The organism is Nostoc sp. C057 (assembly GCF_013393925.1).
In the GTDB taxonomy this organism is placed as follows: domain Bacteria; phylum Cyanobacteriota; class Cyanobacteriia; order Cyanobacteriales; family Nostocaceae; genus Nostoc; species Nostoc muscorum_A.
In genome coordinates, this window is sequence record NZ_CP040289.1 from 114,172 (window position 1) to 229,514 (window position 115,343).

Below are 115,343 nucleotides of genomic sequence, written 5' to 3' on the forward strand. Positions count from 1 at the left end.
GTGTGTATTTGGGGAACACTTCTATGTTCCTGGTATCGTAACGCTCCTATATAAGCAATCACATCCAAACCAAATTCGCTCTGTGGTAGAGCGAGTGACCCTTCTTGCTCTGGGCGATATGCTTTTTTATACCGCATACATGACTTATTTCGACATCGACGAATTTTTAGCTTTAGTTCTAATACCCCATTTAATGTTCTTATATGTCGAGGATTATTGTATTCATTCCACATTGCTTGACCGCACGAAGGGCATCTTTTTTGAACACAATCGAGTACTTCAAACGATGTTGCCTCTGGTTTTAGACTTTTCCTTGCCAAGTTTTTGCACCATTATTTCCCTACAAGGTCAAGATTACAGGATTTCTACTCTTCTCTAGTAAGTTTTGCCACGCTAGAGTTTTTATGAAAAGTTCAACTTATAGCTTCAGTTCATTAGTTAAACAAATAACTCAAGTCGGCATCTAGCTCATGACTAGACATCATTGCCGCTATTAACTGCTATGTCGAAATGCAATACGTCTTCGCGATCGCCCAGCTTTGTATAAAGTTTAATGGCTGGATCGTCACCAATATCTGCCTGGACAAAAATGACATAAGCTCCACATGCTGCTGCTACTTCCTTCAGCTTCTGAATTAATGCCGTTGCGATCCCCTGCCGTCGGTGTGCGGAGGTAACAGCGAGATCGTAGATGTAAATCTCACTGCGCTCTTGCTCGAACTTTTTAAGCTCGTAGGCAGTAAGACCGCCAACGACCTCACCTTCTTTCAATGCGGCGAGCGCAATGAAGTAGTCAGTATCAAGCAGTTGCCGCAAGTAGTCTGCACTAGGCGGATTCCCATAGGTTTCCACCTGATCGAACGCCTCACCAAAGGTCACTAATAGAGCTTCCATTAATGCAACGTCCTCCGGTACAATCTGTTGAATGCTTAAGTTCATTGGTATTTCCTAAGCTATATTCCTGCTGAACGGCTAAATCCTGCTCGTTCATACAATATCAGAAGAACTGCCATTAGTATGACTAATTTAGTAGTCACTAATTTCAGTTTTCATAATTTATGTAACTAAATATTCTGTTACTTGTTTCCTAATGGGACTGGCATTGTGAAGGGCTGACATAATTGCCTCTTGGCTATCGAAAAAACTTTGTATCTTTTGAAGCCAAGATTCTTGAGAATATCCTAGTGGCGGATTTTGTCTTACCGTCACAAATAGAGCTACTATTTTCAATGTTTTCTCTGTTATTTCTCCTCTCAATTGCATTGGGACAGAATCAAAAAAACTGCCCTCTTGTAATTCTAGTTCTTCCAAGGGAATCTCTTTATAGAGTGTTTCAGCCATCTCTAGAATCTCAGATATATTGCTATTGAGAGTGTGCATAAACCCAAGTGATGATAACGATATAGCAAACATCATTTCTATCTGTTCTTTCTGTTTACTTAGGTCAACCCTTTGTTTTCCATAGTTTGGATCTCTAGCTTTCCTTCTTTTAGCTTCACCCATTTTCAAAAACTAGTCGGCAATAAATGTTTTTAATTCTATTGTACAGCCCAATCTCGCTGTATTAAACCTGTTATTTACTAGTGTAAAATTTTTTTTAATTTTGCTTAGTTTAGAGATAAGATACCTTCTTTGGCTCTTAGTACAGGAACTTATCCATCTAGTTCAATAATTCGGTTGCTTCTTTTAACACTTGAATAATTTCCGGTTTCTGAGAACTAATCACATCATTTGGTAAATGCTTGTGATGCGGAAATGTAGAGATATCAGGAAAATGCGGCGTACTATCATAACGAAAAACTAGGCAATTTCGTTCATCTTGAAAATGGTAGCGATAATCAAGAAATTTTAACTGATTGTCTGTGATTACTATAGCTTCGTTAATTTCTAATAAGTGTGTTTGAGCTAATCGCAATCGAATTCTTAAATTAGCCCGAAGGGATGTTAAAATTTCTTCTTCATAACGTTCCACATAAAGATTTGGACATTGAACAATTGCTTGTTCTACTTGATTTAAATAATCAGATAGAATGTTAGGCAGCATAGTTCAATCTTTGCTCTATTTCTTGACGCAAAACCAGATAATGGCGGTAATCGTTTGCCCATTCTATAAATAGAACATCATCTGGTAATATTCCCTGATTATACTGATAAAAAAAATCTTCAGAGTCAATTTTTTGCTGGTTTTCATACACACTGAGTCGCTTGGCAATGGCAACCAAAGCATCTAAGGATGATGTATATTGAATGGTCTGTTTACGCATTTTATCTCTACTTCAAAATCATCATATTTTGATTATAAGTCAGCGCCACTTCAAAATTTCCTCATCGAGCGCTATGAAAATTAGGCAAATTCTCATCAACTGATAGCTATTGTGGCGTTGCTCTATCGTCACTTTTGCTGTTTCCATACAAGGTTGTACTCCCTTTCAACAGCCGCCAGCAGCAAAGTGTGCAAGGATGACAGATAAGGGTTTGGCAAAATCCCTAATCCCTGCAACAGCCAATCCACAGCTTCGTCAAGGCTGGTCACTTGATGCAACTGCCGTAACCGCTTTTTCCGTTGGCGTTCGTCGAACGCAAGTGCGTCTCTGAAAGAGAAGAGAAGGTATTGCCCTTATCTCAAAACAAAAAATCACCCCCCAATACCTTTGCCACTCAAGTAGTTCATAGCTCTGGGTTTCCTCTTGCCTATAGGGACTACTTTCGATTGCTTGGGAGGTTGAGGAGGGCGGCATTTCTCGCAATATAGAGGTCGAACCCCAAAGGTTTCTCGTTGTGTGGGTTGTTCGCATTGCTTACATACGAAGTTGAAAACGCGAGTGTGAATTTCCCGTTTGTGCGCTCTGACTGTGTACTCTCGGACTTCAATAGTTTTGCTGGACATTGATTAGTTTTTTAAGTTGCCATTTATAAATATAGTTTCTTGTTTTTGACTAATAGTATAGCCAGAGCATCATCTTCATGATTAAAACAAGGATAATTGCTTTGGGGAAATATTACCTTTACGTCTGCGATGATAGTAGAAGTGGAAATCATTCTAATTAAGATACTCCTTCATATCACTTTTTTGACGGCGAAGAATAGAGAGCGCTTTATGTTCAAGCTGGCGAATTCTTTCTCTACTTAAGTTAAGGCGATCACCAACTTGAGTTAAGCTCAGTTGATGATCATTTTCTAACCCAAAACGTAGAGTTAGTATTTCTCGTTGTATAGGGGGTAGGGATGCCAGCAGATTATTCAAATCAAGGCGCAACAGTTCCTTGGTGAGCCGTTCGTCTGAGGAAATGCTCTCATCAGGTAAGATATCCAATAGCTCAGTGTCTTGATTGTCTCCCACACGCAAATCCAGGGAAACTGGCTGCTTCGAGACACTGAGATATTCTCGAACCTGGTTAGGCTTTAAATTTAATTCTTCAGCAATTTCGGTGACAGTAGGATAGCGACCAAGCTTTTGAAAGCTTTCTCGCTGTACTTTTTTAATTTTATTAAGTCTTTCAGTTAGATGAGTTGGCAATCGAATAGTACGAGATTTTTCTGCAATTGCACGTGTGATTTCCTGACGAATCCACCAATAAGCATACGTTGATAGTTTGTAGCCTTTGTTAGGGTCGAACTTCTCTACCCCTTTTTGCAAACCGAGTGTACCTTCCTGAATTAAATCGAGGAATTCTAAATTGTGGTTCTGGTATTTCTTAGCAATAGAAACTACTAGCCGCAGGTTCGCTGTCACCATTTTCTGTTTAGCCTTTTGGCCTTGTTGAACGATTGACTCTACTTCAGCTTCGGTTTGCCCAAGCGAGGTAGCTAATTCTCTTGTGGTTGGTTCTCGATTTAGTTGAAGTGAGATCGCTTGCCGTTGCTGCTCAATCGTCATCATCTGCTGCAACGCCCTTGCGTTTGTAATTTCTTGCTCAGGAGTTAGCAGAGGGTAGCGTCCGATTTCTTTGAGGTAAGAGCGAACTAAGTCAGTAGTTGGGCTGGGCATACTTTCAATTAATTGTAACGACTACTTTTATTTTTCGTTTGAATATAAATTTTTATTTCAAGGATTAGCTAGCAAATTAAATCTTAACCCCAATGCTTATCTTTGGGAAACAAGTTTATAACTATAATACTTGAAATCTTCAAATAGGTAAATACTAAAATCTGCTTTATTTTATAACCAAGCTTTAAAAAGACAGAGAAATTTGGCTAAATTAAATTATAGAGACGCTACGCTAAATTTTGAGTGAAGTCCTCTCTTCAAGAGAGGAGATGTTCAAATTCACTTCACATTTGAACAAGGCTTAAGAACCCTTTGCGTAGATTAGATGAAAATTACAACTACTTAGTTAAGAAATAATCATGGATATACAATCTCTACTCACTTTGGCAATCGTAGCTATCTTTTGGGCATTTGTTAGTCTCGTTATGTTCCAGTTCATTAACGGACTATTTGTATCGGCTGCTTACACTAATAATGTGGTTTCGGTTAGCAATCTAAATATAGCCACTTCTACAATCCCATCAGTATCAGAAGTAATCACAACACAAACTCTGACTTTTGAAAAATTATCAGATCCTTGGATGTTAGAGGATGAAATTGTTCATCGTACAAGCAATGAAGGGGAAAGGTTAAAGGGAAAAGGGGAAAGGGAAAGAGAAAATTCCATCCTTTCCCCTTTACCCCTTCCCCTTTAACCTACTTCTGAAAGAAGTCCATTGAGATTGCTGCCTCCAGTGAAAGAAATTTCACCACGACCAAAACGTACTACTCGTTCAAGTAAAGCTAACAATGCTGCCAACAAGTCACCGAAAACTAAACAGGCTGATGAAAAGTCTTCAGGCAAGCGCAAGCCAGGCAGACCGCGTAAAGCTGGCTAATTCGCTTTTTAAGCCTCGGCTGATCACCGAAGAATAAATATCTGAACGTTCAAAGGTTTAAATGAGGCTAATGAAGAAGGTTAAAGGGGAAAGGGGAAGGGGAAAGGGAACCAATAACTTAAAAGCTCTTGTTCCAAATAAAGACGCTGCTAAGTTCTCGCACTACGTGTCTCAAAAATCTTCTTTTTTGTTCTCCACAATTAGGACAGGGGCTTTCTACCTTGTGGGGAAAAGTTCTAGATTCTGTGCCCTTTCCCCCTTCCCCCTTTCCCTTTTCCCCTTCTTGGTAATTGCCTCATTTATTAGTAAGAGGAAGGCTTCGCCATAGCAAAAGTGAAAAAATAATATTGTGAGTGATGCAATGGTACAGCAACTTTTCACTCAAGATTCTTTATTCGATTTGCAAACAGTAATCGATTATGGGCAGTCAGTTATTAATGTTGCCCAAGAGCTTGCAAAAGTTTTAATAGATAATCGCCCTCTCTCTACGAAAACTGTTCAAGCTCAGATGAATCGCTATTTTCTAGGCACTGCTGCGTCCGGTGCGTGGCAGTGGAAAGACGCTTACGAAGCAGTGGAAGTAGCACAAATATTATATCTGCGCCAAAAAGGTTACAAGCTTTTATTAGAGTCGCCGCTAACAGTATTATTGGAATTGGAGAAGTTAGTAGCCCTCTGCCCAACCCAAACACGGCGCAGTGAAGAGTCAGTACAGCTTCAGCAATTCTCGACACCGTTACCATTGGCTTATCTCGTAGCCAAAGCAGCATTTATAAAGGCTGATGATTTAATGCTGGAGCCATCAGCCGGAACTGGTCTATTGGCACAAATGGCTAAACTGCACAGTGCAAGTCTGATGCTCAACGAGCTTGCACCCGATAGAACGAAGATTCTGCGGCGATTATTCCCTGGCACACCACTATTCTCAGTAAACGCGGAACAGATTAACGACTATCTGGTTGGCAAGACTCAGCCCTCAGTTGTGCTGATGAATCCACCTTTCTCCGCATCTCCCAAAATCAACAGTCGCAACCCCGACGCAACTCCTCGCCACATCAACTCGGCATTGCAAAGACTGGCTGACGGTGGACGGCTCGTAACAATCACAGCCAACTGGTTCTCTCCCAATAATCCTACTTGGCGAGAGACTTTTGTTAGGTGGCACTCAGAAGCACGAGTTCTACTGTCTGTAGGAGTCAGTGGCAAGGTGTACTCAAAACATGGGACAACTATCGACACTCGGATTACAGTGATCGACAAAGTTCCGGCTGATAATCACAGGCAAATCCCCTGTATTCCCGAAACCTTGGACTTGCCCGAACTGCTGGCGTTGATTGAGCAGTTGCCACAGCGATCTTCGTGGGAACGCTCAGAAAAAGTCAAAGCTGCTGCGAAGGCAATTGTTGTTCAATTGCCATTCCGTACTACAGTTGCACAACCAGAAACAGTTTCCTCTCTTCCAGACGACATAGTAGTGTTGGAATACGAAGTCGTCGAATGGTCTGCTACAGAAGGACTCAAAGATACTTTATATGAAACCTATCGCCCACAAAGAATCCGGATCAAGGACGCTTTACCTCATCCGTCGCTACTCTGTGAGAGTGCAGCCCTAGCGCTTGTCTCGCCACCACCACCCACTTACAAACCGCATCTCCCGCGAAACATTGTCTCACAAGGATTGTTATCTGAAGCACAAATTGAAAGCGTTATTTACGCAGGTCAGGCGCATTGTGAATTTCTGTCTGGGTCTTATATTGTGGATGATTCATGGGATAACGTGACTGTTGCGGCTCAGGGCGAAGAAAACGCTGTTAGATTTCGCCGTGGCTGGTTTCTTGGCGATGGGACGGGTGCCGGGAAAGGAAGACAGTGTGCGGGAATCATCCTCGACAACTGGTGTCAGGGGCGGCAAAAAGCAATCTGGGTATCCAAAAGTTCTGCCTTAATTGAAGATGCCCGTAGAGACTGGTGTGCTTTAGGAGGTGATGCAAAGGACATTATCGACCTAAGCAACATCAAACTTGGCGACCCCATCCCTTTCACCCAAGGTATTCTCTTCTGCACGTACTCAACTCTACGCTCTCAAAAGAACGGTAAAAGTCGGCTCAAGCAAATCGTTGAGTGGGCAGGTAAGTACTTTGAGGGAGCGATTGCCTACGACGAGTGCCACAGCATGGGCAATGCAATGGCACAAGAGGGCAAACTTGGTATGGTTGCAGCATCCCAGCAAGGTATTGTTGGGCTGCGGTTGCAAAACGCACTGCCATCAGCACGGGTTATCTATGTTTCTGCAACTGGTGCTACTATTGTCTCAAATCTCTCATACGCCAATCGCCTGGGACTTTGGCAGACTGGAGATTTTCCGTTTACCTCCCGTGAGGATTTTGTGGAATCCATTGAGGGCGGTGGTATCGCTGCGATGGAAATCGTAGCCAGGGATCTCAAGGCTTTGGGACTGTATCTGGCGCGGAGCCTTTCGTTTATCAGATATATAAAAGATTCTACTAATTTAAAAGTGTTGGTACTTGCTACTTAGCCAAATTTAGATGCGTATATTTGAGTGTACTAGCGATAGGTAGTGACCTTTGAATACTAAATCACTAGTATTCCTAATATTAGGAAGCTTTGTTTTAAGCAATTGAATTAGGGTTTAATAACTAATGCAATGTCAACAATTGTCGCAATCTCAAAAATCTAAATTTCTTCAACAAATAACTTTTCTTACAAAAAGTTTAGAAAAGGTAAATTTTATGAATGATGAAGAGCAAAAAGCAATTATAAATAATTTACATGAGTTTATGGATGACACAAGAATTTCTAGCTTGTTAAAAAAAGAGTATGAGCGTATTCACAATCAATTAAAAGTCGGGCATAAACCTCCATTTTCTTGGGATTTAAATACAAGGAATGATTTAGATAAAGATATTAAGCAATATATTAATTTAGTCCGTCTTTGTATTGAAGCTGAAGGGCAATATATTGACGATTTGCTTGAAAAGCCTTCCAATTATGCTAAAGATATGTTGAGATTTTGGGGAGTTGAAGTACCTTTTTACCAAAGCTCTCCCAGGCTTCAATATATAGAAGATCACATTAAGATGCTTAAACGATTAGTGCAAAAGCCTAAGATGATGAGCCAAGTTGGGTTTCAGCCTCATATAGTGCAACCTTATATTCTACACATCGTCAAAGAGCTAGAAAATTTACAAGATTTGTAGAATTATTAAGTTACAACCTATTACAAATATTGGCTTTTTATTATCTATCTCTTATGAGATAGATACTTTTATTTTAGATTTGGATATTTATTATTTAGATAAATTCCTTTTGCGAATTAAACGTATTTATATTTGTAAAAATTCAATCTTAATGGTAAAATGCTATTTAAATAGTCTTGTTTAATTTCAAACTATTTTTATATATGTTTAAAGAAAAAATTTATTTATATTCTATTTCTATTACTTCATCAACTTCAATGATCTTTGTCTATTTTTAATTCTATATTTTCCTCTTCTAATGATCTGTGCATATTGGCAATTAGATTATTTACATTATTACTATCTTCCATCGCATCTAAAGTGAGCCTTACATCTTTTTGATGTTTTTCTATTTCATCTATAAGATTTTTTAAAAAAGATGAGGCTTCTTTAAGTCTCTTCGCTGTTTCACTAAGCTTGTCTTTTTCTTCCTGTGTCAATTTTGGGTTTTTTAATTGCTCTTGGATATTTTGCAGTTCATATTCTGTTCTTGTTACACATATTAAAAGCTCTTTTTTATTTCCAGGTTCTATTAAAGAAAATTTAGTTGCAAGAAAATGAGCCAAATTTCTTTCAGCTTCTGATAAAGAAATATAATTACTTTTCTCATCCATATAGATAATAATCTCCTTACTACAACAATCGACAATATAAAATTTAGTGCTAGCTACATTAAATTTTAATAACTAATATATAAACCGATAATCTAATTAATGATCTAAGTATAATTTAATCTTTTTAGCTAAGAGTTCTTCCATATCATCTCGTTTGGTTATAACATCTTTTATTTTGTTATGAAGGCGTATTTTCTGCATTTCATCTAAAATGTTTGCTGAATTATTAATATTTCCTATCATACTTTCTATTCCTAAACGTACCTGCCTATCAATAATATCTATATCTTCTAAAAAAACTTTTTCTGAACTATTAACTTTTGTTTTAATAATATGAAGTATTTCAAGCGCTCTGAGATATTCATAAAGGGCTGGTAAGCACAAATAAACTTTATCAGGTCGTTGTTCAGAATTATATTTTAATTGTTCTGCATACGTAAATGCTATCTGGTACTCTAACCATTTTAAATCTCTTATAATGCTACTGAACTTTGCTTCGACCAAGCTTTGTAGTTTTTCATTATCTATTTCTTCTGTAACATTTTTAGTTATATCTTTCTTAAAATTTTCCTTTTCTTTGTCATCAAGCCAAACAGCTTTTGCAAATAAATATGTAGTAAAACCGCCTATAACTGTCAGTAAAAAATTTAGAGTATTTTGCCCATTACTAACAAAATTTTGTTGTTGCTCACTTATAGTATTTATTTTTTGTTCTAAAATTTGTACTTGTCTATCTATTTTTTCATTAGAATTATTTAAATTATCATTGCTTTGTTTTTCTAAAGTTATCGTGGACTCTTGAGTTATATTTTTGAAATTTTCTTGGTTTGAACTATTAGAGGATAACTTATCTGCATGAACAGGTGTAATAATACCATTTACCCAAAAGTGTAATAGTAAAATTAATCCTGGAAGCCAAGTAATAAAAAGTCCTATTTTTGGAATAAAATGCTGTAGCTGTGACCAAGATAAAGATTGATTTATATCTTTACTAATTTGCCTTGCCTGATTTTTATTTTCAGCGTTCTGGGATTTCATAGATACTAATGTGCTTTTAAAAAACTAAGTTTTTACTTACATATATTAAAACTATTTTCTATTCATAGCAGTGTTTATTACTGCTAAGTTCACTAAAATTTTTATTTATCAGATTCATCTATTTGCATAAGTTTTTCCAAAAGTTCTAGTTCTTCAACCATTGCTCTACGAATACGAGCAATCATATAGCAAGCTGTATTTTTATTAACTCCCACATTCTCAGCAAGTTTACGCGCACTTGTACTTTTTGGAGATTTTATCACAAGGCGAATTGCTACAAACCATTTTTCTAAATCTACATAAGTTTTGTGAAAAAGAGTACCTACTGTAACGCTGTATGAAGTGAAACATTCATTGCAATGATATCTACGCTCAGATTTATATGCAGTAGCATTTATTGAACCACAGTATGGACACCTCGGCGTGCCACCCCAGCGAATCTGCTCAAGTAAATTAAGATAATATTCTTGATTCAGTGACATTGTTATTCTCAGAACTCTGAGACTAACAATGTCAAAAATTACTCTTCAATTTAGTTTAGTCTTTATGAAGTATGAAACTAAAAGTTTATACAATTATTTCTTCATGTCTATAGCTCTAGCTAATCACTTACAGCCACCCTTCCCAAGCTTCCAGTTGAGCCTTCTGCGTCCTCCAGTCCGGCATAACGCATGAGAGAGCTTCCCAAAAAACATCGCCATGATTGCGGTGCAGCAAGTGAACAATCTCATAGACTACTACGTACTCCAAGACTGACAAAGGCGCATCAATTAACTGCCAATTGATGCGGATCACTCCATCTTTTCCGCAGGTTCCCCAAACTCGCTTTTGCTCTGAAAGCTTGACAGGTGGTAACTGAACACCCAACTTACGGGCATAAACTTTGGTAAAGTGCTGAATATCCTGCCAAGCGCGATCGCGTTTCCAATTAGTTAGTGCTTGCTCAATAGCATCTTCTCTTTTACCCCCAGCCAACTGGTGTGGTACTTGAATGTAAAAGCGGCTTCTGCAAGCGATAGTAACCTGTTCTACATCGGCTGACTCTCTCGATACATGGGCATACGCTGAGGTCGCATATTTAACCTCGCAACAATCGCCTCATGCGACCACTTTTCAGCACTGGGGACAGGCGCGGCGGAACAAGTACCCTCTTGATCTGCTTTAATTTCTCCACCCGAAATTGAATTTTCAACTAACAACGGAGTGGAATTACTTTGTTCTGCTTGCCCCTGTGTTTGATTAGCGGTCGCTGAACACACAAACTTCAACAGAAATCTTGTGTTAAAGCCCGTAAAAGTCCATACTGAAGCTGTATATAAGATAACCCTTTGCTTTTATAAGCCTAGCCATGCCCCAAGACTTCTCTCGCCAGAATCTCAGAGGTAGTTCATTCAAAGGTCAAGACTTGACTGGTGCAAACTTTAGTCACGCAGATATTCGAGGGACAGATTTTAGTGGGGCTAATTTGAGAGGAGCAAACTTTAGTCATGCAAAAGCTGGGTTACAGAAGCGATGGACAATTGGTTTAGTGCTTATTTCATGTCTAATGTCAGCACTATCAGGTTTTTTCTCTGCATACGTAGGTTATTCAATATTATTTTTTGATGTTAGTGTTTTTTCTTTAACTTCACTTCTAATATTTTGGTTGCTCACTTTTTACCGAGGTACATTAATAGGTTTTAGCTATGTGGCTTTCGCTTTTGCTGTCTCCATTGGTTTAGCTGTTTTCTTCGCCTTTGTTAAAGTTAAAAATGCTCCCTTTATTGGAGCTTTTGTCGGAACTGTTGTTGTCGCTGGGGGCTTATCCGTTGCTTTGTCCAGTGCTTTCTTGGCAACCTCAGCTATCTCTAAGTTCAAAAGTTATCTGATTGCTGGAACCATATCTATCACTGTAGCTGGAACCTTAGCTTTAAATGTTGCCAAAATTAACGCAGCTATCAGTTCTATTGCTGTTGCCTTTACTGTGGCTTTGCTTAGTTCGCATATTAGCTGGCGTGCTTTGAAGGGGGACAAGAACGACGCTTGGGTTCGTTCGTTTGCTATTGCTTTCTCAGCTATAGGAGGTACAAATTTTCAGGGTGCAGACTTAACAGGAACTAATTTCGCCAATGCCACGCTTAAAAATACAGATTTGAGAAGCGCAATCTTAACTCGCACTTGTTTTCAGAAATCTGAAGGACTTAATGATGTTCGTCCTGGAAAAAGTTACCTTTATAACCCAGAAATACGTCAAGTATTGGTTAATGGGCAGGGACAGAGTAAGAACTTTGACCGTCAAGACTTACGTGGAGTTAACCTCAAAGGAGCAAACCTAACAGATGCCAGCTTCGTCGGTACAGAATTGAGCCATGCTAACCTACAAGAAGCAGATTTATCCAGAGCCAAGCTAGTACAAACCCAACTAAATGGTACTGACTTTACAGGTGCAACTCTCACAGGTGCATACATCGAAGATTGGAACATTACCACTAATACAAAATTTGATGGAGTTTGCTGTGAGTACGTTTATATGCGTCTGCCCACTACAGACAACCCCGACCCGCACCGTAAACCAGATAACAGGCACGAAGTGTTTGCTCCGGGTGAGTTTGGAGATTTTATCAAGCCAATCTTCGACACCCTCGACCTTTACCATAGCCAAGGTGTTGATCCAAGAGCGATCGCAATTTCGTTTAAGCAGCTAGCCGAGAATCACCCCGATGCTGAATTAGAAATAGTGGCAATGGAAAAACGGGGGCAGGATAAGTTTCTGCTTCGTGCCAAAACCGCAGCAACGGCTGACAAATCTGAACTGAGTGCAGAGTATTTCACTACCTATAATCAGCTAAAAGCTTTGGCAGAACAAGAAGTTAAAGCACTTATCGCTGAGAAGGATGGCAGAATTGCTGATTTACAGAATATGGTAGTGACAGCACTACAACGCCCTAGCTTTTATTCAAATGTTGAACAGGTAGGTTTTATGACAAACAATCCCGGTGGCTTTTCAGTTGGCGGTTCAGTTGGCGGTAACGTTAACAACGTCCAAGGTGATAATAACCGTGCAGTACAAGGAGACAATAATCAGGCTGTCCTTGGTGACAGTAATCAAGTAACACAGCAAAATCAAGTGGGTGCAGATACAGCACAATCGCTTACTAAAGAAGATGTTGTCAAGTTATTGGCTCAACTTGAAACTTTAATTAAAGGAGCAGAACTACCAGCCAACACCAAAGAAGAAATAGTTGAAGATTTGAGTGCTGCTAAGAAAGCCACAGACAAAGAAGATCCAAACAAACAACGTGCATTAGAACGTTTAACAGGTGTGGCAGAAACGCTGGAAAAAACTAGCAAGAGTGTAGAGGCAGGTCAGAAAATCTGGATAACAGCCAAGCCGATTATTGTAAAAGTTGCAAGTTGGCTAGGAGCGGGGGCCGGTTCTCACCTGTTGGGGTTGTAGAACTGCTTTATGACTCAGCCACCTTTCGATAACTCTAATCAACAAAATCCTGATTTTAATTTATCCTCTTTTCAAGAGGATAATGGACTCTTACATGAAAATAAATTAGATGGCAATCAAAATCAAGCTCTTCAAGGAAATAACAACAAATCTGTTCAAGGTAATGCCAACACAGTTAATCAGGGAAACAATCATTTGAGCAATATTGAGTCTAACCCAATTTATAACTTTGGGCAAATAAATATTAGTTCAAATAGTACATCTAATTCTCAGCCCTTTATATCTAAATCACAACATATAGGTAATAAATCTAAGGCTGAATTTGTACTTACAGGTAGTATCGATTCGATTAATGAGACTAAACTTAAGGTTATTGTTGAACATTTACGTAAACTTGCTAAGGATCTAGATATAACAATTATTAAAGTTGAAGAAGGTAGTATAAAAATTATCTTTGAAGGTTCTCCCGAAGGTATTAAAAGGCTTCAAGAGTTAGTAAAATCAGGAAGATTAACTGAACTGTCAGATTTTCCTATTGAAGATTTTCACTTAATAGCTGCTGATTTTTCAGGGCAAAATCTGAGAGGTCGGTCTTTTAAAGGACAAAACCTTGAAGGTGCAGATTTTAGTTATGCAGATATCAAAGGTACAAATTTCACTAATGCTAATTTAAAAAATGCTAACTTTAGTTATACAAAAACTGGCTTAAATGCTCGTTGGGCTATTTTCTTTCCAATTGTCTTATTATTATTTTTAGGATTTTTAAGTTTCTTTGCATATATAGCTAATTATTTAATTCTATTAATAACTTCACATAGTTTAGATCCTATAATTATAGCTTGTACTACTCTTGTTTTACTGGCTACTTTCTTTATTTCTACAATATCTAAAGGGTTAGAAGCTGGACTAAAAATATTTGCTATTGTTGGAGCTATAGCTGTTATATTTTCTGCTGGAATTAAACCTGTACCAGCTTTTACCGGAGCAGCAACTGGAGTTTTAATCGTAGCTGTTGCAATATTAGGTTCTGTCGCAGTAGCAGGAACTATTGCAGCTTTTAATAAGGCTACAGCTATTATTATTTCCATATTTATAATCATAGCCGTCCTTATATTTGTACTTACATCCTACCTTAAATTTATATCTACTACATTTGGAATAATATTCATAAGTATAGCTACAATTATTGTTATATGTGTAGCATTATTTAATATTTATATAGGAAATCAAGCAATAAAAGGAAATAAGAAATACTCTTGGATTTATAATATTGCTATTGCTTTAACAGCTATAGGAGGGACAAGTTTTCGTAATTCTGATTTGACTAATTCTAGCTTTACCAATGCTGTACTCAAAAATGCAGATTTTAGAAATGCCAACTTAACCCGTACTAATTTCTATCTAGTAAAAATGCTAGATTATGCTCAAGTTGAAAAAACTTACCTTCAAAATCCTCAAATACGTAATTTATTAGTAACAGGACAAGGAAGTAATGAAAACTTCGACTATAAAAACTTACGTGGACTTAACCTAAAAGGAGCCAGTCTTATAGATGCCAGTTTCATCGGTGCAGACTTGAGCGAAGCTGACCTACAAGACGCAGACTTATCCAGAGCAAAGCTAGTACAAACTCAACTCGATGGTACTGACTTTACAGGGGCAATTCTCACAGGCGCATTCATTGAAGATTGGAACATTACCACCGATACCAAGTTCGACGGAGTGCGGTGCGAGTACGTTTATATGCGCCTGCCCACATTAGATAACCCAGATCCTCACCGTAAACCAGACAACAGGCAGGAAGTATTTGCAGATGGGGAATTTGGAGATTTCATCAAGCCAATCTTCGATACCCTTGACTTGTACCATAACCAAGGAGTTGACCCCAGAGCGATCGCAATTTCCTTTAAGCAGCTAGCCGAAAATCACCCAGAAGCAGATTTGCGGATTGTGGGAATGGAAGTGCGAGGCGAAGATAAGTTTTTGCTTCGTGCAAAAACAGCAGCTATGGCTGATAAGTCTGAACTGAGCGCAGAATATTTTGACACTTATAATCAGATAAAAGGTTTGCCGGAGCGAGAGATTAAATTACTGCTAGCAGAAAAAGATAATCAAATCCGCAGATTAGAAAACATGGTGATGACAGCCTTAGAACGTCCTAGCTTTTATTCAAACGTTGAGCAGGTAGGTTTTATGACAAACAATCCCGGTGGCTTTTCAGTTGGTGGTTCAGTTGATGGCGATATTAATAATGTTCAGGGTGAAAATAACCAACAAAGGGTAAGTAATAAAAGTTCTAGTTTTAACTTACAAGGCGCTCAATTCGCTGGTGGTCTAGTCAACGCTGACACCGTAAACGCGCACCAAATCGGGGGCAACATCACCAATTACTCCACTGAACAAAAGCAGAATCTCGCAGAAGCCGCAGCAGAGATTCAGCAGTTGCTCAACCAACTGAGCCAGTCATACCCCACTGCAACGACATCGCAGAAAATGACTGTGGTAGCTAGGGCTGTAGACGAGATTGAAAATAACCCAACATTGAAAGTGCGAGTAATTGGAGCATTGAAGACTGGAGGGACTGAAGCATTTAAGGAGTTAATCGACCATCCCTTAGTGAATATTCTGTTGGCTTCAATTGAAGGATGGCAGGAGGCGGAGTAGTTTGTTGGTTACAGATGAAGCAGAGGGGTTAGCTCAAGATGGCGAATGAGGATCATTTGACAATACTGAGGAAAGGGGTAGAGGTTTGGAATAAATGGAGGAAAGAAAATTCTGAGATGAGGATAGACCTTACTGGGGCTAACCTCAGTAAGGTAGACCTCAGCGAATTTGACCTCAGTAGAACTGACCTTGCTAAGGCTAATCTTAGTGAAGCTGAACTATTCAAAACTGAGCTTGTTGAAGCTGACCTCAGTGAGGCAAACCTCGTTAAGGCACATATTATTAGGACTGAACTTTTGGAAGCTAACCTTAGTAAAGCTAACCTCAGTGAATCTGATGTGAGCTTGGCAGATATACGGTGGGCTAACCTTAGTGGTGCTAATCTCAGCAAAGCTTATTTTGGTGCAGCAGACCTGAGTGGAGCAGACCTGAGTGGAGCAGACCTGAGTGAAGCAGACCTGAGTGAAATTCGAGCAATAGAAACAAATTTCACCGCAGCCAAACTTACAGGTGTTTGTCTTCAAGATTGGAATATTAACAGTGCTACAAATTTGACTGGTGTAAATTGTGACTATGTTTATCTGCAAAAGAAAAAACGAGAACGTCGTCCCATTAGCGGCATATTTGCTCCTGAAGAATTCACCAAACTGTTCCAAAAATCCCTAGAAACAGTTGACCTAATCTTCCGCAACGGCATCGACTGGAATGCTTTCGCCTACTCCTTCAAAAAGCTAGAAGTCGAAAACCAAGGCGCTCAACTAGATGTCCAAAGTATTGAGAAGAAAGGCGATGGCATTCTCGTCGTCCGAGTAGCTGTTACCCCTGATGCAGATAAGGCCAAAATCCACAGCGAGTTCATGCAAGGCTATGAATTTGCGGCTAAGGCATTAGAGGCGCAATACCAAGCAAGACTGGAGGATAAGGATACCCTAATTTCCAAACAGGAAGCACAAATTAACCGCCTGTTTGACATAGTAGAACAGCAAGGGTCAGTTCAAAAAGCATTGGCAGAAAATCCGAGGAAAGTTTCTAACTACAATATGCAAAATCCGCAGTTTGCAAGTGGCATAGTAGATGCTAACAATGTTGATGCAGACCAGATAGGTGGTAACATTCAGAACAACGACGCTTAAGAACGCTCAAGCTAAACCCATGCCCGATTCAGAAGACCCAAAGCAAGTCTCCAAGAACGACTTACGCAATTCCCAGTTTGGCGGTGGGTTTATCAACGCTGACACAGTGAACCCTGGGCAAATTGGCGGCGACATCTATAACATTCACCTTGGGCAGCAGACAGCAGCATCAGGTAATTCAGTTCAATTGCAGAACCAAAGAGAGCGATCGCAACAAGAAAGAAATTCACTCGAAAAAGCTTACACCCTTCAAAGCCAGAAAGTTGCCAATCTACGAACAGCGTTAGTAATTGAAACAGATGTAACACGCAAGTTCCAATACGAACACCAGCTTCAGTCAGAGGAACGCATACTTAAGGAGCTTGGTGACAAGTTGGATGCAATTGAACAACAGTTACAAGCCAGTAATTTTCCTCACAGTAAACAGGAATTAGCACAATCACAGAATCTTGATTGGCGTAGGGTTTGCACCGCAATGCTGGAAAGTCAGCAGGAGGCTGCAAAACTTAGATGCAAAGCAACAGAACAAGGTTTTGAAATTAACGTTTTTGTTCCGTTGGGGTTGGTGGAACGCAAACAGCAACAACGCCGGCAGTTAAATGAACAACCAGACAGAGAAAATGTCTATGAGTTAACCCAAGAATTCATTGTCAAAACCTATAAACATTACACTTTTCTTCGGGAAGTAATTGCTCAACAGCCAACAGTAAATAATAAGCATATTGCAATTATCGGTGAACCAGGAGCAGGTAAGACTACTTTATTGAGTACCATTGCTTCCTTTGTTAAAGATAAAACTCAAGATTTACCAATCTGTATTTCTCTCTCCAATTTACAGGGAAGAACTATCGAGGAATATTTACTCAAACAATGGCTTCCTGAAGCGATAAGATTATTTAAATCCAATGTCGTCGTCACGTCGGCAATTGAAAGTCAATTAATCGAGTGTTTTGGTAAAAGTGGAGTTTGGCTACTATTAGATGGCGTGGATGAAATGGGTGATAAGTCATCTGTACAAATATTAGCCAAAATTAATAAAGAACTGACAGCATCTCTAAGACAGGCGCGGGTAGTGTTAACTTGTCGGTTAAATGTTTGGGATGCTCAGATTAATAATACACTCGTAGGATTTGATACTTATAAAACCCAAGAGTTTAAACAAGAACAAATTGATGACTTTATTCAGCAGTGGTTTGAGTGCGCTGGTAATTTACTAAAAGGGAATACACTACAGGCAAAATTAAAAGAAACTAAACATGGAAATATTCGTAAATTAGTGACAAATCCTCTACGTTTGTCGCTGTTATGTCAAACTTTCAATTTAAATAAGCAGGGAGAACTACCAGAAACGAAAGCCGCATTTTATAAGAGATTTACACGCTATTTATATGAATGGAAGTCAAATTTATTTCCTGAGTTATATAACTCTGATAATTTAAAAGATGAGTTACACCACGCCTTAAGCAAATTAGCCTTTGCAGGTATTAATACTCAAACTAGATTTCGCTTAACCAAGAGTTTAGCCCGTCAAGAAATGGGTGAAAAACTGTTTAGATTAGCCTGTGATAGTTTTTGGCTGGTATTAGTAGACAGAGTAGCTGAAACTGATGAAGAAGTTTATGCTTTTTTTCACCCTAATTTTCAAGAATATTTTGCAGCCTTAAATGTTAATGATTGGCAGCAAGATTTTTTTCATCATGTTCCTGGTAAGCCAACAAAAGGAACTTATCGCATATTTGAACCACATTGGAAAGAGGTAATTTTGCTGTGGTTGGGTAGAGAGGATATAAAAAAGGAAGAAAAGGAAGAATTTATTCAATCGCTAATTGCGTTTAATGATGGTTGTGAAAATTTTTATCAGTGTCAAGCATATTGTCTAGCGGTTGAAGGGATTGCTGAGTTTAAAGACTCTCTTCAGGCAGATAGAATTATAGATAAACTTATCGATTGGGCATTTAATGCTGAATATACTTCGATAAGACAACTTGTAAAAGGAGCTTTGAATAACTCTGATCGTACTAGAGCAATTAAAAGAATAACTCTTCAACTTGCTTCTGATAAACATACATTTTCTTATGAAATGGCTAGATTTTTGCAGTATATTGATCCTGGTAATCAAGAAGCTCAGATCGCAATCAGTCATGAAGAACTTTATCGTCAATCAGAACGCAAAAAGGGCGAACAAAAAGGAAGTTTTATCACTCTAGAGGCTTTAGAAGAGCTTTGGAAGTATAGAGAGGATTTATATAAAGAAGAGGAATCTGCTTTATATCAAGAAAACAATCAAAGTTCAGTATTTTTTGAATCCATAAAAATACAACAAGAAGTGGAAAGGTTAAAGTATTATCTCAGGGAGGATATTCTAGAAAAAATATTCAATCAGAATGGATCAGACTACTTTGACATTGCTTGGGAAAATACTTGGTGCTATGCCCAATCTATTCCTTATCCAGACTTCTATAGTGCATGGCATCAAGGGAATGACAAAGCAGTAGAGCTTAACTATCTTGACTTACCCCAACGCTTGCAAGCTGCAATTGATAATGACTCTCAACTTAGCCAAAATATTCACTTAATTTGTGTCGATAACAGTAAATTTATCAACCCAGATAAGCCAGCTAGCAAAATTTACACTGCAATAGTTAAAGCTGGTTGTCCTAAATGTCTAGATGGTACACCAAAAAGCATGATGGAATTGCAAACCTATTGGGATTTGCTAGAAACTGACAAGCAGGTGGTTTTATTATTTTACTCAGGCACAACCAATATTACAGGTGGAGTGACATATAGCAATACATTTCTCAACAGCATCAGCAGATTTGAAGGAAAAATTTGTTTTATTAGCGACCTCATACCAAACTGCAACACCCTTCAAGTCTTTACACCTAACCAGTCAGTTGATGAAATTCTAGAATGGTTGCGGTGTAGTTGATTGTATCTCTCAGCGTGTCGGGGGACACTACCGCTTCATCCACAAACTGCTGCAAGACCACTCCGCCCTAAAGTTTAGGCGGGATTGAGCGAGATTTTGCACCTGTTGACTTACAACATAGTGGTGATTATATTTACAATGATAACCGCTTAAAACTGCCCAAATCGAACTATGTCAGACTCAGAAGACCCAAAGCAAGCCACCAATAACCACTTATCTAACTCTCAGTTTGGTGGTGGTTTAATTAATGCTGAGTCTGTCAATGCTGAACGAATCGGTGGAGATGTCTACAATATCTACTTTGGAAAGCAACAGGCAGCATCAGATAGTCCAGCCCCATCACCAAATCAAAAACAGCGATCGCAATCCCAAAGAGATGTACTAGAAAAAACTTACATAATCCAAAGCCAGAAAGTAGCTAGTATAATAAACGCATGGGTAATTGAGACAGATCCATCCCGCAAGTTTCAATATGAACAACAGCTTCAGGAAGAAGAACGCATACTCAAGGAGCTTGGTAAAAAGCTAGATGCAATTGAACAACAGTTACAAGCTACAAGAAATTATACACAAGGACATGAGCATAATCAAAAATTAAGTAAGGAAGCAGATTCTTATTTTGAGCCGCCAGAGCCGGATAACGAAAATACTTCTACTGATATGACTGCGGATATGATCGAGAAACTGAAAAAGTTGAAACCTGAAGCAATTGTCAATTCTTGTAGTACTCATCAAGAGGCACTTTCATTAGTTAATGATTTGTGGTTTGAAGGAACGAAAATAGCTAAGAAAGGACGACTTTCAGAAGCTGTATTTTTACTCGAATTTGGTATTGCTATTGCTAAGATTATTGACAATATTATTCTATGGCTAGCAATCGACAAAGATTTAGAATTTATAAAAGCTAAACTACATTAGCAAAGCTGTAGAGATAAATTAAAAGTGTTAGCTCAAGATAGTATTCAATTCATTGTCAACCTAACTTACAGGTGGCATAGTGGATACAAATACTGTTGACGCACAAAAAATAACTAGTAACATTTATAGCAATGACCCTCAAACCGCTTAACCCGACTCATGCCCGACTCCCAAGACCCAAAGCAAGTTAATAATAATGACTTACGTAATGCCCAGTTTGCTGGGGGTTTGGTTAATGCTGACAAGGTAATTGCTGGGCAGATTGGAGGCGATAATTACAATATTTACATTGGACAGCCTAGCGAAAAAGTACAAATTGACTGGCATCAAGTTAGCTCATTCCTTTTAAACGAACAGCAGCGACTCACCACAAATCCGCTAACATTGGGCGAGGGGATTACCTACCGAACCGAGCAGGTATATGTGCCATTGGGACTGGTAGAGCGGAAAAAGCAGAGTCGGCGAAGAGAGGATGTTTCACCAGAGAAAGGTTCGGAGCTTTACCGTGAAACAGAAATTACCCAAATGTTTGAGAATAAGCAGTTTCTAGAGCAGGTACTTAGAGATAGACAAAGCCCTAAAAGTCAGGGAAGACGCATTGCGATTATTGGAGAACCAGGGACGGGTAAAACAACCTTATTGCAGCAGATTGCTCAATGGGTATCTAAGGAGATAGAACAGTCGATTGTGATTTGGGTGTCTCTGGCTGAGTTGCGATCGCGTGAACTGGAATCATATTTGCTAGAGGTATGGTTGCAAGCGGTAGCCCGGCAAACTGGACAAGCCCAAGCATCTATCCAAGTTCAAGATGATTTTGTGGCTCAGTTTAACCAGGGGTTGGTGTGGCTGTTGCTGGATGGCGCTGATGAAATGCAAACGACTATAGGAAATCCTTTAGGAGAGATTGAGCAGCAAATCCGCACGGGAACTTTACTACAAAAGGCGCAGATTGTACTTTCTTGTCGTTTAAATCTTTGGGACGGTGGCGGGAACACCCTGGATTCCTTTGATAACTATCGCACCTTGGAGTTTTCCTATCCTCAGCAAGTAGAGGAGTTTATTAGCAATTGGTTCAGTTCCCTACCATCAGCAGAAACGCAGACAGGACAACAGTTGTATGTGGCGTTAAGGGAACCAGAAAAGGAACGGATTCGAGATTTGGTAAAAAACCCGTTACGGCTGACACTGCTGTGTTTCAACTGGTATTTGGGCGAAGGGAATTTACCAGAAACAAAAGCGGATTTGTACGAGCAGTTTGTAACGGATTTTTATGAGTGGAAGAAGGGGCTGTTTGCAACTACAGGAGAGCAACGTAGACGATTGAATGAAGCTTTGGGAGAGTTGGCGCGGGAGGCTATTGATAAGGAAGAAACAAGGTTTCGACTGCGGCAAGAATTTGTCTGTAAATATCTGGGTGAACCAGATGATGCAGATTCATTGTTTGAGTTGGCGTTGCGTTTGGGATGGTTGAATAAAGTAGGAGTAGAGGAGAAGAATCCAAGGAAAGCTGTGTATGCGTTTTTTCACCCAACCTTTCAGGAGTATTTTGCTGCGTTAGCGATTGATGATTGGCATTATTTTTTGAATCACGTTATTGAAAGCCCAAATCATCCAAAAGCAAGTTACCGAATTTTTGAAGCACAGTGGAGAGAAATATTCTTATTATGGTTAGGTCGTACTCATAAGCAAATATCTAATGGACAGAAAGAAGAGCTTATTAAAGCATTAATACAGTTTGAAGATGGATGCAAAGGATTTTATTCGTATAAAGCTTATTTTCTGGCTGGATTAGGTATTGCAGAATTTATAGATTGTAATTATGCTAGCGAAATTATCTCAAAGCTTGTTAAATGGAGCTTTGGTTACTCTAATAATCAAAGTAACAGTTGGAAAACATTTTTAGAACCAATTGTTGAAGCAACTATAGCTGTTTTAAAGCAAACTGAACGTAGAAAACTGCACAATATATTAATTTCCTTCATCCATAATGATTACATACCCCTAGAGGTTAAGTGTAAAGCAGCAGATATATTAGGTAGTATGAATTGTTGTACCAAGGAAGCAATTGACGCTATAACAAGGTTACTAAATTTTCAACTTGATAGTTGGGATCTATGTACTACTGCTAAAAGTTTAGTAAAGATTGACACCGGAAATATCAAGGCGATTGAAACTTTGATTAATCTCGTATTAGAAGATCCATATCCTCCTATTAATAATTTTGCTGCCAAAGCCTTAAAAGAAGTAAATACAGATAACTCAGAAATTATTAATTACCTCAGTGAAATGCTGTTTTTAGACTATTATCAGAATTCTTCAGATATGAAATTATCCGATATTGAAGCACAAAGATTCTGGGCTACTGAAAACTTACTAATAATTGCACCTGATAATCAAAAGGGTATTGAATGCTTATTTAAATTACTTTGTAAAGAACATTTTGAGCATGATTGGATTCGTATTAGTGGTATTGGTATATTACCTTCACTTAAAATTTGTAATCAAAAAATAATTGATATTTGTAATGAACTTTTGAAAATTGAAAGAGATACAATAAATCGTTGCTATATTGCTTGGGTTTTAGGAAAGGCTGAGACTGGGAACCAAAAGCCCATGCAAATTTTGCTAGAAATATTACAAAATAAAGATTTAAATAATTGCTGGCATTCTGTTAGCTGTTTAAAAGATATAGCAATTCAGAATAAAGTAGTTATTGATGCTCTTACCGAATTATTGAATAGATTAAATCGGAATAGTAGACCCGGTGGAATTATTGAATGGCTACGTTGGGGTACTGCTGAGGCTCTGGGTATAATAGACTTTGGTAATCCGAAAGCAATTGCGGTTTTGATTGAATTATTAAAATATAGTGAGGAATATAATCATGTAGCTGCTAAAAGCTTGAAGGATTCATTAACAGAAAATCAAATGTTTGATCTAGTGAATCAGCTTAAAGATAATCTAGAGCTAATTGATGAATATGGATATGAAAATAAAGAGCTTGACGGAATAATTGAAGAAGTTGAAAATGAGATTTTTTTAGATACAGGTAGAAATATTTACAAATTTTATAGTTCTAAATTTGAGGTACTTTGGCACTGTTCTCAAAACATGACTTATCCAAATTTTTTTAATGCTTTGTATAGCACTTCCAAAGAAAGTGTTTGAGAAGCTTAAAGGGTATAGGATAATTTTTGGGATGTTAACTTTGCTTGGACGATTACCTGTTTTAGAAACAGGAATTAACAGCTAAATAGGTTTCCATTTTTATCTGTTAAATCAGTACCATATAATTTTCGGTTCATGTCTCATTGTAGCTCACAAGCTAAACTTGATGCTTTTCAGACATCCACTGAGTTTCTGTATCCGCCCTGCTGTGCCTTTGAAATTGTAGCAATCGCCAGAAACTTTTGTTATCACTCCCCCGCCGGAAACCGCCGCATCATCTCTGCCAGTGCCACCGCCTCACCATCCGGTGTATACACAGCCTCACCCAACATTGCAATTACAATCCGCTTCTGCCTTGCCCACTCAAACCAATCCTTTACGGAAGATTTGATCTGTGCGGACTCCGTTTTTCTCTCCTCCTTACAAGCAACAACAAACACGGCTTCTGGTGAATTAACGCCAATCCTCGTTCGGGATGCTTCCTTCAAAGTCAGCGATCGCGCTACTCCTCCCACTTAAACAACACCCCATCCACACACGCAATCCTCCACAGCGGAAACTTCACCAGCACCTTTTTAATCACAATCTTCAAAGCCGGATCGTCGCTCCAACACTCTTGCAAGAAGTCCAACCCCGGATTCTGCTCCGAATTCGCCGCAACTTTGAGTTTCTGCATCCGCTCTAGTCGCAGATTTGACCTTGCTACAATCGCCTCATGTGACCATTTTTCAGCGTTGGTGACAGGCGCGGCGGAACTTTCACCCTCATCAACTGCTTTGATCTCTATACCCGAAACTGAATTTTCAGTCATTAACTCAGCAGAGGGGCGACTCGGTTCTATTTTCTGATCTGCGATCGCTGAAGTTGAAGGTTTTTCATTTTGTGCAACGGGCGCGGCGGAACAAGTACCTTCATGACAGCCTGGCTCAACACCGCAATCCTGGTTTTCAGCCAACAACGAAGTAGACTGATTCGGTGCAGTATCTACAAGCATCAGCGTCGTACAGTCCGTTACCGCAGGTAACTCTTCCTCCTTCTCTGACACGCCCTCGACAGACTGAGGCGAAGCGCCCCCCAAGGGCGCATGAGCCGTCTCCTCTTCATGCGAATTTCCTGTAAGCGTGTCAGAGATACACCTCACAATCTCTTTTGAAGAGATTGTGAGGTGTTTCTGAGTAGTTCGTGAGGGTTCACAGAACCCTTGCTCTAGCTGACTTTTATCTGAAATAGATGCTTTATACGAAGCACGCATTTCTTCAGAGCCAGTATCTTTTTCTGAATCCCCAGCATTTGGTTGCTGATTAAAAGAATTAGCTTTCTCCCAAAATTCCTTCATCCGGCTACCGTGCAAATTCTTCACCATCCAGCTAGCCGTTTCTCGGCCGTCTTGAATCGACTTGTCAGGCTTGAAAATGAACAACCCGCTTTCAGCTAGAATTTTCTTCGCAGAGATAAAAGTACTGTACCCCAAAGCAGAGGTTAAAGGCATCCATCGAGAACCGTAGGGGTCAGCCGTCCAACACTCCTGCCAGAGTTGCGTAACTGAAGGCTTTTGTTGCGATGTCCACAACATATCTTCTATGGGAATAATCACATGAAGCCTTTTATATGGGGATTGTGGTTTACTAGCAGCCTTTTTGAGCTTGGGTTTTGTAATAGTTGCGGTCATTTTACAATCTCCTATTTATGTTGACGCACGAAAATTTCCCTACAGCGATTGCAGAGTTTGGTTTGATATTTATCGGTTTAAAAAGTCATCAGTACATTTGGTAGTACAACTAGCTACATTGTTATAATCGTGCTGTTGTCTACCGTTTGCGGCGGAGACACTTTTCATAGGGTGATTGCACAGTTTTTAACTAAGCAATCGCTCTAATCAACAGCTTCATCTACTCTTTTTCCGGTTGCCAGAATCGCAATTCGTCTCGGAAATACCTATCAGTCTTTTTTGATTGCTCCTTCCAACAATCCCAGGCAACCACCAACTCTTCGCCCAAATCCTCTACGACTTCACCCCTCTCGACATACAAAGTACGGTAGGGGTCAGTGTGGGCAACAATAGAACCAACGCCAATGGTGTCGGGTTGAAGGGATACGTTCTGGAGAGCAGTAATTAAATCAGTCTCCTCACTGGTCAATTCCGCCCAGTAGTCCTGTTTGATTACCTCATACTCTTGCGCCACCGCCCAATAGTCCTCCCAGCTACACCCCGGTTTAGCCAGCACTGCCCTAACCCTGTTTTGTCACTCTGGCGGTAGTATAATAGCGTACAAACGCTAGAACCAAGATACAGAGTATGGTACAGCCTCGTCCAGCCGCACCAACAGTCAAATTCGTGGACGAATATTGTCAATGGTATAAAAGCCTGTTTCCAGATGTTAGGAGCTTCGAGGCTTTTAAGTACCTTCATGTAGGGTGTATTTCTGAACTAAAACGGAAAACCCTACCAGAAATAGCAAAAATTGTAGGATTGGATAACCAGCAAAGTTTGCATCATTTTTTAACTACATCACCGTGGGATATAGAGAAGTTAAGAGCTTTGCGATTAGAGCTAATTTTACAAGTTCTAAAAGGTAGACCAATCATTTTAATTATTGATGAAACAGGGGATAAAAAGAAAGGGAATAAGACAGATTATGTGAAACGACAGTATATAGGAAACTTAGGAAAAGTAGAGAATGGAATTGTAGCAGTAACAGCGTATGGTGTATTCTGTGGAATGACCTTTCCTCTGCTGTTTGAAGTATATAAGCCTCGTGAAAGGTTAAAGCCAGGGGATAAGTACCGCACTAAGCCTGAAATAGCAGCAATAATGATGAGAAAGCTAGAATCAATGGGTTTTAACTTTAACTTAGTACTGGCAGATAGTTTATATGGTGAAAGTGGTAAGAACTTCATAGCTGTATTAGATGAACTCAAGAAAAAATATATAGTAGCAATTCGCTCAAACCATTGTGTAAAATTACTTCCAAGACAACATACTCAATATTTGAAGTGGCATAAGTTTAAACGAGTATTTTCTGATCTGAGCAGTGAAAATAGGTTTATCAGAGAAATAATTTATGGTAAACGTAGCGAAAATAGGTACTGGCAGATTACCACAGATCGAGAAAAGTTACCTGGTAACACTACTTGGTATGTGATGAGTAGATACCCAGACCTTACACCAAGAGATGTAGGAAACTTTTATGGTTTAAGAACTTGGGTTGAGTATGGGTTGAAGCAAAGCAAGAATGAATTAGGTTGGGCAGATTATCGGCTAACTCACTACCCGGATATTGAACGCTGGTGGGAGATTGTTTGTAGCAGCTATTTAATGGTTAGCCTACACTCTGAACAAATCCAGTCTTCTATGCCAAAATCTCCATCAAAATTAGCTTCACATCCCTGGTGGAATGATGAAAAAGGCTGGAAGAATATTCTTAACAATCTCCGTTTAATAATTCAACCTTTTACCTTATTTAACCTAATATATCCCTGGTTAACAGTTTTTCCTATTCCCCAATTGTCTTTGGGTTTTTCTAAACTTCAATCTATTATTTATAACCTCACCAGTTCAATTTTTATATCTCTGACTCACCCTGATTTCTACTTTTCCTCTGCCTAGAGTGACAAAATAGGGCTAATCTCACTAACCGCTTGGGGTAGCATTTCCAATTGCTCGGCTCGATATGCGATCGCTGATTGTGTTGGTTCACTCCCTAGAATTATGGCCGCAGCTTCAAGCGCCTGGGTATTGTTCATCGCTTCGCTTAAGTTTTTCAATGCCATACCCATTAAACGTAAGCATTCCTGTGCATTCTCTTTTGGTGGTTCCTGGGCTAGCGATCGCAGATCAATAGTTTTCTCCAGTGCTTGCTTCACCTGTGCTTGCTTCACCTGCTTGTTCAACGCTTTACTCGCTTGCTGGGTCATGGTATTTCCCCACTGCTGCGTTCGCGCAGCGTCTGCCAGATTCCCAATAATTGCTATGCCAAGTCTAGAATGAATTCACTTTTACTTAGACTAAAAACCAAATCAAGGTATTATATTTATCCAGTATTCTGTAGTATAATTATTTCTGAAACATTCCTTTAACTGCTTAGTATGTTATCAAATGAGCAACGGCTTAGATTGGAAAAAGACAGAGATTCACTTCAAGAAGAGTGGGATATTAGAAATGATAAATTAACTCTAATACGCAAAGGCTTGGCTATTGAAACTGATGCATCGACTAAATTTAAGTATGAACAGCAGATTAAACAAGAAGAGAATGAGCTTAAAAAGCTTACTGACAGGTTAGATGAAATTGAAAAGCAGTTGCAGTCTGCCTCATCTATACCTGTAATCTCTGAGTCGGAGAGGATACAGCAGAAAATATTGATTTTGACAGCAATCCCTCATGGACTGCGTTTAGATAGAGAAATTAGAGAGATTGAGGAAGCTATTAAACGATCCACCAATCGGGATTTATTTGAGATTAAAGTTAGAACTGCTGTACGTCCTCAAGATATCCGTCGTGCTATTGCAGAAGAACAACCTCAAATAGTTCACTTTTGTGGGCATGGACTGGAAGATGGCAGTTTACTCTTAGAAGATGATAGGGGAAATAACAAGCCAATAGCAGCATTCGGGTTAGCATCTTTGTTTAACTTGCACACTGATTATGTTAAATGCGTATTGCTTAATGTTTGTTATTCAGAAAAACCTGCTATGGCAATTAGCCAGTACATTGATTATGTAATTGGGATGAATAACCCAATTCAAGACAGCGCAGCAATTAAGTTTGCTCAAGGTTTTTATGATGGATTAGGTTATAAAAACTCAGGAAATCAAGATTTATTTCAAAGAGCTTTTGATGAAGGCATAGTTGCTATTAAAATGGAAAATCTTGCACAAGCCTTGATCCCCATTTTACAAAAAAAAACTTTAAATGAACATGAGATAAAGGAATTATCAGGTATTCCTGTTACTGGTAATATAGCATTACAAGTAGGAGTAGATTACACTAGATTATCTGCTTACTTATTTGAATCTACGGAACTAAATGCGAATGAGCTACAAAAAGATAGACTTGATAAAATTCCTGTTATTGGTAATGTAGCATCAGAAGTAGATATAAATTACACTGAATTACGAAATTTATTAAAAAAAAAGACTTTTGGCAAGCTGACAAGGAAACTACAAATATAATACTTAAAATTGCTAATCGAGAAGAAGAAGGATGGTTAAGAGAAGAGGATATTAAAAATATTTATATACGCGATTTATATACTATTGATCAACTTTGGTTGACATCTAGTAATGAGAAATTTGGATTTAGTATTCAAAAGAAAATCTGGATGGAATTATGTGAAAACCGTGATGTACATATTCGTTCAAAACTATATGATAAATATAAAATATTCAAGCTTTTTCTAAAAAAAGTGGAATGGAATGAAGATAACAAGAAGATTAAAATAACATTTGATTTAAGGGCAAAGGAAGGACATCTACCTTTGGGACTGTACGTAAAGACAAGCAATAATGCTAAGTTACACCAAAAATATGAAAGAATCACAGAGAGTATTATCTATCCAATATATGGATATCCAAATACCCAATTGATAAGAAATACCGACAGATATAATTTTTTTCTTGAATCAGTAGTTATCTGTTTTTCTACCTTCGGTTCAGTTATTGTTCTTTTTGTTATGCTTATTTCCCAAATCCCTTATCTTCCTAGCGTGATGATTTGTTTGAGTTTAATGCTTATTTATTTGGGATTTTATTTTTCTGTTTTTTTCAAGAATGATGGACAAAGAGAACAAGAATGGGACATGAAATATATTGCGCTTCTCTCACGCAAAGACTTGTAAAGAATATGAATTTTCACTTGCCACCTTAAAGGAAAAATGCCAAGTTCAGTTACAAGGTAAGAATAGGCAAATAGAGATTTACCGTCAGCAAAGTGCTAATTTAAACGAGATTATAAAGCTCTTGGCAGGCAAAGCTAGTTATGATCTGCTAAATTCTCAGATTGGTGGAAGCCTAATTAACGCAGAAAGAGTCAATGCCGAGCAATTAGGTGGTAACATTCATAACAACGACGCTTAAATCTGCCTAAACAGACCCATGCCGGACTCAGAAGACCCAAAGCAAGTCTCCAAGAACGACTTACGCAATTCCCAGTTTGGTGGCGGGTTGATTAATGCTGGCACAGTGAATGCTGGGCAAATTGGCGCTGACATCTACAACATTCACTTTGGGCAGCAGATGACAGCATCAGGTAATTCAGTCCAGTCGCAGAATCAACGCCAGCGATCGCAGTCCGAAAAAGATTCACTCGAAAAAGCTTACACCCTTCAAAGCCAGAAAGTTGCAAATCTACGAACAGCGCTGGTTATTGAAACCGATGTAACACGCAAGTTTCAATACGAACACCAGCTTCAGGCAGAGGAACGCACCCTGAAGGAACTTTGTGACAAGTTGGATGCAATCGAACAACAGTTGCAAACGAATGATAACTCTGGGTTAGCGGCAAACACAACAATATATATTGAAAGATCACCCATTGAGGACAAATCCTATAAAGCAATCGTGCAACCAGGAGCATTGATTCGTCTCAAAGCCCCGCAGAGAATGGGTAAAACATTACTGCTGGAGAAAACCCTAGACTATGCAAGACACCAGGGTTATCAAACTGCGAAAATAGATTTACAACTGGCTGATATTGATATTCTGGCTAACTTAAAAGCATTTCTACAATGGTTGTGTGTTGATGTCGCTGACAGTCTAGAACTAGAACCGCAACTAAATAAACACTGGCAAGAGGTTTTTGGGCTGAATAAAAACTGTACCCGTTATTTTCAAAAATATTTATTATCACTTACTGATACTCCCTTAGTTTTAGCTATAGATAACTTTGAGCGACTGTTTGAATATCCAGAGATTTTCCCTCAATTCTGTTTGTTGCTGCGGGGATGGTATGAAGCAGGGAAACAGGGAGACAAGATTGGTAATATTTGGAAAAAACTGCGGTTAATAGTAGTTCATTCGACTGAATCTTACCCTTCTTTAGACAGTAATCATTCCCCGTTTAATGTGGGATTGGCAATTGATTTACCCGAATTTAACTTGCAACAAGTAACAGACCTTGCCAAACAGCAAGATTTAGGATTACTAAAAGAACAAGACTTGGCTCAGTTGATGGAGTTAGTTGGGGGGCATCCTTACTTGGTACAGTCAGCAATAACCCATCTCAAAAGCCAGCAAGTGACCTTAGAAGAACTCTTGAGACTTGCGCCAACAGAGCAAGGAATCTTCAGCGATCACTTGCGACAACAACTGTGGCATTTACAACATAATCCTCAGATTGAAATAAGGTATAAAAAAGTAGTAATTACGAATGCACCCGTGAGGTTAGATACTGAAGTTGCGTTTAAGTTGCATAGCTTGGGTTTGGTAAGATTTATTGGTAATGATTGCGTTCCTAGTTGTGATTTGTATCGTCAGTATTTCTCAACTCGTTTGGAGTAGGTAAATCGTGGTTGACCAATACATATTCTCTGGAAGTCTACCTGAAAATGCCAGCACCTACGTCATACGAGAAGCTGATACACAGTTATATGAAAGGCTGAAGGAGGGAAAGTTTTGTTACGTACTGAATTCCAGGCAGAGTGGAAAATCCAGCTTGCGTGTGCGAACCATGCAGCGATTGAGAGAGGATGGCGTACAGTGTGCGGCAGTTGACCTTTCTGCTGGAGGTATTCAGAATGTCCCTCCCGAACAATGGTATGCAGACTTAATTGACACGCTCATTGACAGTTTTGGATTAGATTTAGATTTTGGTGATTGGTGGGAGGCGAATCAGTTAAATTCGCTAGTTACAAGATTTCGCAAGTTTTTAGAAGAAGTATTACTTATTGAAGTTCAAGAAAGTATCGTTATTTTTATTGATGAAATTGATAGTGTACTCAGTCTGAATTTTCCCACAGATGACTTTTTTGCATTGATTCGTGCCTGTTACAACAAACGAGTTGATAATCCTGAATACAATCGCCTCACTTTTTGTTTACTAGGGGTCGCATCACCGACCAGTTTAATACAAGATAAGAACCGTACCCCGTTTAACATTGGTAAGGCTATCTCCCTCAAAGGCTTTCAACTGTATGAGGCTGAACCATTAGAGAAGGGTTTGCAGGGAAAGTTTAATAATCCTCAAATAGTAATGCAAGAAATATTGCAGTGGACGGGGGGGCAACCATTTCTGACTCAAAAGCTGTGTCAATTCATAGTTGAAGAATCTGAGCAAGAAAACCCTCGTTCAGTAGAGCAAGTTGTCAGGTCGCGGATTATTGAAAACTGGGAATCACAGGATGAACCTGAGCATCTGCGAACGATTCAAGCCAGGATTTTGCGAGATGAACAACGGGCAGGTTACTTATTAGAACTGTACCAGCAAGTCAGGCTGAGTGAAGAGCAATCCGAGGTAATAGCAGATGATACTTTAGAGCAGAGCGAGTTACAGCTTTCAGGACTAGTTGTAAGACAGCAAGGTAAGCTGAGAATTTATAATCAGATTTATCGTGAAATCTTTGACTTCAATTGGATAGAAAACCAATTAAATAATCTCCGCCCATATTCTGAGAATTTTCGTTTTTGGGTAGTTTCTGGAGGTATTGATGAATCACGGTTGTTGCGGGGCAAGGCTTTACAAGAAGCGGAAGAATGGGCGAGGGATGAAAACTTAAATTATCAGGATAAACAGTATTTAGCAGCAAGTAAAGAGAAAGAAATTCAGGGGAAAATTACTGCTCAAGAACAAGAAGCTGCTTTTGAGAGAGAAAGGAAGGACAGGGAGGCACTAGAGCAAAGAAATGAATTACTTAGTAAGGCTAATAAGAAAGCTCAAATAATTATTAGAAATGGGACTATTATTTTAATTTTAACTGTATTTGGAGCAGCAATTCCAGTGACAATGGCTGCACTAGAAGTCAAAGAAGCTCAAAAGGAACTTAAAGAAGCTCAAAATAAACTTAAAGAAACATACACATACGTTGCTTATCCCAAACAACTAAAAGAATTGTCGGAAAAATTATCAGGGAAGGGTTTGTCTGAGCAAAGTACTCAAATACAAGAAAAAGCAAATATAAAAATTAAAGACTATCAACTTGAACAAGTGTACCTTCATGCTACTAAATCGTTAGCTTATCAATATCTTGAAGATTGGGAATCAGCAAAAGAAGCTATGAAACAGAGTATTAATTTTTTAAAAGGATGGGAGTACAATAAAAACAAAAGAGAGAACTTAGAACCAAACAATGAATTCTTGCAGACAAAGATATTTGCTTTGAGTGTTGAAGGTAATTTGCTAAGGAGACAAGACAATACTCTTAATCAAGCAAAGGAAACTTACCAAGACGCATTTATACTCCTTCAAAAATATCCTCAACTCAAATCTTTCCAATCAGCCCCAAAAATTATTGACAATAAGATTATTAAATTTGTTCATCGTAATTTAATTGAGTTACTCTCCAAGAATAATAAAGAATCAGAATTTAGTAAAAAAATAGAGCAACTTTCAAAAAATAATACAGAATTAGAATTTAAGAAACAAGTTGAAGCATCTCTTACCGAATATTTATATGTTGAAATCGAATATTATTTGAAGAATAAAGATTGGGAGTCGGCTGACCAACAAACAAACCAACTCATGCTCAATATTGCTAAACGAGAAGGACAAGGATATTTAGATTATTCAGACATCGATAGATTTTCTTGTCCAGACCTGCAAAAGATAGACAAGCTTTGGTTCAATACAGACAACCGTTTTGGCTTTCGTGTGCAAAAGGAAATATGGATCAGTACTGACAATAGGCTGGGGATAACACCAGAAGACTGGACAGACAAAGATAATGAAAAACATCTTCGGTTCGCCAAGACAGTAGGATGGTATGCTGAAAAAGCAAGTGGAGACAATCAAGCAGAGAGAACGGTTTGGGTGTCTTATGAGGAACTGAGGAAGCGAAAAGGTATAAAAGAAAACCCAAATACACAGGTTAGGGGTAGCCTACCCATTTGGATTGCAGGAATATATGAAACTGGAGTTTGGGAAGTCCAAAACCGAACCTTGGTCTCTTCTTCTTTCGCACAGCGACTTGTAAAGTGTAACATATAGTCTTTTTAGAAGTTTGTAAACAGTTATTGCAGCCTCATTTTCCACGTAATAATCAGCATTTCATAAATCCGATACCTAGCACTGGCACTGTCTGATTGTCTGATAGCGAAAAAGACTTCGCGGCATTCCAAGCGAGTGAGGCGAAATTCCCGGTTGTTGCACCGAACAGTAATGTGGTAACAAAATCCAGCTTTCAGATCACGTTTTGGGCGAGGCATTGTAAGTACAACGAAATACAATACAAGTAGTATACAATTTGTGTTTTGCCATTCTTCCAGCTACTCCTCCCAATCCACCAACACCCCATCCACACAAGCGATACCCCACTGCGGAAACTTCACCAGTAACTTCTTGATCACAATCTGCAAAGCCGGATCATCATTCCAGCACTCCTGCAAGAACTCAAACCCCGGATTCTGCCCCGAATTCGTCGCAACTTTGAGTTTCTGCATCCGCTCCGGTCGCATATTTGCCCTTGCAACAATCGCCTCGTGTGACCACTTTTCACCATTAGGGACAGACGCGGCGGAACCTTCGCCTTCATGATCCGCTTTCACTTCAAGGACAGAGACTTGATTTCCTCCCGATAAGGAAGCAGACTCACCCTGTTCTACTTGCCCCGGTGTTTGATTAGCGATCGCAGAATCAATACCTTCGCCAATTTACGAGGTTGAGTTGATGTATTAACGTCCTGTTCTCAACGGTTTGGCAAAAACAATAAGTCCTAAAAATTCTTTCAAGGTTTCCCGCAAGCATTTTTTTTATGTCTTGTCGCAGCATCAATGGTTTGAGCTTCCAAGCAACCTTGTCAGCTAAACGCTTATGTATGAGTCATTTTGCCGTTTTTGCCAAAATTTTTCTAGGCTCTTATTTTGGCAAAGGTATTGAGAATTTAAAGATTTTTCATTTTGTGCAACGGGTGCGGCGGAACAAGCATCTTCATGACAGCCTTTCTCATCAACACCACAATCCTGGTTTTCAACCAACAACGAAGTAGACTGACTTGGTGCAGCTTCCACAAGCGTCAGCGATGTACAATCATTCGCCGTAGGCGAGTCTTCCTCCTTCTCTGACACGCTTACAACAGTCTGAGGCGACGCGACCCCCAAGGGAGCGATCGCCGTCTCATCTCCATGCGAAATTTCTGTAAGCGTGTCAGAGTTACACCTCACAAACTCTTTTGTAGAGTTTGTGAGGTGTTCCTGAGCAGTTCGTGAGGGTTCACAGAACCCTTGCTCTGACTGTCTTTTACCCAAAATAGACGCTTCATACAAAGCACGCATTTCTTCACAGCCAGCATCTATCTCTGAATCCCCAGCATTTGATTCTCGTTTTTCAGCATCTAATTCTCGTTTCGCAGAATCCCCTTTTTCCCAAAATTCCTTTATCCGACTGCCATGTAAATTCTTGACAGTCCACCTCATAGTTTCCCGGCCATCTTCTATGGACTTGTCTGGCTTGAAAATGAATAGTCCACTGTCGGAGAGAATTTTCTTCGCAGAGATAAAAGTACTGTAGCCCAAAGCAGAAGTCAAAGGCATCCACCGGGAGCCATAAGGGTCAGCCGTCCAACACTCCTGCCACAATTGCGTAACTGAAGGCTTTTGCTGGGAAGCCCATAACATATCTTCTATGGGAATAATCACATGAAGCCTTTTATACGGTGACTGTGGTTTAGCGGCAGCAGCCTTTTTGGGCTTAGGTCTGGTAATAGTTGCAGTCATATTTCAATCTCCTGTTATATTGACGCACGAAAATTTCCCCCATTGCGGTCACGGGGCTTGGTACTTGTATTTGGTTGTCTAAAAAGTTACCAATACACTAAAAGCCTATTCAGGTTGCCAGAATCGCAACTCGTCTCGGAAATACCTGTCAGTCTTCTTTGATTGTTCCTTCCAGTGATCCCAGGCGACGATTACCTCATCTCCCAAATCCTGAATCACCTCGCCTCTGGCAACATACAAAGTACGGTAAGGATCAGCATGGGCAACAATAGAACCAAGCCCGATTATGTCTGGTTGAGAGGATGCTTTCTGGAGTGCAGTAATTAACTCTGTTTCCTCACTGGTCAATTCCGCCCAGTAGTCTTGTTTAATCACCTCATACTCTTGCGCCACTACCGAATAGTCCTGCCACGTACACCCAGGCTGTGCAAGCACCCGCCGAATATCACTAACCGCTTGGGGCAACATTTCTAATTGCTCGGCTCGATATGCGATCGCAGTTGGTGTCGGCTCACTCCCCAGAATTATCGCTGCTGCTTCTAACGCTTGGGTGTTGTTCATCGCTTCGCTTAGGTTTTTCAAAGCCATGCCCATGAGCCGTAAGCACTCCTGGGCATTCTCTTTTGGGGGTTCTGCTGCAAGCGATCGCAAATCAATGGTTTTTTCCAGTGCAAGCTTGACTTGCTGGGTCATGGTATTTCCCCATTCTTGAGAAGGGCGTTGTTCTACGGCGTGTTCTAATTCCTGAATGCGTTGCTGAAGTTGCTGATTCTCAATTTCTAACTGCCGTAGCGATTCCATTTCATCCAGCCGTTGCTGTAACTGAACGTTTTGCTCCCTTTGTTGCTTGTACAGGTTTTGCAAGGATGAGATTTGCTCTTGCACTTGTTCTTCTGCCCTGGCTGCGGCCTCTGTTTGCAAACCAATTCTCAATTCCTGAGAAAGTCGCTCTAACTCCTGTTTATGGCGTTCTTCAATAGCAGCGATCGCTTCGGTATATTCTGCGGGGTAAGTGCGTTCTCTGGGAAAGGGAACGCTAGGGGCATCCAAATCAGCATTGTTGATCAACAACCTCTCACCATCAGCAAAGGTGACAATCTGTTGCCAGTGATTTGGAGCCGAAGCCTCAATCACTCCCGAATCCCCATAACGAGGGTGTGACTGTTGTGAAACAGTGACAGAATTACGCAATTGCGTTTTTGGGTTTTCGCTTTTTGCGGCGCGTTTAGCTGTTGGTGCGACTTGCTGCACTGCTTTGGCGAAGTCTGCGGCAGTGGGGAAGGGTTTTTCTTGGACTGCGATCGCAACAGCTTGCTCTAACTTGTCAGGAGTTTTGACCAGTCGAAGTAAGGAACGGGTTTGAGAAGGCTTAGTAATCTTGTCTTTCAGTTCCTCTGGCAGAGTATCAACTACTTTCTTCGCAGACAGCAAATCTCTGACCCGGCGATATCCACCGTGCTTGGTTAGTTCTTTTTCGCAATAATCTTCAAAACTGGCATAACCAGCATCAGAGTAATAGCCGTTATTCCGCATCACCCGCAGTTCTTCTATTGCCTGCCACTCGAAGCGGTCTATGGCAGCAAAGGTATCTTGGATGCTGGTATTGAGAATGTTGTAATCGAGTGCTGATGTTGTTTCGGAACGGTTTAGTGTCAGCATGATTTTACCTGTATGTGCTGTATACACACGGGAAATACTGGTCAATGCAAATGAAAACTGCTGTATTCTCAGCAATTACTTTTTATTGCCTTTGGAAAAGCGTAATTATTTTTGCCATAACCTCCTTAAAATAAGTTCACAAAACAATTTGACGGCTGGAATACTCATGCCGTCTATGAATTCTTGTATAACTGAACTGGTTGATTGAACTCACAGTACAAAAACTATCTTGCCACATGACAACTGAAAGTGCAAATATAAAAGTAAAAAATACAAAGGAGGTAATTATGGTTCCCCTGGACTGGGTTGTTATGCTTGCGTGGAATAAAGAATGTGGAAATAGCCTAAGACTGTTACGTGGCAAGAAGTCTAGGCGTGAGATTGCAGATGCGCTTTTGAGCCAAAAGGTTGAATGCTCTCAAGAATACATTAGAAAGCTGGAGAATGGCGAAGCAGCCTCTGTTTCAACAAAAATCATTACAGCAATCGCCAAAACTCTTGGTGTAGAACTGATTGAGATTATGTCTGACTTACGTGTTGAAGTTTCCAAAAATATTTGTACTTCTAGTTGATTTTTGTACTCTGAGTTGTTATTATAGAGATATGAAAACAAAAGACGACCGCCCCAGCCTACGAAACTTGTGCGATCGCCCTTTGACCCTTTGCAGGAATCTATATTATGACTCAATCAGTTTACACACAGCAAACGGCTTCTAGCTTCAACTACAACACACCAACAACAGTTACAGAAGTTCCCTTTAAAGATGAACAAGCCCAAGCCCAAGCAGAACTCGACAGCTATCTCGAATCCCAAGCCGAAGCTGTAGCCCCCACCCAAGATCCTCTCACCAGCAGAGATCGCCGCATCATTGGCGAGATTATCGAAGTGGAACCCGAATCAGTCCGCACCATCTGGATTGAAGGCGGGATTACGGTATGGGTGCAGTTAGTCGGTAGCGGACGACTACCCTTTGATAGGGACTGGTTCGCAAAAAGAATTGCAGAGGTTAAAGGGACACTTCCAGAAACTCCATTGGAGCGCAATGAACGCCTCGGCGATGAATTAGAAAAAGCTTGTGTCAAGTTCAACCTGTGGCATCCCCAGATTGATTGGTTATCCTTCAGTACTAAACTTTACCGAGATAATCAGCTAGTAGGCTACATCGGTTGCAATTACCAAGGCTGGTATTCCAGACCCCGCACATACGGCATGAACAGATTCGCATCGAGTGCAGAAGAAGCGATTACGTTTTTGGGAGTCCGATCAGCTGTAGCAGCGTAACCACTGACATAAAAAGGGCGATTGCACATCAAGACAATTGTAATCGCCTCTACAGCGTAATAGGTAACAAACATCACAATGGCATACACCACAGAAACTACGCCCTCTCTTCAAGTAGCCGAGTTGGATGATTCACCAGAGAAAATTTTTCTACCGCCAACAGACCCGAATGCAGAGATTATCGAAATCCCTGGTTACACGCTCGTTTACGTCAATGGAGCCTGCCCCAAGAATTATCGAGTGTACAAAGGCGATTCGATGATTGGGGTGATATTTCAGCACATTACCCACTGGTCTAACGCTATGGATCAGATTCGGTACGCCCAGGCAGAAGAAGCAGCAGTTGGGTTGGATGACTTCATGAAAGTAGCAAAGAAATCCAGAGTTACAGATAAAGCCATAGCAGCATAGTCAACTTCACCAATTACAACCATGCAACCAACAATCACCATTCCTCAAGGCTGGAAATACCCCTGTTTCACCTTGAGACAACGTGCAGAACAAGGACTGATCATCGGCATCAAGTATTACCCAAGCGATAGTCTTTTAGCATACGAATATGGCGAAGGCTGGCGGTACATCGTCATGCCTGACATCAATTCTATTGATGAAGGAAATCACTTAGAGAACGAGATTAAATTACTGACACCGCAGGAATTGAGAGCAGAGATTCAGGCTGAAATAGAAAAATGTCTACGCCAACTTGAACTGCTTAAGTACGAATTAAAAGCAATTCCTGGAGACATAGCTAATGGCTAAACTGCCCAAAAACTGCTCTGACCTCACGGCTGCTAGCTTGCTGCTTTTCTTGCGCCGCTATGGTGGTTCTGCTCCTTTACACAGCATTAATTTCTCACGAACAGTAATCCAATCATTACTCGATAGAGAACTAGTACGAGTGCAGAATACTAAACACGGTTTTTTACTGACAATCACACAAGATTCTGACAAATTGCCGACTAACTAAGCCCATTAACTCATTCAAACAAATACAGCCATCACTTTGCACACATGGAAACTATCAAAATCAACAACAAAGGTAATTGATAACAAACAAAGGTGATTCAGCTTTGAGTCGCCACTAGCCTAAATATTCAATTTATCAGTAGCTATGGAGGTCAACAAATGAAGAAAAAATGGACTCCCCAAGAGTTAGAGATTCTTGAAGAAATGTCTGAAGCCTACACACCTAAACAGATAGCATACAGACTCAGAAGACGAGGCTATCACCGCACAACATTAGCTGTTCATAAAAAGCTCTATGCGTTGGGTTATTCTGCACGTCCCACTCTGGACAATTATAGTTGTAACCAAATTGCTCAAGCCCTTTCACTAAACTCTTCTACTGTTGCTAGATGGGTAAGACTAGGTTGGCTTAAAGCCATCAGACGTTCTACTAGAAATTATTTAGTCAAAAGTCGGGATTTAAAACGGTTTTTCAAGAATCCTCCACAATCTATTAAAAAGCGGATTGCTGCGATAGATCCGCAAGTACTTAGGTATTTAGTAGGGTAATCAAAAAGAATTAGGAGATAGTTCAAGTGTTTCATCTGACCTACGAATTTAAACTTAAACCTACTCGCGCCCAAATAGGCATATTTGAAGACTGGTTAGAACAATGTCGCCGTGTCTATAATTATGCGCTGTGTGAGCGTAAAGATTGGATTAAATCTCGTAGTTGTCGGATTAATGCTTGTTCGTTACATTCTGAGTATATAATTCCTGCCGATACCCCACGACCAACCTATTTTAACCAATCCGAAAGATTAACCCAAGTAAAAAAGAAGTATCCTGAACTTAGTACAGTTGCAGCACAAGTTTTACAACAAACATTGAAACGTCTTGAGAAAGCTTTTGTTGCAATGTGGGAACTCAAACACGGATTCCCCAGATTCAAAAAACTAGGGAAGATGCGCTCTTTTGTGTTTCCACTGTTAAAAGGTAATTCAATTCAAAAAAGAAGAATAAAACTTCCTAAAATTGGCTGGGTAAAATTTCATCAATCACGCGAAATACCTGACAGTGGTGTAGTAAAACAAGCTCATATTATTAAACGTGCTTCTGGATGGTACGTGTTGCTCATTGTGCAGTGGAATGTAGATGTACCACAACCAATACCTCACGGTGAAGCAGTAGGAATTGATGTAGGATTAACAAGTTTTATCGCAACTTCCAATGGGCTAACACTCAAGCGTCCAAGGTTTTTTGTTGATGCCCAAAGCAAGCTGAAATTGCTGCAAAAGCGCGTCTCTCGAAAACGTATTGGCTCGAACAACTCGAAGAAAGCTCAAAAGAAAGTGGCAAAATTTCATGAGTACATTGCTCGTTGCCGCAAAGATTGGCACTCTAAACTGTCTCACCAAATCTGCAACGATGTCGGAATGGTGTTTGTTGAAAACTTGAATTTAGTTGGTTTATCCCGTGGAATACTGGGCAAACACTGTTTAGACGCTGGATTCGGTCAATTCTTCAACATACTACAGCAAACTTGTCTTAAGCGTGGTGTCTATTTTCAGAAAGTAGACAGTCGTAAAACTAGCCAAATTTGCCCTAATTGTGGAACCGATACAGGCAAGAAAGAGCTTTCAGAACGTACTCATATTTGCTTGAATTGCGGCTATAGCAATGATAGAGATGTGGCAGCTGCCCAAGTAGTTCTTGTGAGAGGACTTGCAGCCGTAGGGCATACGGTCAAGATGCTTGCTGAGGGTAAATTCGTTGGAATCCCGAAGACGCAAGAATCCCCAAATTTCTAATTGGGGGAGTGTCAACACGCTGATCTCAACGCTCTTAATCGGCGGCGATCGCACTATCTGCTTGAAGCCGGCTGGAGAGCAGACAATGCAATTCAAGGGCTTGGACGATCGCACAGAACCAACCAAGCATCAGCACCCGTGTTCAGACCTGTTACCACTAACGTCATCGGTGAACGCCGCTTTATCTCAACCATCGCTCGAAGGCTGGATAGCTTGGGCGCACTCACAAGGGGGCAAAGGCAAACCGGAGGTAACGGAATATTTTCAAACAAAGATAACCTTGAGTCAAACTACGCCGAATATGCACTGTATGAACTGTTCAAGCAGATATTCCAAGGTCGATTTTATGAAGTCCCTTTAGGAAAGTTTGAGCAAATGACTGGATTGTGCTTAACTTCTCATGAAGGCGGCATGAAAATCGACCTCCCACCCCTACGTCAATTCCTCAATCGACTACTGGCTTTACGAATTGATATGCAAAACATCATTTTCGAGAGGTTTGAACTACTCTTGAGCCAGCAGATTGAAGCAGCGATCGCCGCAGGGGTCTATGAGATGGGTGTAGAGACACTCCGGGCTGAACGGTTTACTGTTGAGAGCCAGGAAGCTGTGTACACCCACCCTGCCACAGGTAGCGTAACGAACTATCTCAAGATAGAACGCACTCAGAAGAATAACATCAGAACGGCTGACGAAATGCTTGAGTTTGCCAGTATGTACCAGGGGAAATTGATGGTTAACACCAAGTCTGGTCATGCTGCTGTGTCAATTCCGACACATAGTATCTACGACGCTGATGGTGGTGTTGTACCAAGAGTGTTACTCGTCCGTCCACAGAAAGAAATCCGTATACCAGTCAAGGATTTAGAATCTTCCACTTGGAAAGCGGTTTGTGTCGATGCGTTCGTCGCAGGGTGGTCGAAGGAAGTGGACACACTGCCTAAGTTCACAACCGATTACCTGCATTTAGTAACTGGTATTCTCCTACCTATCTGGAAAATACTGCCACAGCACAATAGTCGAGTATTCCGGTTGCAAACCAGCGATGGACAAAAGATTCTCGGTCGGGTGGTGAATGCTCACGACATTCAAACCGTGCGCGAACAACTCGGACTAAGAAATCAAGTCCTTTCTCCAGAAGAACTTGTGAAGCTGGTATTAAACGAGAGATATACACAGCAACTACCAGGAGGAATTACGCTGCGGCGGTCTTTCGTTGCTAATGAACCTCGCATAGAACTGGTTAATGCTATCTCACTGGCAGAGCGACTCTTAGCTGTGGGTTGCTTCACCGAGATCATTAACTGGCAAAAGCGGGTATTCATTCCGGTTTCAGACAAAGCCCCAACTATTCTAGCGGCTGTGATTGAAATCTTGGGATAATTTCCAACCTCAAAGACCTAGACATTTAATCTGGGTCTTTTTTACTTTCAAAAAATTAATAATCACCTTGGCAAGCGCTCCGCGAGAAATTGATGAAATTTTTGTGGAGAAAGCAATCATGGCTAAGAAAGAATTTGCAGCCGCCCAAGCCGTTGAGTTGTACATCGGCAACTATCGGTTTGATGCCATTAGGATTGTTGAGACGAAAGAATACCGGATGTCTCAAAATCACATACTTGAGACAATAGGTATAAATAAAAACTGGCTGACCAGGTTACAGTTTAGCCTACCGCGTGTCTATAAAACCCTTGTAGAACAAGGCTTAAATCAGGTTACACTTTCTGCGGAATATACGGTTAAAACAACAGTAACACGTGCTATAACGTGGTCACTAAAAGATGCCAGAATAATTTGGCGTTATTTCGACACAAAAGGAAATGCACAAGCTCGGAGGTTAATTGATGCCTTATCTGAAGACTCACTTACTAGCAGATTCGATCAAGTCTGGGGTGAACGACGTACAGTCGAACAGCGACGCATAGATGATTCTCACATCTTAGATACGCCCCGCCCTTGGACAAGACTTTTCGAGGCTGAGTTTGAGGAAAATTTAGCACGGATAAGCAAACTACATAAAAAGCACATACAAAACGGCAAATACTATTGGGAGTTTGTCTACAACTGGATGACTCCAGAAGAAAAAGCCAAGCTCGATATCGTTAATCCAATTTTGCCTAACGGGAGGAGGAAGTACAAAATACATCAAATGCTGTCGAAAGAAACAAAGGAGAGATTATCTCCCCATGTGATATCAGTTCTGGTTCTGATGAAGTCGGCTAATTCGGTGGCAGAACTGAGGCGGCTGGTGCAGAGGCAGTACGGAATTGATCAGCCTAATCTGTTTGATGGTTGGAATGTGGAATAGTTAGTGTGAGTTCTGCGGTAAGCTGACAACGGCTTACCGCAATCACCAAAGTCTGGCGGCTTCTACGATCCGTTTTAAACCTAACTTCCACCATATTTTTGCATCATTGCCAAAGTACGCCGTACTAATCCAGCACGTTTGCGTTTAGCTAATCGTACTTTGGCATCGGCTAGAACTTTTGACTTCAAGTTAGGTTTTTCTTGTAACAAAGCGATCGCAGCTTCAATTAAAATTTCTGGTGTAATATCGTTGCTATCACATAATTTAACTAAATCTTCTCTAATTCCCTGCTCTAAATGAACAGCCAAGCGTTTGCCAACAGTAGGAAGGTTATTTAGTTCTGTCTCTAATCCTAATAAATCTTCAGATGTAGCAGATGTAGTAGATGTATCTATTTCAGTTTCAGGTATTTCATCATCAACTTCAACCAGTGGTTTACTCTCTGGAGTAGAGCGTTTATTGCTTAAAGATGGATCACGAGGAGCTACCTTAACTCGTGATTTAGATGTAAGCATAGAGCGAATATCATTAGCGTCACTCATAACGTTTTATTTTAACCTTTTAATTTTTTCGACTATTACTTCAATTGGATATGCTAAGTCATCCTGGTGCATCTGATGCAAAGTCAGCCCTTTATTAATGGCTTGTTTAAACTTTTCTGACTCTCGAATCGATGGCAGTACCAGATCAGACTCTAACCATTGGGTACTTATCTGTTTCATTGACTCAATATTACTTTCGCTTTCTGTTGTGCGACGTAAGCCTACCCATCGATCACGAAAAGGAATTACACCAAGAATTTCACCATTAAATGCTTCCTGATCATCCCGAAGTTCAGTAATTAGCTCTAGTGTGCGTATTAGAGACTGTAAGCCTTTTACAGAAGTTTCAATTGGAATCATTAAAGCGTCGCTTGCACCAATCACTGTCAAACAAATTTGCGATCGCTGCGGAGGAGCGTCAACAATACAATAGTCAAATAGTTTAGCGACTGAAGCTAGGCGTTTTTTGAGCGTAAAAGCACCTGTTCCACTACTAGCAAGATAGTCTTGTACGTTATCGAGTGCGTCATCAGAAGGAATTAAAAACAAATTGTCGTATTGTGTCTTGTAAATTCCGTCTTCTGTATTAACCTGTTTTTTTAGGACTTCTAGGAGTGTTGGACTGTCTGGCTCTACTGTATGCCCCAGGAAAGTCGTTAAGCTACTTTGAGGATCAGCATCAACCAGCAAAACAGTGTGTCCTTGAAAAGCTAGTAATCTTGCTACGAACAAGACTACTGTAGTTTTTCCCTGGCCCCCAGCCAAAGATATAGAGCTGACAGTGTGCATTTTGAAAAACCTGAACTTTGTCCATGCTGTAAAGTTGCAACACATTATACATAACACATTGACTTTTTGAGTAAATACATAATTAAAAAAATGCAACCTTGTTAAGTTGAATATTTATCTAAATCCAAAGTTGCACTTTTGAAAACTTGACTAAATGTAAAACTGCATTTTTGAAAAGTTTCAAACTTGTAAAGATGAAGCATTTAAATTAAAGTCCATAACCCTTACTGTTACAGAGTTATTTAGAACACGGGTATACATGAAATCCACTGGTAGACTACCCAAGCCACAACAACCTAAGCCTAACAATTCAGGTTCCAACCAAACCAGATCCTTGCCATAAATCAGAGGGACAGTCGCTAAATATAACTGATGAGCCAGCCAGTAGAGTTGACCCAAAATGTACTGTCGGCGATCGCTAATGATGACTCGCCACGTCCACACTCGGCACAGCACTCACAAAAAACCCGTGGTGGAAACTCAAAATCCTCAGAGCGCTGGAGGCATTCTGATCTAATTTAATTTTTACTGCGTTGATAGAAAACATTTCAAAAAAATGTGGGGGCTATATGGGGGCTATATGTACCCCAAGATTATTTAAAGGCTTGAGCAAAATTTGACCCCTAAGTAGGGGCTTTGTGGGGGCTTTGTGGGGTATATTCGACTGGTTGAGATTTTACCCCATTTAGCCCCCAAGAGGTTATGATAAGCTCTTGAGTCTGGAGACGCTTTACTTTATAAGGGACTTGCTATTTTGTTTTCATCAAGGTTGGATTAGCCACACAACAAGTAGCTTTCACGCCGATTACTACTGAGTCGAACAAACTTCCTTCAATGACTTCAACTCCATTTGCACAAGACAAAGAAGAAGATTCTGAACCGGAAACCTTCAGCCTTGACTTTGATTTATAGCCGAATGGCACGCTTGATAACGGCAAATTCCTGTATTTATAAGGCTTTTGGGTGTGGGGTGTAGTAATGCTCATGCCAGCGTTGTGTAGCAAAGAAGTTTATTTATGTTTGCACTCATATTTATTTTTCTTGATTTTTTTCCTACACTCTACCCCCAACAAGATAGTCAGCACAAAGTTATTCTTCCTCCTCCTCGTCATATTCATAATCTGCATAATCCTTCCCGTGTTGTTCGTACCAGAGGCGTTCTTCCTCTTGAGCCGCCTCTCGCTGTTTCCTTTTCCGCTCTGCCATCTCTGCTTCTAGGCGTTCTTGCGCTAATTTCTCTTTCTCAATTCTTTCTTTCAAAAGCCTTTCTCGCTCTTGGGTTTCTTGCTCTACCCTCTCCCTCTCAAGTCTGATTAATCGCTGCTCAACTCGTCCACAGTAAAAATCTAATGCTTTACCCGTCGCTGCTCCGGTAACTGTACCACCCACTAGAAATATGAGTCCGGTTCTCCAGCCTTCAATTGGGCCACCGCTCCACTGCAAGCTTTGTTGATTGAACCATACCAGCACAGAGAAGACAAAAATTCCAACTACTGTATTGATGAGCGCAAAAACTCTTGGTGTCATCTCAGTCTGTCGCAGTATTAGCCACTGCCCCAGCCAGAGTATTGCACCGAAAATCACCGCAGCGATCGCACTCATAACCAAATGATCTGGATATCTGAACGGATCTAGTACCATATTAATAATTAATGGTATAAATATCAGCGCACAGAGCAAAAAGCCAATTAATAAGCCCACAACACTTATCAAGCTCCAGTAGCGACCGAGATAACCAAGGCGGAATTCCAATATCCACTCTTGTACGGGAAGCATTGTAATGTAAAACGCGATTCCTGCACTGACGTAATCGAGCATTGGCAGTTGTTTTACCTTTATATTTAGCGTATTTGGCATAGCCGTGCCAAAACGGATAAGAAAGATACTAACCTAAGCAATACCTTTGCCAAAATAAGAGCCTAGAAAAATTTTGGCAAAAACGGCAAAATGACTCATACATAAGCGTTTAGCTGACAAGGTTGCTTGGAAGCTCAAACCATTGATGCTGCGACAAGACATAAAAAAAATGCTTGCGGGAAACCTTGAAAGAATTTTTAGGACTTATTGTTTTTGCCAAACCGTTGAGAACAGGACGTTAATACATCAACTCAACCTCGTAAATTGGCGAAGGTATTGCTAAGACGAATTGAAGCGATTATTAATGAGAGGTTTCTCGCTGCCTGCGATCGCAGAAAGAAATGAAAAAAGAATTTAATTTGTAGCCACTCGACAAAAGTGGCTACTTTTTCGATTTGACTATCCTACTTTCAACCCCAAACAAATCTTTGTAAACTTCATGATCTCGAAAAAGCTCCATAATCAAACTTCGAGTAAAAGCACAGTAAATCATATTCCCTCGCACCTCATACAAACCAAAAGCTTTAAATAAATCTTTTTTAGCGCCTTCAATATTGCCCAGATAGAATCTGACTGTCCCTCGTCCACAGTATGCTTCTGCACAATCAGCATCTAGAGATAATACTTTTTCTAAATCAAAGAGTGATTTTTCTAATTCCCCAGATAAAAAATAAATATTCGCCCTATTTATATAAGCTGATAAACAGTTTGGGTCAAGTAAAATTACTTGATTGTAATCTAAGATAGCTGCTGGGTTGTCACCAGTTAAATTTTTATACGTATCAGCCCGATTTAGATAAGCTTGGACTAATTCTGGATTTAGAATGATGGCTTTAGTATAATCTTCAATCACTTTGGGAAATTCTGACTTATGACAGATTTTTGACCGAGCTAATCCTCGATTATTATAAGCTTCAGCAAAATTCGGATTCATTGCTAATGCGTTATCAAAAAGCTGAATTGCATTTTCATATTTTTCGATCTGAAACTGAATTATTCCTATAGTATTGTGAACTTCAGCAAAATTAGGATTAAGTAGTAATGCCTCTCTAAAGCACTCGATAACTTCATCTAAATTACCTGACTTTAGATGTGCCAGACCTTGATTATAAGAAACCTGTGCTTGCTCTAAATTAGCCGTCTCCATAGTGTTGTTCTCCTTCTCTATTGCTTAAAAAGGCTATTCTAGGATAAATTTATCTTTGTAAGTCTACTTGCTGTGTTTGAGATTTAGCTAATATTTTATCAATTTGAGTATTAGCATCCTCAAAAGTTTGCAATATCTGTGGAGTTACTTTATTAATCTGTACCTGACCAGATTGCAAGTTTAAAATTACCTCCCCATTCTTCTGTGAAATAGTTAAATCTCTCTGCTGGGTATTGAAAGCCAAGTCATAAATCTTTCCTTGAACTTGAGTACCATTTTCATCAAACTTACCCCAGACCATGCCAATCCTTTGAGCAATTTGAGTCAGCCGAATGATGGCTTCAAGCTCAAATTTATCTTTATTCATTACTGTCAACGCTTCGGCTGATAATTGCTCACCAGCTTTAAACCCATAAGCCACTTCTACAATGCGTTTTTTGTAATTCTCCGACTTCCCTAACTTATCTGCGGCATTATACCAATTTCTCAAATCATCAATAGTAACTGTCGGGGGCTTCTCTACACCTAGAGGTTCGGTTTTTGTACTATTAGTAATGTCTATTGTATAAGGAGTAGTGGAGAGTGATGGAGTTATAGATTGGTTAGGTGGGGATTGTGCTGTTTGTTCTGGTGGTTTCAAAAACTGTGGTCGTGTGGCGAGGGAATTAACTCTTTGTTGATAGTCACTATCCGTTTCAATAATTGCCCCGAATTTCTTGGTCATGTTCTCCAAAGTTTTGGAGGGAATTGAGCTGCTGACTAAGTGAAATACTGCTAGACCTTTTTTAGTTTCCCTGATAACATCTTCTGTTGGTACTTGCTGCCATTCAACTTTTTGAGCAGTTAACCATTTAGTCACAGTCTCAGCTTTCAGGTTGTCAACAGCCAAGCCCATGACTCCAAGTTTTTTGTTTGATTCTGTAGAAAATAAGAAAGTAGGACGCTCTTTAATATGATGTAGAATTTTCGCGCTACTATCAATCATATACAGTTGTTGAGCGTTAATTGATTGAGTCCCAAAAGCCTGAAATTCCTTCGTCCACTTCTGGGGATATTCAACGGTATTAGGGTCAATTTGAGCGCAAATAACAGAAAAATTACTTTCAATAATAGCGTCGGCGTGTGTAAGTTGTCCGGTTTTGAGCAGTCCAAGCTGTCTGAGCGCGTCTTTATCTTTTTTGAAGTGCAATACTCCCAGGAGTTCACCATTGAGAAATACAGCATCTCTAGTTTTAGAAGCTGAGGTTTCGATAGTCAGTTTTCGGTAATCATGATCGTTGAATGTCTTACCAGAAAAATCATAAAAGTTGATTTTATTGATTTTGAGGAGATTACCATTTGGGGACTCACCTAGCACAAAAGCTTGATCTCCAGCTTCGGAGATAGAGGTAAGTTTTAATTTGAGGGGATTACCATTTTTTAGGTAATCAACTTGTTTCAACTGTTGGACAGAATCACTGTCTAACTCACCCAGAGTCAAAGCATCAAGTTTGATTTTTACTGTTTTATCAGGAATCGGCACAGTGCCAAATTCTAAGTTGACCGGTTCGGCGTTAAAAACAAGTCCTGCATAAGAGAAGTTCTTGAGTTCGCGGATAGTAATTTCAATCGGCTCGTTTCCTGGTAGTCCAATAGTGGCCTTAGCAGTAGCAGGTTCCACGCCAATAAAATTAGCTTGCGCCTTTGTGCCAATCGGTAGCTGTCCAGTTCTTGTCTCTAACATGGCGAATTCTTTATATTCGCTGTCACTATCCTGTACAAATAACAATCTGGAAACGTGGCGTTCGTGTCCCGGTGGGTGGTGGCTAGCCCTAATTTCTATCGGGTGTTTTTCGGTGGGATTCCAGTCTCGACCCAAAAATTGATTCGCTTCATTATTGAGTGTGACTAACTTTGGTTCAGTAAATTGCAATTCATCTAAGCGAGAAATAATCTCATTGGGGAAAGCAGCGAAGGCGAAATTAGAGACTTTTTTAGCGATCGCCTGGGGGTTTGCGTTTTCTTTTCTTGCAACTTCGAGTTCATCCTGGCGGGATGCACAGATGTTCCAAGCGGCGGCGGCGGATGCAAGTTTTTCTGACTCTGGGATCTTCGTGTAAAATGCTTCTGCCGTTTCATAAGCCTTGGCAAAAAGTAGTTTAGTTTGGCTTCTAGTAAGTTCTGGTTTTAGTTCTAAGAGTTTACCTCCCTGCATGGTCATCCCCGCCTTGAGGTTGTGGTCAGTCACAGATTGTTGGCTAACTGTCCCCAGGTTGCGGTAAGCGGGTTTTCCATCTGACCCAACCTCGTCATCTATCTGTGCAACTGCTAATAATTTATGGGGGCGTTCACTGTTTGTGAATTTAATCTCATCTAAGCGAATGTTAAGTGTCTGGGCTTTCCATATTAGGGGATGCCCGTAGCGGGTGAGGTTGGTAATTTCGAGTTGCGTTCCTGAATTCGTTTGAATAATTGCGCTAGGGCCAGACTCTGTTTCTCGCCGCCTTGAGGCACGAACCGCAGCATTGAACTTCAGATCAAATTCGTACTTGGCGGCGATCGCTGCAAATTTTTGCTGTGGTGTAAATTCTACTCCTTGGAACAAGTCTTTAAACTGGACGATGGGGCGCGATTCTAATTCTGATTGTTGGAAATATTTGTTAGTTTGATTAATTAATAATTCTACAGGGGAGTAACCAGTGGGAGTAATGCCAGAGTTTAAATAAGCTGAACGCGACTTTTTATCTTTAATATAATTAACATCACGATACAAGTAGCGGCTGTTTTCCCTGATTTTATCCATCTCAGGTTTTTTAGCACTTTTGAATAAATCAACCGCTATTTGGTTTTGATAACATCCTTCTTCAATCATGCTCCGGTACATTTGACGGTTAATGTCCATTGCTTGCTGGATAATTTCGGGAGTTCTTTGAGAATGAGCAATTTCAACAACCCCTTGCATATAAGGCTTGTATTCTTCTCGAATTAACTTTGGCTCTTTCTGGCGTTCTTGCTCAAACAGGGTTTTGTAATGGTTAGAAACTTGGTCTAGATAATTTGATTTCTGCTCAAAAGTACTGTAAGTCTTTAGTACCTCAATTTCTGATTCTAATGCCTCCAGTGCTGTCACTTGATTGTTGATTATGCCCACGCTGATGCTATCGCTCATGTGGATAGCGATTTTTTCAAAAGGGGGCTGGGTTCCATCGGTGGGATCATAAAATGATTGTTTTTTGAGCTTAACCGTGGGCGAATAGGCGTTTTGGGGAAGATTTCTTCGCTCTGCCTCTGCTGTTAAATTAGGATATAAGCTAGCTCTTGCTACACCAATGCAATCACCATCGTAGTCTCGCGCTTGGCGTTCTGATTCGGTTTCTGCTGGGTCGATAAAATCAACATCGATTCCTTGTGCTTCTAACTCCGTAATTCTGGCTTGTATGCGCTTGTGGTCTTCGTCATTAGACCTCTTGCAAAAAAGTTTTGTGGTATGATTGAGGGCTGACTAAATCCAAGAGAAATTTAGGCTTCTTTTTGAACTTCATAATTATAAATCCCAGCAATTAAATGACAGCGCAATCCAAAACGTTTCCTACGATTGCGGTAGCGCTGACTTAAAATCCGAAAAACTTTTAAACGCCGATTAACATGTTCAATCACTACTCGGCGACTCGCTAAAGCGCGGTTGGATTGCTTTTGTTCCTTGGTTAACTTACCTCCTTTAGGTTTCTTCTGAGGTAAGTGACTATTAGTGTGTAATTTAGAAATTCCTTGGTAGCCACTGTCTTCTAAGCTTTCGGTTTCGGAGTGAAAACGAACCTTACTCTCTACAAATAGTTTGTAGTCATGTTTGCGGCCAGAACCGTTTACAATACAACGAATTTCTTGGGTTGTTAGGTCAATTATCAATTGAGATTTGAGAGTATGCCGTTTTTGTTTACCACTATAAAAGCGTTTTTGCCCGTGTTTCGGACGTTCAATTTGACTCTCTGTTACATCCATCACAGCTGTTTTCGGTTTCTGTGATGAGATCAACAAGGACTTTTTTCCTCCTAAACGGAATTTTCCAGAACTGATTAATGTGCTTTCAACCCAATGTACTATCCGGCAAACCGTTGATTCTGATACTTGCCAGTCACTAGCAATGTGGAAGTAAGTCCGATATTCTCTCCAATACTGTAGGCAAACTAAAGCTTGGTCTTCCAAGCCTAGCTTGTTCGGATAACCTCGTGTTTGCTTAAAACTGGTTGTATGTTCTAATACCTTAACCATCTCATCGAAAGTACGTCGTTGTACCCCGACCAAACGTTTGAACTGCCGATTCGATAACTTTTTTGTTTGCTCGTATCGCATAAGTAGTATTGATTCAAGCGACAAAACTTTACATCATACCATAAAATATTTTTGCAAGAGGTCTATTGACTACAATTATGCCTTCTAAGGGTTCACCATCTGGAGCAAGGCGGTCTTCAACGTGTTTATTAATAGAGACACACAAACCATTAGAGTTGAGGAAAGGAGAACGAAAGTTAAGAACTTTTTCTCCAAGTTCCAGCCAAGGGGCACAAATTTCACCATTTTTGAGTTCCTTGGAAGGAATAATCATTGCTCGGTCAAAAGTAAGCGTTTTTCCAATAGCAATATCTCGCCACTCACTTTGGACAAACCGACTTAATTCTTGTTTGACCTTCTCAGTTTCTAAAAGCTGCTGATGCCCTAGTAAATCAGCTTTAATGAGTTTGTACATGAACAAGTCATCTTTGCCGGGATCATCATCCAACTCCTGATCTGCATCTAAGTCATCATTTGTCCCTAAGTTTTTAACATCTGTTTCTTGATTGATAATGTCTGATGTTTTTAATTTATTTTGGCTCAATGATTCTTTACGTTTTTCGTATCTTTCGCAATAGTAAGCAGAAACGTTTCTAGGATCATCTTGAATAGAGGCTAATCTTTGGGCTTGTACCTCTAGTGACTCGACAAAATCTTTAAGCCCGTGCGGAAAAGATGCCAATAGTTGGGAGATAGACATCTGACCTTGTTGAGATTGTGCTTTTTCAGCTAACCAAATATTTTGCTGATATAATCCTGGCTTAATCTGCGGTTTAGTAGGGCCTTTGGGTCTATCTTTATCTGTTCCCTTAAAACTGCTTATGGGAAGAATTATATCGATTTTTGGTTCATTGTTCGGGTCTGCGTACTTTATATCATCTAGGTTGTATGGTCGGAGTGTTCCTTTGCCAAAGCGGTATTTAGTAGTATCTTCTCCGTTTCCTTCCCTCCAGCCGAATCGATGCTGGATAACACGGTAGCTTTTATCTATTTGGGATTCTCTTAAGGTTAGCTTGTCGTAAAGTTGTGTTGAAATCTGCCCATAACAATCTCCAACTAATTTATATGCCAAATCATTCGATAATATCCCTCCATTTTCGCCCCTGTTATCAGTAGAATCATCTACTACCAAAATATTTAGCTTTTCGTGAATCGCATTTTTACAAGCCCCAAGAAAGATGGAACCATAAGCCCCCCGATCTTTACTGTCTGGACAAATCTTTTGAATCGTTTCTAAACATTCTTTATCTCCGTAAAGTAAGCGAGTCTTAGAAGATAGCAATAAAATCTGTCCATCTGGATGATTCTTTAATTCTTCAGCAGTGCTGTATTCATCTGAGTGTCCAAATGAAAATTCTTTGTCAGGAAAGTAAAATTCCAGTAAAGTATTACTGAGATTTTCAGTTAAAATGTTTGGTTCTTCAGTACTTACTATGCCAAATTATTAGCTATATCCGTAAAATAAGATTAAGAATTGCATTAAAATTTTGCTAACCGCATTGCAATCATTGACACATAAGGAATATTTGTTATTAGCTGTAAATACTATCAGATTATTTTTTGGAAGATTTACAGCTATGGTTCATAAAAATGATATAAAAATCCTCACAGAAATTCTTGATTTAGACGACATAAAAGTAATATCACATCGTCTTCATGAGGGGATTGGAATAATTTTACAAACTGAATCGAAAAAACTAGATGCTACTTGTCCTAAGTGTGGCACAAAAAGCCATAATTTACATCAAAATCATCGACATATTGTTAAAGACTTACCCTTTGGAGAGAAGCCAGTATTTTTAGAAATAAATAGGCGACAATTCAAATGTAGAAAATGTCAAAAGCCATTTAGTGAATATCTAGATTTTGTGAGGAAGAAAAGAACTTATACAAAACGGCTTGCACACAAAACCATACAAGAAGTTTTAGAAAATGACATACACAGCGTAGCATCAAAAGGTATCGTTACAACAGAAGAGATAGAACGTATGTTAAAAGATGCATCTGAGGATTTACCCAATTTAAAACCTTTGAATTTAAAAAGACTTGGACTTGATGAGATAGCTCTGATTAAAGGCAAGGGGAATTACTGTGCAGTATTAGTAGATTTAGATACATCTAAACTAATTGCGATTTTAAGCGGTCGCACACAAGAAATAATCAAGAAAACCCTTATGGAATGGGGCACTAAGCTGTTAGAGCAAATAAAAGAGGTAAGTATAGATTTGTGGCGAGGGTATAAAAACCTAGTGTTAGAATTAATGCCGAATGCTCAAGTAGTAGCAGATAGATTTCATGTAATGACACAGATAAATAAAGAATTAGATACACAAAGAAAAAGAGAAAAACGAAATATAGAAGATTTAATTAAGAAAGAAAAATTAGCGGCAAAAAAGATGAATACGAAGATATATTGCTCGCATTAAAAAATAGTAAATATCCCTTACTTAAGAATGAAGATAACTTAAATGAGGAACAAGCTAATAAGCTTATCCAAGTTAAAAATGTATCTCCTGTCTTAAAAGTAATGCATGAACTAAAAGAAAAGATTAGAAAAATTTTTAATAAGACAAATGATTGGTATGCGGGAGTGTTTAAACTAGGTATGTGGTTATCGAGAGCTAAAAAATATTTTCCCAATAGCAACAACACTATTATTCGTTGGTATGATGAAATTATTGCTTACTTTGATAATGGTACAAATAGTGGTATGGTTGAGGGAATTAATAATAAGCTTAAACTGATTAAACGTTCTGGCTATGGATTTAGAAATTTTGAAAACTTTAGAATTAGATGCTTATTAAATTGGCATTTTATTTATTAGTTTGGCATAACAAGTACTGAAGAGCCAAATGTTTTTACGATCATCTGTATAAATCCATTGATTGAGCCTGGGATCAAAATGTTTAATTTCCAGATTCATGGTTTTAAGAAGTTAATGAAACTTGGTTAATATCTTGAGAGGTTTGTATGTCAAGAATTAAGCGTTGGATAAATATGCATAAGAAAGAATTCAATGCAGATGGAACTTTAAAAGATGAAGCTCGGCAAGATCTTCATGCCATTCGATGCTGTTCCAAAGATAGGGAAAACTAAAACAGACAGTTTCTCTTTCCCCAAAACTTAATTATCTGCGCCGTTTAGGTTTACTCTTATTGCGCTCATACTCAGCAATAATATCCTTGGTCTGTTGTGGAAGAATCACACTTTTATTGTTAAATCGCATTTGATATACCAGATAACAGGGACTTTTGGGATCAGGACAGGAAAGATTTGTTGGCAGATTAATGATTGTTACTCCTGCAAAAGTCGCAGAAGCTAACATGGCAGAGCCAAAAAAGAAAATACCAGAGCGGCCAGAACCGAACCAACCACCGAGCCAAAAAACAAGTCCTTTGAACTGTTCAAAGCGTTTTTGACGAAGTTTTTGACGTTCTAGTTGTGCTTCGTTCCATGCCTGTATTTTTTCCAGCTTGTGGGCAGCTAATTTATTGGCTTTAGCATCGGAGGCTTTTTCGACTTGAATATCAATAGTGCGTTCTTTGGCTGCAATTTCTTGTTTTAATCGGTATTCGTTCCATTCTCTAATGCGTTGGGCGACAGCATCGGCGTGGGCGAAGAAGATGGTAAGGGTGTCGTCTCCCAAGTCACTCCAGATAACTGTAGCCTCTGCTGCTTTTTTTCGGCGATTCTCGCCATGATTCTTTCTTCTAATTGAGCGAAGAGGTTATTTTCAGAATCGCTCTGTTGTAATTTCAGTGCAACATTTTTAAGGTAAAGTGATTGAACTAACTCTGGGGCTTCTTCAGCCTGAGCAGCAGTAATTTTATCAATCAAGCTAGATAAATCTTCTCTTGCCGCTACAGCTTTTTCACTAACATTCTCAATCACTGCATCTAATTTTAATTGTTGAAAATTTTCGCTTTTACCTAGAGTTGTTAAGCTGGCTGCAACTTCTTCAAAGGATTTGTTTTGCTCTTTTATTGATTTGTAGGTTTCAAGAAAGCGTTCGCACTCATCTGGGCTATACTCATCTTGCTCAGATAGTCCGCAGACTTGGAGAATTATTAAAGCCTGAGAAAGTGCGATTTTATAGCCTCTTTCACGAGCAATAACTAGTAATTCAGTGATATCTAATGGTAATTGGCCTTTCTTCCCTTGTTTTTTCCCTCCATTCTTCGTTGACGACGAGGAATTGCCCTGAGTTTCTGACAGTGCATTGTCAACAATTGGAGATAATAGAGCCATTACTTCCTCATCATTTCTACCCTGCTCAATTAAGGTGCGACATTCACGAAACCTGTCTGCATCATTCTCGGTATATGACTCTTTTTCAGGTATCCCACTCAAGCGTAAAGTCCGGCTAATTTCTGATGGTGAAAGGTCGTTAAAAAGTTCTTGTGGTTGATACATAATCATGCACTCCTAGTTAAAAAGCTTGAAACGACATATTTGCGTTCACTGAAAAGATGCTCAGAAAGGAGCAATGCGTCAAATCAATTCAAAAAATGGTCAGTCCTAAAAAGGATTTAACCAGTCAGTTCCCGACTCCGATTCTTCTGGTACAGGAGTTCTGGCTATTTGTAATGGTTCTTTGACTGAAGTCCTGGATATTGGTAATGGTGATGATTGTATTAGTTGTAGTGGCTGTGATTGATTAGAGGCTACTGCAATCATCGGCGTTCCTTGAGGCGGGATTTCTCCCAGCAGTCCCATCAAATATGAAGAGTGGAGTTGAAGGCGGTAAAGACAAGCACGAATGTGTGGCTCTAAATCCACTGATTGATCCACAGCTTGATAAGCTAAAGGAAGCCAATAGCTGCTAATCGCAATCATCGCCATATCTTTAGCAGGATAAAGAGTATTCCTGGAATTTAGATACTTAATTACCACGGCTTCGGAACTATCAGCCTTAACTCTACTTCGTAAGCGAAACTCAACATCTGAAAACATTCTAATATTCCTCTCTTCACGAGCAAATTACTATTACGAATTACGAATTACGAAATGTAGCGTGTTGGTAACGAAACAATCCATATACATCAGTAAAACGCAAGCACAAGGCATCTTTTTTAATCGGCAGGTTAAAAGCCAAACGTACATCCTCTGATAATTCTGCTGCCCATGAAATGTCGGTATGAGGAAACAAATTTTTCAACTCCGAGCTTAAATATTCCGACGTTCCACCACCAATAATGACTTGCTCAATATGGGCAGGAATATTAATTTTGAGCCAAGTGGATACCTTTTCCCAGTATTCTTTACGAGATAAGTCAGCCACTTCAATAATTTGTGCTATCTCCTCAACCTGAAAATCAGACTTTTTGCTCCGAGCCAAAGGTTTGCAGTATCTCGGTTTCAATGTCAGGCCTGATAGATGGACAGCCTTTAACAGATCGTGTAAGTTTTGCCCTGATGTTCGGCTTTTGATTCTCTCCAGCATCCACGCCAAGCCCAATCCTTCCGTTTTTCCAGTTGAAATACCACGCTCAAAGATTACGGCTGATATATCCCGAAAACCCAGCATCACCACAGCAATGTTCACTTTATTAAAATCTGTGCCAAGTTTTTTACTTCGCGTCAATATCAGTCCCCCACCTTCGGGTAAGCACTGAAAGTTAATCAGATTTATACAAAATTGTTTCCCTCGAAAGCTAAAGCTAGACAGTGCCTTAGTTAAACCCCTCTCCAATCTTTCTCTATCTTCCCACTCTCCATAAGGCAATAGCAGTCCCAAGGATAAATCAAAGTTTGCCTTCAAAGAATCTCTAATCGCTATTGCCCCCACTGCTGCCAAAGTTTTTGGAATCGCATTCTCATACTTGAGTTCTAAAAAATTGATTCGCGCTTCAAAATACTTTTGTGCCAAAAACCCAACCGCATAATATTCTTCGTTGTACTCTATCCACGCTTCATTCTCTGGATTAAGTGATTCATTTGCCCAGACTCATATAAATCCAACGAATCTTTGGAAATCTTAATTAACTCTGGTTCCATACACAGCAATTCTGACTTGTACGAAATCTCCGAGAGAACACGATAAACCATCTTCGTCATTGAAGTTCCCGGATCAAGACTCAACATTAAATCCACAAGAAAAATTCTCCCTGTTTTTGACCCTTTTTTTGTCTATCTAATTGATAATTACTCTCAACTTGAACCGCCCAAACCGTGATTTTTTCCACATTTACAAAGAAAGATTACAGTTTTGGCAATACTCTTTGACTTTCCATGAATTCGTGCATCTGATAGAAAATCTCCACAAAATCCCTCAATTCCCAATAATCACCAATTACATTCAACATCTCCCAATATCTAAAACAATATCTCCCAAATCTCTAATTCATTTCTTACCTTTTCAACTATTCAACATCATCTAGTCACAAAATTCTCATTAGCTTAATATTTTCCAACAATTCCTAAGACTTCCCAAGACTTCCTAGCACTTCCTGATACTTCCCAATTTTTCTCTCAAGGATTCTCCCAATTATCTAGTAATTAGCTTCAAGAACCACAACCCCTGTAATCCATCTTTTTCTGACGCACAGTACGCCATATTTGGCGGAAAGAATGCTCTAGTTTTTGCTATATTAAATGACAGGAGAGTTTGGGAAATAAAATTTCGTTTTGGTCAAAGATCTCACGAAAAAATTTTCATTCGTCATCAAGCACTACGAAAGTTTAATGACGGGGATTGATTTTGACTTCAATACCTTATTGCCAGAGGTGGTCTATTTTTACAATAAGGAAAATAATCAACTTTCTTGACGAGTAGGTCATTACTAACAGATGGAATAGAACAAGGATTAACTTTTTGCCAGCCCCCTAGCAGAGGTGAGCCATGCTAACAACCTTTAACGTGTCCTCAGAGATGGCGGTGAACATCGCTTCATCAAGAATTACCTATACAAGGAAAGTCGGCTTTGGGTGGTCAAGGTGCTGAAAAATTGGGGTTGTCAGGGGCGGTCGTTGTAGAAGACGCTTTAAAGAAAGTATCATTGAGGGGCTTACGCCCCGATGGTCGTGAGGTATTGAGTGCCAGAGCAGTCAAAGAAAAGGGGAAAGGAGAACGCAGAGCCACATTAAACTGTACATTTTCAACGCCCAAAAGTGTAAACTTGGTAGCATTGTTGGTGGGGATACTCGTTTGATTGATGCTCACCATCAGGCGCTAAAAGGAACTCTGGAGCTAATAGAGCAGCGTTATGCCTATACCAGAGTGACAGATAATAGCAACAGACATAGGAAGTTAAGACTGGTAACTTGGTCGTCGCGCAGTTAACAAATCACATCGAAAGTCGGGATTTCAGACCCACATCTGCACACCCATTGTTTGCTAATCTGAACATGACCCAAACTCCAGATGGTAGGTGGTTGAGTTTGGGCAATAATGAAAATATTCGACTATAAGAAATTCTTGAGGATGGCGTATCTAAAGTTATCTGGCGCGTGAAGTCCGCAAACTTGGGTATGAAATAGAATTTCGTTTACATGGGCAGTTTGATATAAAGAGGTTTAAATTCGAGGATTTAGAAGCATTTTCTAAGCGGCGACAGCAAATCATCTCGCCTCATCTGGTGCTAATTCGATTGTTTGAACGTGAAAAAATTTGGGATGATACCCGCCAGCGCAAGCGGAAACTACAGAATCAGAATTAGTTGCAGTGTGGAAAGAAGAAGCTGCGGCGATTGGTATCACGTTTGTCAAGCCAGGAGAACCAAGAAAAGAACAGGCTCCTCATTGTGGTTGAGCAAAAAAGTCTGATTGATGCGTTAGATGATGCGATCGCACATTGCAGTGAAGGAAATGTCGCTTTTAGACAAGAGGATTTAAGAAAAATTCATCCTAAGTCACGTTTAGCTACGGATGTAAGCGATTGCACCCCTGATTAGGAACACCAGGAGTTAATCGGCTTGCCAGGTTTAACTCATCAATTTACAACGATGACAGCAGTCCGGCGGGAGTTGGCGACAATAGAGTTAATGCAGCAGACACAAGGCAACGTTAACCCAATTTCGCACCGGAGTAGTTGAAAGCCTTTTGGAGAATACTTTACTGAACAAGGGCAACGGGAAGGCCGGTAGAATTAGCTGCAACTACATCCTGACCAATTCATTGCATGGCAGGGAGTAGCTGGTGCTGAGGCCCCCTTTGCTCTTAAAGAACTCAAAGCGATCGCAGGGATACTTAAGCTACAGTATTATTGGCTTCGCCCCTAGTTCCTCTGCTGCTAAGGTTTTGAGCGAGTTAAAAATTCAGTCTGAGACTGTTGCTCGATTACTGGTTTTCGGAACCACCACCACAGATTGAACCAAATCAAATCTGGATTGTGGACGAAAATAGTTTGCAAACTCAGTGCTAAGGATGCCCATGCGCTCCTACAAAGAGCAACCTTACTTAAAGCTAGGGTGATTTTAGTTGGTGACACTCGGCAGTTGTCAGCAGTATCGCTTGACTAATCCATTCAAATCCTTGCAACAGGCAGGAATCGAAACCGCACACCTCAATGAATCGTTGCGCCAAAAGACCCTCCAACTAAAATTAGCAGTAGATTTAATTGCTGATGGCAGGATTGAAGCTGGTTTTGAACGACTAGAAGCCAACAGTTTCCATACTTCAGAAGTAGATAGTTTTCCAAAATAAGTGAATCGCCAATGATTATATAGTAGGGACACCAGAGCGGCGACTCAAAACTCTTGTGTTAGCTGGAACAAATACAGAAAGACTTGCCCTTACCCAAGCGATTCGCTCGAAGCAAGGGTGAAGGAACTGGGAGAAACTGCAACCATCACCCAGTACGGAAACCAAAATCTGACAAAAGTACAGATGCAGTTTGCCTAACTGAAATTGGTGGGTAGCGATCATGCCCACAGGGATTACAAACGCCGGGGGCTGGATAAGAGCAAATTATGAAGTGGTAGGTCGAACTACTGATAAGTTGACCCTTATAAGTGATGAACGTCAGATTTTGCAGGTAGACACGGCTTTTGAAAGCAGTTTATCAAGTCACCAGATTGAAATTGCTGTGGAAGCGATCGCTTGCAATGGAAGAAAAACGATCGGCAAATGGGACGACGCAACGGGCGAGGAATTTACCAACAACCATCGACCTAGAAATATCGTCAGGATTAAATATGCTGATGAGCGTACTGGTCACATTAGGTTTGGCTGGGCGCAAAAACTTGGGCTATGTGCCCTTGTAGAAGTACAACATATAGTAGTCAGGGAAAACTGCGGATCGGGTGTTAATTTCGGCAGATTTCACTATTGGACAGGAAAAGTTTTAGCATGTTGCTACCAGCCGTGCAAGGCATGAATTAAAGATTTACACCAAGGAAATCAACGCGATTGGTAGAGTTGGCGCAACAGTCGAAAGCCAAAGAGAATACTTTGGAATTGCAAGCAAAGCAAATTCAGAAATCGACGATTGAGCAGCACCAAACAATAACTATAAATATCTGCTTTTAAACCAATCAGCATTAGGATTGACAGAAAGAATTTTCTCAATTCCTAATCAACAACTTCTTAAAATTCCAAGACTACATTCAATGGACTTTGAAACAGCCTTGACTCAAGAGTTAAAACCTCATGCAGGAAAAGGAGTTACTTTATCAATCTTTGATTATGTTGAGCAATCAGTTATCGAGTCTGCTTTAAAACTGCCAGCAAAAAAAGAAGCTAACAAAACAACTTTCCTCAATCAACTAAACTAATCTTGTTGCTGCTAAAAAGTACATTCAATGACTTTGAAACAGCCTTGACTCAAGAGTTAAAATCTCATGCAGAAAAAGGAGCTACTTTATCAATCTCTGATTATATTGAGCAATCAGTTAATGAGTCTGTTTTTAAACCAAGCAGTATTAGGGTTAACAAAACAACCTTTCTCAATCTCATCAACAACTTGTTACTGCTAAAAATACATTGCAGTGATTTTGTTTTAAGCTCTTGAATCAAGAGTTATAATCTCATGCAGAGAAGAAAGCTCATTCTTGTCAATTCTCTTGATTATATTGAGCAATCATCTGTCGAGCTTGCATTAACCCAAAACAATATTAAGCTCAACAGAGCAACTTAAATGATCTCATCAGCGAAGCTAGTTGAAGCTCAAAAATGAAATGAATGACTCTGATGAAGTGTTACTTATTGAGTTACAATTCTATGAATAAACAGTTATTCTGTCAATCTCTGATTATGTTTGATAATCAGCTATTGAGTCTGCTTTAAACCAAGGTATTAGGCCAACAGAACAACTTTCCTCAATCTCATCAACAAAGATGACTAAATCTTGTGTGAAGCCAAATTTGATGACATTAACAGAAACGTTCTTTACATCCTTTTAGGCTCTAGCCCATGAACAGCTTTCATCTACTTTAGGGAGATTCTTTTAAAGTTAAATAGAAAGCCAATTGGATTTTTGATTTGAGACGATGAGTTAACTTTAAGAACTCCTTGTAGAAAGAACAGAATCTCTCAACTACTCTTTGACTCATGACGAGGCTCCTTCAAAGTCGAAAAATTTCCGATTCTGATGTTGCCGGAAATCGAGGCGTAAATTAGAAAGGTGGACTATTTCGTGGGATTAGCCCAGAAAACTGCTCAAACTTTGGTCAATTGCTTTTGCAGTGAGACTTTATCGATATTAGATAACAAGCGAAAAGCTTTACACTGTTCCCGGACTAACTCAATATCGGATTGATGGTATTACCAAAGCTTAGTCAAAGAGTAAAGAATCCGAACTTGGGAGTGATTGCCCAACTTTTGGCTGTGGGAACTTCATTGAAGTTAGCTTTGAAAATTTGTGACTATTACGGACACAAAACTGCAAATGTACTTCAGAACAGCCCTTACAGATTAATTGATGATATTGATGGCATCGGATTTAAGACTGCTGATGAGCTAGCAATATCTGTAAATATCCCACAATACAGCGATACCCGTTATATCTCAGCTTTGAAATAAATGGTTTAAAATCCGGCTTGCGTGAAGGGGAATTGTTTTTACCCGTTTGAGCAATTAGTAAGTATTGCCATGACCTGCTTTCTTCACCACAGCATACGCCCGATGTTCTAATTTTCAATACAATAGTTCACAAATTGGTCGCACCTGAGAGACTTTAGTTTCGGGTGATGTTGGTAATAGCGTTTATCTCAAAGCTGCTTATCAGGCTGAACTTTCTGTGACTTTGAAAGATTCTTGCTCTCCTTGAGCAGCCGACTCACCCACTGAACATTTTAGAACACTGGACAGCTGATTTCACAAAAGCTGACCATAGCCAACTTTCACGTTGAAATAATGACCGACAAATCAGCGCGCCCTTTGATGAGTGTGGCCCCCCCCCATCCAATTAACGTGTGCCTAATTTTGGCCTGGTCGAGGAAAACTTATGTACTAAAGCCTTGGTTGAATGGTTCATCCATACTGATAAAGCGATTGCACTTGCCGCTCCAACAGGGAAAGCTGCAAACCGGATGAAAGATACTTTACAGGCATTGAAGCAACTTCTATTCACCAAGTTTATTGCAAATGGCAAGAAACAATGCAGTTTTTCTTCATAACGAGGATAATCTTCTAAATCTTGATTGTCTAATCGTTGATGAATTTTCAATGGTTGATATATTTCTGTTCAATTCGCTACTCAAAGCCTTGCCCAAAAAAACCAGAATTGTCCTGGTAAGGAACTTTGATCAATTGCCCAATATTGGCGCAGGAATGGTCTTGCGAGATTTAATTGTTTTCTGAACTCGTGCCAACAACACTTTCTTACAGACGATTTATCGCCCAGCAGCACGAAAGCCCGATTATTTATGCTGCTAATGATGTCAATTCTGGCATAGTCCCCACACTGCACAATTTTAATCAAGTTTCTGATTGGATGGATGTCGGTGACTTCTTCTGTGATTCAAAGACTCGCCCCAAGCGACCTCCCAAGCCATCGTTGAGTTGGTTGCAAGCTATTGGCTGAATCAGGTGTTGATTTCAAACAATCAACAACTAATAATCTTAGCGCCCCCAAAAAACAAGAGAGACTGTAGAGTTCACAATCTCAATCAGCTTCACTTGCTATCATATTTAATCCAAAACTTTGAAAATCAACCACAAGTTGTCTCAGTTTCTAAAAGCTGCTGATGCCCTAGTAAATCAGTTTTTAATGAGTTTGTACATGAACAAGTCATCTTTGCCGATCGTCATCCAACTCCTGGATCTGCATCTAAGTCATCATTTGTCCCTAAGTTTTTAACATCTGTTTCTTGATTGATAATGTCTGATGTTTTTAATTTATTTTGGCTCAATGATTCTTTACGTTTTTCGTATCTTTCGCAATAGTAAGCAGAAACGTTTCTAGGATCATCTTGAATAGAGGCTAATCTTTGGGCTTGTACCTCTAGTGACTCGACAAAATCTTTTAAGCCCGTGCGGAAAAGATGCCAATAGTTGGGAGATAGACATCTGACCTTGTTGAGATTGTGCTTTTTCAGCTAACCAAATATTTTGCTGATATAATCCTGGCTTAATCTGCGGTTTAGTAGGTTTCCTTTGGGTCTATCTTTATCTGTTCCCTTAAAACTGCTTATGGGAAGAATTATATCGATTTTTGGTTCATTGTTCGGGTCTGCGTACTTTATATCATCTAGGTTGTATGGTCGGAGTGTTCCTTTGCCAAAGCGGTATTTAGTAGTATCTTCTCCGTTTCCTTCCCTCCAGCCGAATCGATGCTGGATAACACGGTAGCTTTTATCTATTTGGGATTCTCTTAAGGTTAGCTTGTCGTAAAGTTGTGTTGAAATCTGCCCATAACAATCTCCAACTAATTTATATGCCAAATCATTCGATAATATCCCTCCATTTTCGCCCCTGTTATCAGTAGAATCATCTACTACCAAAATATTTAGCTTTTCGTGAATCGCATTTTTACAAGCCCCAAGAAAGATGGAACCATAAGCCCCCCGATCTTTACTGTCTGGACAAATCTTTTGAATCGTTTCTAAACATTCTTTATCTCCGTAAAGTAAGCGAGTCTTAGAAGATAGCAATAAAATCTGTCCATCTGGATGATTCTTTAATTCTTCAGCAGTGCTGTATTCATCTGAGTGTCCAAATGAAAATTCTTTGTCAGGAAAGTAAAATTCCAGTAAAGTATTACTGAGATTTTCAGTTAAAATGTTTTTACGATCATCTGTATAAATCCATTGATTGAGCCTGGGATCAAAATGTTTAATTTCCAGATTCATGGTTTTAAGAAGTTAATGAAACTTGGTTAATATCTTGAGAGGGTTTGTATGTCAAGAATTAAGCACAAATTTTCAACTCCGGAGCTTAAATATTCCGACGTTCCACCACCAATAATGACTTGCTCAATATGGGCAGGAATATTAATTTTGAGCCAAGGGCGATACCTTTTCCCAGTATTCTTTACGAGATAAGTCAGCCACTTCAATAATTTCAGCTATCTCCTCAACCTGAAAAATCAGACTTTTTGCTCCGAGCCAAAGGTTTGCAGTATCTCGGTTTCAATGTCGGCCTGATAGATGGACAGCCTTTAACAGATCGTGTAAGTTTTGCCCTGATGTTCGGCTTTTGATTCTCTCCAGCATCCACGCCAAGCCCAATCCTTCCGTTTTTCCAGTTGAAATACCACGCTCAAAGATTACGGCTGATATATCCCGAAACCCAGCATCACCACAGCAATGTTCACTTTATTAAAATCTGTGCCAAGTTTTTTACTTCGCGTCAATATCAGTCCCCCACCTTCGGGTAAGCACTGAAAGTTAATCAGATTTATACAAAATTGTTTCCCTCGAAAGCTAAAGCTAGACAGTGCCTTAGTTAAACCCCTCTCCAATCTTTCTCTATCTTCCCACTCTCCATAAGGCAATAGCAGTCCCAAGGATAAATCAAAGTTTGCCTTCAAAGAATCTCTAATCGCTATTGCCCCCACTGCTGCCAAAGTTTTTGGAATCGCATTCTCATACTTGAGTTCTAAAAAATTGATTCGCGCTTCAAAATACTTTTGTGCCAAAAACCCAACCGCATAATATTCTTCGTTGTACTCTATCCACGCTTCATTCTCTGGATTAAATGATTCATTTGCCCAGACTCATATAAATCCAACGAATCTTTGGAAATCTTAATTAACTCTGGTTCCATACACAGCAATTCTGACTTGTACGAAATCTCCGAGAGAACACGATAAACCATCTTCGTCATTGAAGTTCCCGGATCAAGACTCAACATTAAATCCACAAGAAAAATTCTCCTGTTTTTGACCCTTTTTTTGTCTATCTAATTGATAATTACTCTCAACTTGAACCGCCCAAACCGTGATTTTTTCCACATTTACAAAGAAAGATTACAGTTTTGGCAATACTCTTTGACTTTCCATGAATTCGTGCATCTGATAGAAAATCTCCACAAAATCCCTCAATTCCCAATAATCACCAATTACATTCAACATCTCCCAATATCTAAACAATATCTCCCAAATCTCTAATTCATTTCTTACCTTTTCAACTATTCAACATCATCTAGTCACAAAATTCTCATTAGCTTAATATTTTCCAACAATTCCTAAGACTTCCCAAGACTTCCTAGCACTTCCTGATACTTCCCAATTTTCTCAAGGATTCTCCCAATTATCTAGTAATTAGCTTCAAGAACCACAACCCCTGTAATCCATCTTTTCTGACGCACAGTACGCCATATTTGGCGGAAAGAATGCTCTAGTTTTTGCTATATTAAATGACAGGAGAGTTTGGGAAATAAAATTTTGTTTTGGTCAAAGTCTCACGAAAAATTTTCATTCGTCATCAAGCACTACGAAGTTTAATGACGGGGATTGATTTTGACTTCAATACTTATTGCAAGGGTGATTATCTTGCAATAAGAGAAAATAATCAGAATTTCTTGACGAGAGTAGGTCGTACTAACAGATGGAATAGAACAAGGATTAACTTTTGTAACCCCCATAGCAGAGGTGAGCCATGCTAACAGCTGCTAACGTGTCCTCAGAGATGGCGGTGAACTACTTCATCAAGAATTACTATCACCAAGGAAAGTCGCTTTGGAGTGGTCAAGGTGCTGAAAAATTGGGGTTGTCAGGGGCAGTCGATGACGAAGACGCTTTTAAAAATATCATTGAGGGGCTTACGCCTGATGGTCGTGAGGTATTGAATGCCAGAGTAGTCAAAGAAAAGGGGAAAGGAGAACGCAGAGCCGCATTAGACTGTACATTTTCAGCGCCCAAAAGTGTAAGCTTGATGGCATTGGTAGGTGGGGATACTCGTTTGATTGATGCTCACCATCAGGCGCTAAAAGGAACTCTGGAGCTAATAGAGCAGCGTTATGCCTATACCAGAGTGACAGATAATAGCGGCAGACATAGAGTTAAGACTGGTAACTTGGTCGTCGCGCAGTTCGATCACATCGAAAGTCGGGATTTAGACCCACATCTGCACACCCATTGTTTGCTGATGAACATGACCCAAACTCCAGATGGTAGGTGGTTGAGTTTGGGCAATAATGAAATATTCGCCAATAAGAAATTCTTGGGGATGGCGTATCAAAGTTATCTGGCGCGTGAAGTCCTCAAACTTGGGTATGAAATAGAATTTCGTTTACATGGGCAGTTTGATATAAAAGGGTTTAAATTCGAGGATTTAGAGGCATTTTCTAAGCGGCGACAGCAAATCATCGCCTCATCTGGTGCTAATTCGACTTGTAAATGAACGTGAAAAAATTTGGGATGATACCCGCCAGCGCAAGCAGAAACTACCAGAATCAGAATTAGTTGCATTGTGGAAAGAAGAAGCTGCGGCGTTAGGTATCACGTTTGTCAAGCCAGGAGAACCAAGAAAAGAACAGGCTCCTCTTGTGGTTGAGCAAAAAAGTCTGATTGATGCGTTAGATGATGCGATCGCACATTGCAGTGAGAGAAATGTCGCTTTTAGACAAGAGGATTTAGAAAAATTCATCCTAGAATCACGTTTAGCTACGGATGTAAAAGCGATTGCACCCCTGATTAGAGAACACCAGGAGTTAATCGGCTTGCCAGGTTTAACTCATCAATTTACAACGATGACAGCAGTCCGGCGGGAGTTGGCGACAATAGAGTTAATGCAGCAGACACAAGGCAACGTTAACCCAATTTCGCACCCGGAAGTAGTTGAAAGCCTTTTGGAGAATACTTTACTGAACAAAGGGCAACGGGAAGCGGTAGAATTAGCTGCAACTACATCTGACCAATTCATTGCATGGCAGGGAGTAGCTGGTGCTGGGAAAACTTTTGCTCTTAAAGAACTCAAAGCGATCGCAAGGGATGCCGGCTACAGTATTATTGGCTTCGCCCCTAGTTCCTCTGCTGCTAAGGTTTTGAGCGAAGAGTTAAAAATTCAGTCTGAGACTGTTGCTCGATTACTGGTTTCGGAACCACCACCACAGATTGAACCAAATCAAATCTGGATTGTGGACGAAGCGGGTTTACTCAGTGCTAAGGATGCCCATGCACTCCTACAAAGAGCAACCTTACTTAAAGCTAGGGTGATTTTAGTTGGTGACACTCGGCAGTTGTCAGCAGTATCAGCAGGTAATCCATTCAAATCCTTGCAACAGGCAGGAATCAAAACCGCACACCTCAATGAATCGTTGCGCCAAAAAGACCCTCAACTAAAATTAGCAGTAGATTTAATTGCTGATGGCAGGATTGAAGCTGGTTTTGAACGACTAGAAGCCAACGGTTCCATACTTCAAGTAGATAGTTTTTCCAAAATAGAGCAGATCGCCAATGATTATATAGTAGGGACACCAGAGCAGCGACTCAAAACTCTTGTGTTAGCTGGAACAAATACAGAAAGACTTGCCCTTACCCAAGCGATTCGCTCGAAGCTCAAGGGTGAAGGAACTTTGGGAGAAACTGCAACCATCACCCAATTGCAAACCAAAAATCTGACAAAAGTACAGATGCGGTTTGCCCATAACTTTGAAATTGGTGATGTGATCATGCCCACACGGGATTACAAACGCCGGGGGCTGGATAAAGGCAAATTATATGAAGTGGTAGGTCGAACTACTGATAAGTTGACCCTTATAAGTGATGAACGTCAGATTTTGCAGGTAGACACGGCTTTTGAGAAAGCAGTTTATCAGAGTCACCAGATTGAAATTGCTGTGGGCGATCGCTTGCAATGGAAGAAAAACGATCGGCAAATGGGACGACGCAACGGGCAGGAATTTACTGTAACAGCCATCGACCTGAATATCGTCCAGATTAAATATGCTGATGAGCGTACTGAATGCATTAGTTTGGCACAGGCGCAAAACTTAGACTATGCCCTTGTGAGTACAACATATAGTAGTCAGGGGAAAACTGCGGATCGGGTGTTAATTTCGGCAGATTTCACTATTGGACAGGAAAGTTTTTATGTTGCTGCCAGCCGTGCAAGGCATGAATTAAAGATTTACACCGAAGATCCAACGCGATTGGTAGAGTTGGCGCAACAGTCGAAAGCCAAAGAGAATGCTTTGGAATTGCTACGAAAACAAATTCAGAAATCGACGATTGAGCAGCACCAAGCAATAACTATAAATATAAGTGCCCCTTTTGAGAAGCCAGTACTAAAACAAGAGACGACAGTATCTACTCCAAATGTCGGCCCAATTGTGAAATCAGTCGCATCTAGCCGAACAACAAGCCATGATTCATCAATAAAAGTACCGAAAGTCTTGCCCGTCTTGAAAGAGACACCAAATTATAATACTCTTGAATCGGTTTTCTCTAAGCCAGTACTGAAATCTCCTGTCCCCACAGAACCATTCTGGACACCCAATCAGACTGAAAAAATACCTAATTTTATTGAACCAAAACACTGGCAAGAGTTTGAATCAAGTGCCATTCATCCTAATATTACAGCGTTGAACTTTGAGAGTCTTCAGTTTAACTATGCAGGTGGTGAGCATGAAGCCTGGGAACGGCTCATGGTCAGCGAAAAACTGAATCGAACAAATACAGGACGGCTAACAGATGGTTTTATAAGGGCATATTCGCATCTTGATGCTGGTGGATGGTGGTGTGATGCTGGAGTTGATGCGCGAACATTTGCTAACTTAAAGCCAGGTGAGAAACCGCCGATTAAACGATGGGGATGCTACAAGCCAAATCAACCAAGACCCAAAAAAGATGAGTCTGGGCAAATAATTGAAGGGAAATTCATTAAATATGAGCATCCCCCAAAAGTTGAATTAAGTATCTTCTTGCTAGATGTCCCTGACGATATTGCCGAACGCATTTACTCCAAACACAAGGTGAACCCCAGTGATAGCGATCGCCAGTCAGGATTTTGGTACTGTGTCTGGAAACATAATATCCCCTGTGCGATCGCAGAAGGCGCAAAAAAAGCAGCCAGTCTGTTGAGTCAGGGTCACGCTGCCATTGGGCTACCTGGGATTTCGGCGGGATACCGAACTCCCAAAGATGAGTTTGGTAAAAAAATCGGTAAGTCTTACCTACATGAGGAATTAGCGGTTTTCGCCACACAAGGGAGAGTTTTCAAGTTCTGCTTTGACTACGAAACCAAGCCTGAAACTAAGCTCCATATCGAGCGAGATATTTCCGTGACTGGAAGATTATTACAAGAAGCTGGAGCAAGAGTAAAAGTCATCAACTTGCCAGGCCCAGACAAAGGTGTTGATGATTTCATCGCCGCAAGTGGGCCACTCGCTTACGAGAAATTGAGTCATCTTGCTCCAACCTTTCGGGACTGGCAACAGCAGAATCAGCATTCAAAGACTGCGGCTTTTCCACCTTTGCGTAAGCCGATACTAGAACAACGTTCTATACAACTTGAGGGAACAGGCAACAGGGAACGGGCAACAGGGAATGACAAATTGGATCTCTTACCAACACACAGGGAAGAGGAAATAGAAAAAACTGTTGCCTGTTCCCCATTGCCTGTTCCCTATCTTTTACAAAATAAACCACAGGTACAAACCCATGACTTTAACCAACGACAACAACCTAACACAGATACATTTGCTAACCGAGAAGATAGAGCAATTGACCCAGAAAATCGAGTTCTTAGAAACCAGCCAAGCCGAGAACCTAATCGAAATGAGCGCGAATCAGTCGAACTTCTTGCAGCAATTAACCGAGATGCTGAACTCGAAAAAGTCTTCGAGCATGGAGACGATATTGCAGGAATTAACCAAAGCTCTACAGATGATGGGCTTCGAGGTCAACGAACAGAGAAACTCTCAAGACAAGTTAACGGACAAAATTCAACAATTTTTAATAGAGAAGCAAGTTATGTCCATTCTTCACAACCAGCCACCAGACAACTCTTAAATACAATCTCCGATTATGTTGAGCAATCAGCTATTGAGTCTGCTTTAACCCAAACAGTATTAGGGCTAACAGAACAACTTTCTCAATCTCATCAACAACTTGTCATTGCTAAAAGTACATTCAATGAGTTTGAAACAGCATTGACGGCTGAGTTGCAATCTTATGCAGAAAATAAAGCTATTCTGTCAATCTCTGATTATGTTGAGCAATCAGCTATCGAGTCTGCTTTAACCCAAGCAGTATTAGGATTGACAGAACAACTTTCTCAATCTCATCAACAAGTTGTTAATGCTAAAAGTACATTCAATGAGTTTGAAACAGCATTGACGGCTGAGTTGCAATCCCATGCAGAAAAGAGAGCTATTTTGTCAATCTCTGATTATGTTGAGCAATCAGCTATCGAGTCTGCTTTAACCCAAGCAGTATTAGGATTGACAGAACAACTTTCTCAATCTCATCAACAAGTTGTTAATGCTAAAAGTACATTCAATGAGTTTGAAACAGCATTGACGGCTGAGTTGCAATCCCATGCAGAAAAGAGAGCTATTTTGTCAATCTCTGATTATGTTGAGCAATCAGCTATCGAGTCTGCTTTAACCCAAGCAGTATTAGGATTGACAGAACAACTTTCTCAATCTCATCAACAAGTTGTTAATGCTAAAAGTACATTCAATGAGTTTGAAACAGCATTGACGGCTGAGTTGCAATCCCATGCAGAAAAGAGAGCTATTTTGTCAATTTTTGATTATATTGAGCAATCAAGTATTGAATCTACTTTAGCCCAAACAGTATTAGGATTAACAGAACAACTTTCTCGATCTCATCAGCAGTTAGTTGAATATCAAACTGCATTTAATGACTTTGAGGAAGTATTGACAGCTGAGTTGCAATCCCATGCAGAAAAGAGGGCTATTTTATCAATCTCTGATTATATTGAGCAATCAGCTATCGAGTCTGCTTTAAACCAAGCAGTATTAGGGTTAACAAAACAACTTTCTCAATCTCATCAACAACTTGTTACTGCTAAAAATACATTCAGTGATTTTGAAACAGCCTTGACTCAAGAGTTACAATCTCATGCAGAGAAGAAAGCCATTCTGTCAATCTCTGATTATATTGAGCAATCATCTGTCGAGTCTGCTTTAACCCAAACAATATTAAGCTTAACAGAGCAACTTTCTCGATCTCATCAGCAGTTAGTTGAAGCTCAAACTGTATTTAATGACTTTGATGAAGCGGTTACGGCTGAATTGCAATCTCATGCACAAAACAAAGCCATTCTGTCAATCTCTGATTATGTTGAGCAATCAGCTATTGAGTCTGCTTTAAACCAAGCAGTATTAGGATTGACAGAACAACTTTCTCAATCTCATCAACAACTTGTCATTGCTAAAAGTACATTCAATGAGTTTGAAATAGCATTGACGGCTGAGTTGCAATCTCATGCACAAAACAAAGCCATTCTGTCAATCTCTGATTATGTTGAGCAATCAGCTATCGAGTCTGCTTTAAACCAAGCAGTATTAGGATTGACAGAGCAACTTTCTCAATCTCATCAACAACTTGTTGCTGCTAAAAGTACATTCAATGAGTTTGAAATAGCATTGACGGCTGAGTTGCAATCTCATGCACAAAACAAAGCCATTCTGTCAATCTCTGATTATATTGAACAATCAGCTATCGAGTCTGCTTTGACCCAAACAATATTAGGATTAACAGAACAACTTTCTCAGTCTCATCAACAACTTGTTACTGCTAAAAGTACATTCAATGACTTTGAAACAGCATTGACAACTGAGTTGCAATTTCATGTAGAGAAGAGAGCTATTTTATCCACCTCTAACTCTGTTGAGCAATCAGCTACTGAGTCAACCTTAGCTAAAATATTACTAGCAGAATTAAAGTTGCATCTCAAACAGATGATTCAGGGTTTAGATATTGAAAGATTGGCTGCTTTAGTTATGGAAGTAGGAAAATATGTCAAAGGTGAAAAGGTAACAGGAGCAAAGGTCAGCGAGTTATTTACAAGTGTTACAACTGATGCCAAAGCTTTGACTTTTGAGCAAAAAATGAACATCGTTAGGCAACTCATTAAAGATGACAAACCATCGATTATGAAAAGATTGGGAATCAACTCGCCATCGCCAAATGACAACGAGGAGCATCTACGGTTCCGGCGCTAACTTATCAGTTATCAATTATCAGGTATCAGGTATCAGATATTTCCATCAATTCATTGATAGGTTAGTTGTTCACTATTCACTGTTCACTGTTCACTGATTTAACTGGTATTGTTATCCCTATTATCTTCAACTGCTCACCTAAAACAAAATTTACCAGTTTCTGACCGCTCACTAAGATTATTTTGTCGGAGCGACGAATCAACTGTTTTGATAACTGTCCAGTTATGCCAGTATGCACGAAGAATCCACCACTAGCTCTTTCACTTTTAATACAGGACAGGAAATCTTTGATGTGTTCTGGGCTAATGTAATCAGCGTAACGTTTAACCTGGATTACATAGAGATTTCCTAAAATCAACACGCGACCATCTATCCCGCCGTCACCGGTGTACCGAAAGTTGCGTTGGATTTGCCAGCCCTGTTCAAAGCAGCAAGTGAGTACCAATTCCTCAAAAACGTAGGGTGATATCCTACGCAGTGTGGCGATTACTACTGGCAATTTGGCTAATTGAGTTCTGCTACGAAGCTCAAGTAATACTTGACTAGCGTACTCAATATTATTCAAGTGTTTCTTAAGATTTTTAGGTAATCTAACCCTTCGTGTTCGCGCTGGGCTTGGTAGTAATTGCTTCTTAAAATTTTTAGCTAAGAAAGCCTTTTGGATTGGTACTGAGCTTTGTCGTACAGGCTTGTTAAAGTTTTTAGCTAAGAAAGTCTTTTGCGTTGGTGCTGGGCTTTGTCGTACAAAATTTTGAGATAAAATGTCAGACGATTTTGTACTCTTAGGTAGTAATGGCGATTGCTTAAAACTTTGGGAACGATACTTTGACTTTGGCATTGAAGGTGGAAATAATACAAACAGCCAAGCTAGAAAAATTATTCCACCCAGTGCAAACAACAAACCAATGATTAGGATTAGTATCATTTTTACGCTCCCCTTTGATCATGGAACACCCGGATTTCTCACCACACCCCTCAAAGTCTGCGGTTATGCTCTTGAGCAGGTTCGCTAGTAGGAGAGTTCAATGTGCCAAGTTCAATCCCCTCTGCCCAATATTCCCTCAAGCTTGTGAGAAATGCGGGCTTACCTGTGCATACTTCTAAATTGTGATTCTTGTTGAGAATCCTGCTGAATTTGATGATGCATATCAACAACAGATTGAACCTTATCAAGTGCCTGTAACTGTTGGTCACTTACGTTAGGCGATAAAAGTCCATCAGTGAGAACAGCCTCGCCGTTTTTGGCACGAACGATTACATTATCGCCAAGGCGTTCAAAATCAAAATTTGTACTTTTAAAACTCTTGGAACCATCAGGGTTATCTTTGCCCAAGATATTCAGCAGTGCTTTAACACTTTGCTCGATAGCTTGACCTTTAACATCATCAACAGCATCTCGTAGTTCAGTTCGAGTATTGTCAATAGCTGACTTAACACCCATAAGGCTTTGCTCAACAGTGTTTTTAACACCATCTGCTTGTGTACGTAACTCTTGAGTTAAGTTACCAACTTGTTGATTGAGTTCATTTCTTACACTGTCAGTCTGATATTTCACTTCATTCTTGAAGCTAGTAATTTGTTCATTAATTTGAGATTTGAGTAAAGCAATTTCGTTTCTGAGCTTGGTAACTTCAGGTGTTAGCGCATCTTTAACCCGCTCAAAAACATTCTTAGCAGTTTGTTTTACCTTGTTCTCAACCGTACCTACCCAATTTTGAAGAACCGTATTTTGAACTTGTGGTAAAGAACGTTCATTCACCTGGGACAACACTTTTTGGGTATTTTCAATCAACTGCTGTTGTTTCTCCAAAGATTTACCCATTTCGGCAACTTGGTCAATTAACTTTGACAGCGATTCGGGCGTTTGTTGCGTCTCTTTGATACTGTCAACAAGCTTTTGCTGTGCTTGAAGTTTACTTTGTAAAACTTTCACTTGTTTTTGCAAAGCTTCTACACTGTAAATTCGCTCCTTCGTTACAACTTTATTTGGCTGTGACGGGGGAGCTAAACCTAATAAATCATTGGTTATCCGTCCATTTTGAACGCGAAAAACTTCCGATTTACCAATCTTTATCGAGATAGTACCTTGAGAATTTTTGGGGTCAGTTATCGCTAGGTTAATATTCTCTAGTTGTTCGGAAGTCAATAAATTTTTAGATGGTGATTGTCCGACAAGTCCTTTATATACCTGCTGACCACCAGCATAAATACTTATATCGTTGCTAGTCGGTATTTCTTTTGATTTTGCTTTTTGCTGAATATTTTTAAGTAGGGCTTCTAGAATATCCAAGTAGTCACGTTTAATTTCTTTGGCATCTCCATCATCAATCATGATTTGATTCCTTTAGTAAAACTTGAATTAACTCCGAAGGATTGACAGTTACTTTGGGGAGAATTATTCCGCCCAAATGATTGATTATTACCCTTCCTTCAATTTCGATATAAGCAAACTTGCCATCAATGATTACTTGGACAGTTGAGGTATTAATTTCTGGATTAGCAGGTGTATAGTCAGTGAGAACTCCGTCTAAAATACACAAGCTAGCCTTTTCACCCGCATCGCTATAAATTTCAACATATTGAGGAACATAATTAATCTCAAAAGGCTCATCGTCCCAAGCATCGACAACATTTACAATCTCACATGGATATTTATCTGCTAAAGCTGCTATCTGAGGTGGAAGTTTTGCAATTTCTCGTCTGTCATAATCATTAAGTGAGTAAAAATCGCGTGACGACATGGTATTTGTCCTGAATGTTTGTGATGACCATTTAATAAAATTCAAAATTCAAAATTCTCTTAGGAAGAATAAGAATAATTTTGAATTAATTAATTCGCTTGGTTCTTGCCCCCACTGAATAAAATTAAGTGGTCTACAATCAGTGGTGGGTTCAAGCCCCCACTGATAGCGCCGGCGGCAAGCGAGTCCACGTACTCCTACGGAGAAGCAAGCTACGCGCAGCGTCTCGTAGAGAGCGTCTTGTCTTTAATTTTGAATTAATAATTTTGAATTTTGAATTCCCCGTTCGCGTAGCGTCTCCAAGAGTTGGGGTTGACTATTAAGGGCAGGAAATTTCACTTTAAATCAGACTTGCATATTCTGATAGCTGCTCTTGAGTTTCTATCAAAGGCAACAATTTTAATGCCTCTGCTCGACGAATTCTCATTTCTTCATCTGCTGGAGTTAAGAGAGTAGACTTTTTAGATAAAAACTTTTGAAACTCGTACCAAGCTTTCACACTGTCAGCTTCAGATTGGATTTCATGCTGAGGAATCTTAATTGATTGCAAAATTGGCAAACTTATTTGACCACGAGAACGAAATCCGGGACTAATAATTACTGCTTTTCCTGATGGTAAAGTGTTAAATTGATTGACATCAAATAATTTTCGGGTACTGTTTTGGTCAGAATTAGAAATGCTTGCACCACCCTTGCCTCCTGATGAGCGAGAACGTTGCTTGTATTTAATTTCTTCTTCACCTAAAAACTTACTAAATCGTTCGGCGGCTACATCATCTTGGGGATTAAAGAATGCTTTGGTAGCACAACCACCAAATATTGCATTAGTTGTGTTTTCACCATAAGATTCAATCAGCATTGAGAGATTTTGTAATCCCAGTATCGATACCAATCCATCTTCCCGATTCTGATTCAGCCAATCAACCAGTGCTGGTAAATATAATGTGGGTAATTCATCAATCCCCAACACCAAAGGACAAGTACGTTTGTTAGCCACATTCCGGCTAACTAATAGATGCAGAATCGAGACAAGCAAAGGGGCAATTACATCACGCTTCTCTTTGTTCATCCCAAAAATCACCATCTGCCGTCCCTTCAAATCCAGTGGAATATTAGTTTTTCCACAGAATGCTGCTAAGGCAGAGGGAACCATAAAACGGCTGAACAATCCGCTAGCTGTACCCACAATACTAGCTGCTGTTTCTGGCGACCCTGCAACAGATACAAACTGTGCGAAAGCCTCTCTAACCATGAAGTTTAGATTTTCTGCTTGCTCAATGCGCTTAACTAACTTTGGCAATCCTAGTATCGCTTGGCACATCATGATATCTGGATACTCTGTGCCCTTTGCCAGCATAAAGACGGCTTGGACTAACTGATCGCCAGCGTTGGTAAAGAAGCTATTTCCAGAATCTTTATCACCGAGTTGGAAATTGCGATTGAGTGTAATCGCAAGCTGCCGTGCCATTTCTGAGTCTTCATTACTGCGAAGAAAGTCTATAGGGTTGGCAACTGCTGATTCTGCAAAGCCTGGGGCAAGCACAGTAACCTGATAACCGCGTTCTATCGCATACCCTGCAAGTATTGGAGCTTGCCCTTTAGATGGAGAATCAGCTGATTCCTGGGAAGCGTATTTGAAATCATATAAAGCCAGAGGTAAGCCCTGATCAATTACAGAGCGAATCAGGGGATTAATCATTGAAAATGACTTTCCACTCCCTGGGCCACCACAAACTAGGATGCCTCGCTGTGCCTCTGGAAAATAAAGGGTTGTTGAATCTTCAGGGATGCAAGTTCTACGGACACCATTAATAACCTCGCTCGTTGTATTCTTGGGAGTACCAACATATAAAGATACTCGGTTATGCAAGCGTTGCTGGATTTGTTTACACGCCAACTGACGAGCCGCTGTTTTCTCTCTTGTCCCGCCCCAGCGCGCTGTCGCTAGCTTGGCAATACCTCCCCTACTATCGATGATTTTGGCGATTACAATCACCGCGCCACAAGCGAGTACCCCTAAACCTGCGGGGGATAACAGAGCCGATTCAATACCTGGGGGAATAAATTGATTTGGCTTAACTTCTGTCTTAGGAGTCCCTGTCATCGCCCAGTGCCCACGATAACCAAATCATTCTCACTCACGGGCAACCAGGGAACTGGCCCAATGAAGTAAGGGGTGCAAGTTTTCTGCTGAAATGGCGGTCGCGCACAGATCCTAAAGAACAAACCAAAGTCGGCAGTCCCAAGGGATTCATTAACTCCAGTTAGCGCCACCTTGAATCCACTACCATAAACCAACCGCCCCGTGGGTTCCTTGCCCCCATTCACGGCGGCTAGAATTCCATAACCACCCTTGACTTGTTGGGATGAACCAGATGCCCAACGCTTACCATACAAACTACCTTCAGAACCGACAAAATCACCCATTTCTAAGTATGAGCATTCAATGCCTGGAGGACAGGCGACTGTTAAAGTGCGATCGCCTCTGACAACGCTGCCAGACACAAAGTAATCATTCCCAGCACTTGCGTCGCCCTTCTCTGCCGTACCAAGTACAACTGATGCAATTCCCACGATGCCTACATCAGAGCTAATAGGCTGAGGCATTTTATCAAAGGGCACTTGATTTAATTTAGGAATTTGATTGATATAAGCTTGCTGCCATGATTTAAATTTCCCTAATTGAGTTTTGTCCAACCCAGGAATTGAATCAAGCGAATATTTGCTTAGGTCAATCTTATCTAGTGTCAAATCTGCGGCTTGAGGATTTGAACTGATAGCCTGAGAAATAGTGCCGCCGCCATTCTTGGAGAATAGATCGGCTAATGGGGGAACTTCTGATAGGCTCAGATTGCTTAATTCAGGCATCGCCTTGACTAATGTTTTTGGCGTTTGCCATTGCATTAATCCAAAGTCTTTGAGGGTGGGTTTGGTGGTTGTGGCTGTAGTGGGCAAAGCCACCGTGTCAATGGCCTTTAGGCTCAAGGCAGACATCTTAAAGGCATCATCTGCATCCCCCAACATCACAACAGAGTCTACTTTTTGCCCTGCTGTCCACGAGCGCGAGGGGTCGTAGCCAAAAACTGAAATCAGGTTTTTAGGTATCTTTAAAAATCCTGGCTGTTGAACGGGTGGCAAAGTATCCCATGTGATTTTCGACCAGTCGGGGGCAGTCGTCTTGTGCAAGCCTTGGGAATGCTCAATTGTCGGGGTAGTTGTCGGTGTCTCTGCGATTGAGGCGGAAAGTGGAACCAGGGAGGCGAAAGCAGTCAGTAGAAAGAGTTTAAACTTCATGATTTTAACAACAGTAAGAGTTAATAACTAGGCTGTTACGGAAAATATCAACAATTCATTTCCCCACCTACACAAATAGATAAAATTGTCTAGTTTTTTTTACGAAGAAATTTTAACAATTCACTCACAATTGCCCCCATTCAAGTAATTGATAAAAAGTGGTTTTATCGACCTGAGAAAGTGAAATTGCCTCATCTCTAGTCTTGCCACGCCGTAACAATTTAATTGCATCTTGTACCTTGTTCCAGGTGGTAGATCCGGGTTTAACTTGACCTTTGCGCCCAGCTTCTGCCAGCCCAAAAGCGAGGGCATTAGCATCGTTCCTTTGAATCGCGCCGTCTAGCGTAGTCCCAGGATTGGGGCGGAAAACGGCAACAGGCTGAGGCAGAGGGACTTTTATTGTTTGTGGTGGCGGCGAGGGCTGGTGGACTACTGGCGGCGTTGGTTGCGGCTTTTGAACTGTTAGCGGTAGCGGCGACCTCGGACGGGTAATTGGCAAAGGTCGATCTGAGTCCGATTTAATCACCAAGCTTGTATAAGCTGGGTTGCCAGTAGCAGGGACTATCTTAAATTGATATTGTTTTTCATTGGTAAGTACTGTAATTTGAGTGCTTCCATTGCTACTAGAGGTAACAGGAAACTTGATCGGGTCAATCTGGCGAAGAAAGATTACAGTTGCTTTACCTCCCGCGCATTCAGAATCGCCGCCTGATGACGGGCATAAACCACCGTTTGAGGTAAAAGCGAAGCGACTTGGATCGCCAATCCAAACTTGCTTGATAGTTTCCCCAGTAGACATTAAATTAATAGTTAATCCATAACCTTTCCATACTTTTAATTCAATAGCGTTAGAGTTTGCATCATTCTCGTAAACCGTTCGGGCAGGTATCGCCGTTGCTTTTGCCGCGCTAGTTAAGATTAAAAATGCTGCAATAATAGTGGTTTTCTTTAACATTTTTCCATTTTTACTCTCATGTTTAAAAATCATGAGTTTTTCCTATTCCCTGTTAAGAGTTCCCTCATAACGATATTGTTTGATTAACGAATATTTGAACTGACTTACCAGCATCGATCACAAATACTTCTTCTCTACCGCTTAACTGTTGAGAACGGGCGACATTTGAGCTTTTGATATTGTCGAGAACGCTATTAAATGCACCCTCTCCAAAAGCGGCGGATAAATCTTTTTGCTCGTTGGTAGTGGAGCTAGTAGAGAAGCCATTAGAATTCGTACTAATTTGAGTTACAGGGCGATTCTGTACCTCCGCAGCCTTGGCAACTCCCGCGATGATCGCAGAAATGAAATTGTTACCCAGGTTGCTACCTTTGCGAGACTCTGCTTTCAAGAAACCACCATCCTTGGCCATTATCAAAACAGCATTTGGTGGTAGCGGTTTCTCTTGGGTATCGCCATTGGAATTAACCAATACTGAAACGCCGCGCAGTTTGGCAAAGCCCGAGCCATTGGACTCTGCTAATTGAACAACCAGATAAGCGCCTACGGGCAATACGTCGCTACCATCTGAGGCTTTTAATGGTTTTAATACTTTCACTAAGTAGTTTTGGCTACCTTCTTCACCAGCACCCCAGGCTAAAGGTGTTTCTAGTCTGCCCTCTGCGGTGCTGCCAACGAGTACGCGTTTTGCGTTGTAATCAGTGGTAGTGCTTTCGACAACCTGCATAGCTCCTCCCGCCCCTCCTTCAATTCCAGTAACTTTTGGTTCCTTGACTTCCGAATCATCGCCTGAACTACTAAAACTGCCAGCATTCGCAGCGAGAAGCCATTGCTGTGTGGGATCTAACTTTGCGATGTTCGCTTGGGGGAACGCCAAAGGAGATTGTCTAACTGGCTGGGCAATTTTTTGCTGGGGCTGTGGCTGTGGTTGCTCACTCCTAGCAGTAGGAAAAGTCTTGGGTACTGTCGGCGCTCTATCGACTGGGTAAGGCTGTTGTCTGCGCTGCACTGGTTGTATATTCGGAGTAACGGGTGCGATTGGAGCAGGGATTGAGCTATTTGTAGGCGTTATGCTCGGCTTCTGTTCCTGAATCTGCCTTAGCTGGTTATTTTGGCTAGTCAGGGCAAGCGCTGTTTTATCCTTGCCCGTCTCATTTTCCGGCTCTGGTAGGGGCGTTTGCTCGTTGGCTTTGGGTGTTTGCACTTTGTCGCTCTGAAACTTCAGCACATTCATTGAATTACCGATTAAAGCCCCAATGATTATTACAAAGAGAGAGCAAATCAGGGCAACAACGCCCATTTTTAAGAGTGGAGACTGTGAGACTGTTCGAGTGGTAACGATTTCCTCTGGTGCGGGGTTCTGTTCTGGTTGAATTGAATCATTAATCGAAGAGGTTTTAGCCCCGTTCATGGCGGCAAAATCTTGCGACTCTATCTCAATAGTTGCTGACGGTAAGGGTTCCTGATTTTGGATTTCTTCTATCTCAATAGTTGCCGACGGTAAGAGTTCCTGATTTTGGCTCATAAATCTAAATCTTGGATTTTATAAATCTCCAACCCCGCTTTGCGAACACGAAAGGCGGTTTCTTGAACATCGGATGCAAATCTAGGAATGGCAGCCGTATCAATCGCCCTGACGAATACAGTTTTATTGAAAGAGATGGGCTTACCAACTAAATTACTGCCTTGGAAAACGACAATCTCTGCAACCATATCTACTTTCCATTGCCCATCCTTAATGCGAGTCGGCTGACTGATTAGGCTAACTTTTAGGATTGATTGCGTAGACCCATTAAAGACATCGGGCGGCGTAAGATTACTTATCTCCTCAAGGAATGGTGCGCGAAAATCTTCTGACAACGCAAAACCTGAAGCCCATACACTAGTAGTAATCTTGCCTTTTGATGTTGATACCCCAGTATCCAACTTTAATTGTTTGGTGGGGTCTATCTTGTAATCATCGCTTGGCTTTGGTAGAGCATTCCAACTCAAAAGCCCGGTCATTGTTTGCCCGATAAAATACGTAATAGCTTGCGGCGATCGCTCAAGGCTACCTATAGGAATAACTCTGATAGATTCGCCGTCAGACAATTCTACCAAGGTCGAAGCTTTCGTTTTAGAAAACGTTGCTATTCGAGCAAAATTGACAATTTCTATAAATAGTAAAAGCGTTAATAAAATAGCATTGACTATTAAGAAAATTGGGGTGAAATTTAACTCTTTTCTCTCTAATAATTTCATTTTCGTAACCCCACCGAGAATTTAACCCCACTAGTGAAAGCTGAGAATACAGCCATTCCGCCACCAGTGCCTATGGCTACCGCGAGTAATGGCGAAAAGATGGCTTGTAAAAGTTGCAATAATAAAGGATTGCTAGAAGGCTTGGAGACTATTGCGCTGGCAATAATGCCTACTGTTATGGAGTAGGAAATGAGAACTAATGTTAGTCCTAACCAGCCAGCCAACCAAGCATAGATAGGTTTGCTTTGGAAAGGCAGTAAAGATAAAACCAGGAAGATTGGGGCGGCGAATGCAATCATTAAGAATGACAGTTGGACGATGTACTGAAAAGCTGCCGATACCCCACTGAGAATGACATAAACAAAACCTTGGATTGCGCTATTGATTAGTTCGCCACTAAGGTCTAAGGGGTTCCAACTTCCGACTCCAGAACCCGCGCCAGTCTTTTCTCTAGCTTTCTGCGCGTCTTTTCGTGTATTCTCCACAGCCTGTTTAATACAAGCTTGTTTCTCGCTCAATTCTTCACCTTCCTTCTTTTCGTTGTTGAGCTTTTCGCACTTAGCTAAGGCTATCTGCGCGGCTAAGACAAAGCTTTGGTCAGCGTTTACATTACGTATCGCATCTCTCAGATTTACCCCATTTCTCGTAATATTTAAAATGCTCCTGTTTAGTCCGGTCGATACGTTTTTTAATGCGACTGTTGTATTGGCGAGAAGGAACCCATTATTACTAAGCATTACAATTACTACTAATGGCAAAACCATCTCGGCTATGAAATCATAACCAAACCCTTCTTCTGCATACTTCCTGTACCAGCCGAATGATGCAAAGCCAATCATCACAACAGCCGCGAGGGTAGAAACGGCGACAACAGCTGTATAAATTGGGCTTGTTCCAGATGCTAATTCCAGCCAATCATTCTCAAACGATTTATAGATTAGGTCTGCGCCTTCGATAGCGCCTTCGACTATTTCGCCTGAGTTCGTAGTCCCCGTATTTTCTCCAGCTTTTTGCCCTGTCGTTTGGGCAAAAAGAATAACTAAGAACGTTATCATTTGAGTTATCGTAACGTTATTGTGACTCGATTATTGATTCTTCCAGAATGAATCGTTAGCGGCAGCAGATTGGATTATCTGGCGAGTAGCGGCGTTAGATTCCTCATCCTTCGCCGCAGCTTGCTCATCAAGCCTGTTTGAAATATCGGCAAGGTTAATATTTGCAACAGCCAAGGAACGGGATTGCTTTTGTGCTTCTGAGTGGATAGACTTGGCAATCACAACATTTTGCAAGTTTTGAATTGCGACCTTTTTAAGAATGTCTTGGGTAATAACATCCTCTTGGACGGCGGCAGCATTTTCGCTTGATTGAGCAGTGGCATCATTAGTTATTGCTGCCTCTTGCGATTGCACTCGTTGACCCTCAACTCCTAGTACTGATTCTGACTGACCGCGTGTATATTGCTGGTTCCAATCCTTGATAGCATTATCGGCTTGAATGCGCGGATCTAATATCAGCAAATTGCCTTCTTGTTTCTCAATGACTTTCTCAATATTCTTACCAGCTTTTAGGGGATCAGGAATACCCAAATCCCCAATACTAGATTCAATTGCCTGATTTAATTCAGCCTCAAGTTTGCCTAAAGACTTAGTAAATTCTTTCTGATAATTACTAATGTAAGTCTGCAAACTACTATAAATTTGTTGAAATTGAGTTAAGAAAGATTGGTTTTGACTAGCTTGAGCATTAGCAGGGAGGCTAGAAAAGGATATCAAAATTGCTGCGCCTGAGATTGCGATCAATCGGTTGGTATTCAAGATACAAGTCCTCCAGGGCTACTACAAAAGGTTTTTTAGTACAAAGAGATTTTACGGTCGCTTGCTTTTTTGCTAAATCAAAAGAAACAGCTTGAACCATTAATGTTTTAGGTGATTCTTCCTTATTTAATAAACTGGTGAAGAAGGGATCATCGAAAGGCAAAGCATTAGGTGGAAGGGTGGAAGCAGGGGATCGAAAAAGCATGACATAAGCACCTGGGCTGGCGGATTCAGAGTTAATCCCCGGTTGCTCTAATCCACTCAATCGCTTATTTTGATATTTCAATGCTCTTAGGCTGGGGGAGCGCTTGATGGCATCCTCGCCCAATTCTATGTACACGCCACAGCCATTCTTCGCTTCGCTAATAAGCTTTTCGTATTGAGCTTGGTTGTATTGCCAAACCTGAAAACCTCCTATTGACACGACACCTGCTAGTATTGCCAGCAATAGCTTCGTATGAATGACTGATGATAGAACTTTCATAATGGTTTTCCCTGTTTGATGCACTCGACATAATATTTAGAAAATTCTGCCACCCAGGTGAACTTGTCGCTGTGAATTTTCTTGAATTTATCTCGCGTGGCTTGTTCTTCTCTGCTATTGGCAACCAATGCCAGCAGGGGATATGAGGGATAATAGCGACAGCGCACATACTTGTTGTTGTAGTCCAACAGCCACAACGTATATAGCTGCTGAATATTGGGGACAAAGCTTTCGTTTTTATCGATAATTTCTCTAGGGATGCCCAGCAACTCAGAGAAACTATTAGCCGCGCCTGGGACAATCCGCCCAATCAACCGCAATGGCATATTTTGTAATATTTGTTCTCCCGCCGACGATTTCGCAATAGAAATGACATCCTGTGCCGCCAGAAACACCCGACAGCCTTGCTTTCGAGCCGTAGCGCATTTCCGACCCGCAAGCCGTGATAATGCAGAAAATCCTAGCAATACGCTAGCCTCATCCATGAAAAATACACTATTGGGCGAGGAGAGGGATTGACGGGACGCGGCGATATATGCACTCATCCCGAACACTTCTGCATCCTTGCCTGATTGCAGATTAGTCAGTGCAAAGGTAATCAACTGGCTATCTGCCTGGAAGGTTGAAGGCTTGCAGATAGCGCTACCAATGCTACTAGCTTGCCAGTACTGTAACCGCAAGCGGATGTAATTTAACGCTTTTTCTACATTGTCGTCCTCATAGCCTAAATAAATGTACGCAAGCGAGAAGAATTTCTCCATATCTGCCAATGTCGGCGTATTCGCCCACTCTGGGGTGTTTATCCCTGCTTTTCGCGCTAATTCAAATCGTTCTTGGATTTCGGCATCTTCGTAAAAGGCTTTTGTGCCTAGAGGTATAACAGATTCAATAGTTTGTGATAGCAACCCATCAAACTTTTGCGTTCCTAAAACTAATTGAAGCACGATTAAATTAATATCATTTCGATGGGCTTTTGTTCTTTCCTCCCACTGCGACTCAGGAATCTTTGATAGGTCTAGCGGCTGTACAAGATTATTTGATTCCTTTGAAATATCAAAGTAGAATCCATTAAAGTAGGGTGTGAAGTCTCCAAAAGTTCCTGAACCATCATCATTTGGCAGGTCAATCATTAATACTGACATTCCCAACGCCAAGCATTGATAAATAATAGAGGCAATTATTACCGATTTCCCACTCCCGGTAGTGCCGATTACCATCATGTTTTTCGGCTTTGATAGGTCAATGTGAACCGAGGATTGACCCTCATCAGCTACTAATTCAAAGCCTTGTTTGTCACCGTTAGCTGTCTGGACTACTGGAGTTAGACCAATCACTTCACTAGCAAAGAAAGTAGCTCGGCGGTTAAAAGGAAATGTTAACTGGGGTCTTTGTCTCAACAGCAAAGTGTCGAGCCAGATTGACCATGTATACTGCATTTCTCTAATCAACTCCGCAGGTTGATTGATATAGCCGGAAATTAACCGACAAGCGTCATCAATTTCTTCTGGAGAGTTGCGATAGACTAAAATAGTAACTGCTACATTTTCCGGGACATCACCCGTGTATAGCTGCTTCTGAGCATCGACTGACCGCTCTGTATTAATTTGCGCTCCTACGTCAATAGTCTTTTTCCTAGCACTAACTTCGGCATTTATTGACCTCCTTGTAATCAATTGTTGGGTAAGCCTAATCATTTTTTGATCGGCTGGACTAATCTCTGTAATTATCTCTACATCGTAAATCCCTTCGCGTGAGAATACGTCCCATAAAAAGCGGACTTGCTGATGGGTTGAGGCAAATATCTCTGGTTTCTGGGCAAGCGTCATCACGCCGATATATTTCTTTTTGTCAGTACTCTGATGGGGCAAGCATACCCAGCGCCGATCAGCGTAGGGGATGCCATTATTCAGAAGTACCGATGTAGCGTGTAATTGGTCGTTATACCACGATGGGTTGGGCGCGGCTTCGTTAATCTCCTCCCTTAATTCGCCTGTATCATAAACCAATGTATGGGGCACTTTTGTCGGCTTCGCACCCATTCTATCAACTAGGTCGCTCCACAATTGCTTGTCTGATTTTGGCGAGGGGAACAAGCCCATCTCAGATAGTATTTGTTGATGCCGCAAAGAGACAATTATCGCTTTTTCAAGAACTTGAGTTAAGTTTTGAAGAGTGAGTTCGGTTGCTCCTGTTGGGGTGAATCTGCGCTGTAAAAAGTTCGCCAGCTTAACTATCGCTCTATCTACCGCGTCACCACCTTCGGTACCTCCTGGGCGGACAGTGAAAGTCGTGTAAATACTGAGCTTGATGTCCTTGCGCTGATGGTTACGTGTGAGTTCCTGCATTCGGGCAACTTGCCCCCAATCAAGAAACTCACTCTCAAGAGATATAGGGCTATCTAGTCTCTGGCGATAGTCTTCAATTACTTTGTCTTCGTCGCAAAACGAAGACCAACGAAAGGTGAATTTCTCACCCTCGGAGAACTCTTTACAGCCGTTCTCAAAAGCCTTGGCCATCGCCTCTAATCTCTCTGATGAATTAAACAGTGGGTGAAAGCCAGTGCATTCATATCCGAATACTAATTGCAGCGTGTTGTTAGTGTCGCTTACTTGTTTTTTGCTCAACAAGTAAGCTCCGATTTCATAGTTACCCTTTTTCAATTTCACTAAAGTTGCTAAGTCTAAAAAGTCTTCAAAGGGTACTATTTTTTGATTACGAATGCTGCTTTTTACCATAGTTTAGGCATCCCCTTTGAACCCGCCCTTTTTTTGTTTTGGGGCGAAGAATATCTGACATAGCCACGAGTGAAAACTGGAACGCTTGGGAACACTCTTGACCAGAACAAGTAAGGACGTTTGCCAGATAAAACTATCACCGTAGCACTCAACCAAACACCAGCCAGCAGTCCCCAAACTATTCCTGCCCCAAACATAATCGCTATGATGAAGCCCACGCCAAACATAAATAAGGCGACTGCAAACTGAAAGCCAGTAAAAATGCCGATTGTTGCATTTTGACCAAGTGACTGATTCACCCGTTTCATGGGCGATTTATTGTACTCGCTCATCACTAACAAGCGGCTGTAACGCCGTTAAATAAGATACTTTGAGCAATCCAAAGCACCAGGATTATGAAAAACACGCCTACGGGTTGTTGAACCATCTGCGTTACTTCCTGCCCTTCACCAATGCCGTTGGCAACCTTAAGCCCAGAAGCCACAAAGTATACAAACAAAAGCACTGTGATCGTTGCATTGATCACTGCCGGAAGTGCTTTAATGGCAGTACTAGCTGCCGCCGCACCACCCCCACCAATACCACCAGCCCCGCCGAACATACAAGTCATTGCTGTCTGAGCCGAATCGAATAAGCCCCACCCGTAAGAGGGCATTGACTGCATGACAATGATTGTCGCTGTACCCGCCGCGTAAATGTGATGCTGATACTTGCGCCCAATCGCCGCGAACGCCTTAGCAAGAACTTGAGATTGTGTTCTTCGCACAGAATTATTAGATGCCAAGGCAATTACTCCTTTTTTCATTGTTCTAGGAAAAATCTAAAAATCACCAAGCCCCGTTGGGGCGGGGTTGCAGGTTTAGGGTGTGGGGTGTGGGAAGAAATAGCCCCAACAACCTTTTGTGTTTAACAAACTTTGGGGGTTTAAGTCCCCCTGCCTAATGACGGCAGCGCGTTTTGATGCCTCAGCTAAATCCACGTCACAAAACGTAATTGCGAATTGCGAATTGCGAATTGGTTTAAGTCCTGCATTTTAAGGCAATTGCATTGGTCGGGGTTTCAGAGTTACGTCCAATGCCGTCCTCACTACACCCCACACCCTACCCCCTTTTTCTTGACCTTATTATCGAAGTTAGAAGTAACAACAAATCTACTTCCAACTTTCCACTTCTGACTTGTTTAATGCTCTTTGTTGAAATTCACTTTCTATGTCAGCTAAAGTATGCTCCCTAGCTAGTGAGCGAATTTCCTGAAGTACTATAATGTGACACTCGTATAGCTTTGCATAGCCATCTAGACCACCTGTTTTTTTGTTGGTGAATTTCTGGAACTCTGGCAAGTACTTCCGAGCTATGTTCAAATATGCTTGTAGTTGTCTTGCAGAAACCTTTGGCTTTAACATCGCCGCAACTTCTGGTCTTGTTAGTTCTTCATTTTGCCAGGTAAACCTCCCTATCCCCATGACTCTGAGAACTTCTTGGAACTTCTAACTACATATAAAAATACCCGCCTTTTTCGTGGCGGGCAAGTCGCAAATGCAACTACAAGAGAAAAATTTTGTTCAAAGACAAGAATTTAGCTTCTTACCCTGACTTGCCCATTTTTCATCTAGAAGGCTGCAAGCTACGTGAACAACGTTTTGAGGGTTTCGCTTAAATCTTCCTTTCATTCCCCAGCAGCGAACAGTGTAATCACTTTCGTATCCTAATACGAACGCCATCTCTTGATAAGTTAATTTCCACTTCTTCTTAAACTCTATTGGGTGCATAGTATTTATTTGATACTTGCATAAGGAACTTATTTAATATTTATAACATAATTAATTAGTCAAATCTTTATAATTTTGTGTCAAAGGATAAATAATCTTCTTATATTTATTTATCTTAATATCTTGATAAAAGATATTAGCTATTATCGGATTTATCCAATTTATCTATAATAGAGATGCTTTCTTTTAACCAATCAACTTTATGTCCAACACAGATACTAATTTTCCTCAACTCTTTCAACCCAAAAGTCAAGTTAATGAAGATAACGAAAATCCCACCCTATTAGCCAATCGCCTAACTCCCACTGATGACCAAATCAAAGACTGGCTACAGTCACCACAAATCAAACAGTGGCTTACAAAACTACTAATGGGCATACCGAATAATCTCAAGATAGAAGCGTTGAAGAAGAATTCAGAAGTCAGAATTCAGGAGTCAGAATCAATCAGTCGGGGATTCAGACCCGCGACTGATTAAAGACCACCAAATTTTCAATTTGGTGGGGGTGCAAAAACGCCGATTATTCAGACGCTCGCAGACTCGCTAACGCTCCGCTATCCACCAGTCATACAGAATTCATTCTGAATTCTGACTCCTGACTCCTGAATTCTGTTCGATAAATACCATCATCAAAAATGTTATACAAAACCCAGACAAAGACTATCGAGTACAATTCGGTAGTTCAACTATTGGAGTCGATGTTTTACGGTGGCAGCTTTGGGCATCCTATAAATTACCTTACGCCAGTGGAATCAAAACTCCTGATTGCCCCTATACTTTGAAAAAACATTTGGATGTTTCCAACCAACTTCCCGGATGACATAATTCCGTATTTTCGTTAAATTCCCACACAATACCCGATCTATTCTTGCCAAAAGCGCCATGCTTAACTATCCATTCTTACCAAAACCATTATGCTTAACTGCCATTAACTTAGCAGATGACTAAATCTTGTATTGAAGCCAAATTTGATGACCTTAACAGAAACATTTCTTTACATCCCTTTTAGGCTCTAGCCCATGAACAGCTTTCATCGCACAAGGAGATTCTTTAGAGTTCGTAAGCCAATTGGATTTTTGATTTGAGACGATGAGTTAGCTTTAGAGCTACCCTTGTAGAAGAACAGAATCTCTCAACTACTCTTTGACTCATGACGAGGCTCCTTCAAGTCGAAAAATTTCCGATTCTGATGTTGCCGGAAATCGAGGCGTATTTAGAAAGTGGACTATTTCGTGGGATTGGCAAGAAAACTGCTCAAACTTTGGTCAATTGCTTTGGAAGTGAGACTTTATCGATATTAGATAACAACCCCGAAAAGCTTTACACTGTTCCCGGACTAACTCAATATCGGATTGATGGTATTACCAAAGCTTGGTCAGAGAGTAAAAAGAATCCGAACTTGGGAGTGATTACCCAACTTTTGGCTGTGGGAACTTCATTGAAGTTAGCTTTGAAAATTTGTGACTATTACGGACACAAAACTGCAAATGTACTTCAGAACAACCCTTACAGATTAATTGATGATATTGATGGCATCGGTTTTAAGACTGCTGATGAGCTAGCAATATCTCTTGGTATCCCACTATACAGCGATACTCGTTATATCTCAGCTTTAATCCATGTTTTAAAATCCGGCTTGCGTGAAGGGAATTGTTTTTTACCGTTTGAGCAATTAGTAAGTATTGCCACTGACCTGCTTTCTTCACCACAGCATACGCCCGATGTTCAATTTTTAAATACAATCATTCAACAGTTACTTGCAAAGGGGACTTTAGTTTCGGGTGATGTTGGTAATAGCGTTTATCTCAAAGCTGCTTATCGGGCTGAACTTTCTGTGACTTTGAAAATTCTTGCTCTCCTTGAGCAACCGACTCACCCCACTGAACATTTAGAACACTGGTTAGCCCAATTCCAAACTACTGACTATCGCCAACTTTCACGTTTAAGTGATGAACAAATCAGCGCCTTGATGATGGCAGCCAAACATCCAATTAGCATTATTACTGGTGGCCCTGGTCGAGGGAAAACTTATGTACTGAAAACCTTGGTTGAATGGTTCATCCATACTGATAAAGCGATTGCACTTGCCGCTCCAACAGGGAAAGCTGCTAACCGGATGAAAGATGCTACAGGCATTGAAGCAACTACTATTCACCGTTTATTGCAATGGCAGGGAAACAATGCGGTTTTTCTTCATAACGAGGATAATCTTCTAAATCTTGATTGTCTAATCGTTGATGAATTTTCAATGGTTGATATATTTCTGTTCAATTCGCTACTCAAAGCCTTGCCCAAAAAAACCAGAATTGTCCTGGTAGGGGACTTTGATCAATTGCCCAGTATTGGCGCAGGAATGGTCTTGCGAGATTTAATTGTTTCTGAACTCGTGCCAACAACTTTCTTACAGACGATTTATCGCCAACGGCACGAAAGCCCGATTATTTATGCTGCTAATGATGTCAATTCTGGCATAGTCCCCACACTGCACAATTTTAATCAAGTTTCTGATTGGATGGATGTCGGTGACTGTGCAATGATTCAAAAAGACTCGCCCCAAGCGACCTCCCAAGCCATCGTTGAGTTGGTTAAAGCTATTGGCCAGTCAGGTGTTGATTTAAATCAACAACTAATAATCTTAGCGCCCCAAAAACAAGGAGACTGTGGAGTTCACAATCTCAATCAGCTTCTTGCCCCCATCTTTAATCCAAAACTTGAAAATCAACCACAAGTTGTCTCTGGGTCAGTTATCTACCGAGTCGGCGATCGCGTAATCCAGCTGAAAAACCGTTATGAAACCGTCCCGCCTGTAATGAATGGCGAGATCGGTCAGGTTATTGCTGTGGAACCGGAAAAATTTTTGGTTACGATCTCTTGGGAGGGCGGCGCAGTTGTTAATTATTATCCTGGCGACTTCGAGCAAATTATGCACTCGTTTTGTATAACTTGTCACAAGAGTCAAGGTAGCCAATTTCCTTATGTGATTTTCCCATTGGTTAGGGCTAATTACCGGATGTTAACCCGTCAGCTGCTCTACACGACTATGACTCGCGCAATGGGTACATTCATCGCAGTTGGACAGCATGAAGCATTGAAAACTGCTGTCGCTACTGATAAACCCGCCCAGCGTTTTACTGGACTAACCAATCTCCTCATTTCACCTGTTGAGCAACTTAGTGAAATCTGGCAGAGTTTGAGCAACACCAGAAAAACCACTTGTACAACAACATCTTCCCCTACTGTTACTGTCGCTTCTAGGCTACAACAACGTCAACTGACTGCTACACTTGGACAGATGACTACTATTGGTAGTCTTGCACTACAAATGTATGAATCCAAGTATGGTTATCGTCCGTCAAAACAGCCCGAACTTGTCGGCAAGTTTCGCTTTAATACTTATCACTATGAAACTACCGCAATTGAGTTGATTGATTCAGCAATTGACGCAGTTCTGCTCCAATAATAAAACCCATGCCCAAAATGAGAACAACGGTCGCATCCAACCAGACTACTCTTGAAGTACACTTTTAACATTTATGGCTATTCCAGCAACACAGTTAAAGATCGGCCAATCAGTGAAGTATCTGATCGGTACTCGAAGCGGCATGAGTGCGGCAATAACCGATATCAGCAAATCATCTCTTAGTCTCAAAAATACTCATATTGTTACTTTGACCTTTGATGATGATTCACTACCAAATCACTTAAAAACACAACAACTAACTGTTTATGACGAATTGCTTGAAGGTTGTGAAATAATCACATTTTAAAAAATGAAAATTGGCAACAGCAACAGCAGAGCGCACATTCGCCGCTACAAGTTTAAATTAATTGAAGAAGAATTCAGAAGTCAGAATGGGCTAAACGCCCCGCTACCGCTAACAGGAGTCAGAATTAATGAGTGGGGGATTCAGACTCGCCACTTGATTATTGCACCACTAAATCAGAGATTTAGTGGGGGACTTCAACCCGTTTATTCATCCGCCAGTCGCTTAACCTTCTTCTGAATTCTGGCGACTGACGCATGTATTCTGTTTGTTAAAATACTAACTTACTGGCTGATATAATCCCGTATTTTGGTTAAATTCCCATCCCAACCCTGCTCTATCCTTGTTCTTACACCATGCTACAAAAAGCGGTGGGGGAAGATTAATTCGCTCATTGCGTACAGTTTCCTCACGGGAGCAATGCGGTTTTGTCAGATCCGGTAAACAAGGTGCGATCGCAAAAATCAAATCTAAGTAAGAAGTGACTTTAGTTACCAAATATATGCTGATAGTCGTGATAATTCATCTTGATGAGATATCTCAAAAAGATTAATAGCAAGTCATTTGACCATTGTTACCAAAAATATCTACAATCAGTCTTTTACACTTAGTGTTAATTAAAGCAAATAATAAGTTAAAAGTAGAACTAAAGTATAAAATTTATCAAGCAGTTTGGGGTTTGAGAAAGGAATTAAAGATAGAACAACAAAAATTATCCCAACTTTTAGCTATCCATTGACAACGCAGATGTAACATAATTTCTGCATTTTCTTTCAACCAAAATTTACTGTTACCCTTGATTCTTAAGTTGACAACTTGACGGATTAAACTCTCAATTGCACCACTGCCAATAGGGAGTTTTTTATTTATTGCTTTATCGTAATTTAAACGCCCTTTACGATAAGCATCTAAAATATAATTCCGCTTAACTACCATAATCTTACAGCGCTCTCCAGTAGCTACAGCAATCAACTCATCCATCTGGCTGATTAAGGATTTAGCTTTACCTTTTTTTAAACTCTTTCTAACTTTTACAAACCATTCCTTAGACTGTGCCTCTTCATTAAAAGCCGCGTCCGCAAATACTTTTAAATTTTCCGTAACATGATAAAAATCGAATAGCTGATAAGTTTCAACTGGGCATCCTAATCTTGCCAAAAGTGGGGGAATATGTATCCAGATCCACTCCGCTCCATCCCCGATTAATAAGACTTGTTTTGCTTGACTAATTCCCAAGTCAACTAAATCCGCTTCTAAAATATCTAAAAGCGCTTTATATCCTTCATAAGTGCCATCATTCGTAATAGGAATCTCAGAACTATTTATTTTTTTACCTTGCTCGTCAACAACATAAATTGTGAATAACTTTGGCTCAACCCATTTGCCGATAAACCCGTGTCGCTTGGTTTTGGAACTTTTTCTCCCCTTTTTATTAATTCGGATTCTACTCCGACCACCATCTACGGCGATGACAACTCTTTGCCCTTTAAGAATATTGCCTTCAGCTAAATTTCCTAATTGCCGATTTAAGATTTTAGATTGACGTAAGTTGATGCCAATTTGACCAAATTTATATGTTAAACGTTCAATTCGTTTTAAACTAAGGTTAATTCCCCAACCCGTCAAAGTTGTACAGGCGGCTTCAAATGAGCTAGTGATTGCGCCGTATTGGCAACTGTTGACCATACTAATGGGGTTAGACCGTCTGACATTCCCAACCACGCTAATAACGGATATACTCCGTGAGTAGAGATTTTATTTTTGGTCTTAACTGTTGAATTTTTTCTTACCATATATGGTAATCTTAAAGTTACTAAAACATTTCCGACGGTTAATATTTCTCGCTTTCTATAACCGTGTTTTTGCATCTTACCATCCCACCAGCCTCTTGTTTGAATCATAGCTGTTTGATTAGCTGATTCAGATTGTGAGAGGGTATATAACAAAATAGCAATACATTGACCAGCTAAAATAAGTGCATTTTCTCTAATTTCTCTTTCTCTTTCTTCAAGAACTTTCCCATTCCATTCCGTGATATTCGTCAATTCTAAATATTTTGTTACCTGCGAAGAAAAGTCTGATAATGATTTACTTAAATCTAAAGTTGCACATATATTTTTTTCCATTAGGATAGATAATCCCTGTCTCTAAATTATTGCTCAAAGGGAATCCTAGCCTTTTTTGGGTCAAAAAAGAGAATCTTGCAACTTGTGACTCAAACTCATCTTTCTTTTTAAAGTGTTAATACGGCTTAATAAGTATAAATTTATTTGCACTACTGGGGAAATGATTTAGCGATCGCTTGTTTTTTACCGGATCTGACAAAACCGCATTGCTCCCTTTCCTCACTTACACCAAGCCTCTTGGCCAAACCTTCTTCAGTTAACGGTTGCATTCGCGGACTTTGCCCAGAATAGGATGAATTGTTGTAGTACGATTTTTGGCCCCGCTTTTGTTGGTTGTTGAGATAGTCTTGAATTTTAATGATCGCCTCAGCCAACTGTGTCATTCGGGCTGTCATCTTTTCAATTTTTTGTTCTAAATTGGCGAGATTATCAATTACTGTGTTTTGGTTGCTATTAGATTCATTTGAAAACTCTGACTCGAGCTTATCAAGTCTTTCGCAAATAGCTCTTATCGTTTCACTGTTTGAACTACTGTAATTATTATTACTTTTAACTAAGTACTTCTCAATACTTGCCTTAATCTTAGAATCTAACCGTTTGTCTAAATTATTACCATCTATTGCATCAAGCTGATCTTGGGAATCGCCTAAGTAGAGATCGATAAATTCTAGCAGCGTGGCTGTTGCTGTTGTGCCTTTCGAGTTGCAACAGGCGATAAACTGCTCCCACTTTCTTTGATCGCAGTTGAAAGATGCTAATTTTTTTTTACGCCCCGTATTGCTCATGTTCACGTGTCATCTAGGTAAAATGGGACTGACCACGCTTATTAAATCGTGTAATTCATCATGATGAATTACCTTGATAGTATCATCGCCAAATGCCTCAGCGCATTCCTCAAGCAATGCCTTTTATGAAGAGATGCTACTGCCAACGGCTACCATTGGCGATCAAAAATTATCTCAGGCTTAAACGCTTCCAGGATTGCTTTATCTAATTTTTGCTCATCAAAACAGTGCTAAGTACCTAGTTAGATTCCTAAGTAAGAAAGCAATAATTGCATTCAGTACAGTCAGTCTGTACCCCTACGGGGATCTTGCTACGCATAGCGTCTCTAAAAGTTGCCCCTGCTTTTAAGCCCTGGTGTCCATTAAAGAATTAGTTGTCAGTTTTAAATAATTAGTGTCCAAACGCATCGGAGAAAAGTTTGAGTTTTTGGCACACAAGTTTTACCCGTCCGTTTTTTGAAGAATTTTTTATAGAGGAATCAAACTACTCTCAAAAAATAAACTAAAAATGACTCTATAGTTTTATGTCGTGATAGCGATGAAATAGCGGGCTATTCCGATAAGCTTGATTTGGCATGAAAGCAACAGAAGCAGGGAAGAATTTTGTACAAGTTTCTTAAAATAAGCACCTTTGCCCGTTTTCTTTAACCCAAACCTACACCTGTAATATTTATGTAGTGAACTGTTAGAAGTATGCTCTTTGACCTGTTATATTACTGATTAACTATAAAGTCATTATTGGTTTATTTTTTCACCTATTTTTAGGTTTTTCTTTTAGAGGGTGTTTATAAAATAATTCTTAAGCGGTTGAGCGACTATGATTACGGGCTAATCGACGTAACATTAAATGCGTCATAGCGGCGTATATCATGGTTTCACTTGTTTGGGGATGATATTCGTAGTCTTTACTGAGACGACGATAGCGACCTAACCATGCAAGTGTACGTTCCACAACCCAACGTCGAGGTAATACTTTAAAGCCTGAAGTGTCATCAGAGCGTTTAACAATCTCAATTGCACAGCCAATAAAATACCTGACCCAATCAACTAGTTTTCCAGCATATCCAGCATCTGCCCAAATTAAATGCAGCTTGGGGAATGAGTATTGAATTTTATCTAGTACCAGTTTTGCTCCGTCACGGTCTTGAATTGAAGCTGTATGTACAACAACCATCAAAATTAAACCCATCGTATCAACAAGGATATGGCGTTTGCGACCATTAATCTTTTTTCCGGCATCATAGCCCTTCACCCCTCCTTTCTCAGTTGTTTTCACTGTTTGTGAGTCTATAATTCCTGCGGATGGTTCTACATCTCGTCCTTCGAGTTGCCTGAGTTGCAATCGCAGAACTGAATGAATTTTTTGCCATATACCTTTGCGCTGCCAACGTTGAAAATATGAGTATACAGTTTGCCATGCTGGTAAATCGTGAGGCATCATTCGCCATGAGCAGCCAGCGCGCAAGATATAAAAAATCGCATTTACCACTTCCCGCATCTCGATTTCACGCTTTTTTCCACGTTTGCGCTTACGTTCTGCTGGAATCATTGATTTAATCAAATCCCATTCGGTATCGGAAATGTCTGTGGGATAAGGTTTTCGACTCATGGCATCCGATTCAAATATGACGACTGTCTTTTTTAAAATACCTGTCCTGCGAAATGACCGCGATCCTCTTTATTTTTTATTTATAAACACCCTCTTAGAGGTGTATTTTTAGGGGGAACCACAAAAAAAGATACCAGCCTTGTTCTTAATTGCTCGTTGTGTGGCGTGGATCTGGATCGTACTTTCGTATCTTTATGAGCTCATCTGCATAGCTGCGAAAATTGCACCCCGTAGCAATTCCTGTCCCGTGGACTGGGATAATAAGAACAGGGCGGGGTGTTGATGGGACAGCAACCTTGAAAATTGATAGGCATGGTCGAGCAAAGATTCTGTCTTTGCAGGATATCCAACTTCTGTTCTCGCAGGGGGTAGATTCACTGCGAGACAAAGCGCTGTTTGCGGTGATGCTTTACACAGCGTGTCGGGTGAACGAAGCAGTGACGTTGCTTAAGCGGGACGTATATGATGCCAAAGGAAAAGTCAGAGCCAAAATCATCTTTCGCAAAGGTAACACGAAAGGGAAACTGGCTACCCGTGCCATCCCGGTAATTCAAGAATTGCGAGTCAGGTTGCAAGCATATAACCCGCGTGATGATTCTCCTTGGCTGTTCCCTGGAAATGCTGACCACTCAAGAGCCAATAACCACCTGCACCGAGATTCGGCACTGTGGATATTGCGAGTCGCTTGCAAAAAAGTAGGAGTTGAAGGCGTAAGCTCTCACAGCTTTCGGCGCACAGCACTCACCTCGATGAGTAATGCCGGGATTCCCTTAAGAGTGATTCAGGAAATTTCTGGGCATCGCACGTTGGACGAGCTGTACAAGTACCTGGAGGTAAGAGAAGATCAAGTATTGGGAGCGGTATCATCTTTAGCACTACTTGCTCCGGTCAATGAAGACGACTTCGGGAAACCCAACTTTGTCGAAGTGACCGATAATTCAGTAAGGGAAAGGCATTGACCCCATTTTACCAAAAAATCGATTTAGCAAAGCAGCATCAGCGCAATTGCTGAAAGCAAAAGTAGAAATTACTTCAATGATGCGGTTAGTTATGACGAAAGTTTAGCCCCCCTCCATTGGCAACACTTCTTCATTTAGCAAGGTGTAAAATTCCGGTACTGCCGACTCAAGCTTACGCAGTTCATTTGCCGCGATCGCTTCAAGTTCCAGCACCGTCTCCCAGCGCAAATCCTCAACCCATCGCTTAAGGATGCCCTTAATCGCGTCCACCCCCTGCTTGATACCAGAGCGTAGCATTTCCACACAATGAAGTAGAGTAATGCGATCGGTCGGAGGCGACTCAAATTCGGTAGTATCCTCCCCTTGGCAATGGGAGTTCCCTATAGCATCAGGGGGGGGTGTGGATACGGCCTGCTGATTGGGGTTTACACTATACGCAGCAGGGGTTTGGGTCGCATAATAGGTTCGATTTTCTTTTTGATTACGCTTCGTTTCACGATGAGCAATTACATGCATTGCAAATTCTAATTCCTCTTTAGACAAAGAGAAAAGTTTTACCTGTTGCCCCCGTTTACCCTGTTTACGGAAGGTCAGCTTTAGCCCCAGCTGCTCGACTAAAGTTCCTAGCAACCAAATAGGTTTACAGTCACTGGGAATAGTAAACCCAAGAATTGCTTTGACGTGAGCAGCACAATGTATAGCGATCTCCGTCATCTTGAGTAAGGTGGGGTCATCGGCAGTAACTTCATCACCCTTCATTAAAGAAGCGAGAATTTGATGCAGCCCCAGGTTAAATCTAGCCAGCCACCGTGCGGAATAATTGCCCCAGTCGATGCACAAAGGTAGATTGTCGCGCTCGGTGCGGTCTTTTTGGGTGACAATTGTTGGTGGGGTAGGATAAGTTTGCCCAGTTTTGGGGTCAGTAAACGATTCTTCGGGTGGGGCTAAAATGGCCTCAAGTCCAGCAATTGCTCTAATTAAGCGACCACCTTTATCCATTTCTACAAGTGATTCGGTTACTTCGATGCCGTAAGAATCAGAAATGCGGAATTTTTCGCATTCAAAAATTTCATTAGGGTCAAGGTAATCTTTGCTCTGACGGGCACGGTACTCACTCAAAGTAATATTGTTAGCCTTGGCAACAGCCGAATTGTGGGCACGATCCAAAGCTTGTGCTGCTGCTTTAAGACTTTCGAGAGACTGAGGATCTGAATCACTGCCCACATATATAAATGTATTGCCCATTTCGGTGAGAAGCTCACGCAAGTCATCGCGCAAATTATTGAGAGAATAGTGGCGGTTAGCCATAATTTGACAGTAAGCCTCAAGTGCCCAATCTTTCTCCGCTCCCCGCTTACCCGTTTGACGGTCAATCCGCAACAGAAAAGCGGTCATTTCATTGGTTTGGAGCAAGCGCTCTTTAATCTTGGATGCGTTAGTATCTTTGTAACCAAAGGGAGGACGCGGGGCCACCCAAATATGAAACGGGACTTTCGGGCGATAGCGGTACAACTGCTGGGCGCATTCAGTAGCAGTTTGGGAAACGCCGTGAAAAACACCAAACACCAAATCGAAATGATACTCAGAAATATCGACACCAGTACCCAGGCTGGGAGAGGTGAACAAGGCATCAAAGTTTTTGACGGCGTTGGTGATATCTTTAATGAAAGCGACATTTTCATCACTGCCGGAATTATCGGAGTGGACAGACCAGATGCGCCATTTTTGGGGTGTATGGGATTGGTCAGAGTTAGGATCTTCGTACTTAATAGTAAAAGACTTTTCGAGTTTTTTGATGAAACGCTTGGAGTCACTTGCAACCATGACTTTCAGACCTTGCATCAGGGCCGCCGAGATTTGGGCAACTAGGGCGCTTGAATTACTGCCTTCGTACCAATATATAGTGCGTGAGCCATTTTTCCATTCATTTTTGACGATGTAAGGTACTTCACCTACTGGTCGCATTGCCCGAAAGAAGTCCACGGTTAAATCATCCATGTGTGCGTCGGCAAGGACGACTAGTGGCGCGTTGTATACTATATATTCCAGTACCTCCAAGATTGCTGCACGGTGCTGTTTACACGTATTACTGTGTAGTAGGTGGGTAAGGTATTGGCAAGCTTCATCTATAAATATGCAGCCATAAATCAGCGCTTGCGTATTGAGTTTGTGCAAGCTGTCAATGGTAATACTAAGGGCTTGGGCTTGAGCTAAACCTGTGTAACCCAAGTCTGAATACATCGCAGTTCTCAGGCGATCGCTTAAATTCTTCAGCAGGTTGACGCGATGCCCGTTGTTGAGGAACCGAGCATCGGGGTTTTGCTCACGCCACCAGCGCATAAGTTCAGTTTTGCCTGTACCCATGTCGCTCCAGAGTACGACTAGTCCTTTGTCTGGAAAACGGAAAGACTTTTTCGGATTTTGGGTACAAGGTTTGGCACTAAAGGAGCTAGAATCTTCTTTCAACTCAACATTTTCCCTAACCCCAGTATCCAAATCGCAGTCCGTAGCTATCAGATTTGGACTGAATAATTTTTCAAGTCCAAGATCGTAAAGAGGCGGGGGAGATGAACATTTTTCCTCCAAATCAGGAATGCATAGTGCTTGGGTCAAATATTTAATATTAATAGTGACATCCGGCTGGTATTTGCTTAACCCCCATTTCTTAGCTCGATAGGAGCGCTGGTAATCTTTGAGTGATTTAGCATCGTCTATAATTGCAGTTAGTAGTGCATTGGCATCTTCACTGCGACTAACTACAAAATCATCAACGCCTTTTTCTGGCCCCGGCAGTAATGCAACTTCACATTCAGAACCAGCAGCTAAGATTGCTTTTGCAGTGCGAACAGTGGCTTGGTAAACTGACCACCTGGTTTTAGAAGAAGTTTCGTAGTCAAAAAGAATTATGAACTTGCGTCCCGCCTGAGCCATTGGTACTAAGTCAGGATGCAACCGTTCATCAAAATCCTGTTTGCCCACGCGCCCGTTCCAAATTCCAGGGAGTGCGATCGCTACAAACCCCAGACTCAGCAAGCAAGCGGCTTTCTTCTCCCCTTCGCATAAGATAACTGGAATCTCTGGATGCTGTTTCACCCACTCCCAAAATATTAGTGGATTGAGTTGATCCAGTAAGCGCAATGCTAAAAGTGAATGATAGCGCTTAATTAAATAACGTTTTGCTATTTTGTCCCAAATGGGGTTAGCGACATCGAAGTAGGTAACACGGTTGGGGGTTTTTGGGGGTGACTCGTATTTGACGGGTTTCCCTTTTTGCCAATCAATACGGGGGAAGTTCGGCTTAATCCGCCCCCACTCCATCGGTTGCCAGTTTTTGAATGGGTCAAGTGATTGAATCCACGTCCCACCCAACAGCAAATGCTGATACAGCTTTAAGTATCCATCGGTGACTCGCCCTGCATTCTTGCGTGGGATTTTATCAGATATGAACAGGAAATCATAAACTGATTCTCCCTCAATGTGGAAAAAGTTGCGCTTAATCAACGCCGGATGAATGGCGCTACCAGCTAACAACTCATGGTATTCCGCAGCCGTGAGATTGTTTGGATATTCAGTTGTCGCTGAATTCATCGGTTCTCCCCTCGGAATCCTTTGGAGAGAACTCTTTCAAACTGCGAAATCCTTGCTCTAGCAGTTCGCCAACCCAAAATTGCTGGGTGGAGGTCGGCAGGGGAGCAAGGGAGCAGGGGAGTAGAGGAGAGGCTTATACAAGTTCTTTCCCCTCTGCCCCTCTGCCCCTCTGCCCCTCTGCTAACCACCATGCAAAGTTGACTTGCCAGACTACTAGCCTGGATATTCCGAAAATTTCCCTTCGTCACAGCACAAAATTGCCATGCGAAAGCTGCACTCGACCCCATGCGCTCTAACACTGCGCTCTTAGGATGTTCTCTGTTTATCACGATATTTTCCCCTGATTACTTGGTTGACAAGTTCAGAGGGGGTTGCATCAGTTATCAGTCAACAGTTAACAGTTATCAAATAAAGGTCTACTCCTTATTGATAACTGGTAACTGATAACTGTTATTCGCGCTGCTACTATTTTTTGCTACAAAATTCGGGATATTTCTTAATCAAACTTAACTTTACAGAAACTTATGAATTTCAACAACAAAAATTGCCACACGAAACTGGTGAGTTTCGTGCGGCTTCTCGTATAATACAAGAAGCAGCGTGGACTTAATCTCTTTTTACCAGTCAGTGGAAACAAGTCGCCAAACTTTAACTACCACTGCTTTGGTTGCTTTGAGATAACCCCGCTCTGAAATTATTCGGTTTTTTGAGCCTTGGACAAAGCGCCTACTCTTTAGTGGCATTTTGTCCTTTAAATTTTTGGTGTTGTGTATCTCCCTCCATTTGTTGTTCGTTTTGATCTTACAGAACTTCTGGTCTTCTGGTATCTAGTGCCGTTTTGATTTTTACTTGTGACCTCCATATTTGCTAAGGATTGCTTTAGGGGTAATCGAGGGTTGGTAGCACCTCTTTCTGTGTAGGGTGTGATTACCCTGGCTCAAGCAGTACCAGGCGTGGCTGTTACTTCTGGTTTAGGCTTGCGCTGAAAAACTTACTTGTTGTATATCATTAGGTTTATCCAATACGAAGCTGTTGTCTGTTTGCTGACCGAGTTGAAGAATGATTGTTGCTATATATTTGGGGGTAATTACTAACAGTGTCAGTCAATTTCTTCCAAACTTTGGGTTTTGTAACTGAACTGACTATGATTCGTCCGTCACAGTCAATATCAAATTGCTGCCAGCTATTCTCCAGTATCTTGGGTTGAGGGAGTTCGTTGATTTTTGTGGTAATCTCTAGTTTTCCTGTAATCATGAATACCTCTGTTATGATGCGATTGGGAAATTGGATGAAGCTTTGGATGTGTATACCCATCCTTGTGGATCTGTTTTAATATACTTTTTTACCACTGGTTCTAAATTAAAGCTGATTTCTTCTGTAATAGGGTCTTTAATAGTTTCAATTAATGAGTGTTTTTCAAGTACCTCTAATGCCTTAATTAGCTCAAATTTTGAAACTGACGTTTGCGGTTCACGATTCATGTCATTTAATAGTTTAGCAAACCCAACGTATTGTGAATTTAAAGTTACTTCCTCTGTTAAATAAATCATAATTCGCTTCTGAATTTTGCTCAATAATTGACTAAATAGATAATTCAGCATTTCTTGAAACTGGTCACTAACTAATGTAGTTGGGTTTTCAAAAAACTTTTCGGTGCTACCTCCAAAAAAGTGATGAATGCGATTAATTACTGCTTTTAATTCTGAAGGATTACCTCTATAAGTTTTGATTAAATCATTGCATTTTTCTTCATCTATTAATCCTTTGCTAGATAAAAGCTGTAACGCAGCGTCTGCCTCTAACCCTTCAACTCTAAGAAAATCGACAGGTAATTCAGCTGCTATTAGACTCTCAATTTCATCAGGAAAAACTCGACTAGTTATGATTACGCAGCTTTGACACAGCTCCTCTGTTAAACGACGAAAAAATAATCCATAGTCTCGTCGATACTGAAAGTTACTTGTTTGAAATAAAGCTTCAGATGCATCCAATACGAGCAAGCAGCGACGTGATTGCAACTGCTTGATCAATATCGAAATCATGGACTGTGTATGCTCAGGCAAGCTTGAAGATATTTCTGTGGGTTGGATTAACTCTATCAAATCACCTACTAAGTCTTGAACTAATGGTGCGTGGGCCACCGATTTCCAGATTAAACAATCGAATCTAGGTTGAGACTCCAAACTAAGTTCTTCTAATAGTTTTGCTGCTAATGCGCTTTTGCCAATTCCTGCTGCCCCTACTAGCAATATGCATCTTTGCTTAATCGCTAACTCTTTTAAATGTATTAGTTCTTGTACACGACCATAAAAACTGGACACATCAGGTGATTTACTCCCAATCACTTGTATCCGATTCTTAGCAGAGTATGTTTGTTCTTCATGTATGGCATCTTGAAACTGATACTTTTTTGTTACTCTCTCTAAAAAATACCGCAAGCTTTGTTTTTCAACTCGTTCGCCATCTCCAATCGTTGTTGAAAGCATATTCCACAGGGGAGAGGCAACTCGTCGTTGCAAGTAGTTAAGACTGTAAGTCGAATTGCTTGCTACATCCTTATACTCCTTTCCATCCCAAGCTGCTTTAATAACAAGAATCTCAGGCGGAGACAAGCGTTTGCGTCTTTCGGTTAACACTAAGTTGTCTACTACAGCCAAGGCATCTTCAAAAGTTACATCTGCTGAAAATCTTTGCCCTAAAACTTTCTGTTCTTGTGAAAGAACAGAGGAAGCGTTAGTAGACTTAAGTCTTGATTCAGCACTAAAATCCATATCTTTATAATTTTTGTTGGTGTATTAAATATCTATGAGGATTTTTTATTGTAGATTAGAGCTAGCTCGAGTAAAAAGTATACTGCACCTCTAAAAATATACTGCACTTTTATGATACTTGATCGTTGTTCATAATTGTTTACATTACACATTTATCATAATATTTTCTAATAAAACCACTTAGACCTTCAAATAGGTCAGCAACCCTTAGTTTCTTGCCGAGGTCTTTAGCTCGGATTTATCACTCGTTTTCTCAAAGCCTTACATAACGTAGATTCAGGCGTTTCACACTGGATTAAAATTTTTAGCTGTCAGAAATGACTGAAAGATATTTTGGGTAGAGGTTACGATGAATCTGATGCCTGCGGCAAGCGTAGCCATTGTGGGACTTATGAAAAATGTGGGTTTAGGCAACTAATGTTTAAGTCTTAGCTGACCAGACTACTAAATACTACATAAAGCTGACGATTATGAGTACACATGTACAAAATAAATATTTACTAGGTAACTCTTTATGTTTTAAACCCGGAAGAGGAAGGCGCGAGGAAGTTTTGTGAGTTACTGTATCAATCCCCTATGCTCTCAGCGTCGAAATCCAGACAATGTTGAAAAGTGTGTATCGTGTGGTACTTCACTACTGATTAATAACCGTATCCGTCTAGTCAAACCATTAAAAGCGCTTACTGATAATCCATACAACTACTTTGATGTTTTTGAAGTAGATGACATTGGTACTAAGTGGCATCCAGTTCGTGAACAACGAGTCATGAAAGTTCTAAAATGGAATACACCTAAGCTTGTAGAGTTAATTGAGCGGGAATCTCTCACCTTACAACTAATTCGACACCCAAAAATTCCTCGCAGTACTTTAGATGACTATTTTACTTTTATTCCAAACAATAGTCTTCTAACATTACATTGCTTAGTTATGGATAAATTTGAGGGACAAAACTTGGAGCAATGGATAGAATTTAATGGGAAAATTTCACAATCTCTAGCATTAGAATGGCTTAAGCAGTTAGTTGAAATTCTTGATACAGTACACCGCTCTAATTTTTTTCATCGAGATATAAAACCTTCTAATATAGTTCTTCAGGTAAATGGTCAACTGGCATTAGTTGATTTTGGTACTGCACGGCGAGTAACTGACACCTACCTGGCGAAAGTTAGTGGAAGTGGGGGAACTAGTGCAGGCAGGGGAGGAGTATATGAAATTACAGCTGTTGTCACACCTCGTTATACCCCTTTGGAGCAGATAAATGGACAAGCAGTACCTCAATCAGATTTTTATGCTTTAGGGCGAACCCTTGTACATTTAGTTAGTGGTATGTCACTGATGCGTCTGCCAACAGATAAGAGTACAGGAAATTTAATTTGGCGAGACAAGGCTTCACAGATAGACAGACCTTTCGCTGATTTTATAGAAGATTTAATGGCTCCCTTGCCAGGGCAACGCCCGCAAACTACAGGAGTAATTTTGCAGCGTTTGGAGCGTTTACCATTTAAATCAAAACTTAATCGACTAATTAAATCGAGGTCATTTAGAGTTGGTGTAGGCGTATTAAGTTTTTTAAGCATTGCTAGTTTGATATATGCGTCCCTACCTTTAGTAGCAAATTATTATCTAAATGAAGGAAAAAAAGCTCAACAAGAAAATAGGTTTGAGGAAGCAAAAAGTTATTTTCAAAAAGCAGTTAATTTGAATTACAAGTTAAATTTTATAGTAGCAACCTCTTTTTTGGAACAAGGTGAAAAATCACATAAAGAAAATCGTATTATAGATGCTGAAAAAGACTTTGAAGCAGCAGTCAAATACAATCCTAATTTAACTTATTCAATCTCTAAGTTCTATTTTGAGCAGGCTGATCGGCGCGGAATAGCTCCTGAAATTGCTAAAAAATACTATGGACTCGCTATCAAGTTTAACCCTAAAGATGTAGCCATTTACAATAACTTGGCTTTAGTATGTCAAGACTTAGGTGATGACAAGTGCGTTAACGATAGTTATGAAACCCTGTTTAAATTAAAACCTAATGCTTGGGAAGGGCATTACGGATTGGGAAGTTTTTACGATGATCGAGGTGAATACACATTAGCAGAAATCCAATATAAATTGGCTATACAAAATAGCAATAAAGACGCACAACCCCTTAATAATCTATCAAGATTAAAGAATATAACTGGGGATTATAATGCAGCAGTTGGTTTAGCTCTAGAAGGCTTAAAAAAAACTAAAGATCCTGAAAGACAAGCTACTTTGTACAAGAATTTAGGGTGGGCGAAATTAGGGCAAAAGAAATATGGTGAAGCGAAGGAATATTTAGAAAAGGCGATTAAATTAGACTCCAAAAGAACAGATGCTTACTGCCTGCTAGCACAAGTACATGAAGTTTTGGGTGAAATTAATCATGCCAGGATATCCTGGGAAGTCTGCTTGGTTGCTGAGTCTAACCAGTTAGAGGTTCAGAAATGGAGAAAACAAGTATTAAAGCGGTTATTGGGAGATATTGTGCCGGAATCTTCACCATAGGCTTTTTTTTGTTCCCTAATCCCGTTATGCTACTAACTTAAAGATAACCAGACAATATTTTCAATGCCCAATCTAGCCACACCGGACTCAACAAACGAAGTAGGGAAAAAAGTCTCTAGAGTTCCATTGGTAACAATTGCATCAATAATGCTTCTATCAAACTCTGGCGGCGCATTGGCTCAACCCCAACTAGTAGCAAAGCGTGTCTGCATTAATGAAGTTGGTCGAATTATCAGCTCAGGCGATCGCTATCTAGCAGTCGGAAGTGAGATTTGTCTAGGAGATAAGATTAACCCAGCTAATGGAAGTACGGTTAAGGCTGTGTGCTATTCGAGTCGCCAGGTTTTAGAATTTCAGCAAGGTGCTGTTTTCGGTGTCTCAGGTATATGTACGCCGCAACAGGTTCAAGCAGAACGACGGCAATGTACACCTCTAAATCGGAATGCCTGTCCGAAGATGAAAGGGCCAAGTGAAGATCAAGATTCACTAAAGCTGATTACTCCCTACGGAAATATACTTTTAAATACCCGACCGACAATTTCTTGGCATCCTGTTAAGAATGCTACCAGCTATACAGTAGAGATCACTAGTTACGAATTTCACTGGGAAGCAGAAGTAAAAGATACTATACTGCCCTATCCAAAAAAACGAAAAGAATTGGAGTACAGTGCTGCGTATACAATTACAGTAACTGCAAATAAAGGTGACTCTCCTATTAATTCTCCTGGAAAGTTAGTAGTCCATGTATTGCCTGAAAGTGATGTTAAACAGGTTTTAGAGGAGGTGGATGTAATTAACAAATTAGGCTTATCTGCCGACGAAGCTGCTTTTCTCGATCTAGATATTATATATATGTCAAAAGGGTTTTTAAATGAAACAATTAATTCATTAAAAGCAAGAGTGGCAGCAGGTAGTAAAAATCCGACTCTGTTTAGAGTACTAGGAGATCGTTATTTGGACGCATGGTTACTAGATGAAGCTTTTCGTGAATATAAAATGGCAGAGTGGTTGGCGAAAAGTAGTGGCAACTCTAATGAATTAGCTCAGGTGCAGTCACGGCTAAAATTGATGAAATCTCAAAGCCAACCACCGATGAGGAGGAAACCTGCCCAATAGTAAGGGTGGGAGTAATCTGGATTTGATAACAAACTTAATTGTGCAAGACGTAGTGCCTCTGTTTTAGTTTTACCATCTTTCAACTCCTTGTAAAATTCTTTCATGAGCATAGCGGTAGATTTATCATCTACGCGCCATAAAGTTGCGACAGTACTCCTTGCTCCTCCTTGGGCTGCGATCCCAGCGATTCCTAATGCCGAGCGCTTATTTCCCTTAGCTGTCTCACAACCACTCAAAACCAATAGCTCAATTGCATCTTCATTGATTTGATTTTTTTGTTTGAGTAAACTGTCAAACTCTAATAAGTTGATTGGCTTGTCCCAGCTAAAAAACATTGTCAGTTGAGGAACCGAATTAAATTGAGCATGAGTTGTTAAGTGAATAATCGGAAAAGTCTCTCTACTTACTTCTTTTATAAAACGCTTATAAGTGAATTCTTCATTGAGTAACGAGAGTGAAGAATTGGTTTGCTCTTTGACGTTTGCTATTTCTTCTACCACAGATGGCAGTTCTGTCAGGTATGAAGGAGCATTTGCGGCTTTGAAGCTGGGACTAGATTTAGAGAGTCCAGCAATTAAAGCTCTTAATTGTTTTTTAAGTAAAAGTTTGGGCTGCCGAACTTTAGAACCCAAAGTCTCAGCAATGTTGTAGTGCTTCAGTAAATAATCTTTTCCATCATGAAGCAAGCCCATAGGTAAACTTTGGAAAGATGTATCTAAAGTAAACACTAATGTTCCATTTTGGGGCAAATATTTCTTTATAGGTGCAATAAGCAAATTATAAAGTGCTTGAGAATAATCAAGAATAACCTGGATTTTAGTATTAGCAAAATTCTGATCCTGTAAAGTTTGTAAAAGATGATCTGCATGAAATTTCACTAACTTTGGAGCAACAGAGTGGTGGTGAACGGATTTGTCAGGTGACTGAACAACCACCTCTATACTATTGCCTAAATCAATAATGTGAATTACTGAAGGAATGCTATCTAAATTTTTCAAATCATTCAAAGCCACAAGATTTAGCTTGCCACATTGAAGATAATTTTCCAACTTTGCTATTTGCAGTCTTTCATTAGTCTGAATTAGGCGCTCCAAATTAGGATTATAATCTGTTAGGAGCAATCGCATATAGTCACGATACAAAGGCTCCACTTTTTCTTTGAATGAGAACTGTAAATCTGTATTATTTGACAAAAGATTGTTGCGAACTTGAGTCACGTTTTCAATTGCGGCACTATAAGCTTGGAGAGCCTCTTTATATTTTCCCTGCTCCTTGTACAAAATTCCTAATTCATGCTGCCATTGATAGGCAAGATCCCATGCTTGAACTGATTGAGCCAATCCCAAAGCCTGTTCAAAATATGGTTGTGACCGCTCTAGTTTTAACTTTCCTAAAGTGCCAAAACTCTCTGACTGTAATCTCTGACTATTAGTGTTTTTAGCCTTTTCTAAAGCAGATTCAGCATATTTTATAGCTAGGGAATGGAACTGTTGTCCTGGAATTTTATTTAGACTTTTAGCGAAATTCAGCTTGGCATAAACAGAATAGCTGGTTGGTAGTTGAGAAAAGACTGAATTATTTTCCAACAATAAAGCTACAGATGGCTGTATCTGTTGAGTGATTCTAGTACGAAGGGAGGCTAATTTTGTATTACTTGAATTGGTCTCTACTACCAACCACTGCTCAAAGTCTACCAGTAAGCTCAAGCGATGTAATTGAGCTTGCAATTTTATTTCCTTTGGAGCATTTGAGGTACTAATCACTTGTTGATAAATATCGAGAGAATCAAGTACCTGTTGTTGAATGAAAGTGACAAATTGTTTCTGGGAAATGGGTTCTTCTATTTCAGAATATTGATTCCGTGCTTGTTTGTAAATATCCTGTTTAGTACTACCTAATGAAAGCAGAATGCCACTAGTATCAATAGAAGGGATAAACTTAGCAGCAGATAATATTTTTGACAAAACTTTTTTTGATTCATCAAGCTTGCCTAACCGACGCAAGACTTCTCCTAAGTTGTGCAATCCGAGCAAATTTAGGGGTGAAGTAGTTTGCTTATTGATGGCTGCCGTCAGCAGTTTTTCCATATATTCAGTAGGTTGCTGTGGCGTATTGGCGCAAAGAGAAGTATTTGCATTTAACTTCAAAGCTGACAAAAGCGTATTACATGCACGAGGATACAAACCTAAAGTTTGCAGAGCAATATTTTCGTTGATTAAGCTTTTAGTAAGTAACTTTTGATCGTTTAGTTGACGGTAAATTATTGTGGCTTTTTGCCAAGTTTCAAGGGCTGATGCTGCCTGACCTTGATTCAATTGATCGTAACCTTTTTGAGTCAACAATTGTGCCTGCTTTTGTTGTTGTGTTGCTTTATTTACCTCTTGAGCTAATATAAAGGATGGTTGGGTAATAACTATGAATAAACCGAGAATGACTAACAATAAATACTTGAACCAATACCGATATTTAAGCATTTTCGCTCCATTACCAGTTTTGCTTATACAAAAAAATTTTAACGACACGCCAAGGCAGATAATGAGCTATTAGGGGTTGCTGTATTGTTTTGTGCAGTTAAGACGACATTCCCATCAAGATTTATTATCCAACCCTGAGCTTCTATTATCTGTATAGGTTCTTCAGTTTGTGATGCCTTCGATGCCTCTAAGTTATTATTATTGTGGATTGAAACAGAGTTATTTTGCTGTTCATAATTCATATATGGCATATCATCAGAATTAGCTGGCAGTCCACCGGTGCCAACATTCACAAATTTACTGATTGGCATATCTGAATTTTTTTGACAAACTGAGGCTATTTGAGGAGCAGGGCAAACGCATCTAAAGTATAAGAATCCTTTAATAGCAAGGGTTTTGGCGTTTTTTAATTTAGCCTATTTTTTCATCAAGATCCTTGCCCAGCAAGGGTTTCAGAAATCCCGTGCGTTCGCCCTGATTTGAGGAGCTACTGGAATCGATTCTGATTTGAGTTTAGTAGGATAAATTTCACCACCAGTATTGTTAATGCTAACAGTGCCGTTAATTCCGTATTTAGAACTTGCAGAAATTTGACTGTCACGAGCAATAAAAAGTCCTCTAGTATTAATTAGCACATTTCCTCCATACCCATAGAAAGCATTGGCAGCAATACTGCTCTTCCCCCAAGCACTTAATATATCTGCATTGATGTTTATATTACCGCCATTGCCTCTACTACCTGCGGTCGTCGTTACAACACTGTAATTACTTAGCTGCAAATACCGTGTATTCACGAAAATATTACCGCCTTCGCCGTTAGCAGTAGTTGCTGTAATGGCACTTTTTTTGTTTAAAGAAACAGAAACAGCATTGATTCTGAGTGTTCCAGCATCGTTAGAACCGTCATTTCTCACGTTAACTTCAGCACCGTCTGTAACACTCAACTGACCAGTATTAATCGTCACGTTTCCAGATTTTCCAGAAGGCACTGAAGGGAGTCTGTATAACTTTTGCAAGATTGGAGAGACGATATTAGCACTGGAGATCACCAAACTAGGCTCTCCAAAACCAAGTATCTTACCACTTACCTCTACAGATTTAAAGGCGTTAATCGTAACATTACCACTCTCTCCACTTGCTAAAGTAGAAGCGTCAACCCTTCCTCCATCTCGAACTATCAACTTTGATGTACTGATTGTTAGGCTACCAGCTTTGCCAGCGTTGAGCGATATGGAAGATAAAATACTTGGCTGAAAGGTTATTGGTGAAGCTCCTATTATTTCTAGAGAGTCAGTTGCACTTACAGTGACATCTCCTCCTCTACCAGTTCCAAAGGTTGAAGAGGACAAGTTACCTCCATCCGTGGCAACGAATTGCCCTGTTGACACTGTAATATTGTTTGCGTTTCCAGAATTGAAAGTTGCAGTACTGATAGTACTAAAAACAGCAGGGTCAAAAGGCGAAACCCCAAGCAATTGTATAGAATCAAAGGCATTCACATTTATATTGCCACTTGTTGCAGCACCAAAGGTTAAATTATTTATTTGTCCTCCATTTTTAATAATTACCTGTTTGCTTGAAATTGCAATGTCTCCAGCTTTGCCAAATCCCAAAGTTTCGCTCCGTAAACCACCAGCTGTCCTAGCAATTGGATCGCTACCACTCACTGACAAAGACTCGGAAGCATTCACGTTTAGTGTGCCTCCTGGTAGTGTTCCTTGATTTTGATTTAAGATTACTGAGCCATCTGTAAGCGTAACTCTGCGTCCCTCTATCTGTATAGATCCACTGCCAATGCCACTAGTATTAACTAAAGCGCGTTTTGAGAGGTTAATATCTTGGAAATAAGGTACATTTTCATAGCCCAGTTTCCAACCAGAGGTCGTAGGATTAATACTGACTGAACCATTGCTGAGGCTACCCAATTCAATTCGCCCTCCCCTAGCCGTTATCACACCTCCCTCTAAAATCACATCACCACCAACAATTGCTATAGTTCTTTCTGGTTGCACTTGTAAATTTGCGGCGCTACTACTTGTGATTAGAGGAGAAAAAGGAGGGCCAATTAGATTGTGACCTGTACCTTGGATGCGAATTGTACCTGGGTTGCTATCAATTTGCAGTCCTATAGGCACACTTACTGTCAGTAAAGGATTAGGTTGGGGATTGTTTGTACTAAATTGAGTATCATCAGCAAAATTAATTTGATTTGCAGTAGTAGCTAGAAATGAACCACCAATATTTAGTTTGGCATTATTACCAAAAATAATGCCATTGGGATTGAGCAGAAACAAATTAGCCGTGCCATTGGCTTTGAGAATGCCATCAATATTAGAAATAGACTTCCCAGTAATACGAGTAACAATGTTTTGGATATTTATATCGTTGTTAAAGTAAGCTTCATTTCCAGTAAGCACGGAAAATTGTTCAAAACTGTGGAACAAGTTGCTCCCTTTTATAGTGCCACCTTCTATGCGGTTAGTATTACCTTCATGTTCAACATTGGAATTAATAGGTAGTGTTTTATCTGGTATAATCTGTGCGTTAACTGGCACTGAAATGAGTAGTAAATAAGATATAACGCCGCTTTTAAAACCCGATAACGGAACAGTATATAGTTTCAAAAGACCTCTTTTATATTTAAAATAAGGTTTGGATACTTGTAGGTTAAAACTTGTAAACTCAGCCAGTTCATCTAAATGGCGCACAAGAGTATAGCAGTATTATGCAACTTAAATATTCATAATTGAAAGAGTACAATACAGCGATAAAGGTTAATGTTAATAAGCGCTCATTTGGGATATTCATACTTCATAAACAGCACAAAAGCTTTAGTTAACCTCTTTCGTAATTGGGATAGTCCAAACTTTGGCTTGAGGGATGGTGGTAAATCTTTAAAATTAACGGATACAAAGCCTCTTTTAATGTAAAAATTCACCAATTGATGTTTTAAGCATTTTAAATAAAGAGGTTGACTAGCTTGAGTAATTAAATGCTGTATCAAAACAGTCCCTAAACCACGGTTTCGCCAAGTCGGTGCAACAAATAAACTGCCTAGCTCTTGTGCTAAGTGAAAGTTTCGGATCTGCCCGAAGGCTACTAAATGTCCATCACATTCAATGACCCAAAATTGCTGCCATCTTAATTGACTGGGGTCTAGCCTTGCTCTAAACACAAAAAATACTATTAACCACATATCAAAAGGCTTGGCCTTACGAAGAACATACTCAGGTGGCAACGAAAAATTACACTGTATCATTTATCAAACCATAATTGGACAATCGCAATGTACCTTGAATGGTTGATTTTTTACCAAAATTATGGGTTTTGTCAACTTTTTGTGAGTGCTTTAGATGCGCCGACACTGCAAAAGAGCTACTTTTGTTTGATCCTTGAGCGCACCAATATTTCATTACTAAATTACTTTGATATTTTTTAAGCATAACCAGCTTACCAACTAAGTCTGCATGGCGCTTGTTAAGTATTCAAGCGTTAGTATAGGTGTTGAAGTTAGCAGTATCCGGTATCTGTAGGTT

General features: G+C 40.3%; 100 protein-coding genes and 9 pseudogenes (1 of these 109 running past the window's edge). 47 read left to right on the top strand and 62 right to left on the bottom strand.

Annotated elements, in window-relative coordinates:
• From FD724_RS36755 to tumA, 5 genes and pseudogenes are all read right to left on the bottom strand, one after another.
• Nucleotides 1–233: pseudogene (locus tag FD724_RS36755) on the bottom strand (ISNCY family transposase); it reaches 1,260 nt to the left of the window's first position.
• A gap of 241 nt (nucleotides 234–474) precedes the next feature.
• Nucleotides 475–939: an AAC(3)-I family aminoglycoside N-acetyltransferase gene (locus FD724_RS36760; protein WP_179076576.1), complete on the bottom strand. Its 465-nt coding sequence runs from the start codon at nucleotides 937–939 to the stop codon at nucleotides 475–477.
• Nucleotides 940–1,056: 117 nt separating this feature from the next.
• Nucleotides 1,057–1,503: a hypothetical protein gene (locus FD724_RS36765; RefSeq protein WP_179076577.1), complete on the bottom strand. Its 447-nt coding sequence runs from the start codon at nucleotides 1,501–1,503 to the stop codon at nucleotides 1,057–1,059.
• 157 nt (nucleotides 1,504–1,660) lie between these two features.
• Complete coding sequence (gene tumE, locus FD724_RS36770) at nucleotides 1,661–2,044, bottom strand: toxin TumE (RefSeq protein ID WP_179076578.1); 384 nt, start codon at nucleotides 2,042–2,044, stop codon at nucleotides 1,661–1,663.
• Entirely contained in the window at nucleotides 2,034–2,264 is a 231-nt protein-coding gene (gene tumA / locus FD724_RS36775; protein ID WP_179076579.1) for an antitoxin TumA, read from the bottom strand. The genes tumE and tumA overlap by 11 nt, the downstream gene beginning before the upstream one ends.
• Before the next feature lie 196 nt (nucleotides 2,265–2,460).
• Between tumA and FD724_RS41415 the strand changes: the two genes are divergently transcribed.
• Nucleotides 2,461–2,595 carry a hypothetical protein gene (locus FD724_RS41415; RefSeq protein WP_256874727.1) on the top strand — a complete coding sequence of 45 codons (135 nt, stop codon included), beginning with the start codon at nucleotides 2,461–2,463 and terminating at the stop codon, nucleotides 2,593–2,595.
• Between the two features lie 40 nt (nucleotides 2,596–2,635).
• Here FD724_RS41415 and FD724_RS36780 read toward each other — a convergent pair whose 3' ends face one another.
• Together FD724_RS36780 and FD724_RS36785 are read right to left on the bottom strand one after the other, a co-directional pair.
• Nucleotides 2,636–2,887 carry a hypothetical protein gene (locus tag FD724_RS36780; RefSeq protein ID WP_179076580.1) on the bottom strand — a complete coding sequence of 84 codons (252 nt, stop codon included), beginning with the start codon at nucleotides 2,885–2,887 and terminating at the stop codon, nucleotides 2,636–2,638.
• 153 nt (nucleotides 2,888–3,040) lie between these two features.
• A complete protein-coding gene (locus FD724_RS36785; RefSeq protein ID WP_179076581.1) occupies nucleotides 3,041–3,988 on the bottom strand; it encodes an RpoD/SigA family RNA polymerase sigma factor in 948 nt (315 codons plus the stop codon).
• A gap of 359 nt (nucleotides 3,989–4,347) precedes the next feature.
• Here FD724_RS36785 and FD724_RS36790 point away from each other — a divergent pair, with 359 nt between their 5' ends.
• Entirely contained in the window at nucleotides 4,348–4,683 is a 336-nt protein-coding gene (locus tag FD724_RS36790; RefSeq protein ID WP_179076582.1) for a hypothetical protein, read from the top strand.
• Here the strand turns inward: FD724_RS36790 and FD724_RS36795 are convergent.
• Entirely contained in the window at nucleotides 4,680–4,832 is a 153-nt protein-coding gene (locus FD724_RS36795) for a hypothetical protein (RefSeq protein ID WP_179076583.1), read from the bottom strand. The two genes, FD724_RS36790 and FD724_RS36795, sit on opposite strands and share 4 nt — an antisense overlap.
• Before the next feature lie 395 nt (nucleotides 4,833–5,227).
• Here FD724_RS36795 and FD724_RS36800 point away from each other — a divergent pair, with 395 nt between their 5' ends.
• Nucleotides 5,228–7,402: a strawberry notch-like NTP hydrolase domain-containing protein gene (locus FD724_RS36800; RefSeq protein ID WP_256874728.1), complete on the top strand. Its 2,175-nt coding sequence runs from the start codon at nucleotides 5,228–5,230 to the stop codon at nucleotides 7,400–7,402.
• Between the two features lie 214 nt (nucleotides 7,403–7,616).
• The gene (locus tag FD724_RS36805; RefSeq protein WP_179076584.1) at nucleotides 7,617–8,084 is read left to right on the top strand and encodes a hypothetical protein; all 468 of its coding nucleotides are present in this window, start codon (nucleotides 7,617–7,619) and stop codon (nucleotides 8,082–8,084) included.
• 254 nt (nucleotides 8,085–8,338) lie between these two features.
• Here the strand turns inward: FD724_RS36805 and FD724_RS36810 are convergent, their stop codons facing one another.
• From FD724_RS36810 to FD724_RS36830, 5 genes are all read right to left on the bottom strand, one after another.
• The gene (locus FD724_RS36810; RefSeq protein ID WP_179076585.1) at nucleotides 8,339–8,737 is read right to left on the bottom strand and encodes a hypothetical protein; all 399 of its coding nucleotides are present in this window, start codon (nucleotides 8,735–8,737) and stop codon (nucleotides 8,339–8,341) included.
• A 96-nt stretch (nucleotides 8,738–8,833) separates the two neighbouring features.
• Nucleotides 8,834–9,775, bottom strand: a complete 942-nt coding sequence (locus tag FD724_RS36815) for a hypothetical protein (protein ID WP_179076586.1) — start codon at nucleotides 9,773–9,775, stop codon at nucleotides 8,834–8,836.
• Nucleotides 9,776–9,876: 101 nt separating this feature from the next.
• A complete protein-coding gene (locus FD724_RS36820; protein WP_179076587.1) occupies nucleotides 9,877–10,257 on the bottom strand; it encodes a transposase in 381 nt (126 codons plus the stop codon).
• A gap of 127 nt (nucleotides 10,258–10,384) precedes the next feature.
• Nucleotides 10,385–10,750: a M48 family metallopeptidase gene (locus FD724_RS36825; protein ID WP_256874729.1), complete on the bottom strand. Its 366-nt coding sequence runs from the start codon at nucleotides 10,748–10,750 to the stop codon at nucleotides 10,385–10,387.
• A gap of 53 nt (nucleotides 10,751–10,803) precedes the next feature.
• On the bottom strand, nucleotides 10,804–11,034 hold the full coding sequence (locus FD724_RS36830) for a hypothetical protein (RefSeq protein WP_256874730.1): 231 nt from the start codon (nucleotides 11,032–11,034) through the stop codon (nucleotides 10,804–10,806).
• Nucleotides 11,035–11,123: 89 nt separating this feature from the next.
• On the opposite strand from FD724_RS36830, the gene FD724_RS36835 reads away from it, so the two are divergent.
• The 6 genes from FD724_RS36835 to FD724_RS36860 all read left to right on the top strand — a co-directional run bounded on the left by FD724_RS36835 (nucleotide 11,124) and on the right by FD724_RS36860 (nucleotide 24,026).
• Nucleotides 11,124–13,211 (top strand): pentapeptide repeat-containing protein, encoded by a 2,088-nt coding sequence (locus FD724_RS36835; RefSeq protein WP_179076588.1) that lies wholly within the window; start codon nucleotides 11,124–11,126, stop codon nucleotides 13,209–13,211.
• 9 nt (nucleotides 13,212–13,220) lie between these two features.
• Nucleotides 13,221–15,875 (top strand): pentapeptide repeat-containing protein, encoded by a 2,655-nt coding sequence (locus FD724_RS36840; RefSeq protein ID WP_256874731.1) that lies wholly within the window; start codon nucleotides 13,221–13,223, stop codon nucleotides 15,873–15,875.
• A gap of 116 nt (nucleotides 15,876–15,991) precedes the next feature.
• A complete protein-coding gene (locus tag FD724_RS36845; protein ID WP_256874732.1) occupies nucleotides 15,992–17,008 on the top strand; it encodes a pentapeptide repeat-containing protein in 1,017 nt (338 codons plus the stop codon).
• Entirely contained in the window at nucleotides 16,980–19,940 is a 2,961-nt protein-coding gene (locus FD724_RS36850; protein ID WP_179076590.1) for an NACHT domain-containing NTPase, read from the top strand. The genes FD724_RS36845 and FD724_RS36850 overlap by 29 nt, the downstream gene beginning before the upstream one ends.
• A 171-nt stretch (nucleotides 19,941–20,111) precedes the next feature.
• The gene (locus tag FD724_RS36855) at nucleotides 20,112–20,858 is read left to right on the top strand and encodes a hypothetical protein (RefSeq protein WP_179076469.1); all 747 of its coding nucleotides are present in this window, start codon (nucleotides 20,112–20,114) and stop codon (nucleotides 20,856–20,858) included.
• Nucleotides 20,859–21,017: 159 nt separating this feature from the next.
• Nucleotides 21,018–24,026 (top strand): NACHT domain-containing protein, encoded by a 3,009-nt coding sequence (locus FD724_RS36860; RefSeq protein WP_179076591.1) that lies wholly within the window; start codon nucleotides 21,018–21,020, stop codon nucleotides 24,024–24,026.
• A 248-nt stretch (nucleotides 24,027–24,274) separates the two neighbouring features.
• Here FD724_RS36860 and FD724_RS36865 read toward each other — a convergent pair whose 3' ends face one another.
• The 3 genes and pseudogenes from FD724_RS36865 to FD724_RS36875 all read right to left on the bottom strand — a co-directional run.
• Complete coding sequence (locus tag FD724_RS36865; RefSeq protein WP_179076470.1) at nucleotides 24,275–24,541, bottom strand: hypothetical protein; 267 nt, start codon at nucleotides 24,539–24,541, stop codon at nucleotides 24,275–24,277.
• Entirely contained in the window at nucleotides 24,529–25,695 is a 1,167-nt protein-coding gene (locus tag FD724_RS36870) for a hypothetical protein (RefSeq protein ID WP_179076592.1), read from the bottom strand. The genes FD724_RS36865 and FD724_RS36870 overlap by 13 nt, the downstream gene beginning before the upstream one ends.
• A gap of 220 nt (nucleotides 25,696–25,915) precedes the next feature.
• A pseudogene (locus tag FD724_RS36875) lies at nucleotides 25,916–26,260 on the bottom strand (hypothetical protein); the annotation flags it as partial.
• Nucleotides 26,261–26,322: 62 nt separating this feature from the next.
• Between FD724_RS36875 and FD724_RS36880 the strand changes: the two are divergent.
• The gene (locus FD724_RS36880) at nucleotides 26,323–27,633 is read left to right on the top strand and encodes an IS701 family transposase (protein ID WP_179076593.1); all 1,311 of its coding nucleotides are present in this window, start codon (nucleotides 26,323–26,325) and stop codon (nucleotides 27,631–27,633) included.
• 2 nt (nucleotides 27,634–27,635) lie between these two features.
• Here FD724_RS36880 and FD724_RS36885 read toward each other — a convergent pair.
• Nucleotides 27,636–27,962: pseudogene (locus FD724_RS36885) on the bottom strand (hypothetical protein); the annotation flags it as partial.
• A 177-nt stretch (nucleotides 27,963–28,139) separates the two neighbouring features.
• Here FD724_RS36885 and FD724_RS41420 point away from each other — a divergent pair.
• The 4 genes from FD724_RS41420 (at nucleotide 28,140) to FD724_RS41425 (ending at nucleotide 34,164) form a co-directional block, all read left to right on the top strand.
• On the top strand, nucleotides 28,140–29,198 hold the full coding sequence (locus FD724_RS41420) for a CHAT domain-containing protein (RefSeq protein ID WP_256874734.1): 1,059 nt from the start codon (nucleotides 28,140–28,142) through the stop codon (nucleotides 29,196–29,198).
• Nucleotides 29,198–29,863, top strand: a complete 666-nt coding sequence (locus FD724_RS36895; protein WP_256874767.1) for a GUN4 domain-containing protein — start codon at nucleotides 29,198–29,200, stop codon at nucleotides 29,861–29,863. The genes FD724_RS41420 and FD724_RS36895 overlap by 1 nt, the downstream gene beginning before the upstream one ends.
• A 256-nt stretch (nucleotides 29,864–30,119) precedes the next feature.
• The gene (locus FD724_RS36900) at nucleotides 30,120–31,523 is read left to right on the top strand and encodes an AAA-like domain-containing protein (protein ID WP_256874735.1); all 1,404 of its coding nucleotides are present in this window, start codon (nucleotides 30,120–30,122) and stop codon (nucleotides 31,521–31,523) included.
• A 7-nt stretch (nucleotides 31,524–31,530) separates the two neighbouring features.
• Nucleotides 31,531–34,164 carry an AAA-like domain-containing protein gene (locus FD724_RS41425; RefSeq protein WP_256874736.1) on the top strand — a complete coding sequence of 878 codons (2,634 nt, stop codon included), beginning with the start codon at nucleotides 31,531–31,533 and terminating at the stop codon, nucleotides 34,162–34,164.
• Nucleotides 34,165–34,270: 106 nt separating this feature from the next.
• On the opposite strand, the pseudogene FD724_RS42255 reads toward FD724_RS41425, so the two are convergent.
• The 4 genes and pseudogenes from FD724_RS42255 to FD724_RS36920 all read right to left on the bottom strand — a co-directional run.
• A pseudogene (locus FD724_RS42255) lies at nucleotides 34,271–34,382 on the bottom strand (transposase); the annotation flags it as partial.
• 60 nt (nucleotides 34,383–34,442) lie between these two features.
• The gene (locus FD724_RS36910; RefSeq protein WP_256874737.1) at nucleotides 34,443–34,721 is read right to left on the bottom strand and encodes a hypothetical protein; all 279 of its coding nucleotides are present in this window, start codon (nucleotides 34,719–34,721) and stop codon (nucleotides 34,443–34,445) included.
• Between the two features lie 255 nt (nucleotides 34,722–34,976).
• A complete protein-coding gene (locus tag FD724_RS36915) occupies nucleotides 34,977–35,888 on the bottom strand; it encodes a hypothetical protein (protein ID WP_256874738.1) in 912 nt (303 codons plus the stop codon).
• A 105-nt stretch (nucleotides 35,889–35,993) separates the two neighbouring features.
• On the bottom strand, nucleotides 35,994–37,547 hold the full coding sequence (locus FD724_RS36920) for a hypothetical protein (RefSeq protein WP_179076594.1): 1,554 nt from the start codon (nucleotides 37,545–37,547) through the stop codon (nucleotides 35,994–35,996).
• A 236-nt stretch (nucleotides 37,548–37,783) separates the two neighbouring features.
• Here FD724_RS36920 and FD724_RS36925 point away from each other — a divergent pair, with 236 nt between their 5' ends.
• The 9 genes from FD724_RS36925 (at nucleotide 37,784) to FD724_RS36965 (ending at nucleotide 43,893) form a co-directional block, all read left to right on the top strand.
• Nucleotides 37,784–38,119, top strand: coding sequence for a helix-turn-helix domain-containing protein (locus FD724_RS36925; RefSeq protein ID WP_094344365.1), 336 nt, complete (start codon nucleotides 37,784–37,786; stop codon nucleotides 38,117–38,119).
• 107 nt (nucleotides 38,120–38,226) lie between these two features.
• On the top strand, nucleotides 38,227–38,829 hold the full coding sequence (locus tag FD724_RS36930) for a hypothetical protein (protein ID WP_256874739.1): 603 nt from the start codon (nucleotides 38,227–38,229) through the stop codon (nucleotides 38,827–38,829).
• A gap of 78 nt (nucleotides 38,830–38,907) precedes the next feature.
• Nucleotides 38,908–39,240 (top strand): hypothetical protein, encoded by a 333-nt coding sequence (locus FD724_RS36935; protein WP_179076595.1) that lies wholly within the window; start codon nucleotides 38,908–38,910, stop codon nucleotides 39,238–39,240.
• Nucleotides 39,241–39,261: 21 nt separating this feature from the next.
• Nucleotides 39,262–39,588: a hypothetical protein gene (locus tag FD724_RS36940; protein ID WP_179076596.1), complete on the top strand. Its 327-nt coding sequence runs from the start codon at nucleotides 39,262–39,264 to the stop codon at nucleotides 39,586–39,588.
• Nucleotides 39,581–39,796, top strand: a complete 216-nt coding sequence (locus FD724_RS36945; RefSeq protein ID WP_225892958.1) for a hypothetical protein — start codon at nucleotides 39,581–39,583, stop codon at nucleotides 39,794–39,796. The genes FD724_RS36940 and FD724_RS36945 overlap by 8 nt, the downstream gene beginning before the upstream one ends.
• Before the next feature lie 158 nt (nucleotides 39,797–39,954).
• Nucleotides 39,955–40,344 carry a hypothetical protein gene (locus tag FD724_RS36950; protein WP_179076597.1) on the top strand — a complete coding sequence of 130 codons (390 nt, stop codon included), beginning with the start codon at nucleotides 39,955–39,957 and terminating at the stop codon, nucleotides 40,342–40,344.
• Between the two features lie 26 nt (nucleotides 40,345–40,370).
• On the top strand, nucleotides 40,371–41,585 hold the full coding sequence (locus FD724_RS36955; RefSeq protein ID WP_179076598.1) for an RNA-guided endonuclease TnpB family protein: 1,215 nt from the start codon (nucleotides 40,371–40,373) through the stop codon (nucleotides 41,583–41,585).
• On the top strand, nucleotides 41,586–42,968 hold the full coding sequence (locus tag FD724_RS36960; RefSeq protein WP_256874740.1) for a strawberry notch C-terminal domain-containing protein: 1,383 nt from the start codon (nucleotides 41,586–41,588) through the stop codon (nucleotides 42,966–42,968).
• Nucleotides 42,969–43,086: 118 nt separating this feature from the next.
• The gene (locus FD724_RS36965; protein WP_179076599.1) at nucleotides 43,087–43,893 is read left to right on the top strand and encodes a P63C domain-containing protein; all 807 of its coding nucleotides are present in this window, start codon (nucleotides 43,087–43,089) and stop codon (nucleotides 43,891–43,893) included.
• A gap of 80 nt (nucleotides 43,894–43,973) precedes the next feature.
• Here FD724_RS36965 and FD724_RS36970 read toward each other — a convergent pair whose 3' ends face one another.
• The 9 genes and pseudogenes from FD724_RS36970 to FD724_RS37010 all read right to left on the bottom strand — a co-directional run.
• Complete coding sequence (locus FD724_RS36970) at nucleotides 43,974–44,435, bottom strand: hypothetical protein (RefSeq protein WP_179076600.1); 462 nt, start codon at nucleotides 44,433–44,435, stop codon at nucleotides 43,974–43,976.
• 6 nt (nucleotides 44,436–44,441) lie between these two features.
• Entirely contained in the window at nucleotides 44,442–45,224 is a 783-nt protein-coding gene (locus FD724_RS36975) for a ParA family protein (protein WP_179076601.1), read from the bottom strand.
• Nucleotides 45,225–45,404: 180 nt separating this feature from the next.
• Nucleotides 45,405–45,680, bottom strand: a complete 276-nt coding sequence (locus FD724_RS36980) for a hypothetical protein (protein ID WP_179076602.1) — start codon at nucleotides 45,678–45,680, stop codon at nucleotides 45,405–45,407.
• A 293-nt stretch (nucleotides 45,681–45,973) separates the two neighbouring features.
• Complete coding sequence (locus tag FD724_RS36985; protein WP_179076603.1) at nucleotides 45,974–46,210, bottom strand: hypothetical protein; 237 nt, start codon at nucleotides 46,208–46,210, stop codon at nucleotides 45,974–45,976.
• 103 nt (nucleotides 46,211–46,313) lie between these two features.
• The gene (locus FD724_RS36990; RefSeq protein WP_179076604.1) at nucleotides 46,314–47,081 is read right to left on the bottom strand and encodes a hypothetical protein; all 768 of its coding nucleotides are present in this window, start codon (nucleotides 47,079–47,081) and stop codon (nucleotides 46,314–46,316) included.
• A gap of 382 nt (nucleotides 47,082–47,463) precedes the next feature.
• Nucleotides 47,464–48,228: a tetratricopeptide repeat protein gene (locus FD724_RS36995; RefSeq protein ID WP_179076605.1), complete on the bottom strand. Its 765-nt coding sequence runs from the start codon at nucleotides 48,226–48,228 to the stop codon at nucleotides 47,464–47,466.
• Nucleotides 48,229–48,277: 49 nt separating this feature from the next.
• Nucleotides 48,278–51,376, bottom strand: a complete 3,099-nt coding sequence (locus tag FD724_RS37000) for a hypothetical protein (RefSeq protein ID WP_256874741.1) — start codon at nucleotides 51,374–51,376, stop codon at nucleotides 48,278–48,280.
• 350 nt (nucleotides 51,377–51,726) lie between these two features.
• Nucleotides 51,727–52,557, bottom strand: coding sequence for an IS5 family transposase (locus tag FD724_RS37005; RefSeq protein ID WP_179072523.1), 831 nt, complete (start codon nucleotides 52,555–52,557; stop codon nucleotides 51,727–51,729).
• Nucleotides 52,558–52,621: 64 nt separating this feature from the next.
• Nucleotides 52,622–53,971: pseudogene (locus FD724_RS37010) on the bottom strand (hypothetical protein); the annotation flags it as partial.
• A 142-nt stretch (nucleotides 53,972–54,113) separates the two neighbouring features.
• Here FD724_RS37010 and FD724_RS37015 point away from each other — a divergent pair.
• Nucleotides 54,114–55,360 (top strand): annotated as a pseudogene (locus tag FD724_RS37015) (ISL3 family transposase).
• A gap of 303 nt (nucleotides 55,361–55,663) precedes the next feature.
• Here FD724_RS37015 and FD724_RS37020 read toward each other — a convergent pair.
• From FD724_RS37020 to FD724_RS37035, 4 genes are all read right to left on the bottom strand, one after another.
• Entirely contained in the window at nucleotides 55,664–56,182 is a 519-nt protein-coding gene (locus FD724_RS37020; RefSeq protein WP_179076606.1) for a hypothetical protein, read from the bottom strand.
• Complete coding sequence (locus FD724_RS37025) at nucleotides 56,098–56,949, bottom strand: hypothetical protein (RefSeq protein ID WP_179076607.1); 852 nt, start codon at nucleotides 56,947–56,949, stop codon at nucleotides 56,098–56,100. The genes FD724_RS37020 and FD724_RS37025 overlap by 85 nt, the downstream gene beginning before the upstream one ends.
• Nucleotides 56,950–57,054: 105 nt before the next feature.
• On the bottom strand, nucleotides 57,055–57,489 hold the full coding sequence (locus FD724_RS37030) for a hypothetical protein (RefSeq protein ID WP_179076608.1): 435 nt from the start codon (nucleotides 57,487–57,489) through the stop codon (nucleotides 57,055–57,057).
• 40 nt (nucleotides 57,490–57,529) lie between these two features.
• Nucleotides 57,530–58,405: a ParM/StbA family protein gene (locus FD724_RS37035; protein ID WP_256874742.1), complete on the bottom strand. Its 876-nt coding sequence runs from the start codon at nucleotides 58,403–58,405 to the stop codon at nucleotides 57,530–57,532.
• Between the two features lie 1,084 nt (nucleotides 58,406–59,489).
• Here FD724_RS37035 and FD724_RS41435 point away from each other — a divergent pair.
• The 12 genes and pseudogenes from FD724_RS41435 (at nucleotide 59,490) to FD724_RS37100 (ending at nucleotide 64,498) form a co-directional block, all read left to right on the top strand.
• Nucleotides 59,490–59,818, top strand: a pseudogene (locus tag FD724_RS41435) (relaxase domain-containing protein).
• Between the two features lie 193 nt (nucleotides 59,819–60,011).
• Nucleotides 60,012–60,194, top strand: coding sequence for a hypothetical protein (locus tag FD724_RS37050; protein WP_256874768.1), 183 nt, complete (start codon nucleotides 60,012–60,014; stop codon nucleotides 60,192–60,194).
• Between the two features lie 84 nt (nucleotides 60,195–60,278).
• On the top strand, nucleotides 60,279–60,428 hold the full coding sequence (locus FD724_RS37055; protein ID WP_179076611.1) for a hypothetical protein: 150 nt from the start codon (nucleotides 60,279–60,281) through the stop codon (nucleotides 60,426–60,428).
• A gap of 244 nt (nucleotides 60,429–60,672) precedes the next feature.
• Nucleotides 60,673–60,846 carry a hypothetical protein gene (locus FD724_RS37060; RefSeq protein ID WP_179076612.1) on the top strand — a complete coding sequence of 58 codons (174 nt, stop codon included), beginning with the start codon at nucleotides 60,673–60,675 and terminating at the stop codon, nucleotides 60,844–60,846.
• Nucleotides 60,847–60,863: 17 nt separating this feature from the next.
• Nucleotides 60,864–60,995, top strand: a complete 132-nt coding sequence (locus tag FD724_RS37065) for an AAA family ATPase (protein ID WP_256874769.1) — start codon at nucleotides 60,864–60,866, stop codon at nucleotides 60,993–60,995.
• Nucleotides 60,958–61,179, top strand: a complete 222-nt coding sequence (locus FD724_RS37070) for a hypothetical protein (protein WP_179076471.1) — start codon at nucleotides 60,958–60,960, stop codon at nucleotides 61,177–61,179. The genes FD724_RS37065 and FD724_RS37070 overlap by 38 nt, the downstream gene beginning before the upstream one ends.
• A 220-nt stretch (nucleotides 61,180–61,399) precedes the next feature.
• Nucleotides 61,400–61,852, top strand: a complete 453-nt coding sequence (locus tag FD724_RS37075) for a hypothetical protein (RefSeq protein WP_179076614.1) — start codon at nucleotides 61,400–61,402, stop codon at nucleotides 61,850–61,852.
• 169 nt (nucleotides 61,853–62,021) lie between these two features.
• The gene (locus FD724_RS37080; RefSeq protein ID WP_179076615.1) at nucleotides 62,022–62,249 is read left to right on the top strand and encodes a hypothetical protein; all 228 of its coding nucleotides are present in this window, start codon (nucleotides 62,022–62,024) and stop codon (nucleotides 62,247–62,249) included.
• Nucleotides 62,250–63,231: 982 nt separating this feature from the next.
• The gene (locus FD724_RS37085) at nucleotides 63,232–63,495 is read left to right on the top strand and encodes a helix-hairpin-helix domain-containing protein (protein ID WP_179076616.1); all 264 of its coding nucleotides are present in this window, start codon (nucleotides 63,232–63,234) and stop codon (nucleotides 63,493–63,495) included.
• Nucleotides 63,496–63,887: 392 nt separating this feature from the next.
• A complete protein-coding gene (locus FD724_RS37090; RefSeq protein ID WP_179076617.1) occupies nucleotides 63,888–64,091 on the top strand; it encodes a hypothetical protein in 204 nt (67 codons plus the stop codon).
• A complete protein-coding gene (locus FD724_RS42260) occupies nucleotides 64,060–64,275 on the top strand; it encodes an AAA family ATPase (protein WP_179076618.1) in 216 nt (71 codons plus the stop codon). The genes FD724_RS37090 and FD724_RS42260 overlap by 32 nt, the downstream gene beginning before the upstream one ends.
• Nucleotides 64,265–64,498, top strand: coding sequence for a hypothetical protein (locus tag FD724_RS37100; protein WP_179076472.1), 234 nt, complete (start codon nucleotides 64,265–64,267; stop codon nucleotides 64,496–64,498). The genes FD724_RS42260 and FD724_RS37100 overlap by 11 nt, the downstream gene beginning before the upstream one ends.
• A 330-nt stretch (nucleotides 64,499–64,828) precedes the next feature.
• Here FD724_RS37100 and FD724_RS37105 read toward each other — a convergent pair.
• Both FD724_RS37105 and FD724_RS41440 read right to left on the bottom strand, forming a co-directional pair.
• Nucleotides 64,829–65,765: pseudogene (locus FD724_RS37105) on the bottom strand (hypothetical protein); the annotation flags it as partial.
• Between the two features lie 416 nt (nucleotides 65,766–66,181).
• Nucleotides 66,182–66,553 carry a hypothetical protein gene (locus FD724_RS41440; protein ID WP_256874743.1) on the bottom strand — a complete coding sequence of 124 codons (372 nt, stop codon included), beginning with the start codon at nucleotides 66,551–66,553 and terminating at the stop codon, nucleotides 66,182–66,184.
• Between the two features lie 961 nt (nucleotides 66,554–67,514).
• Here FD724_RS41440 and mobF point away from each other — a divergent pair.
• Both mobF and FD724_RS37115 read left to right on the top strand, forming a co-directional pair.
• On the top strand, nucleotides 67,515–68,258 hold the full coding sequence (gene mobF, locus FD724_RS41445) for a MobF family relaxase (RefSeq protein ID WP_256874744.1): 744 nt from the start codon (nucleotides 67,515–67,517) through the stop codon (nucleotides 68,256–68,258).
• Complete coding sequence (locus FD724_RS37115; protein ID WP_256874745.1) at nucleotides 68,236–74,052, top strand: AAA family ATPase; 5,817 nt, start codon at nucleotides 68,236–68,238, stop codon at nucleotides 74,050–74,052. The genes mobF and FD724_RS37115 overlap by 23 nt, the downstream gene beginning before the upstream one ends.
• Before the next feature lie 76 nt (nucleotides 74,053–74,128).
• Here FD724_RS37115 and FD724_RS41450 read toward each other — a convergent pair whose 3' ends face one another.
• Complete coding sequence (locus FD724_RS41450; RefSeq protein ID WP_256874746.1) at nucleotides 74,129–74,617, bottom strand: restriction endonuclease; 489 nt, start codon at nucleotides 74,615–74,617, stop codon at nucleotides 74,129–74,131.
• A gap of 196 nt (nucleotides 74,618–74,813) precedes the next feature.
• On the opposite strand from FD724_RS41450, the gene FD724_RS41455 reads away from it, so the two are divergent.
• On the top strand, nucleotides 74,814–75,065 hold the full coding sequence (locus FD724_RS41455; protein WP_256874747.1) for a hypothetical protein: 252 nt from the start codon (nucleotides 74,814–74,816) through the stop codon (nucleotides 75,063–75,065).
• A 71-nt stretch (nucleotides 75,066–75,136) separates the two neighbouring features.
• Here FD724_RS41455 and FD724_RS37125 read toward each other — a convergent pair whose 3' ends face one another.
• The 14 genes from FD724_RS37125 to FD724_RS37190 form a co-directional block, all read right to left on the bottom strand.
• On the bottom strand, nucleotides 75,137–76,384 hold the full coding sequence (locus FD724_RS37125; protein WP_179076621.1) for a hypothetical protein: 1,248 nt from the start codon (nucleotides 76,382–76,384) through the stop codon (nucleotides 75,137–75,139).
• Nucleotides 76,377–76,793, bottom strand: coding sequence for a hypothetical protein (locus FD724_RS37130; RefSeq protein WP_179076622.1), 417 nt, complete (start codon nucleotides 76,791–76,793; stop codon nucleotides 76,377–76,379). The genes FD724_RS37125 and FD724_RS37130 overlap by 8 nt, the downstream gene beginning before the upstream one ends.
• 340 nt (nucleotides 76,794–77,133) lie before the next feature.
• On the bottom strand, nucleotides 77,134–78,897 hold the full coding sequence (locus tag FD724_RS37135; protein WP_179076623.1) for a type IV secretory system conjugative DNA transfer family protein: 1,764 nt from the start codon (nucleotides 78,895–78,897) through the stop codon (nucleotides 77,134–77,136).
• Nucleotides 78,894–80,087, bottom strand: coding sequence for a hypothetical protein (locus FD724_RS37140; RefSeq protein WP_179076624.1), 1,194 nt, complete (start codon nucleotides 80,085–80,087; stop codon nucleotides 78,894–78,896). The genes FD724_RS37135 and FD724_RS37140 overlap by 4 nt, the downstream gene beginning before the upstream one ends.
• A gap of 124 nt (nucleotides 80,088–80,211) precedes the next feature.
• Nucleotides 80,212–81,042, bottom strand: coding sequence for a hypothetical protein (locus FD724_RS37145; protein ID WP_179076625.1), 831 nt, complete (start codon nucleotides 81,040–81,042; stop codon nucleotides 80,212–80,214).
• Nucleotides 81,043–81,106: 64 nt separating this feature from the next.
• Nucleotides 81,107–82,567 (bottom strand): hypothetical protein, encoded by a 1,461-nt coding sequence (locus tag FD724_RS37150; protein WP_179076626.1) that lies wholly within the window; start codon nucleotides 82,565–82,567, stop codon nucleotides 81,107–81,109.
• A complete protein-coding gene (locus FD724_RS37155; RefSeq protein WP_179076627.1) occupies nucleotides 82,564–83,283 on the bottom strand; it encodes a hypothetical protein in 720 nt (239 codons plus the stop codon). Before FD724_RS37155 ends, FD724_RS37150 begins: the two co-directional genes overlap by 4 nt.
• The gene (locus tag FD724_RS37160; RefSeq protein ID WP_179076628.1) at nucleotides 83,280–84,338 is read right to left on the bottom strand and encodes a hypothetical protein; all 1,059 of its coding nucleotides are present in this window, start codon (nucleotides 84,336–84,338) and stop codon (nucleotides 83,280–83,282) included. Before FD724_RS37160 ends, FD724_RS37155 begins: the two co-directional genes overlap by 4 nt.
• 30 nt (nucleotides 84,339–84,368) lie before the next feature.
• Entirely contained in the window at nucleotides 84,369–85,097 is a 729-nt protein-coding gene (locus FD724_RS37165) for a hypothetical protein (protein WP_256874748.1), read from the bottom strand.
• Nucleotides 85,039–85,581 carry a hypothetical protein gene (locus FD724_RS37170; RefSeq protein ID WP_179076629.1) on the bottom strand — a complete coding sequence of 181 codons (543 nt, stop codon included), beginning with the start codon at nucleotides 85,579–85,581 and terminating at the stop codon, nucleotides 85,039–85,041. The genes FD724_RS37165 and FD724_RS37170 overlap by 59 nt, the downstream gene beginning before the upstream one ends.
• Nucleotides 85,578–88,316 carry an AAA family ATPase gene (locus FD724_RS37175; protein WP_179076630.1) on the bottom strand — a complete coding sequence of 913 codons (2,739 nt, stop codon included), beginning with the start codon at nucleotides 88,314–88,316 and terminating at the stop codon, nucleotides 85,578–85,580. Before FD724_RS37175 ends, FD724_RS37170 begins: the two co-directional genes overlap by 4 nt.
• Nucleotides 88,310–88,648, bottom strand: coding sequence for a hypothetical protein (locus tag FD724_RS37180; protein ID WP_163934752.1), 339 nt, complete (start codon nucleotides 88,646–88,648; stop codon nucleotides 88,310–88,312). The genes FD724_RS37175 and FD724_RS37180 overlap by 7 nt, the downstream gene beginning before the upstream one ends.
• Nucleotides 88,649–88,650: 2 nt before the next feature.
• A complete protein-coding gene (locus FD724_RS37185; RefSeq protein ID WP_179076631.1) occupies nucleotides 88,651–89,121 on the bottom strand; it encodes a hypothetical protein in 471 nt (156 codons plus the stop codon).
• Between the two features lie 345 nt (nucleotides 89,122–89,466).
• Nucleotides 89,467–89,778, bottom strand: coding sequence for a hypothetical protein (locus FD724_RS37190; RefSeq protein ID WP_179076632.1), 312 nt, complete (start codon nucleotides 89,776–89,778; stop codon nucleotides 89,467–89,469).
• Between the two features lie 508 nt (nucleotides 89,779–90,286).
• On the opposite strand from FD724_RS37190, the gene FD724_RS37195 reads away from it, so the two are divergent.
• The 4 genes from FD724_RS37195 (at nucleotide 90,287) to FD724_RS37210 (ending at nucleotide 94,089) form a co-directional block, all read left to right on the top strand.
• A complete protein-coding gene (locus tag FD724_RS37195; protein ID WP_179076633.1) occupies nucleotides 90,287–90,562 on the top strand; it encodes a hypothetical protein in 276 nt (91 codons plus the stop codon).
• A gap of 673 nt (nucleotides 90,563–91,235) precedes the next feature.
• Entirely contained in the window at nucleotides 91,236–93,545 is a 2,310-nt protein-coding gene (locus tag FD724_RS37200; protein WP_179076634.1) for an ATP-dependent RecD-like DNA helicase, read from the top strand.
• A 73-nt stretch (nucleotides 93,546–93,618) separates the two neighbouring features.
• The gene (locus tag FD724_RS37205; protein ID WP_100904243.1) at nucleotides 93,619–93,852 is read left to right on the top strand and encodes a hypothetical protein; all 234 of its coding nucleotides are present in this window, start codon (nucleotides 93,619–93,621) and stop codon (nucleotides 93,850–93,852) included.
• A 3-nt stretch (nucleotides 93,853–93,855) separates the two neighbouring features.
• Nucleotides 93,856–94,089 carry a hypothetical protein gene (locus FD724_RS37210; RefSeq protein WP_179076635.1) on the top strand — a complete coding sequence of 78 codons (234 nt, stop codon included), beginning with the start codon at nucleotides 93,856–93,858 and terminating at the stop codon, nucleotides 94,087–94,089.
• A 39-nt stretch (nucleotides 94,090–94,128) separates the two neighbouring features.
• Here the strand turns inward: FD724_RS37210 and FD724_RS37215 are convergent, their stop codons facing one another.
• The 4 genes and pseudogenes from FD724_RS37215 to FD724_RS37235 all read right to left on the bottom strand — a co-directional run bounded on the left by FD724_RS37215 (nucleotide 94,129) and on the right by FD724_RS37235 (nucleotide 98,369).
• Entirely contained in the window at nucleotides 94,129–94,347 is a 219-nt protein-coding gene (locus FD724_RS37215) for a hypothetical protein (protein ID WP_179076473.1), read from the bottom strand.
• A gap of 165 nt (nucleotides 94,348–94,512) precedes the next feature.
• A pseudogene (locus FD724_RS37220) lies at nucleotides 94,513–95,975 on the bottom strand (ISLre2 family transposase).
• Between the two features lie 149 nt (nucleotides 95,976–96,124).
• A complete protein-coding gene (locus FD724_RS41460; RefSeq protein ID WP_256874749.1) occupies nucleotides 96,125–96,760 on the bottom strand; it encodes a hypothetical protein in 636 nt (211 codons plus the stop codon).
• A 799-nt stretch (nucleotides 96,761–97,559) separates the two neighbouring features.
• On the bottom strand, nucleotides 97,560–98,369 hold the full coding sequence (locus tag FD724_RS37235) for an IS5 family transposase (protein ID WP_179076636.1): 810 nt from the start codon (nucleotides 98,367–98,369) through the stop codon (nucleotides 97,560–97,562).
• Between the two features lie 296 nt (nucleotides 98,370–98,665).
• Between FD724_RS37235 and FD724_RS37240 the strand changes: the two genes are divergently transcribed.
• Entirely contained in the window at nucleotides 98,666–99,328 is a 663-nt protein-coding gene (locus FD724_RS37240; RefSeq protein WP_179076637.1) for a site-specific integrase, read from the top strand.
• Between the two features lie 102 nt (nucleotides 99,329–99,430).
• On the opposite strand, the gene FD724_RS37245 is transcribed toward FD724_RS37240, so the two are convergent.
• The 3 genes from FD724_RS37245 to FD724_RS37255 form a co-directional block, all read right to left on the bottom strand.
• Nucleotides 99,431–102,916, bottom strand: coding sequence for a plasmid replication protein, CyRepA1 family (locus tag FD724_RS37245; protein ID WP_179076638.1), 3,486 nt, complete (start codon nucleotides 102,914–102,916; stop codon nucleotides 99,431–99,433).
• Between the two features lie 1,014 nt (nucleotides 102,917–103,930).
• Nucleotides 103,931–104,170 (bottom strand): hypothetical protein, encoded by a 240-nt coding sequence (locus FD724_RS37250; RefSeq protein ID WP_256874750.1) that lies wholly within the window; start codon nucleotides 104,168–104,170, stop codon nucleotides 103,931–103,933.
• A gap of 11 nt (nucleotides 104,171–104,181) precedes the next feature.
• A complete protein-coding gene (locus tag FD724_RS37255; protein WP_179076639.1) occupies nucleotides 104,182–105,687 on the bottom strand; it encodes an NB-ARC domain-containing protein in 1,506 nt (501 codons plus the stop codon).
• Nucleotides 105,688–106,240: 553 nt separating this feature from the next.
• Between FD724_RS37255 and FD724_RS37260 the strand changes: the two genes are divergently transcribed.
• Together FD724_RS37260 and FD724_RS37265 are read left to right on the top strand one after the other, a co-directional pair.
• Nucleotides 106,241–108,217 (top strand): tetratricopeptide repeat protein, encoded by a 1,977-nt coding sequence (locus FD724_RS37260; protein ID WP_179076640.1) that lies wholly within the window; start codon nucleotides 106,241–106,243, stop codon nucleotides 108,215–108,217.
• A gap of 63 nt (nucleotides 108,218–108,280) precedes the next feature.
• Nucleotides 108,281–109,333: a hypothetical protein gene (locus FD724_RS37265; RefSeq protein WP_179076641.1), complete on the top strand. Its 1,053-nt coding sequence runs from the start codon at nucleotides 108,281–108,283 to the stop codon at nucleotides 109,331–109,333.
• On the opposite strand, the gene FD724_RS37270 is transcribed toward FD724_RS37265, so the two are convergent.
• From FD724_RS37270 to FD724_RS37285, 4 genes are all read right to left on the bottom strand, one after another.
• Nucleotides 109,294–111,807 carry a CHAT domain-containing protein gene (locus tag FD724_RS37270; protein ID WP_179076642.1) on the bottom strand — a complete coding sequence of 838 codons (2,514 nt, stop codon included), beginning with the start codon at nucleotides 111,805–111,807 and terminating at the stop codon, nucleotides 109,294–109,296. The two genes, FD724_RS37265 and FD724_RS37270, sit on opposite strands and share 40 nt — an antisense overlap.
• Before the next feature lie 38 nt (nucleotides 111,808–111,845).
• Nucleotides 111,846–112,118, bottom strand: a complete 273-nt coding sequence (locus FD724_RS37275; protein WP_179076643.1) for a hypothetical protein — start codon at nucleotides 112,116–112,118, stop codon at nucleotides 111,846–111,848.
• A gap of 141 nt (nucleotides 112,119–112,259) precedes the next feature.
• Entirely contained in the window at nucleotides 112,260–114,431 is a 2,172-nt protein-coding gene (locus FD724_RS37280; RefSeq protein ID WP_179076644.1) for a filamentous hemagglutinin N-terminal domain-containing protein, read from the bottom strand.
• A 167-nt stretch (nucleotides 114,432–114,598) separates the two neighbouring features.
• On the bottom strand, nucleotides 114,599–115,066 hold the full coding sequence (locus FD724_RS37285) for a GNAT family N-acetyltransferase (protein ID WP_179076645.1): 468 nt from the start codon (nucleotides 115,064–115,066) through the stop codon (nucleotides 114,599–114,601).
• Between the last annotated feature and the right edge of the window lie 277 nt (nucleotides 115,067–115,343).

Excerpts from the sequence above, each read along its gene's own strand:
- FD724_RS36965 (WP_179076599.1), top strand. The coding sequence starts at position 43,087 with ATGGCTAAGAAAGAATTTGCAGCCGCCCAAGCCGTTGAGTTGTACATC.
- FD724_RS36790 (WP_179076582.1), top strand. The coding sequence starts at position 4,348 with ATGGATATACAATCTCTACTCACTTTGGCAATCGTAGCTATCTTTTGG.
- FD724_RS37155 (WP_179076627.1), bottom strand. The coding sequence starts at position 83,283 with ATGAAATTATTAGAGAGAAAAGAGTTAAATTTCACCCCAATTTTCTTA.
- FD724_RS42260 (WP_179076618.1), top strand. The coding sequence starts at position 64,060 with ATGGCAAGAAACAATGCAGTTTTTCTTCATAACGAGGATAATCTTCTA.
- FD724_RS37200 (WP_179076634.1), top strand. The coding sequence starts at position 91,236 with ATGACGAGGCTCCTTCAAGTCGAAAAATTTCCGATTCTGATGTTGCCG.
- FD724_RS37180 (WP_163934752.1), bottom strand. The coding sequence starts at position 88,648 with ATGAGCGAGTACAATAAATCGCCCATGAAACGGGTGAATCAGTCACTT.
- FD724_RS37265 (WP_179076641.1), top strand. The coding sequence starts at position 108,281 with ATGCCCAATCTAGCCACACCGGACTCAACAAACGAAGTAGGGAAAAAA.
- FD724_RS36920 (WP_179076594.1), bottom strand. The coding sequence starts at position 37,547 with ATGCTGACACTAAACCGTTCCGAAACAACATCAGCACTCGATTACAAC.
- FD724_RS37150 (WP_179076626.1), bottom strand. The coding sequence starts at position 82,567 with ATGAGCCAAAATCAGGAACTCTTACCGTCGGCAACTATTGAGATAGAA.
- FD724_RS37170 (WP_179076629.1), bottom strand. The coding sequence starts at position 85,581 with ATGAAAGTTCTATCATCAGTCATTCATACGAAGCTATTGCTGGCAATA.
- tumA (WP_179076579.1), bottom strand. The coding sequence starts at position 2,264 with ATGCGTAAACAGACCATTCAATATACATCATCCTTAGATGCTTTGGTT.
- FD724_RS37185 (WP_179076631.1), bottom strand. The coding sequence starts at position 89,121 with ATGAAAAAAGGAGTAATTGCCTTGGCATCTAATAATTCTGTGCGAAGA.
- FD724_RS36835 (WP_179076588.1), top strand. The coding sequence starts at position 11,124 with ATGCCCCAAGACTTCTCTCGCCAGAATCTCAGAGGTAGTTCATTCAAA.
- FD724_RS41415 (WP_256874727.1), top strand. The coding sequence starts at position 2,461 with ATGACAGATAAGGGTTTGGCAAAATCCCTAATCCCTGCAACAGCCAAT.
- FD724_RS37255 (WP_179076639.1), bottom strand. The coding sequence starts at position 105,687 with ATGGATTTTAGTGCTGAATCAAGACTTAAGTCTACTAACGCTTCCTCT.
- FD724_RS36800 (WP_256874728.1), top strand. The coding sequence starts at position 5,228 with ATGGTACAGCAACTTTTCACTCAAGATTCTTTATTCGATTTGCAAACA.
- FD724_RS36990 (WP_179076604.1), bottom strand. The coding sequence starts at position 47,081 with ATGCCAAATACGCTAAATATAAAGGTAAAACAACTGCCAATGCTCGAT.
- FD724_RS36860 (WP_179076591.1), top strand. The coding sequence starts at position 21,018 with ATGCCCGACTCCCAAGACCCAAAGCAAGTTAATAATAATGACTTACGT.
- FD724_RS36945 (WP_225892958.1), top strand. The coding sequence starts at position 39,581 with ATGGCTAAACTGCCCAAAAACTGCTCTGACCTCACGGCTGCTAGCTTG.
- tumE (WP_179076578.1), bottom strand. The coding sequence starts at position 2,044 with ATGCTGCCTAACATTCTATCTGATTATTTAAATCAAGTAGAACAAGCA.
- FD724_RS36995 (WP_179076605.1), bottom strand. The coding sequence starts at position 48,228 with ATGGAGACGGCTAATTTAGAGCAAGCACAGGTTTCTTATAATCAAGGT.
- FD724_RS37210 (WP_179076635.1), top strand. The coding sequence starts at position 93,856 with ATGAAAATTGGCAACAGCAACAGCAGAGCGCACATTCGCCGCTACAAG.
- FD724_RS36780 (WP_179076580.1), bottom strand. The coding sequence starts at position 2,887 with ATGTCCAGCAAAACTATTGAAGTCCGAGAGTACACAGTCAGAGCGCAC.
- FD724_RS36760 (WP_179076576.1), bottom strand. The coding sequence starts at position 939 with ATGAACTTAAGCATTCAACAGATTGTACCGGAGGACGTTGCATTAATG.
- FD724_RS37245 (WP_179076638.1), bottom strand. The coding sequence starts at position 102,916 with ATGAATTCAGCGACAACTGAATATCCAAACAATCTCACGGCTGCGGAA.
- FD724_RS37140 (WP_179076624.1), bottom strand. The coding sequence starts at position 80,087 with ATGAAGTTTAAACTCTTTCTACTGACTGCTTTCGCCTCCCTGGTTCCA.
- FD724_RS36935 (WP_179076595.1), top strand. The coding sequence starts at position 38,908 with ATGGCATACACCACAGAAACTACGCCCTCTCTTCAAGTAGCCGAGTTG.
- FD724_RS37125 (WP_179076621.1), bottom strand. The coding sequence starts at position 76,384 with ATGATTGATGATGGAGATGCCAAAGAAATTAAACGTGACTACTTGGAT.
- FD724_RS37250 (WP_256874750.1), bottom strand. The coding sequence starts at position 104,170 with ATGATTACAGGAAAACTAGAGATTACCACAAAAATCAACGAACTCCCT.
- FD724_RS36915 (WP_256874738.1), bottom strand. The coding sequence starts at position 35,888 with ATGACTGCAACTATTACCAGACCTAAGCCCAAAAAGGCTGCTGCCGCT.
- FD724_RS36880 (WP_179076593.1), top strand. The coding sequence starts at position 26,323 with ATGGTACAGCCTCGTCCAGCCGCACCAACAGTCAAATTCGTGGACGAA.
- FD724_RS36820 (WP_179076587.1), bottom strand. The coding sequence starts at position 10,257 with ATGTCACTGAATCAAGAATATTATCTTAATTTACTTGAGCAGATTCGC.
- FD724_RS36810 (WP_179076585.1), bottom strand. The coding sequence starts at position 8,737 with ATGGATGAGAAAAGTAATTATATTTCTTTATCAGAAGCTGAAAGAAAT.
- FD724_RS36970 (WP_179076600.1), bottom strand. The coding sequence starts at position 44,435 with ATGAGTGACGCTAATGATATTCGCTCTATGCTTACATCTAAATCACGA.
- FD724_RS37270 (WP_179076642.1), bottom strand. The coding sequence starts at position 111,807 with ATGCTTAAATATCGGTATTGGTTCAAGTATTTATTGTTAGTCATTCTC.
- FD724_RS36900 (WP_256874735.1), top strand. The coding sequence starts at position 30,120 with ATGCCGGACTCAGAAGACCCAAAGCAAGTCTCCAAGAACGACTTACGC.
- FD724_RS36985 (WP_179076603.1), bottom strand. The coding sequence starts at position 46,210 with ATGAGCATTACTACACCCCACACCCAAAAGCCTTATAAATACAGGAAT.
- FD724_RS37285 (WP_179076645.1), bottom strand. The coding sequence starts at position 115,066 with ATGATACAGTGTAATTTTTCGTTGCCACCTGAGTATGTTCTTCGTAAG.
- FD724_RS37130 (WP_179076622.1), bottom strand. The coding sequence starts at position 76,793 with ATGTCGTCACGCGATTTTTACTCACTTAATGATTATGACAGACGAGAA.
- FD724_RS41460 (WP_256874749.1), bottom strand. The coding sequence starts at position 96,760 with ATGAGCAATACGGGGCGTAAAAAAAAATTAGCATCTTTCAACTGCGAT.
- FD724_RS36815 (WP_179076586.1), bottom strand. The coding sequence starts at position 9,775 with ATGAAATCCCAGAACGCTGAAAATAAAAATCAGGCAAGGCAAATTAGT.
- FD724_RS37075 (WP_179076614.1), top strand. The coding sequence starts at position 61,400 with ATGCCCACAGGGATTACAAACGCCGGGGGCTGGATAAGAGCAAATTAT.
- FD724_RS37175 (WP_179076630.1), bottom strand. The coding sequence starts at position 88,316 with ATGGTAAAAAGCAGCATTCGTAATCAAAAAATAGTACCCTTTGAAGAC.
- FD724_RS36805 (WP_179076584.1), top strand. The coding sequence starts at position 7,617 with ATGAATGATGAAGAGCAAAAAGCAATTATAAATAATTTACATGAGTTT.
- FD724_RS37235 (WP_179076636.1), bottom strand. The coding sequence starts at position 98,369 with ATGAGTCGAAAACCTTATCCCACAGACATTTCCGATACCGAATGGGAT.
- FD724_RS36950 (WP_179076597.1), top strand. The coding sequence starts at position 39,955 with ATGAAGAAAAAATGGACTCCCCAAGAGTTAGAGATTCTTGAAGAAATG.
- FD724_RS37275 (WP_179076643.1), bottom strand. The coding sequence starts at position 112,118 with ATGCCAATCAGTAAATTTGTGAATGTTGGCACCGGTGGACTGCCAGCT.
- FD724_RS36940 (WP_179076596.1), top strand. The coding sequence starts at position 39,262 with ATGCAACCAACAATCACCATTCCTCAAGGCTGGAAATACCCCTGTTTC.
- FD724_RS36870 (WP_179076592.1), bottom strand. The coding sequence starts at position 25,695 with ATGACCGCAACTATTACAAAACCCAAGCTCAAAAAGGCTGCTAGTAAA.
- FD724_RS37085 (WP_179076616.1), top strand. The coding sequence starts at position 63,232 with ATGGTATTACCAAAGCTTAGTCAAAGAGTAAAGAATCCGAACTTGGGA.
- FD724_RS37195 (WP_179076633.1), top strand. The coding sequence starts at position 90,287 with ATGTCCAACACAGATACTAATTTTCCTCAACTCTTTCAACCCAAAAGT.
- FD724_RS37205 (WP_100904243.1), top strand. The coding sequence starts at position 93,619 with ATGGCTATTCCAGCAACACAGTTAAAGATCGGCCAATCAGTGAAGTAT.
- FD724_RS36845 (WP_256874732.1), top strand. The coding sequence starts at position 15,992 with ATGAGGATAGACCTTACTGGGGCTAACCTCAGTAAGGTAGACCTCAGC.
- FD724_RS36855 (WP_179076469.1), top strand. The coding sequence starts at position 20,112 with ATGTCAGACTCAGAAGACCCAAAGCAAGCCACCAATAACCACTTATCT.
- FD724_RS41455 (WP_256874747.1), top strand. The coding sequence starts at position 74,814 with ATGTCAGACGATTTTGTACTCTTAGGTAGTAATGGCGATTGCTTAAAA.
- FD724_RS36930 (WP_256874739.1), top strand. The coding sequence starts at position 38,227 with ATGACTCAATCAGTTTACACACAGCAAACGGCTTCTAGCTTCAACTAC.
- FD724_RS37005 (WP_179072523.1), bottom strand. The coding sequence starts at position 52,557 with ATGCGATACGAGCAAACAAAAAAGTTATCGAATCGGCAGTTCAAACGT.
- FD724_RS37135 (WP_179076623.1), bottom strand. The coding sequence starts at position 78,897 with ATGACAGGGACTCCTAAGACAGAAGTTAAGCCAAATCAATTTATTCCC.
- FD724_RS36785 (WP_179076581.1), bottom strand. The coding sequence starts at position 3,988 with ATGCCCAGCCCAACTACTGACTTAGTTCGCTCTTACCTCAAAGAAATC.
- FD724_RS37030 (WP_179076608.1), bottom strand. The coding sequence starts at position 57,489 with ATGTTTTCAGATGTTGAGTTTCGCTTACGAAGTAGAGTTAAGGCTGAT.
- FD724_RS36840 (WP_256874731.1), top strand. The coding sequence starts at position 13,221 with ATGACTCAGCCACCTTTCGATAACTCTAATCAACAAAATCCTGATTTT.
- FD724_RS36765 (WP_179076577.1), bottom strand. The coding sequence starts at position 1,503 with ATGGGTGAAGCTAAAAGAAGGAAAGCTAGAGATCCAAACTATGGAAAA.
- FD724_RS37145 (WP_179076625.1), bottom strand. The coding sequence starts at position 81,042 with ATGTTAAAGAAAACCACTATTATTGCAGCATTTTTAATCTTAACTAGC.
- FD724_RS36975 (WP_179076601.1), bottom strand. The coding sequence starts at position 45,224 with ATGCACACTGTCAGCTCTATATCTTTGGCTGGGGGCCAGGGAAAAACT.
- FD724_RS36925 (WP_094344365.1), top strand. The coding sequence starts at position 37,784 with ATGACAACTGAAAGTGCAAATATAAAAGTAAAAAATACAAAGGAGGTA.
- FD724_RS37190 (WP_179076632.1), bottom strand. The coding sequence starts at position 89,778 with ATGGGGATAGGGAGGTTTACCTGGCAAAATGAAGAACTAACAAGACCA.
- mobF (WP_256874744.1), top strand. The coding sequence starts at position 67,515 with ATGCTAACAGCTGCTAACGTGTCCTCAGAGATGGCGGTGAACTACTTC.
- FD724_RS37000 (WP_256874741.1), bottom strand. The coding sequence starts at position 51,376 with ATGAGCGATAGCATCAGCGTGGGCATAATCAACAATCAAGTGACAGCA.
- FD724_RS37025 (WP_179076607.1), bottom strand. The coding sequence starts at position 56,949 with ATGTATCAACCACAAGAACTTTTTAACGACCTTTCACCATCAGAAATT.
- FD724_RS37160 (WP_179076628.1), bottom strand. The coding sequence starts at position 84,338 with ATGATAACGTTCTTAGTTATTCTTTTTGCCCAAACGACAGGGCAAAAA.